107 protein-coding genes, 1 tRNA gene, 1 other RNA gene and 1 riboswitch (1 of these 110 running past the window's edge) are annotated in these 115,343 nt (G+C 54.1%); of the genes, 54 read left to right on the top strand and 55 right to left on the bottom strand.

The window, feature by feature from the left end:
- Positions 1-770, top strand: partial view of a LysR family transcriptional regulator gene (locus TH30_RS00555; protein ID WP_114096161.1) — the 3' portion only. Its footprint begins 166 nt before the window's first position; the window shows 770 of its 936 coding nt (coding positions 167-936); the start codon falls outside the window, past its left edge; the stop codon is at positions 768-770.
- Positions 771-874: 104 nt separating this feature from the next.
- Here the strand turns inward: TH30_RS00555 and acs are convergent, their stop codons facing one another.
- Positions 875-2,818 (bottom strand): acetate--CoA ligase, encoded by a 1,944-nt coding sequence (gene acs, locus TH30_RS00550; protein WP_114096160.1) that lies wholly within the window; start codon positions 2,816-2,818, stop codon positions 875-877.
- A gap of 496 nt (positions 2,819-3,314) precedes the next feature.
- Between acs and TH30_RS00545 the strand changes: the two genes are divergently transcribed.
- Together TH30_RS00545 and def are read left to right on the top strand one after the other, a co-directional pair.
- Positions 3,315-4,820, top strand: a complete 1,506-nt coding sequence (locus tag TH30_RS00545; RefSeq protein ID WP_114096159.1) for a DNA recombination protein RmuC — start codon at positions 3,315-3,317, stop codon at positions 4,818-4,820.
- A 154-nt stretch (positions 4,821-4,974) separates the two neighbouring features.
- Positions 4,975-5,493, top strand: coding sequence for a peptide deformylase (gene def / locus TH30_RS00540; protein WP_114096158.1), 519 nt, complete (start codon positions 4,975-4,977; stop codon positions 5,491-5,493).
- A gap of 9 nt (positions 5,494-5,502) precedes the next feature.
- Here the strand turns inward: def and TH30_RS00535 are convergent, their stop codons facing one another.
- Both TH30_RS00535 and TH30_RS00530 read right to left on the bottom strand, forming a co-directional pair.
- Positions 5,503-6,198 (bottom strand): hypothetical protein, encoded by a 696-nt coding sequence (locus tag TH30_RS00535; protein WP_114096157.1) that lies wholly within the window; start codon positions 6,196-6,198, stop codon positions 5,503-5,505.
- 67 nt (positions 6,199-6,265) lie between these two features.
- Positions 6,266-7,246 carry a methyltransferase type 12 gene (locus TH30_RS00530; protein WP_114096156.1) on the bottom strand — a complete coding sequence of 327 codons (981 nt, stop codon included), beginning with the start codon at positions 7,244-7,246 and terminating at the stop codon, positions 6,266-6,268.
- A 105-nt stretch (positions 7,247-7,351) separates the two neighbouring features.
- On the opposite strand from TH30_RS00530, the gene fmt reads away from it, so the two are divergent.
- Positions 7,352-8,278 (top strand): methionyl-tRNA formyltransferase, encoded by a 927-nt coding sequence (gene fmt / locus TH30_RS00525; protein ID WP_114096824.1) that lies wholly within the window; start codon positions 7,352-7,354, stop codon positions 8,276-8,278.
- A complete protein-coding gene (locus TH30_RS00520) occupies positions 8,278-8,832 on the top strand; it encodes a GNAT family N-acetyltransferase (protein ID WP_114096155.1) in 555 nt (184 codons plus the stop codon). The genes fmt and TH30_RS00520 overlap by 1 nt, the downstream gene beginning before the upstream one ends.
- Positions 8,833-8,836: 4 nt before the next feature.
- Here TH30_RS00520 and TH30_RS00515 read toward each other — a convergent pair whose 3' ends face one another.
- The gene (locus TH30_RS00515; RefSeq protein WP_114096154.1) at positions 8,837-9,820 is read right to left on the bottom strand and encodes a LysR family transcriptional regulator; all 984 of its coding nucleotides are present in this window, start codon (positions 9,818-9,820) and stop codon (positions 8,837-8,839) included.
- Between the two features lie 140 nt (positions 9,821-9,960).
- On the opposite strand from TH30_RS00515, the gene TH30_RS00510 reads away from it, so the two are divergent.
- The gene (locus TH30_RS00510; protein ID WP_114096153.1) at positions 9,961-10,143 is read left to right on the top strand and encodes a hypothetical protein; all 183 of its coding nucleotides are present in this window, start codon (positions 9,961-9,963) and stop codon (positions 10,141-10,143) included.
- Between the two features lie 345 nt (positions 10,144-10,488).
- On the opposite strand, the gene TH30_RS00505 is transcribed toward TH30_RS00510, so the two are convergent.
- From TH30_RS00505 to TH30_RS00480, 6 genes are all read right to left on the bottom strand, one after another.
- Positions 10,489-11,799 carry an MFS transporter gene (locus TH30_RS00505; RefSeq protein ID WP_114096152.1) on the bottom strand — a complete coding sequence of 437 codons (1,311 nt, stop codon included), beginning with the start codon at positions 11,797-11,799 and terminating at the stop codon, positions 10,489-10,491.
- A gap of 204 nt (positions 11,800-12,003) precedes the next feature.
- Complete coding sequence (locus TH30_RS00500) at positions 12,004-14,019, bottom strand: TRAP transporter permease (RefSeq protein ID WP_114096151.1); 2,016 nt, start codon at positions 14,017-14,019, stop codon at positions 12,004-12,006.
- 5 nt (positions 14,020-14,024) lie between these two features.
- On the bottom strand, positions 14,025-14,534 hold the full coding sequence (locus TH30_RS00495) for a DUF1850 domain-containing protein (protein ID WP_114096150.1): 510 nt from the start codon (positions 14,532-14,534) through the stop codon (positions 14,025-14,027).
- The gene (locus TH30_RS00490; RefSeq protein WP_114096149.1) at positions 14,531-15,496 is read right to left on the bottom strand and encodes a TAXI family TRAP transporter solute-binding subunit; all 966 of its coding nucleotides are present in this window, start codon (positions 15,494-15,496) and stop codon (positions 14,531-14,533) included. The genes TH30_RS00495 and TH30_RS00490 overlap by 4 nt, the downstream gene beginning before the upstream one ends.
- Before the next feature lie 466 nt (positions 15,497-15,962).
- The gene (locus TH30_RS00485; RefSeq protein WP_309471185.1) at positions 15,963-17,360 is read right to left on the bottom strand and encodes a sigma-54-dependent transcriptional regulator; all 1,398 of its coding nucleotides are present in this window, start codon (positions 17,358-17,360) and stop codon (positions 15,963-15,965) included.
- The gene (locus TH30_RS00480) at positions 17,357-19,057 is read right to left on the bottom strand and encodes a sensor histidine kinase (RefSeq protein WP_258548565.1); all 1,701 of its coding nucleotides are present in this window, start codon (positions 19,055-19,057) and stop codon (positions 17,357-17,359) included. The genes TH30_RS00485 and TH30_RS00480 overlap by 4 nt, the downstream gene beginning before the upstream one ends.
- 331 nt (positions 19,058-19,388) lie before the next feature.
- Between TH30_RS00480 and TH30_RS00475 the strand changes: the two genes are divergently transcribed.
- The 9 genes from TH30_RS00475 to TH30_RS00435 all read left to right on the top strand — a co-directional run bounded on the left by TH30_RS00475 (position 19,389) and on the right by TH30_RS00435 (position 28,037).
- Positions 19,389-20,105, top strand: coding sequence for a response regulator transcription factor (locus TH30_RS00475; protein ID WP_114096147.1), 717 nt, complete (start codon positions 19,389-19,391; stop codon positions 20,103-20,105).
- Positions 20,106-20,193: 88 nt separating this feature from the next.
- Positions 20,194-21,843 carry a stimulus-sensing domain-containing protein gene (locus TH30_RS00470; protein ID WP_258548564.1) on the top strand — a complete coding sequence of 550 codons (1,650 nt, stop codon included), beginning with the start codon at positions 20,194-20,196 and terminating at the stop codon, positions 21,841-21,843.
- A gap of 58 nt (positions 21,844-21,901) precedes the next feature.
- The gene (locus TH30_RS00465) at positions 21,902-22,384 is read left to right on the top strand and encodes an HPr kinase/phosphorylase (protein ID WP_258548563.1); all 483 of its coding nucleotides are present in this window, start codon (positions 21,902-21,904) and stop codon (positions 22,382-22,384) included.
- 10 nt (positions 22,385-22,394) lie between these two features.
- Positions 22,395-23,327, top strand: coding sequence for an RNase adapter RapZ (gene rapZ / locus TH30_RS00460; protein WP_114096146.1), 933 nt, complete (start codon positions 22,395-22,397; stop codon positions 23,325-23,327).
- Positions 23,328-23,346: 19 nt separating this feature from the next.
- Entirely contained in the window at positions 23,347-23,751 is a 405-nt protein-coding gene (locus tag TH30_RS00455; protein WP_114096145.1) for a PTS sugar transporter subunit IIA, read from the top strand.
- 64 nt (positions 23,752-23,815) lie between these two features.
- Complete coding sequence (locus TH30_RS00450) at positions 23,816-24,091, top strand: HPr family phosphocarrier protein (RefSeq protein WP_114096144.1); 276 nt, start codon at positions 23,816-23,818, stop codon at positions 24,089-24,091.
- Between the two features lie 66 nt (positions 24,092-24,157).
- Positions 24,158-25,954, top strand: a complete 1,797-nt coding sequence (ptsP, locus tag TH30_RS00445) for a phosphoenolpyruvate--protein phosphotransferase (protein WP_258548562.1) — start codon at positions 24,158-24,160, stop codon at positions 25,952-25,954.
- Positions 25,955-26,255: 301 nt separating this feature from the next.
- The gene (ahcY, locus tag TH30_RS00440; protein WP_114096819.1) at positions 26,256-27,551 is read left to right on the top strand and encodes an adenosylhomocysteinase; all 1,296 of its coding nucleotides are present in this window, start codon (positions 26,256-26,258) and stop codon (positions 27,549-27,551) included.
- A 114-nt stretch (positions 27,552-27,665) separates the two neighbouring features.
- Complete coding sequence (locus tag TH30_RS00435) at positions 27,666-28,037, top strand: 5-carboxymethyl-2-hydroxymuconate Delta-isomerase (protein ID WP_114096143.1); 372 nt, start codon at positions 27,666-27,668, stop codon at positions 28,035-28,037.
- Between the two features lie 13 nt (positions 28,038-28,050).
- On the opposite strand, the gene TH30_RS00430 is transcribed toward TH30_RS00435, so the two are convergent.
- Positions 28,051-28,986 (bottom strand): DUF294 nucleotidyltransferase-like domain-containing protein, encoded by a 936-nt coding sequence (locus tag TH30_RS00430; protein WP_114096818.1) that lies wholly within the window; start codon positions 28,984-28,986, stop codon positions 28,051-28,053.
- Positions 28,987-29,207: 221 nt separating this feature from the next.
- Here TH30_RS00430 and TH30_RS00425 point away from each other — a divergent pair, with 221 nt between their 5' ends.
- Positions 29,208-29,537 (top strand): DHCW motif cupin fold protein, encoded by a 330-nt coding sequence (locus TH30_RS00425; protein WP_114096142.1) that lies wholly within the window; start codon positions 29,208-29,210, stop codon positions 29,535-29,537.
- A 172-nt stretch (positions 29,538-29,709) separates the two neighbouring features.
- Here TH30_RS00425 and TH30_RS00420 read toward each other — a convergent pair whose 3' ends face one another.
- The 4 genes from TH30_RS00420 to TH30_RS00405 form a co-directional block, all read right to left on the bottom strand.
- On the bottom strand, positions 29,710-31,236 hold the full coding sequence (locus tag TH30_RS00420; RefSeq protein WP_114096817.1) for a UxaA family hydrolase: 1,527 nt from the start codon (positions 31,234-31,236) through the stop codon (positions 29,710-29,712).
- 19 nt (positions 31,237-31,255) lie between these two features.
- A complete protein-coding gene (locus TH30_RS00415) occupies positions 31,256-32,536 on the bottom strand; it encodes a TRAP transporter large permease (protein ID WP_114096141.1) in 1,281 nt (426 codons plus the stop codon).
- Positions 32,536-33,048, bottom strand: coding sequence for a TRAP transporter small permease (locus tag TH30_RS00410; protein ID WP_181850124.1), 513 nt, complete (start codon positions 33,046-33,048; stop codon positions 32,536-32,538). Before TH30_RS00410 ends, TH30_RS00415 begins: the two co-directional genes overlap by 1 nt.
- A gap of 87 nt (positions 33,049-33,135) precedes the next feature.
- A complete protein-coding gene (locus tag TH30_RS00405) occupies positions 33,136-34,128 on the bottom strand; it encodes a sialic acid TRAP transporter substrate-binding protein SiaP (RefSeq protein WP_114096139.1) in 993 nt (330 codons plus the stop codon).
- A 122-nt stretch (positions 34,129-34,250) separates the two neighbouring features.
- Between TH30_RS00405 and TH30_RS00400 the strand changes: the two genes are divergently transcribed.
- Complete coding sequence (locus TH30_RS00400; RefSeq protein ID WP_114096138.1) at positions 34,251-35,135, top strand: GntR family transcriptional regulator; 885 nt, start codon at positions 34,251-34,253, stop codon at positions 35,133-35,135.
- A 56-nt stretch (positions 35,136-35,191) separates the two neighbouring features.
- Here TH30_RS00400 and TH30_RS00395 read toward each other — a convergent pair whose 3' ends face one another.
- Positions 35,192-36,637, bottom strand: coding sequence for an HD domain-containing protein (locus tag TH30_RS00395; RefSeq protein WP_258548561.1), 1,446 nt, complete (start codon positions 36,635-36,637; stop codon positions 35,192-35,194).
- Between the two features lie 88 nt (positions 36,638-36,725).
- Between TH30_RS00395 and TH30_RS00390 the strand changes: the two genes are divergently transcribed.
- Entirely contained in the window at positions 36,726-39,251 is a 2,526-nt protein-coding gene (locus TH30_RS00390; RefSeq protein WP_258548560.1) for a sensor histidine kinase, read from the top strand.
- Positions 39,252-39,333: 82 nt separating this feature from the next.
- On the opposite strand, the gene TH30_RS00385 is transcribed toward TH30_RS00390, so the two are convergent.
- Both TH30_RS00385 and TH30_RS00380 read right to left on the bottom strand, forming a co-directional pair.
- The gene (locus tag TH30_RS00385) at positions 39,334-40,290 is read right to left on the bottom strand and encodes a 2-hydroxyacid dehydrogenase (RefSeq protein WP_114096137.1); all 957 of its coding nucleotides are present in this window, start codon (positions 40,288-40,290) and stop codon (positions 39,334-39,336) included.
- A gap of 47 nt (positions 40,291-40,337) precedes the next feature.
- A complete protein-coding gene (locus TH30_RS00380; protein WP_114096136.1) occupies positions 40,338-40,913 on the bottom strand; it encodes a hypothetical protein in 576 nt (191 codons plus the stop codon).
- A gap of 206 nt (positions 40,914-41,119) precedes the next feature.
- On the opposite strand from TH30_RS00380, the gene TH30_RS00375 reads away from it, so the two are divergent.
- Entirely contained in the window at positions 41,120-41,737 is a 618-nt protein-coding gene (locus TH30_RS00375) for a hypothetical protein (protein ID WP_114096135.1), read from the top strand.
- Between the two features lie 70 nt (positions 41,738-41,807).
- Here TH30_RS00375 and TH30_RS00370 read toward each other — a convergent pair whose 3' ends face one another.
- From TH30_RS00370 to TH30_RS00355, 4 genes are all read right to left on the bottom strand, one after another.
- On the bottom strand, positions 41,808-43,292 hold the full coding sequence (locus tag TH30_RS00370; protein WP_114096134.1) for a DUF4139 domain-containing protein: 1,485 nt from the start codon (positions 43,290-43,292) through the stop codon (positions 41,808-41,810).
- 219 nt (positions 43,293-43,511) lie between these two features.
- Positions 43,512-43,997 carry a flagellar assembly protein FliW gene (gene fliW, locus TH30_RS00365; RefSeq protein ID WP_114096133.1) on the bottom strand — a complete coding sequence of 162 codons (486 nt, stop codon included), beginning with the start codon at positions 43,995-43,997 and terminating at the stop codon, positions 43,512-43,514.
- 110 nt (positions 43,998-44,107) lie between these two features.
- Positions 44,108-45,481: an adenylate/guanylate cyclase domain-containing protein gene (locus tag TH30_RS00360; RefSeq protein ID WP_114096132.1), complete on the bottom strand. Its 1,374-nt coding sequence runs from the start codon at positions 45,479-45,481 to the stop codon at positions 44,108-44,110.
- Positions 45,465-46,199 carry a Crp/Fnr family transcriptional regulator gene (locus TH30_RS00355; RefSeq protein ID WP_114096131.1) on the bottom strand — a complete coding sequence of 245 codons (735 nt, stop codon included), beginning with the start codon at positions 46,197-46,199 and terminating at the stop codon, positions 45,465-45,467. The genes TH30_RS00360 and TH30_RS00355 overlap by 17 nt, the downstream gene beginning before the upstream one ends.
- Before the next feature lie 437 nt (positions 46,200-46,636).
- Between TH30_RS00355 and TH30_RS00350 the strand changes: the two genes are divergently transcribed.
- The 7 genes from TH30_RS00350 to aroQ all read left to right on the top strand — a co-directional run bounded on the left by TH30_RS00350 (position 46,637) and on the right by aroQ (position 53,545).
- The gene (locus tag TH30_RS00350; protein ID WP_114096130.1) at positions 46,637-47,662 is read left to right on the top strand and encodes a DctP family TRAP transporter solute-binding subunit; all 1,026 of its coding nucleotides are present in this window, start codon (positions 46,637-46,639) and stop codon (positions 47,660-47,662) included.
- Positions 47,663-47,768: 106 nt separating this feature from the next.
- Positions 47,769-48,251, top strand: coding sequence for a TRAP transporter small permease (locus TH30_RS00345; RefSeq protein ID WP_114096129.1), 483 nt, complete (start codon positions 47,769-47,771; stop codon positions 48,249-48,251).
- Positions 48,248-49,516 (top strand): TRAP transporter large permease, encoded by a 1,269-nt coding sequence (locus tag TH30_RS00340; protein WP_114096128.1) that lies wholly within the window; start codon positions 48,248-48,250, stop codon positions 49,514-49,516. The genes TH30_RS00345 and TH30_RS00340 overlap by 4 nt, the downstream gene beginning before the upstream one ends.
- A gap of 11 nt (positions 49,517-49,527) precedes the next feature.
- A complete protein-coding gene (locus TH30_RS00335) occupies positions 49,528-50,376 on the top strand; it encodes a shikimate dehydrogenase family protein (RefSeq protein ID WP_114096127.1) in 849 nt (282 codons plus the stop codon).
- A gap of 9 nt (positions 50,377-50,385) precedes the next feature.
- Positions 50,386-51,045: a GntR family transcriptional regulator gene (locus tag TH30_RS00330; RefSeq protein ID WP_114096126.1), complete on the top strand. Its 660-nt coding sequence runs from the start codon at positions 50,386-50,388 to the stop codon at positions 51,043-51,045.
- Positions 51,046-51,163: 118 nt separating this feature from the next.
- Positions 51,164-53,035: a bifunctional sugar phosphate isomerase/epimerase/4-hydroxyphenylpyruvate dioxygenase family protein gene (locus tag TH30_RS00325; RefSeq protein ID WP_114096125.1), complete on the top strand. Its 1,872-nt coding sequence runs from the start codon at positions 51,164-51,166 to the stop codon at positions 53,033-53,035.
- Positions 53,036-53,098: 63 nt separating this feature from the next.
- Positions 53,099-53,545: a type II 3-dehydroquinate dehydratase gene (aroQ, locus tag TH30_RS00320; protein ID WP_114096124.1), complete on the top strand. Its 447-nt coding sequence runs from the start codon at positions 53,099-53,101 to the stop codon at positions 53,543-53,545.
- 151 nt (positions 53,546-53,696) lie between these two features.
- Here the strand turns inward: aroQ and recR are convergent, their stop codons facing one another.
- From recR to TH30_RS00290, 6 genes are all read right to left on the bottom strand, one after another.
- Positions 53,697-54,290, bottom strand: a complete 594-nt coding sequence (recR, locus tag TH30_RS00315; RefSeq protein WP_114096123.1) for a recombination mediator RecR — start codon at positions 54,288-54,290, stop codon at positions 53,697-53,699.
- A 116-nt stretch (positions 54,291-54,406) separates the two neighbouring features.
- On the bottom strand, positions 54,407-54,730 hold the full coding sequence (locus TH30_RS00310) for a YbaB/EbfC family nucleoid-associated protein (RefSeq protein WP_114096122.1): 324 nt from the start codon (positions 54,728-54,730) through the stop codon (positions 54,407-54,409).
- A complete protein-coding gene (locus tag TH30_RS00305) occupies positions 54,727-56,622 on the bottom strand; it encodes a DNA polymerase III subunit gamma/tau (protein ID WP_114096121.1) in 1,896 nt (631 codons plus the stop codon). The genes TH30_RS00310 and TH30_RS00305 overlap by 4 nt, the downstream gene beginning before the upstream one ends.
- Before the next feature lie 156 nt (positions 56,623-56,778).
- Positions 56,779-56,873: signal recognition particle sRNA small type (gene ffs, locus TH30_RS00300), an RNA gene on the bottom strand.
- Positions 56,874-56,936: 63 nt separating this feature from the next.
- The gene (locus TH30_RS00295) at positions 56,937-57,449 is read right to left on the bottom strand and encodes a hypothetical protein (RefSeq protein ID WP_114096120.1); all 513 of its coding nucleotides are present in this window, start codon (positions 57,447-57,449) and stop codon (positions 56,937-56,939) included.
- 69 nt (positions 57,450-57,518) lie between these two features.
- Positions 57,519-57,962 carry a hypothetical protein gene (locus TH30_RS00290; RefSeq protein ID WP_114096119.1) on the bottom strand — a complete coding sequence of 148 codons (444 nt, stop codon included), beginning with the start codon at positions 57,960-57,962 and terminating at the stop codon, positions 57,519-57,521.
- 206 nt (positions 57,963-58,168) lie between these two features.
- Between TH30_RS00290 and nudC the strand changes: the two genes are divergently transcribed.
- Positions 58,169-59,095 (top strand): NAD(+) diphosphatase, encoded by a 927-nt coding sequence (gene nudC / locus TH30_RS00285; RefSeq protein ID WP_114096814.1) that lies wholly within the window; start codon positions 58,169-58,171, stop codon positions 59,093-59,095.
- A 90-nt stretch (positions 59,096-59,185) separates the two neighbouring features.
- On the top strand, positions 59,186-59,986 hold the full coding sequence (locus tag TH30_RS00280; RefSeq protein WP_147251909.1) for a transporter substrate-binding domain-containing protein: 801 nt from the start codon (positions 59,186-59,188) through the stop codon (positions 59,984-59,986).
- Here the strand turns inward: TH30_RS00280 and TH30_RS00275 are convergent.
- The gene (locus TH30_RS00275; RefSeq protein ID WP_114096813.1) at positions 59,983-60,357 is read right to left on the bottom strand and encodes a DUF1636 family protein; all 375 of its coding nucleotides are present in this window, start codon (positions 60,355-60,357) and stop codon (positions 59,983-59,985) included. The genes TH30_RS00280 and TH30_RS00275 overlap by 4 nt on opposite strands.
- A 59-nt stretch (positions 60,358-60,416) precedes the next feature.
- Positions 60,417-61,295: a LysR family transcriptional regulator gene (locus TH30_RS00270; protein WP_114096117.1), complete on the bottom strand. Its 879-nt coding sequence runs from the start codon at positions 61,293-61,295 to the stop codon at positions 60,417-60,419.
- Between the two features lie 158 nt (positions 61,296-61,453).
- On the opposite strand from TH30_RS00270, the gene TH30_RS00265 reads away from it, so the two are divergent.
- On the top strand, positions 61,454-62,062 hold the full coding sequence (locus TH30_RS00265) for a glutathione S-transferase family protein (protein ID WP_114096116.1): 609 nt from the start codon (positions 61,454-61,456) through the stop codon (positions 62,060-62,062).
- 136 nt (positions 62,063-62,198) lie between these two features.
- On the opposite strand, the gene TH30_RS00260 is transcribed toward TH30_RS00265, so the two are convergent.
- The gene (locus tag TH30_RS00260; RefSeq protein ID WP_114096812.1) at positions 62,199-62,867 is read right to left on the bottom strand and encodes a glutathione S-transferase family protein; all 669 of its coding nucleotides are present in this window, start codon (positions 62,865-62,867) and stop codon (positions 62,199-62,201) included.
- Positions 62,868-63,040: 173 nt separating this feature from the next.
- Here TH30_RS00260 and TH30_RS00255 point away from each other — a divergent pair, with 173 nt between their 5' ends.
- Complete coding sequence (locus tag TH30_RS00255; RefSeq protein WP_114096115.1) at positions 63,041-63,721, top strand: TetR/AcrR family transcriptional regulator; 681 nt, start codon at positions 63,041-63,043, stop codon at positions 63,719-63,721.
- On the opposite strand, the gene dapE is transcribed toward TH30_RS00255, so the two are convergent.
- The 3 genes from dapE to TH30_RS00240 form a co-directional block, all read right to left on the bottom strand.
- On the bottom strand, positions 63,722-64,861 hold the full coding sequence (gene dapE, locus TH30_RS00250; protein ID WP_114096114.1) for a succinyl-diaminopimelate desuccinylase: 1,140 nt from the start codon (positions 64,859-64,861) through the stop codon (positions 63,722-63,724). It lies immediately after the preceding gene.
- 122 nt (positions 64,862-64,983) lie between these two features.
- Positions 64,984-65,829 carry a 2,3,4,5-tetrahydropyridine-2,6-dicarboxylate N-succinyltransferase gene (gene dapD, locus TH30_RS00245; protein WP_114096113.1) on the bottom strand — a complete coding sequence of 282 codons (846 nt, stop codon included), beginning with the start codon at positions 65,827-65,829 and terminating at the stop codon, positions 64,984-64,986.
- A gap of 194 nt (positions 65,830-66,023) precedes the next feature.
- Positions 66,024-66,719 carry a pyrimidine 5'-nucleotidase gene (locus TH30_RS00240; RefSeq protein ID WP_114096112.1) on the bottom strand — a complete coding sequence of 232 codons (696 nt, stop codon included), beginning with the start codon at positions 66,717-66,719 and terminating at the stop codon, positions 66,024-66,026.
- Between the two features lie 428 nt (positions 66,720-67,147).
- On the opposite strand from TH30_RS00240, the gene TH30_RS00230 reads away from it, so the two are divergent.
- A complete protein-coding gene (locus tag TH30_RS00230; RefSeq protein WP_114096110.1) occupies positions 67,148-68,830 on the top strand; it encodes an EAL domain-containing protein in 1,683 nt (560 codons plus the stop codon).
- A gap of 210 nt (positions 68,831-69,040) precedes the next feature.
- On the opposite strand, the gene TH30_RS00225 is transcribed toward TH30_RS00230, so the two are convergent.
- From TH30_RS00225 to TH30_RS00210, 4 genes are all read right to left on the bottom strand, one after another.
- Entirely contained in the window at positions 69,041-69,931 is an 891-nt protein-coding gene (locus TH30_RS00225; RefSeq protein ID WP_114096109.1) for a substrate-binding periplasmic protein, read from the bottom strand.
- 207 nt (positions 69,932-70,138) lie between these two features.
- Positions 70,139-71,764 (bottom strand): phosphoenolpyruvate carboxykinase, encoded by a 1,626-nt coding sequence (locus TH30_RS00220; RefSeq protein WP_114096108.1) that lies wholly within the window; start codon positions 71,762-71,764, stop codon positions 70,139-70,141.
- 221 nt (positions 71,765-71,985) lie between these two features.
- A complete protein-coding gene (locus TH30_RS00215; protein ID WP_114096107.1) occupies positions 71,986-72,744 on the bottom strand; it encodes a HugZ family pyridoxamine 5'-phosphate oxidase in 759 nt (252 codons plus the stop codon).
- Positions 72,745-72,770: 26 nt separating this feature from the next.
- The gene (locus TH30_RS00210) at positions 72,771-72,974 is read right to left on the bottom strand and encodes a DUF1289 domain-containing protein (protein WP_114096106.1); all 204 of its coding nucleotides are present in this window, start codon (positions 72,972-72,974) and stop codon (positions 72,771-72,773) included.
- Positions 72,975-73,243: 269 nt separating this feature from the next.
- Here TH30_RS00210 and TH30_RS00205 point away from each other — a divergent pair, with 269 nt between their 5' ends.
- Positions 73,244-73,861 carry an RNA methyltransferase gene (locus TH30_RS00205; protein ID WP_114096105.1) on the top strand — a complete coding sequence of 206 codons (618 nt, stop codon included), beginning with the start codon at positions 73,244-73,246 and terminating at the stop codon, positions 73,859-73,861.
- A 129-nt stretch (positions 73,862-73,990) separates the two neighbouring features.
- Here TH30_RS00205 and TH30_RS00200 read toward each other — a convergent pair whose 3' ends face one another.
- The 3 genes from TH30_RS00200 to TH30_RS00190 form a co-directional block, all read right to left on the bottom strand.
- Complete coding sequence (locus tag TH30_RS00200; protein WP_114096811.1) at positions 73,991-76,228, bottom strand: anthranilate synthase component I; 2,238 nt, start codon at positions 76,226-76,228, stop codon at positions 73,991-73,993.
- Positions 76,229-76,455: 227 nt separating this feature from the next.
- Positions 76,456-77,448: an ion transporter gene (locus TH30_RS00195; RefSeq protein WP_114096104.1), complete on the bottom strand. Its 993-nt coding sequence runs from the start codon at positions 77,446-77,448 to the stop codon at positions 76,456-76,458.
- Between the two features lie 94 nt (positions 77,449-77,542).
- Positions 77,543-78,187, bottom strand: coding sequence for a phosphoribosylanthranilate isomerase (locus TH30_RS00190; RefSeq protein ID WP_114096103.1), 645 nt, complete (start codon positions 78,185-78,187; stop codon positions 77,543-77,545).
- Positions 78,188-78,342: 155 nt separating this feature from the next.
- Here TH30_RS00190 and ubiE point away from each other — a divergent pair, with 155 nt between their 5' ends.
- The 3 genes from ubiE to TH30_RS00175 are packed head-to-tail and all read left to right on the top strand — an operon-like array spanning position 78,343 to position 81,175.
- Complete coding sequence (gene ubiE / locus TH30_RS00185) at positions 78,343-79,116, top strand: bifunctional demethylmenaquinone methyltransferase/2-methoxy-6-polyprenyl-1,4-benzoquinol methylase UbiE (RefSeq protein WP_114096102.1); 774 nt, start codon at positions 78,343-78,345, stop codon at positions 79,114-79,116.
- Positions 79,117-79,129: 13 nt separating this feature from the next.
- Positions 79,130-80,692, top strand: coding sequence for a 2-polyprenylphenol 6-hydroxylase (gene ubiB / locus TH30_RS00180; protein ID WP_114096810.1), 1,563 nt, complete (start codon positions 79,130-79,132; stop codon positions 80,690-80,692).
- A 42-nt stretch (positions 80,693-80,734) separates the two neighbouring features.
- The gene (locus TH30_RS00175) at positions 80,735-81,175 is read left to right on the top strand and encodes a GNAT family N-acetyltransferase (protein WP_114096101.1); all 441 of its coding nucleotides are present in this window, start codon (positions 80,735-80,737) and stop codon (positions 81,173-81,175) included.
- A gap of 72 nt (positions 81,176-81,247) precedes the next feature.
- Here TH30_RS00175 and TH30_RS00170 read toward each other — a convergent pair whose 3' ends face one another.
- The gene (locus tag TH30_RS00170) at positions 81,248-82,906 is read right to left on the bottom strand and encodes a methyl-accepting chemotaxis protein (RefSeq protein WP_114096100.1); all 1,659 of its coding nucleotides are present in this window, start codon (positions 82,904-82,906) and stop codon (positions 81,248-81,250) included.
- A 456-nt stretch (positions 82,907-83,362) separates the two neighbouring features.
- Between TH30_RS00170 and TH30_RS00165 the strand changes: the two genes are divergently transcribed.
- The 6 genes from TH30_RS00165 to TH30_RS00140 all read left to right on the top strand — a co-directional run bounded on the left by TH30_RS00165 (position 83,363) and on the right by TH30_RS00140 (position 89,880).
- The gene (locus tag TH30_RS00165) at positions 83,363-84,949 is read left to right on the top strand and encodes a tetratricopeptide repeat protein (protein WP_114096099.1); all 1,587 of its coding nucleotides are present in this window, start codon (positions 83,363-83,365) and stop codon (positions 84,947-84,949) included.
- 346 nt (positions 84,950-85,295) lie between these two features.
- Positions 85,296-85,541 (top strand): hypothetical protein, encoded by a 246-nt coding sequence (locus TH30_RS21945; protein WP_147251908.1) that lies wholly within the window; start codon positions 85,296-85,298, stop codon positions 85,539-85,541.
- A 2-nt stretch (positions 85,542-85,543) separates the two neighbouring features.
- Positions 85,544-87,013: a M48 family metalloprotease gene (locus tag TH30_RS00155; protein WP_114096097.1), complete on the top strand. Its 1,470-nt coding sequence runs from the start codon at positions 85,544-85,546 to the stop codon at positions 87,011-87,013.
- A complete protein-coding gene (locus tag TH30_RS00150) occupies positions 87,014-88,912 on the top strand; it encodes a CHASE2 domain-containing protein (RefSeq protein WP_114096096.1) in 1,899 nt (632 codons plus the stop codon).
- Positions 88,913-89,092: 180 nt separating this feature from the next.
- On the top strand, positions 89,093-89,572 hold the full coding sequence (gpt, locus tag TH30_RS00145) for a xanthine phosphoribosyltransferase (RefSeq protein WP_114096809.1): 480 nt from the start codon (positions 89,093-89,095) through the stop codon (positions 89,570-89,572).
- 234 nt (positions 89,573-89,806) lie between these two features.
- Positions 89,807-89,880, top strand: a tRNA-Gly gene (locus tag TH30_RS00140).
- On the opposite strand, the gene TH30_RS00135 is transcribed toward TH30_RS00140, so the two are convergent.
- From TH30_RS00135 to TH30_RS00125, 3 genes are all read right to left on the bottom strand, one after another.
- Positions 89,869-90,468, bottom strand: coding sequence for an RNA polymerase sigma factor (locus tag TH30_RS00135; protein ID WP_114096095.1), 600 nt, complete (start codon positions 90,466-90,468; stop codon positions 89,869-89,871). The two genes, TH30_RS00140 and TH30_RS00135, sit on opposite strands and share 12 nt — an antisense overlap.
- Positions 90,469-90,474: 6 nt before the next feature.
- On the bottom strand, positions 90,475-90,933 hold the full coding sequence (locus TH30_RS00130) for an ArsI/CadI family heavy metal resistance metalloenzyme (RefSeq protein ID WP_114096808.1): 459 nt from the start codon (positions 90,931-90,933) through the stop codon (positions 90,475-90,477).
- A gap of 97 nt (positions 90,934-91,030) precedes the next feature.
- Complete coding sequence (locus TH30_RS00125) at positions 91,031-91,753, bottom strand: thermonuclease family protein (RefSeq protein ID WP_114096094.1); 723 nt, start codon at positions 91,751-91,753, stop codon at positions 91,031-91,033.
- 219 nt (positions 91,754-91,972) lie between these two features.
- Here TH30_RS00125 and TH30_RS00120 point away from each other — a divergent pair, with 219 nt between their 5' ends.
- The 3 genes from TH30_RS00120 (at position 91,973) to TH30_RS00105 (ending at position 95,077) form a co-directional block, all read left to right on the top strand.
- The gene (locus TH30_RS00120) at positions 91,973-93,430 is read left to right on the top strand and encodes a TrkH family potassium uptake protein (RefSeq protein ID WP_258548559.1); all 1,458 of its coding nucleotides are present in this window, start codon (positions 91,973-91,975) and stop codon (positions 93,428-93,430) included.
- Between the two features lie 124 nt (positions 93,431-93,554).
- Positions 93,555-93,743, top strand: a complete 189-nt coding sequence (locus tag TH30_RS00115) for a DUF3012 domain-containing protein (RefSeq protein WP_114096093.1) — start codon at positions 93,555-93,557, stop codon at positions 93,741-93,743.
- 326 nt (positions 93,744-94,069) lie between these two features.
- Positions 94,070-95,077 (top strand): aspartate-semialdehyde dehydrogenase, encoded by a 1,008-nt coding sequence (locus TH30_RS00105; protein WP_114096091.1) that lies wholly within the window; start codon positions 94,070-94,072, stop codon positions 95,075-95,077.
- 81 nt (positions 95,078-95,158) lie between these two features.
- On the opposite strand, the gene TH30_RS00100 is transcribed toward TH30_RS00105, so the two are convergent.
- Positions 95,159-96,595 carry a sensor domain-containing diguanylate cyclase gene (locus TH30_RS00100; RefSeq protein WP_114096090.1) on the bottom strand — a complete coding sequence of 479 codons (1,437 nt, stop codon included), beginning with the start codon at positions 96,593-96,595 and terminating at the stop codon, positions 95,159-95,161.
- A 217-nt stretch (positions 96,596-96,812) separates the two neighbouring features.
- Positions 96,813-97,679 (bottom strand): formyltetrahydrofolate deformylase, encoded by an 867-nt coding sequence (purU, locus tag TH30_RS00095; protein ID WP_114096089.1) that lies wholly within the window; start codon positions 97,677-97,679, stop codon positions 96,813-96,815.
- A gap of 281 nt (positions 97,680-97,960) precedes the next feature.
- Here purU and TH30_RS00090 point away from each other — a divergent pair, with 281 nt between their 5' ends.
- The 4 genes from TH30_RS00090 (at position 97,961) to TH30_RS00075 (ending at position 101,105) form a co-directional block, all read left to right on the top strand.
- The gene (locus TH30_RS00090; protein WP_258548558.1) at positions 97,961-99,427 is read left to right on the top strand and encodes a TrkH family potassium uptake protein; all 1,467 of its coding nucleotides are present in this window, start codon (positions 97,961-97,963) and stop codon (positions 99,425-99,427) included.
- Between the two features lie 150 nt (positions 99,428-99,577).
- Positions 99,578-100,159: a TetR/AcrR family transcriptional regulator gene (locus tag TH30_RS00085; protein ID WP_114096088.1), complete on the top strand. Its 582-nt coding sequence runs from the start codon at positions 99,578-99,580 to the stop codon at positions 100,157-100,159.
- Between the two features lie 46 nt (positions 100,160-100,205).
- Entirely contained in the window at positions 100,206-100,493 is a 288-nt protein-coding gene (locus TH30_RS00080; protein ID WP_114096087.1) for a YciI family protein, read from the top strand.
- Between the two features lie 3 nt (positions 100,494-100,496).
- On the top strand, positions 100,497-101,105 hold the full coding sequence (locus tag TH30_RS00075) for a DNA-3-methyladenine glycosylase I (protein WP_114096086.1): 609 nt from the start codon (positions 100,497-100,499) through the stop codon (positions 101,103-101,105).
- Between the two features lie 359 nt (positions 101,106-101,464).
- On the opposite strand, the gene TH30_RS00070 is transcribed toward TH30_RS00075, so the two are convergent.
- The 3 genes from TH30_RS00070 to TH30_RS00060 form a co-directional block, all read right to left on the bottom strand.
- Positions 101,465-102,946, bottom strand: coding sequence for a sensor histidine kinase (locus TH30_RS00070; protein WP_114096085.1), 1,482 nt, complete (start codon positions 102,944-102,946; stop codon positions 101,465-101,467).
- An 81-nt stretch (positions 102,947-103,027) separates the two neighbouring features.
- Entirely contained in the window at positions 103,028-104,455 is a 1,428-nt protein-coding gene (locus TH30_RS00065) for a dihydrolipoyl dehydrogenase family protein (protein ID WP_114096084.1), read from the bottom strand.
- Positions 104,448-105,242: a TVP38/TMEM64 family protein gene (locus tag TH30_RS00060; RefSeq protein WP_114096083.1), complete on the bottom strand. Its 795-nt coding sequence runs from the start codon at positions 105,240-105,242 to the stop codon at positions 104,448-104,450. Before TH30_RS00060 ends, TH30_RS00065 begins: the two co-directional genes overlap by 8 nt.
- Before the next feature lie 228 nt (positions 105,243-105,470).
- Positions 105,471-105,545, top strand: a riboswitch (SAM riboswitch).
- Between the two features lie 77 nt (positions 105,546-105,622).
- Here TH30_RS00060 and metZ point away from each other — a divergent pair.
- The 3 genes from metZ to folE all read left to right on the top strand — a co-directional run bounded on the left by metZ (position 105,623) and on the right by folE (position 108,104).
- Positions 105,623-106,825 (top strand): O-succinylhomoserine sulfhydrylase, encoded by a 1,203-nt coding sequence (metZ, locus tag TH30_RS00055; RefSeq protein WP_114096082.1) that lies wholly within the window; start codon positions 105,623-105,625, stop codon positions 106,823-106,825.
- A 225-nt stretch (positions 106,826-107,050) separates the two neighbouring features.
- Positions 107,051-107,443 carry a Co2+/Mg2+ efflux protein ApaG gene (apaG, locus tag TH30_RS00050; protein WP_114096081.1) on the top strand — a complete coding sequence of 131 codons (393 nt, stop codon included), beginning with the start codon at positions 107,051-107,053 and terminating at the stop codon, positions 107,441-107,443.
- Between the two features lie 70 nt (positions 107,444-107,513).
- Entirely contained in the window at positions 107,514-108,104 is a 591-nt protein-coding gene (folE, locus tag TH30_RS00045; RefSeq protein WP_114096080.1) for a GTP cyclohydrolase I FolE, read from the top strand.
- Between the two features lie 87 nt (positions 108,105-108,191).
- Here folE and TH30_RS00040 read toward each other — a convergent pair whose 3' ends face one another.
- From TH30_RS00040 to TH30_RS00030, 3 genes are read right to left on the bottom strand one after another with little or no spacing between them, the layout of a single operon-like run.
- Positions 108,192-108,617, bottom strand: a complete 426-nt coding sequence (locus TH30_RS00040) for a c-type cytochrome (protein ID WP_147251907.1) — start codon at positions 108,615-108,617, stop codon at positions 108,192-108,194.
- A 53-nt stretch (positions 108,618-108,670) separates the two neighbouring features.
- Positions 108,671-109,531, bottom strand: a complete 861-nt coding sequence (locus TH30_RS00035) for a fructosamine kinase family protein (RefSeq protein WP_114096078.1) — start codon at positions 109,529-109,531, stop codon at positions 108,671-108,673.
- A gap of 22 nt (positions 109,532-109,553) precedes the next feature.
- Positions 109,554-110,030 carry a low molecular weight protein-tyrosine-phosphatase gene (locus TH30_RS00030; protein WP_114096805.1) on the bottom strand — a complete coding sequence of 159 codons (477 nt, stop codon included), beginning with the start codon at positions 110,028-110,030 and terminating at the stop codon, positions 109,554-109,556.
- A gap of 218 nt (positions 110,031-110,248) precedes the next feature.
- Here TH30_RS00030 and TH30_RS00025 point away from each other — a divergent pair, with 218 nt between their 5' ends.
- Positions 110,249-111,208, top strand: a complete 960-nt coding sequence (locus tag TH30_RS00025; RefSeq protein ID WP_114096804.1) for a helix-turn-helix transcriptional regulator — start codon at positions 110,249-110,251, stop codon at positions 111,206-111,208.
- A 117-nt stretch (positions 111,209-111,325) separates the two neighbouring features.
- Positions 111,326-112,591, top strand: coding sequence for a hypothetical protein (locus tag TH30_RS00020; RefSeq protein WP_114096803.1), 1,266 nt, complete (start codon positions 111,326-111,328; stop codon positions 112,589-112,591).
- Positions 112,592-112,674: 83 nt separating this feature from the next.
- Here TH30_RS00020 and TH30_RS00015 read toward each other — a convergent pair whose 3' ends face one another.
- Both TH30_RS00015 and TH30_RS00010 read right to left on the bottom strand, forming a co-directional pair.
- On the bottom strand, positions 112,675-114,102 hold the full coding sequence (locus tag TH30_RS00015) for an MATE family efflux transporter (protein ID WP_114096077.1): 1,428 nt from the start codon (positions 114,100-114,102) through the stop codon (positions 112,675-112,677).
- A 93-nt stretch (positions 114,103-114,195) separates the two neighbouring features.
- Positions 114,196-114,945: a glycerophosphodiester phosphodiesterase family protein gene (locus TH30_RS00010; RefSeq protein WP_114096076.1), complete on the bottom strand. Its 750-nt coding sequence runs from the start codon at positions 114,943-114,945 to the stop codon at positions 114,196-114,198.
- 91 nt (positions 114,946-115,036) lie between these two features.
- Between TH30_RS00010 and TH30_RS00005 the strand changes: the two genes are divergently transcribed.
- Positions 115,037-115,343, top strand: a 307-nt coding sequence (locus TH30_RS00005; RefSeq protein ID WP_147251906.1) for a hypothetical protein, incomplete at its 3' end; no start/stop codon positions are given.

Here is a 115,343-nt window from a genome sequence, read left to right as displayed (position 1 = left end):
GCAGTGTTTCGCTTTCGGATGCAGGCAAACTGTTCGTTGAACAGGTGGGCCCGGTTCTTCAGAACATGCATGATGCACTTGAAGTTGTGCGTTCCCAGCGCGAAACGCCATCTGGCACCATTCGGATCAATGCAGCCCCGTTCGCAGCCCGCGAAGTGATTTCGCCACTTGTGTTCGAGTATCTGCGGCGGTTTCCGGACATGCATGTTGATGTTGTGACGGAAGGGCGGCTGGTTGACATTGTTGCGGAAGGTTTTGACCTTGGCGTTCGCATCCGGGATCTCATTCCCAGTGATATGATTGCAGTACCGCTTGGCAATGCGCAAAAATACGCCATCGTTGCATCACCCGAATATTTCGCGCATCACGGCAAGCCAATGGTTCCGCCTGATCTTTTGAACCACAAATGTGTTCGTGTTCGCTTGCCGGACGGGTCGGTTTTCCGATGGCGGTTTGAAAAGAATGGGGAAGCCGTTCAGATTGATGTGAACGGACCCGTGACGCTCGATGAGGCAAGTCTGGCGCGGGCCGCAGTTTTGGAAGGTGTCGGGGTCGGATGCTTTATCGAGCGAGACGTATTGGCGGATATCGAATCAGGGAGACTTGTTCGCGTTCTGGAGGACTGGACATTCCCACTATCCGAGCTGTGTCTTTATTATCCCGGACGCCGCAACCTATCGGCAGGACACAAAGCATTCATCGCGCTTGCGCGTGAACTTGGCCGTCGGGGTGCAGGGCAAAGAAACGGTGTGTCGCCAGTCGAACTGTAAGGGCCATCTTGTCCGTCGGGGATTTGTGCGTGTCCATTGAATAAGAAAAGCCCGCCGAAATCTCGGCGGGCTTTCTGTGTGGATCGATCTTGAGGGATCGGACCTTAGCGATTCTGGCGGTTTTCGATCAGATCGTCGACCACGCCCGGATCGGCAAGGGTCGAGGTATCCCCAAGCTGATCATATTCGTTAGCGGCAATCTTGCGCAGGATACGGCGCATGATTTTGCCCGAACGGGTTTTCGGCAGACCCGGAGACCACTGGATGAAGTCCGGGCTTGCGATCGGGCCGATTTCCTTGCGGACCCATTTGACCAGCTCAAGACGGAGCTCCTCGGTCGGTTCTTCACCGGCATTAAGGGTGACATAGGCATAGATACCCTGACCCTTGATGTCGTGCGGAACGCCAACCACGGCGGCCTCGGCAACCTTGGCATGGGCGACAAGCGCGCTTTCGACTTCGGCCGTGCCCATACGGTGACCAGATACGTTGATCACGTCATCGACGCGACCGGTGATCCAGTAGTAACCGTCATCGTCACGACGGGCACCGTCGCCGGTGGTGTAGACATTGGCGAATGTGCTGAAATAGGTCTGGATGAAGCGTTCATGGTCGCCATAGACCGTACGCATCTGACCCGGCCAGCTGTCCTTGATCACAAGGTTGCCATCGGTCGCACCGGTCAGTTCCTTGCCCTCGTTATCAAGAAGGGCAGGCTGAACGCCAAAGAACGGAAGCGTTGCCGAACCCGGTTTAAGGTCGGTTGCGCCCGGAAGCGGGGTAATCAGGATGCCGCCGGTTTCGGTCTGCCACCAGGTATCAACAATCGGGCAATTCCGTTTGCCGACATGCTCGTGATACCATTCCCAGGCTTCGGGGTTGATCGGTTCACCAACCGAACCAAGGATGCGCAAGCTGGACAGATCGGCCTTGTTTACCCACTGTTCGCCTTCGCGCATCAGGGCACGAATGGCGGTTGGTGCGGTATAGAAGATGTTGACCTTGTGCTTTTCGCAGACCTGCCAGAAGCGCGATGCGTCCGGATAGCTCGGCACACCTTCGAACATCAGGGTCGTGGCACCATTGGCCAGCGGGCCGTAAACGATATAGCTGTGACCGGTCACCCAGCCCACATCGGCCGTACACCAGTAAACATCGCCTTCGTGGTAATCAAAGACATACTGATGGGTCATGGACGCATAAACAAGGTAGCCACCCGAGGTGTGCAGAACACCTTTCGGCTTGCCGGTCGAGCCCGAGGTATAAAGAACAAACAGCGGGTCTTCGGCATTGACTTCGGTCGGCGGGCAGTCGGCGGATGCCGCTGCGCAGACTTCGTGATACCAGACATCGCGGGTGTCGTTCCATGCAACGTCCTTGCCGGTGCGTTTGACGACGACCATTTTCTCGACCGATTTCACGCCCGGATGAGAAAGCGCTTCGTCCGCATTGCGCTTGAGCGGAACCGCACGACCGCCACGCAGGCCTTCGTCAGAGGTAATGACAACCTTCGCACCGCAATCCTCGACGCGACCGGCAAGGGCTTCGGGTGAGAAGCCGCCAAAGACGATGGAATGGATCGCACCGATGCGCGCGCACGCCAGCATGGAGACAGCGGCTTCGGGGATCATCGGCAGATAAATGACAACGCGGTCACCCTTGCCAACACCCATCGATTTCAGCGCATTGGCGAAACGGCAGGTGCGCTCGTACAGATCGCGATAGGTGATATGTTCGGAAACGTTGGGATCATCGCCTTCGAAAATGATGGCGGTCTGATCGCCGCGCTTTTCCAGATGGCGGTCAAGGCAGTTGGCGGCAACGTTCAGCGTGCCGTCTTCATACCACTTGATATAGAGATCCTTGGCGTCATAGCTGACATTTTTGACTTTGCTGTATGGCTTGATCCAGTCAATGCGCTTGCCATGTTCGCCCCAGAAGCCATCCGGGTCCTCGACCGACTGTTTGTACATGGCGTCGTATTTTGTTTTGTCGATCAGGGCATTCTTTGCGATGTCGCCGGGGACGGGATAAACGTTCGCAGACATATGTGGCCTCTTGTTCGTTTCCTGTGGTCTCGTAATGCGCCGGGTGGGGGTTCCTGTTTCCGGTGTGTCGGAAAGGAGTCTGTCCCGATGCGGTATTTCGGTGCGGTTCAGGGATCGGTTTTGCCGCGGTGCCTGTTTCGTTACGGAATACAGGGCGGACAAAATGATCCTGTCGCTTGCGCCCTATGCTAGTGCGCAGAAGATATTCAGGGAATACAACTTTAGGACTGCTCAATATGGCGGATTGCCTGCCGAAATTCGGGCGCAAATGACCCGCGTATCGGCGTAGATGAATGAGATCAAGACGTACAGGTTTGGTTGGTGGCGTCGATTGTTCCTGAATATCCCGTTGATATATAGTTGAAATTTCCATTCATGCCAGCAACGGTTTACAGAAATTCGGATCTGTTTTGATCGCATTCATTTTTGTTCGGTTCTGGATTTGATGGAACAAAACAGATACAAAGAGTCCAGACGATAAACAAATGGTGGGACAATGGATCCGATTTCTTTGGCCGCAGGCGCGGTTGGCGCGGCTGTTCTGGCGCTGGTTTTCTGCATCTTGATGATCAAACGCAGCAAGGATGCCGCCAATGCCGAAACAGAGTCGCGCACCGCATTGCTGGCATCCCAGCTTGAACAGACCGAAGCAACCCGGCGTGATCTGGCAGCAGAACTGGCCGTGACGCGCGACAAGCTCGCGGAAAGTTCGGAAAAGCGGGCCATTGCCGAAACCACAGCCAACCGGGTGCCGATCCTTGAAGCCGAGATGAAGGAACTGCGTGTTGCCCTTGATCACTGGCGCGAAAAGGGATCGGAGCTTGAGACTGCACTTGAGAAAGAGCGCGAGGCGGCGGCTGAAAAACTGGCGATGCTTGAAGATGCCAAGACCAAGCTTCTTGATAGTTTCAAGGCGCTGTCATCCGATGCGCTTAAGGTCAATAACGACGAGTTCCTGAAACTTGCACGTGAAAACTTTTCGCGTTTGCAGGAAGGGGCGAAGGGTGATCTGGAAAAACGTCAGCAGGCAATTGACGGCCTTGTGAAACCCATCAAGGAACGTCTTGAGGCCTTTGATACCAAGGTTAACGAACTTGAAAAAAACCGCAAGGAAGCCTATGGCGAGCTGCGCGAGCAGGTTGGAACCCTGGTGCAATCGCAGAACCGGCTTTCGAAGGAAACCCAGACGCTGAGCTCGGCCTTGCGGTCAAGCTCGTCGGTATCGGGCAAGTGGGGCGAGTTGCAGCTTAAGCGCATTGTCGAGCTGGCCGGGATGCTCAAGCATTGTGATTTTGACGAGCAGGTCCATTTCAACACCGACGAGGGCATCCAGAAACCCGATATGGTCATTCACCTGCCGGGTGGGAAAAACATTGTGGTTGATGCCAAGGCCCCGACATCGGCCTATCTTGAGGCGATTGACGAGAAATATGACGATGAACGCCGCGAAGCATTGATGGCGACCTATGTCACCAATGTGCGCAAGGTGATCACGGACCTTTCGAAGAAATCCTATTGGAAGTCGGTCGACAGCCCGGAATTCGTGGTGCTGTTCCTGCCCGGTGAAAGCTTCTTCTCGGCGGCCCTTGAACGCGATCCGCGTTTGATCGAGGACAGTTTCCGCGATGGCGTGATCCTTGCGACCCCGACCACCTTGCTGGGATTGCTCAAGGCGGTGGCATATGGCTGGCGTCAGGAAGCATTGGCCGAAAATGCGCGCGATATCAGCGAGATTGGCCAGCAGCTGTTTGATCGTCTTGGCACGCTTGCCAAGAATTTCAGCACCATGGGCAAGTCGCTTGAAAGCACGGTCAAGAATTACAACAAGACGCTTGGTTCGCTTGAAGGATCGGTTCTGGTGTCGGCCAGGAAGCTTAAGGAAAAGCATATCGTTGCCGATGACCGCATGATCGAGGAACCCGCCCCGTCCGAAACCCATGTACGTGACATTACAAAGATGGAACTTCTGGCCGGGCCGGACGACAATCCCGCCGAGGAATAAGGGTGGATCGGGGTATCAACCGGGTGTGACATGGCTGATACCCGCCATCGATTGGCCCAGCTTTCTTGACTTGGACGTCGGGAAACCTTATCTCGAAGCGCGAAATTCGCTATAATACAGACCAGAATTCAGTTCGAAATCGGATCAGAGACCCATGGCCCTGCGTGAAATCCTTATCGTTCCAGACCCGCGCCTGAAAAAGGAATGCGAACCGGTCACCGACGTGAATGATGAGATCAGAACCCTGCTTGATGACATGCTTGAAACCATGTACGCGGCACCGGGCATTGGTCTTGCGGCACCGCAGATCGGTGTGATGAAGCGCGTTGTCGTCATGGATGTATCCGATGACAAGGACAAGCCCGAGCCGATGAAACTGATCAACCCGGAGATCATCTGGGAGTCCGAAGATACGTCGGTCTATCAGGAAGGCTGTCTGTCGATCCCGGAACAATATGCCGATGTTGAACGCCCGGCCGAGGTCGGCGTGCGTTACCTTGATGAAAATGGCAAGGAACATGAGATCGAGGCAGAAGGCCTGCTTGCGACCTGTATCCAGCACGAGATTGATCATCTTGACGGTGTTCTGTTCACCGATTATCTCAGCGCGCTCAAGCGCAACATGATCCTGAAGAAGGTCCAGAAGCTTCAGAAGACCAAAAAGTCTGCCTAACAGCCTTGGTCAACGTTTGGCTCTTTTAGCCTCCAAACGGTTCTTTCTGATGAATTCTTCAGCTTTTCGGGTTGCTTCGAAAATACTGTGTTCCTTGTGATTGTACTTTGTCAGTTCAAATAGTTTGGATCTGAATTTTTGGCTCATAGCACTGCATTGTGCTGCATAAGATTCTGCCTTTGGCTGAAGAAACTCTGGTTTTTCGACCTGGCCTGAAAGCGTGACATCTCTGACCCTTTCCAGTTCTGCGCGATAGCCCACTAGGTTTCCTAGCCAACGTCTGTGTGGATGGTCGAATTCTGAGATATTGTCGATGAGCCTCTCGAACTCAATTGGTGGTGCCTTGGGGGGGGGGATTCGAACAGGAACGCCTAGTTGCCGATGAATACAGATCGCTTCCATCGTCTCTCGCCAGCTGTCGAAATATTCAAATAGTGCCCCCAAATCCTCTATTGCTATCTCTAGGCGACTTGCGACAATTTCTCTCCTTGCATCCTCTTGCTTTTTTCTTGTCTCATTGATTTGGGCTTGGACAGCAAAGAACGCGAAACTACCGCCTAAAAGAGCAAAAACTCCGGACAATAGAGTTTCCCAGCTAACGGATGATCCAAACAAGAGTTCTGCAACTAGGATGGCGGATATACTAGTTGCAGCTATTCCGGCAACAGCGCCAGCAATAAACGAGTTTGTACTCCATTGAGCCATTGTAGCTTCACAATCTTGTTTTATGGTGTCTGTTCTTGGTTTTGCTATTTTTGAGAGAACTTGTCTACTAGCAGACTTTTGTGTCCGCCAAGTTCAAGCCGACGATCCAGCCTTCGCGTTCGCGGATGACCGGATCATCTGGCAGAAATTCGGGACGCTTGCCATCGGCGATCCGGATCAGTCCCATAACACCAACCAGCGCATCAAACGCATCATCCTTCCCCTGTTCCGGGCCAAATCCCGATTGGATGTCGGCGAGGACGGCAGGGCTTATTTCAATCCCGTTTTCGGGGGCATAGGTGCACAGATGTTTGACAGCATCTGCACGGCTTTTCTGATTTGATTTAGTTAACTCACTTATGCCCAGCCAGTCATAGATCTCACCGGGATAGGTTTCAATCAGCGTGACGCCGGGTTGAGCAGAACAGGTTGCAAGATCACCATCAAACGGCCAGATATGAAAGCCGTTGCGATATCCGGGTATGACCAGATGTTCAAGACCATGGAGCATGCCCTTGCCGACCTGATTGGCCCCCAATGTCCAGAAGGACGGGCAGGCGGCGTTGCGTTTGTCGGTCGGGAATTCACATTGGCGATGCAGATCAGTGAAATCAGACAGCCCAAGGGCCGAAACAAGATGTTCGCGCTTTACACTGCCCTTGATGCACGATGATTTCGGATAGAAGGGACGCCGGTGGGAAATCTGGTCGGGGGTTTCACAGACGTCGGAGAATTCGCGCCAATCCTTGGTAAATAGCAGATCCGTGAGTGTCTTGAAGTCGGCGATATTTGCGCCATCATACCAGTAGCGGGCAAAGCCGATGGGCATATCAAGTCCCAGCCAGATGCGCTGGTCCCGGCCACGCTCGGACATGGAATGGCGAAACTGGTTCAGCATCCCGACCGGTTCGATCGCATGTATTTGCCAGCCGCTTGTTATCCGGCGGGCTTTGGCCACCCAGCGGGCCTTGACCGATATGCTCCAGTCGGCGTGCCAGATATGATCAACCGGGTATTTGCGCGGCTTGAATAAGGCTTGGCTTGTCATTTCGACAAGATAGCGCCAAATTGCCGCCCTGGAATAGCAAAGACCACCGGTCTTGCCCCGATTTTGTGATGAATGCCCAATCTTGTGATGAATGGACGTGACGATATGACCAAGCTGCGTATTGCCTTTATGGGAACCCCGGACTTTGCCCTTGTGGCACTTAAGGATCTGGTTGCAGCCGGGCACGATGTTGTGTGCGTCTATTCCCAGCCGCCGCGTCCGGCCGGCCGTGGTCAAAAGGAAACGCCAAGCCCGGTTCATGGATGGGCCGCCGAGCAGGGCATAGAAGTTCGCCATCCCGTATCGCTTAAGTCCGACGCGGAAAAACAGGCCTTTGCCGATCTTGATCTCGATGTTGCGGTGGTGGCGGCCTATGGGCTTATTCTGCCCAAGGCGATCCTTGATGCGCCGAAATATGGCTGTCTGAACATTCACGCATCACTGTTGCCGCGCTGGCGCGGGGCGGCCCCGATCCAGCGGGCCATTCTGGCAGGCGACGCGGCGACGGGGGTTACCATCATGCAGATGGATGTCGGGCTTGATACCGGCGATATGCTTCTGATCCGCGACATTCCGATCACCGCTGAAACCTATGCCAATGCGCTCCATGATGATCTGGCAGCATTGGGCGGGGAGATGATTGTTGAAGCGCTAGATAAGCTTCCAAAGGGTGAACTGACGGCAACCAGACAGCCCGAGGAGGGCGTGACCTATGCCGCCAAGCTTGAGCGTGCCGAGGCCAAGCTTGATTTTGCCGATGATGCGGCGAGTCTGGAACGGAAAATCCGTGCCTTTACGCCATGGCCGGGAGCCTATTTCGAACTGGGCAAGGAACGGATTAAGGTGCAAGCCGCCGAAGTGATCGACCAGTCCGGTCCGGTCGGCGAGATTCTTGACGATGCCCTGACAATTGGTTGTGGCAGCGGGGCGCTTCGCCCGACCCGCATTCAACGCCCGGGCAAGGCCGCGATGGATACCGATGCGGTACTGCGCGGTTATGACAAACTGGCAAAGGGCGTGGTTCTGGGCTGATGGCGGGGGATATTGTACGCCCGGACCGCGCAAATCCGGCTGATCTTGTCATTCGTCCGGCCTTTAACAGCGATGGTGACGCGATCGCGGTCCTGATCGCGGGGGTTTTTGCCGAATATTCCGGCTGCGTCTTTGATCGCGGGCTCGAATTCCCCGAACTTGATGCGATTGCCGATGATTTCAAACAGGCCGACGGGCGGATCTGGGTTGTGGTTGATCCGGCGGCGCGGGTTCTGGGGTGTTTTGGTGTTAAATATGACGCGGCGACCAGGGAAGCAGAACTTCACAAGGTCTATCTGCATCGCGAGACCCGTGGGCAGGGCATGGCCCAGAAACTGATGGCCAAGGCGCTGGCATGGTTGGTGGAGAACCATCCGGATTGCGCAACCGTGACGCTCTGGACCGATACGCGGTTTGAAGCAGGTCATCGCTTCTATGAAAAATGCGGCTTTGCGCGCACAGGCGAAAGCCGCATCCTTGATGATCTTAGTGCCTCGTCGGAATATCAGTTCCGCTTTGACTTTGCGGCCTATCAGAAAGCCCTGTCGTTCTAGGTCCTTATTGATCCGCCGGTTCGGTCGGTCCGCCATCGGCGGGCGCGGCATCAGCGGGGCGACGCACAGAACGGGCATCGCGGAAGCCAAGCTCCCATGGCGGGACCGGGGTGAATTTTTCGGCCAAAAAGTCGACAAAGGCGCGGACCTTGGGCGACAGGTGGCGCTTATGCGGATACACCGCCGAAATCCATGCCTGATCATGGACATATTCGGTCAGAACCGGGGTAAGACGTCCGGCGCGGATATCTTCATGAACCAGATATTCAGCCAGACGCGCCATGCCCAAACCGGCGAGGACTGCTTCGTGAAGCACGTCACCATCATTGGCCGAGAACGACCCCTGTGCGCGGAAGGCCACGTGACCGTCCGGGGTTTCAAAGTGCCAGTCGTTAAAGCTTTCGCGCGATGACAGATGCAAACAGTTATGGTTTTCCAGATCCTGCGGCTTGCGCGGGATGCCGTTCTTTTCGAGATATTCCGGCGAGGCAACAATCATTCGGCGGTTGACCGCATATTTGCGCGCGATCAGTGATGAATCTTCAAGAGCGGACAGTCGAATGGCCAGATCATAACCATCGTTGACCAGATCGGTGAATTTATCATCAAGCGTCAATTCGATCCGGACATCGGGATAGCGGGCCAGAAATTCCGGGATCAGGGGGACTACCTGCATCTTGGTGAAGGCAACCGATGCATTGATGCGCAATGTACCGCGCGGAGCGGCATAAAGCTGGGTGACGACTTCTTCGGCTTCCTCGATCTCGTTTAAGATCGTGCGTGCGCGTTCATAAAAGGCACGGCCTTCCTCGGTCAGGCTGAGCTGACGGGTGGTGCGCATCAACAGGCGCGCGCCCAGCCGGTCTTCCAGTCGGGAAATGTATTTCGACACGGCTGACGGGGACAGACGCATAGTCCTTGCAGCGGCTGAGAAGCTTCCTTCCTCAACGGCATGGACAAAGATTTCCATTTCCGCGGCACGATCCATATTTCGGCATTCCTATTTATGACGTTCTTTCACAAGTAATGTGCATATTGAGCTAATTCTCTTTCCCGGTAAAGAAAATTAGATTGAGTTCATCGAGAGCGACACGGCGTCGCAACGAACGAAATTTTTAGGAGGTCACCATGGCCACTTACGAAGAAATCACCACCCGTTACATCTCCGCCACCGAAATTGAAGCAGGTGTACGTAAAGGTCAGCAGCTGCGCGCTGAGTTCGTAGGTTCCTTCTTCCGCAACCTGTTCAAAGGTTCGGACAAGGCATCCGACATCAAGCATCCGGCCGGTACCGTTGGCGGTGCTGCCTGATCAGACGATTGCGCGCGGTCGAGCACCGATTGAGTTTCCTCCCCAAGAGGTGCTCCTGCACGCTGGACTACCGATTTCTATCTAGCGTCTTCCTCCCTATTTGACGCTGTTTTCCCGACTGGCCCGGTCACTTTTGTGATCCGGGCCATTTTTTTCGGCAATTGGCAGCACCGGCCTTTGCAAAGGGCAGCGTAAAACAGGCCCGGCAGCATGTGGGGCGGTATCGTATCGACTGCTAAGGGTTACCCCGGGATATTGTTTGCCTGGCTGCCCCGATCCACCTGTGTGTCGGGTGATCCTGCCTGTCTTGCGGTCTGCGGAGCGGCTGTTTTTCCAGCCGCCCGGCTATTGCGAATCCTGTGGGCTGATGCCCGGCGGGACGTAGAAGCCTGGACGTTCGGACAGCCAGGACAGGATGCTGATCACGGCCATGACAATCAGGGTGGCCATCAGCATGACCTCGATGGAAATGTCGGCGGCAAACATCCAGCCATAAATCGCCGGTCCCATGGCGGAGGCCAGCACCATCACAGCGGTCAGGGTGCTACGCACCGCCCCGATTTCATCAAGCGGCACCAGTTCCGGGATGATGGCGGTGCGCAGGGTGGTGGCAAAACCGACGGTAATACCGACCAGACCCATATAAATCAGAATGACAAAGGGTTGAGTGGTTGATGCAAGGACAACAATTCCCAGCATCATCGGGATCAGATGCCAGGGAAACAGGCGGCGCGCCGAATGTTTGTCAATCAGCGGCCCACTGCCAAAGGCCCCCATCACCGATGTCACGGCAAAAACGGTAAAGCCCGCCGCAAACCAGCCAAGATCAATATCCTTATGACTTGAAATCGTCCCCTGATGGAAAAAGAGCGCGGTCATGATCAAGGGTGGTGCGGCCAGCATCGGCATGCAGAACCAGACATAAAGCGATCTGAACAGGCGGGGATGTTCCGGATCGGATGGCGCAGCCTGATCATTGCTGTTATCGGCGTTAAGGGCGGTTTGCGACTCGCCATTGGTTGCGGATGCGGTTTTGGGGGCAGTTTTGTCCTTGCGAGCCGGGGCGGCACGGAATTTCTGATCACCGCGGATCAGCAGAATGGCAACCGGTATCAATACCCCCACGATAAAGGCCGCCGACCCGGCATAGGTATAGCGCCAGCCGACGGTGGCAATCAGTGCGAGAAGTGTCGCCGGAAGGATCGCCTCGGCCAGTGGAAAGCCGAAACTTGCGATCGCAAGGGCGCGCCCGCGATGCTTGCTGAAATAGCGTGCGATGCCGGTCATGCTGACATGGCTCATCAATCCCTGCCCGGCGAGGCGCAAGACAAACAGGGCGGCAATCAGCATCCAGACATTGCTGGCAACCGAAATCATCACACAACCAAGGGCAAGAAGTCCCAAGGTGGCAAGGCTGTAGGACAGGATATCGACCTTGTCGATCCAGCGCCCGACGACCGGCAGACACAGCGCGCTGCCAATCGTGATTCCGGCATAGATATTGGCAAACTCGGTCGCGTTCAGACCGAGGCTTGCGGAAATGAACGGAACAAAAAGCGCAACCAGAAAGGTCTGACCAAAGGAAGAGCCGAAACTGTGTAATACGCCAAAGGCAAGCTGCCTTGGGGCCTGACGCAGCAGAAGAATAAACTGCATGGAAGATGGTGTTTCCGGAGTTAAAAGGGGCGCGTTCAGAAGCAGGACTTATTTGTATGAGTAATACTGTATCGATTCAATTCCGGTCGGTCTACTGCCCGGTCGGGTAGGGTGAACGAATGTTGACCTGAAGGGAACCGCCCCAAAGAAAAAGCCCGCAGGGGTGAGGCTGCGGGCTTTGTTCAAAGGTCTGTCAGGTGGTGCCTAGCTGGCGACAGCGCTTGGCGTTGCGCCGTTCTTTTTGCTTTTCCACCAGTTAAAGCCAAGAACCACAAGCAGGACGACGGTGCCGGCAATTTCAGCTTTGACGTCGGGATAGAACACGCCAATCGTTGCCGGAACGATCACGATGCGCGAAATCACATCCATATGATCAAACAGATAGCCTTCAAGGGCGGCGGCAAAGGCGACCAGACACAGGATGGCGGTAAAGCCGGTCCACAGAACGATCTCGATTGCGCCACCTTCGATGATTTCCGGATTGAAGACCATGAAGGCCGGGATCAGATACAGGCCCTTGGCGAATTTCCAGGCCTGAATACTGGTCTCCATGGGGCTTGCATTGGCGATTGCCGCCCCCGCGAAGCCAGCCAGCGCAATGGGTGGTGTCACGTTACTGTCCTGCGAGTACCAGAAGACCACGAGATGGGCGATCAGAAGCGGGATACCGAACTCGTTCGACAGTGCCGGACCGACCAGAACGATCAGAACGATATAGGATGCCGTCACCGGCAGACCCATGCCGAGGATCAGGCTGGCCAGCAGAACCAGTACAAGGGCCAGAACGATGTTGCCGCCAGAAAACGCGATCATCATCGACGAGAATTTCAGGCCAAGGCCGGTCAGACCGACAACGCCAACGATGATCCCGGCAACCGCACAAGCCATCGAAACGGCAACGGCGTTTTTCGCACCAAGTTCAAGAGCGGCGATGGTAATCGCGATGCCCTTTTTGATGGCCTGTTTCAGCCCGTCATGGGTCGGCTTTTCACCATTTTGCGGGGCGACCACGAAATACCAAAGGGCATAACGCAGGGCTGCAACCGCCATAACCGAAATGATGGCCCAGAAGCCGACGCGCATCGGCGAGATATTGAGCACCAGCAGATAAATCAGAATGCCAAGCGGCAGGATGAACTGCCAGCCTTCCTTGAGAACTTCACGCCAGTCAGGCAGTTCTTCGACCGGCATGCCGCGCATGCCGTTCTTGAGTGCGACGATGTGGACGAACAGATAAACCGTTCCGAGATACAGGATCGCCGGGAAGATCGAGATCATGACGATGTCGAGATAGGGTACCTGGGTATATTCGGAAATCAGGAAGGCACCAGCACCCATCAGGGGCGGGGTGATCTGGCCGCCCGTGGATGCCGCAGCTTCAATACCACCGGCCTGTGCCGGGCGGTAACCGAGTTTCTTCATCAGCGGAATGGTGAAGGCACCGGTTGTCACAACGTTGGCAATTGCCGATCCACTGATAGATCCCATTCCGGCCGATGCCAGAACCGCAGCCTTGGCCGGGCCGCCGGCCTTTTTACCCGTGGCGGCATAGGCCATGTCGATAAAGAATTTGCCCGCCCCGGTGACTTCAAGGAAGGCACCAAACAGCACGAACATGAAGATATAGGTCGCAGCAACCCCCATCGGCAGGCCATAGATGCCTTCCTGACCAAGGTAGAGCTGACCGACAAGGCGATCAATATCGGCACCGCGATGGGCCAGAATGCCTGGAAGCCATTCGCCAAGCCATGGAAGTGCGCCACGCGGACCCGAAAGGGCATAGATGATGGCGACAACGCCGATCACGGTCATGCCAAGGCCGACTGCACGGCGGCTTGCTTCGAGCACGGTCACGGTTGCAATCACACCGATGATCAGGTCGGTGTTGCTCCAGAAACCGGCGCGATTGATGATCGCATCCAGATAGAAGGATAGATAGAAGCCTGTCGTAAAGGCACCGGCGAGGAAGGCGATATCAATCATCCATCCGAGTGCGCCGCGCTTCTTGTTGCTGCCAAATACCGGGAACATCAGGAAGGCAAGGAACATGACGAAGGCAAGATGGATGCTGCGCTGATAAAACAGACCAAGCGGCTCGATCCCGGCGCCATACATCTGGAACAGGGAGAGTGCGACAGCAACAATCGAAATTGCCAACACAACCATCTTGGGTTGTGGCAGTTTGTCCGTCATGGACGGAAACGGTGCCGGTTCAGACATTAAACTTATTCCCCGGTATCAAGGCGGATGGTGACACGTGTGTGTTCAGCCATCTTTGAAAGATAGATTTCGTCACCATCGGTTGTGACGATACGGTGATTAACTGCAAGAGACCCGACGCGCAGCACATAGGCGTTGCCCGCTACAGGTTCATCAATATCTTCGATCCAGTATCCACCGCCTTCGGCGCTGGTCAGTATCCCACGACCGGGGAAATGTCCCAGTCCTGCCGCGAAGTCGGGTTGATAGGCGCGATGAAGAACCATCTTGCCGAGATCGTCTATGTAACAGTCGATCACGCCATCACCGGTAACAGAATGATTCCAGTAAAGGCACCAGCCGGTCTGTCGTGGAATGTCGGTCCTTGCGAGAACCGAACCATCCGGGCCGATAACTTCAAGATGATCGACGGTGGTGCCGGGTTCGACTTCCTGTTGGCTGGCAGGGCCAGCACAGGCTGTGATCGAGAGAAGAAGGGCGGCCAAAAGAGGCCGCCCAAACTTTTGCGAAATCATGGACGCAGTTTTTCCGGGATCGGGAAACCGGTTTCTTCGTAGTAACGAAGGGCGCCCGGATGCATCGGGATCGGGGTCGAACCCAGTGCGAAGTCAATGGTGGTATCGTTGGCTGCCGGATGGATGGCGATCAGTTCGTCGACCTTTTCAAACAGGGTCTTGGTAATCTGATAAGCCAGTTCCTCGTCCATTTCGTCGCTTACGAACAGAACGTTCGGGGTCGAAATGGTGTTAACCGGTGCGGTTACGCCTTCGTAGATGCCTTTGCGCAGGGCATAAGGTGCGAAGGTCGGTTCTGCATCAAGTGCTGCGAGGATTTCATCATCGGTCAGCGCGATCAGCTTGATGTTACGCGTGGTTGCAAGGTTCAGGATCGAGCTGGTGGGCGGGCCGACGCTCCAGAAACCGGCATCGATGTCGCCATCGCGGATTGCATCAGCGGTTTCGTTGAAGTTCAGGCGCTGCTCTTCGATGTCATCATAGGTGATGCCATTGGCTTCGAGCAGGGTTTTGGCCGAAACTTCGGTCCCCGAACCCGGTGCGCCAACAGAAACGCGCTTGCCCTTAAGGTCGGCAAGGCTGTTGATGCCGCTATCGGCAAGGGTAACGAGCTGAACAGCGTTCGGATAGATCGAAGCCAGTGCGCGCACGTTATCAAGGGTACGGCCTTCGAATTTGCCGGTTCCGGTGTAACCTGCATAAACGGTATCGGCCAGACCGATTGCGATGTCACTGTCGCCACGGGAAACAAGACCCATGTTTTCAACAGATGCACCGGTAACTTCGGCAACGGCACTTGAACCATCAATATATTTCGTGATCAGTTCCGCAAGGCCACCGCCATACGGATAATAAACGCCGCCGGTCCCGCCGGTTGCGATCGAAAGCTGCTGTGCTGAAGCAGAAGTAGCGGTCAGCATCATGGCTGCGGCTGCTGCGGAAAGCAGAGTACGTAGCTTCATGGTAGTCCTCCCTAGGGTTAACACTTCTAATGTCCAATTAATCAAAGATCGCTACAGAATACGGTTCTTCACGTTCTTTACCGGCCAATTGTCATGGCCTGTTATTCTTGGATTTCACGGATGTCCGGTGTGGCTGTCATGATGACATGAAGCCTGGTCGCTTCCGGTTCCGTTCGACGCCAGCTGCGCACAAAGCAATTCTGGCAGGTCGATGAAATCATGTCAGAGAGTTGATATACAAAACAGCCATCTGGAAAACCCGGATCGGGCTGGCTGTCTGAATCTCCTCCCTGTGTTTTTGTCATTTTATCATTTTGGTACTCGAATGTGCAATGAGTATGCCAAAACAGGAATAAAAAATATTATTTAAAATCAAATACTTATTTTGGGCTTAATTGAGAAATCGGCATAATATTGCCGATCTGAGGATTTTGATCGGCGGAATGTTGCCGATATGCCGATCTGATCAGAGTGGCTTGTCGCGCCGGATGTTCAGCTTTTTCATCTTTTCATTCAGGGTCCGGCGCGGGATGTCGAGTTCTTCCATCACCGATTTGACATTGCCGTCATGGCGATCAAGTGCATCACGAATGACGCGTTCCTCGAAGTCACGGACCTGATCGGCAAGCGCAAGGGTCGTTGATGGTTTGCCTGCCGGATCAAACCCGCCCTTGAACAGGCGTTTGAACCGTTCTTCGGCGCTTCCGACCAGCAAGACGTACCGTTCCGCCATGTTTTTAAGTTCGCGGACATTGCCGGGCCATTCATGGGCCTTGAGTTGCGCGATCAGTGCCGGTGTCAGGCGTTCATAGGGGCGCTCGAACCGTTCGGCCGCACGTTCGGCAAAGATATCAAACAGAAGGGCAATATCATCCTTGCGATCCCGCAAGGATGCGATGGCCAGTTCAAAGGTATTGATGCGAAACAGAAGGTCTTCACGGAAATTGCGCGCGCTGACCGCATCAACCAGATCTTCGTTGGTCGCACAGATCAGCCGGAAGTCAACTTTGACCGGTGCGTTTGAGCCAACACGCACGACTTCGCGCTGTTCGATCACGCGCAGCAATTTGGCCTGAAGGGCCAGCGGCATGCTTGAGATTTCGTCAAGAAACAGCGTACCGCCAATGGCGTGTTCGATCCAGCCAATCCGTTGGCTGACCGCCCCGGTGAAAGAGCCTTTTTCATGACCGAACAGTTCGCTTTCAGCCGTACTTTCGGGAATGGCAGCACAGTTTACAGCGACGAATTTTTCATCGTGCCGGTCACTGAGATCGTGGATGGCGCGTGCGACCAGTTCCTTGCCGGTACCGGTTTCACCCGAAATCAGAACCGGGACTTCGGTCGGGGCAATATTGGCGATTTCGTCCTTAAGCGCACGCATCGGCAAAGAATTGCCGATCAGGCGGCTGTCCAAGCTGCTGCGGTGGATGATCTGTTGACGAAGCTGGCGGTTTTCGAGAACCAGACGACGCTTTTCAATGGCGCGTTCGAGACTTTCGACAATGTCTTTGGGCTCGAACGGTTTTTCGACGAAATCATATGCGCCGCTTTTCATTGCCTCGACCGCCATCGGGACATCGCCATGGCCGGTCATCAGGATGACGGGAATATCGGAATCCGCCGAAAGGACGGATTTGGTAAATGTGATGCCATCAAGTTTGGGCATTTTCACATCCGTCAGGATGACACCAGCAAAATCGGGACGGATATCCCGAAGCGCCTCGCGCGCGTCCTCATAGACCGTGACATCGAAATCCGAAAGTTCCAGCCATTGCGACAGCGCCATGCGCATCGCGGCATCGTCATCAACAATGATGATGTGCGGTTTGGTGATCGGATCTTGCATCTGGCTGATTGACGTCACTGTTTACTGTTCCTGAGCAGCGGCAAACGAACTTCGAAGCAGGCACCGCCCATTGTGGTGTTATAGGCTTTGATGGTGCCGCCAAAGTCCCGCACAATGCCATAAGTTACTGAAAGTCCCAATCCCACACCTTGTCCCGGATCCTTGGTGGTAAAGAACGGGTCAAACAGAAGTGCCAGCGTTTCGTCATTCATGCCCGGTCCGGTATCGGTGATGTGCATGGTAACATCATCGGCATCGGTGGCCAGATCGATGCGGATGCGTTTAACCCCGCTATCTTCCATTGCATCAAGTGCATTGCGGATGATGTTGACGCAAATCTGTTCGATCCGGACCAGATCGGCCCGGATGATCAGGGGGTAATCCGGTTCGTTGCGTTCCAGACTGCAATTTTCGGACTCAAGCTGCGGACGCAGAAGTTGCAAGGCGTTCCCGAGGGCAACTTTCAAATCAACCGGTTCAAGCACACCGGTCGACTTGCGTGAAAATGTCTTGAGCTGTCCGGTAATCGCGCCCATGCGCTCGGTCAGGGATGAAATCTGGCTGATATTCTGGTCAAGCTGGTCGGTTTTGCCGCGGTCAAGCATCAGTTTGGCACTGGCACAGAAAGTCCGGATCGCGGTGATCGGCTGATTGATTTCATGAGCGATGGCTGCTGACATCTGACCAAGGGCGGCCAGTTTTCCCGCCTGGACCAGTTCATTCTGGGTGCCGCGCAGCTCGTCTTCGGTCTTGCGGCGTTCGGCAATTTCTTCTTCGAGCCGGGTATTGAGCGCCTGGATGCGTTCAAGTTCGCGAGCTTCACGCTGGGATGCGAGTTTAAGCTCGCGCTCGCGCAAGAACAGGATCAGCAAAACGATCATGCCCCCGCCAATGATGGCGATCAGCATGACAGCGGCCTGACGGTCGGTAACCTGATCCATCGAGGTCAGATAGAAGATGCGCCAGTCACTGCCGCGGATCGGTTTGCTGTCAAACAGGTAACGGTGGGAACTGATGGTGACGATGCCCGAACCTTTTGCCAGTTGTTGCCCGACATTCAACGATGTCAGTTCGCGGCCGGGATATTGGCGGTTCAGGTTGATACGGGTGCGATCAGTATCGGAAAGCGGGGACAGGGTCCGGTATTTCCAGTCGCCGCGACTGGTCAGGGTGATCACACCGTCGGCATCGGCAACGAAAACGGTTTCGCCGCCTTCCTGCCAGTTCATTTCAACTTCATCGAGTTCGAGTTTGACGACGACGACACCGATGATCTCGCCATTCTGGAAAATCGGATTGGAAATGAAAACACCAGCGCGTCCGGTGGTGACGCCGATCCCGAAAAAGAATCCCTCGTTCCCGGCAAGGGCCAGGCTGTAATAGGGGCGGAATGAATAGTCTTCGCCAACAAAACTGTCCGGTGTGTTCCAGTTGCTGGATGCGACGGTGACACCGGTTCTATCAAGAACATAAAGGGCTGCTGCACCGGACCGGTTGTTGACCCGTTCCAGATAAAGATTGGCGATCTGGGCTGTTTGCGGATCAGAGATGGCCTGGATCACCTGATGATGGCGGGCAACCACATAGGGAAGGTAGCGATACCGGTCAATCGCCGCACGCAGGGAGCTGTCATAAAGGGCCAGACGGGCCTGACCGGTTGATTGCAGTTCGCGGATGGTCAGATTGCCGGTCGAACTGACGGCAAGCCAGACCACCAAAGCCGATATCAGCGTGCCGGCAAAGGTCAGGCTTGCGCGACTGAAATTGCGTAACCAGTAAAAAATTGCGGCCTCCGATCCCGTTTGGGACCCTTTTTGTGTTTTGCGCGTTTGTACCGGGTTCGCGCTTTTATCCTGATGGGGTGATTGTTATTGGGCAGAATGGCGCAAAGTCAACAAATACAGGCAAGCCGTGCCAGAGATGATGCGTGTATTCGATGAGCCTTAATTATGCCGCAAGTGGTTATTTTTTCGCCACATTGGAATGTAAATTGTATAGTCACAAAACTAACGAACGAATTGTATCTGTCCAGATGACGAGGTCCAGGTGAGTAAGATCGCACTTGTTGATGACGACCGTAATATCCTGACGTCTGTTTCCATGGCTTTGGAAGAAGAGGGTTATGAGGTCCTGACATATTCCGATGGTTCGGAGGCATTGCATGCCCTGACCAAGGAAGAGCCGGATCTTGCCGTGCTTGATATCAAGATGCCGCGCATGGATGGACTGGAACTTCTGACCCATCTGCGCAAGAAAACCGAAATGCCGGTGATCTTCCTGACGTCCAAGGATGACGAGGTTGATGAACTGACCGGTCTGCGTCTTGGCGCGGATGACTACATCAAAAAGCCGTTCTCGCAGCGTTTGCTGATTGAACGTATCCGCACATTGTTGCGCCGTTCGGAAATCATGCGGGCCGGTGGTATTCGCCCGAACGGGTCCGATGATGTGTTGCAGCGCGGGGATCTGGTTCTTGATCCGTCACGCCACATGTGCAGCTGGAAAGGGCAGCATGTGAACCTGACCGTGACCGAGTTTCTGCTGATTCAGGCACTGGCAAAACATCCGGGTCATGTGAAGAACCGTGACCAGCTGATTGATGCGGCCTATGGCGAACATATCTATGTCGATGACCGCACCATCGACAGCCACATCAAGCGCCTGCGCAAGAAATTCCGCGAGACCGACAAGGAATTCAAGGAAATCGAAACCCTGTATGGCGTTGGCTACCGCTATCGCGACTCTGCCACGGTGGCAGGATAATCAGATGAATTCTGGTGCCGGAGCATGTCTGTTCCGGCACCTATCGTTTTGCAGGCCCGATCCAAGCGGGCCAGTTACGCAGGTTTGAATGAGCGATCAAAGCGCTGGCGATCATGACCAGACGACAGGCCAGTCCGAAACACGGGCGGCACGCATAGAGGAACGCCACGGGCTGTTTTCCCCTTTGACCTGGCGCATTCTTGCCGTGAATGCGCTGGCTTTGTTTGTGCTGGTTGCAGGTATTCTGTATCTGGGCCGCTACAAGCAGGAACTTATTCATTCCGAACTTGAAGCCATGGCCGTGCAGGCGGAAATGTATGCCGCCGCCCTTTCGACATCTGCGGTCAGTGCCGAAGATGATGCGACCAACCGGGTGAAGCTTGAAGTCGCGCGCGAGATGGTGCGTCGGCTTGTCGGTATTACCGGCGCACGCACACGGCTTTTTGCCACCAATGGCAAGCTGATGGCTGACAGCCGTAATATCCAGTCCTTTGGCGCAGGCACCATTCAGGCCGAAGAACTTCCGGCACCGGGCGAAGAAGATGCCTTTGCCGATATCATGCGCAAACTGACTGACGGGCTTCTGACCCTGTTTGAAGGCGAGCAGCCCTTGCCGCTTTATGTCGATCCGCCCGTGGCAAGTGCAGCCGATTACCCCGAAGTTCGTGCGGCATTGGCGGGGTATTCGCGCGGTGTTGTGCGTGTGGATAGCCAGGGGCGCCGGGTCTTGTCGGTGTCGGTTCCCGTGGCGCGTTTCAAGCAGGTTCTGGCGTCGGTGATGCTGACCAAAAGTGGCGACACAATTGAAAGCGCGCTGCATGCGGTGCGGCTTGATATCCTTAAAATCTTTGTTTTTGCCTTTGGCATCACGGTGTTGCTGTCGATCTATCTGGCTGGCGTGATTACCCGGCCGTTAAACCGGCTGGCGCGTGCAGCCGAACGGGTCCGGCGCAGCAAGAACCGCCAGTTCACCATTCCCGATCTGTCGGATCGCCGCGACGAGATCGGTGATCTGTCGACCACGCTGCGCGATATGACCGAGACCCTTTGGGACCGCATGGATGCGATTGAACGGTTTGCCGCCGATGTGGCGCATGAAATCAAAAACCCGCTGACATCGCTGCGCAGTGCGGTGGAAACGGCAACGCGTCTCAAGGACCCGGAACGCCAGCGTCGCCTGATGGAAATCATTGCCGAGGATGTGCAGCGTCTGGACCGTCTGATCAGTGATATTTCCGACTATTCGCGGATGGATGCCGAATTGTCGCGCGCCGAATCCGAAGAAGTTGATCTTCGGGTTCTGCTGCAAACACTGGGCGAACTTTATAATGCCGATCCGTCCGGGCCGCGTATCCGGGTGTCTGTCCCCGAAAACCTGAATGTTCCGGCCCTTGAAAGCCGGTTGACCCAGGTGTTCAGAAACCTGATTTCAAACGCGATTACCTTTAGCCCCGAGGGCGGCGAAGTCCGGGTTCGGGCATGGCGTGACAAGGAACGTGCGATCATCACGATCGAGGATGACGGTCCGGGTATCCCGCCGGGCAAGGAAGAGGCGATCTTTAACCGCTTCTATACCGAGCGCCCCGCGACCGAGAAATTCGGCCAGCATTCGGGACTTGGTCTTTCGATCTCCAAGCGGATCATTTCGGCCCATAATGGTGAACTGAGCGCACAGAATCGCGTGGTCGGGGACGAGGTAAAGGGTGCTATCTTTACCATTCGTCTGCCGCTCGAATAGGGAATCGGCACCAAAAAACCGCGAAACGCTTATGCGGAAGGTCAGGTTTACGCGTTTGGTGTTTGACAACAAACGCGCCGCCCCGCATCGTTTTGCCATTATGTCCCAGCTTCATGCCAATTGTGTCCAGATCGGTGACTATGCGCTTTTGCTGCGCGGTCCGTCCGGTTCCGGGAAATCCAGTATATCTCTGCGTTTGATCGATGCGGGGGGCTTTCTGATCGCAGATGACCGGACAGACCTTGTTGCACGCGACGGGCGTTTGATTGCGACGTCGCCTGCAACGATTGCCGGATTGTGTGAAGTGCGCGGGCTTGGCATTGTGCGCGGATTGCCACAACGTCCTGAAGGCGATGTCAGGGTGGTGATTGATCTGGTCGATGATCCTGATCTTGTGGAACGAATGCCTCATGGCACATCAGAAGAGATTTGTGGCATATCTGTTGCGCGTTGGACATTATGTGCAACCGATCTGGCACTTGAGGCCAAGATCAGGGTAGCTTTGGCGCTTGCGACCGGTGAATTGCGCTTAGAGTCTTAAGGAAGCTGTTTTGCAGAAAACTCCCGTCAAACCCCGTGATGACCAGAATGCCGCACCTGACAGCTTTGATGGCAGAAGCGGTCTTGTCCTTGTGACCGGTGTTTCGGGGGCAGGACGGACAACTACCCTTAAAATCCTTGAAGATTTCGGTTTTGATGCGGTTGACAACTTGCCGCTTCGGTTGCTTTCGGCCCTAGTGCCAAGCGATTGCCGCCCGGATCGTCCGATTGCCATCGGGCTTGATATCCGCACACGTGATTTTGGCGTTGACCAGTTTGTCGAGATTGTTGGACGCCTGCGCAAGCAGACCGGCATGGAACCCTTGATGATCTATGTCGATGCCGACACAACGGTGCTACAGCGTCGCTTTACCGAAACGCGCCGTCCCCATCCACTTAGCCATGACCGGCCACTGGTTGACGCGATTGAGCATGAAAAACGTCTGATGGCGCCGATTGCGGCGACGGCGGACATGCGGATCGACACATCGCGGATGAAATCAACCGAGCTTCGCAAGATTCTTCAGGACCAGTTTGATATTGGCGAAAATGAAGGCCTTGCGATCTTTGTCAAAAGCTTTTCATTCCGTCAGGGTGTGCCCGCAGAAGCCGATCTGGTTTTTGACGTTCGCTTTCTGCGCAACCCGCATTATGATCCCGAGCTTCGCCTGCTGACAGGCATGAATGATCGGGTAGGCCAATATATTGAAGAAGACCCGGACTTCTCCGGGTTTGTGACCCGTCTGAAAGCAATGCTGGAGCCGATCCTGCCGCGTTATGCGCAAGAAGGGAAAAGCTATCTGACCATTGCGATCGGGTGTACGGGCGGACAACATCGTTCGGTTTATATCGCACGGATACTCAATGACTGGATTGCCGATCTGGGATATGACACACATCTCGGACATCGAGACAAGCCAGATGAACCGGCATCGGGGGAGTGAATAAAATGGAGAAAACTGCATGATCGGGATGGTGCTGGTCACCCATGGCGATCTCGCGAAAGAGTTCGTATCTGCCTTGCAGCACGTTGTTGGCGAGCAGGAAAATGTCGAATCGGTCTGTATTGGACCCGATGACGACATGGAACAACGCCGCGCGGATATCCTTGCAAGCGTCGAGAAAGTCGACAGCGGCAAGGGTGTTGTCCTGTTGACGGACATGTTTGGCGGGACGCCGTCCAATCTGGCGATTTCCATCATGGAACAGGCAAATGTCGAAGTCATCGCAGGGGTTAATTTACCTTTGTTGATCAAACTGGCATCTGTTCGCATTGACGGGACGCTGGCCGAGACGGTCAATGCGGCTCAGGATGCCGGGCGTAAATATATCAACGTTGCGTCGCGTCTGCTGAGTGGCGAAGAATAAGACGGCAACAAAAATAAGAAGGCCGGATGTATCGCAATCGGACATCCGGCTGGCGGGGACATAGATGGCGCAGAAGGAAAAACGTATCCTTACGATTAGCAACCAGCGTGGTTTGCACGCGCGGGCGGCGGCGAAATTTGTTAAACTGGCTGGTGAATTTGAATCCAGCATCATGGTCCGCAATCGCGGCACCGAAGTTTCGGGTGTATCAATCATGGGGCTTATGATGCTTGCCGCATCGATTGGCACCGAGATCGAGGTTGAAGCAACCGGACCCGATGCGGTCAAGGCGATTGAGGCCCTTAACGAACTTGTCGATGCAAAGTTCGACGAAGAATAAAACGCATAACGACCAAAAGACTTCTGACTTTCGGGAAAACAACAAAAACAGGTTCTGACCCCAGGTTTGCAAGTTCCGCCAAAAGATCAAACCCCATCAGACGACCATGCCACCGGTGCCCGCCGGGTCATTACCGGATTGGGTGCATCAGGCGGGATCGTGATTGGCCGGGCTTTTGTTGTGGACCGGCAATATATCCAGGTCAGCCGCAAACCGATTGCCGATGATGCTGTTCAGGCCGAATGCAAACGCCTGCATGACGGTGTTGCGGAAAGCATCGATCAGCTCAAACGTCTGAAATCCCAATCTTCATCAGCCGACAGTGCGGCATCCGAGGAACTTGGCTTCCTGCTTGATGCCTATATCCACATGCTGACCCAGTCGCGACTGGTGCGCGGTGCGGAAGAGCTGATTGTTTCGCGCAAGCTGAATGCCGTCCATGCGGTCAGCGAAGTGATTGATGTGATCGCTACCCAGTTTTCGGGCATGGATGATCGCTATATCGCGGCGCGTGCAAGCGATATCCGTGAAGTCGGCTTGCGCCTGATGCGTTGTCTGATGGGCGAAACCGACCGTGCCGTTGAAAAGGCCCCCAAGGGGGCGATCCTGATTGCCGAAGATGTCAGCCCGGCCGATATGGCCCGGTTTGAGCCGGGGCAGCTGACTGCCTTTGTCACCGCCCTTGGCGGGGCCGAGGGCCATACGGCGATTATGGCAAGATCACTCGGTATTCCGGCTGTTCTGGGGGCGACCGACATCATCCGGGGTGTATCCGGTGGTGATCAGATCATTGTCGATGGCGGGCGCGGCGAGGTTATCCTGTCGCCCTCTGATGCTGATATCGAACATTACAGCCAGCGCCGGGCAGACTGGCTGGCGGCACGTGACAAGCTTGCGACATTGCGCGACGTACCATCGGCAACGCGCGACGGGGTCGATATTGATCTTCATGCCAATATCGAATTGCCGATCGAACTTTCCGCAGCCCTTGAAAACGGGGCGACGGGCATCGGACTTTTGCGCAGTGAATTCATGTTCATGAACAAGGATTATCTGCCCGATGAAGACGAACAATATGCAGAACTTTCTGACATCGTAAAACGGATGGGCGGCAAGCCGGTCACGATTCGCACCCTTGATATCGGTGGTGAAAAGCTCGCGGTGGCGCTTCAGGCCGATATGGGGTCGGGACCAAATCCGGCTTTGGGATTGCGCGGTGTTCGCTTGTCGCTGCGCAAACCCGAACTGCTTGAAGCCCAGTTTGCCGCCATCTTGCGCGCGTCCCTGCATGGGCCGGTCCGGGTGCTGATCCCGATGGTGGTCGGGGTGCATGAAATGACACGTGCGCGCCAGATTTACGAGGCAGTCGCCAAGCGCCTGCGCAAGGAAGGGCACGCGATCCCCGAAATATTGCCGCCATTGGGCGCAATGATCGAAATTCCGGCCGCGGCAATTGCCATCGATACATTGTCGCGTGAATGCGATTTCTTTGCCATCGGCACCAATGACCTGACGCAATATACGCTGGCGATTGACCGGACCGATGATCAGGTGGCGGGGCTTTATGATCCGCTTCATCCGGCGGTCTTGCGCCTGATCCGTGATGTGATCCGGGTTGCCGGTGAACGGGGTATCCCGGTCAGTGTTTGCGGCGAAATGGCGGGTGATCCGCGTTATGTGCCGCTGTTTATCGGGTTTGGTTTACGCAATCTGTCGATGTCGCCGGTTAACCTGTTGCTGGTCAAACAGCGCCTGCGCCGGCTTGATACCCGTAATTCCGAACATCAGGCCAACCGGGTCATGGAACAGTGGGATTCGGCACGCATCGCCATGATGCTTGATGATTTCAACGATCTTGCCTGATTGATCGGGCCTTGGCGCAATCTTGGCCGGATCAGTCATCGGCCTTGTCCATTGCAACCATCATCACGACATAGGGAACAGTCCGAAATTTTCCGCCGAAATCAGCAGGATTTCGGGGTGAGAATGGTCGTGGATTGATCCGTCTTTTGCGATTGGGCAAAAAAAGACTTGAAAACGATATAAAGAAATCTTTATATGTGTTCCATCGCGGTCAGGGAAATGACCGCAACAGAATTTCTCGGCGTATCGGCAGGACAGAAGTCCGTGGCGGATGCGCCATTCCTGTTTGATTGGAGACGACATGTCGAACTTTACCGATTACAAGGTCGCAGACATCTCGCTGGCCGCTTGGGGCCGCAAGGAAATCGCGATTGCCGAAACCGAAATGCCGGGCCTGATGGCGCTGCGCGAAGAATATGGCGCAGCACAGCCGTTGGCTGGCGCACGTATCGTCGGTTGCCTGCACATGACCATCCAGACCGCAGTTCTGATCGAGACGCTGACGGCACTTGGTGCGGAAGTTCGCTGGTCTTCGTGCAACATCTTCTCGACCCAGGATCAGGCTGCTGCGGCGATTGCTGCTGCTGAAATCCCGGTATTTGCCTGGAAAGGTGAAACCGAGGAAGAATTCTGGTGGTGCATCGAGCAGACCATTTCCGGCCCGAACGGCTGGAAACCGAACCTGATCCTTGACGATGGCGGCGACGTTACCCAGCTGATCCACGACAAGTATCCGGAACTTCTTGAAGACATCAAAGGTCTGTCGGAAGAAACCACCACCGGTGTTCACCGCCTGTATGAAATGGCGAAAAAAGGCACCCTTAAGGTTCCGGCGATCAACGTCAATGACTCGGTCACCAAGTCGAAATTTGACAACCTGTACGGCTGCCGTGAAAGCCTGGTCGATGGCATCAAACGCGCAACCGACGTAATGGTTGCCGGTAAAGTTGCTGTTGTTGCTGGCTTTGGCGACGTGGGTAAAGGTTCTGCTGCTTCGATGCGCAGCCAGGGTGCCCGCGTTCTTGTGACCGAAATCGATCCAATCTGTGCTCTGCAAGCCGCGATGGAAGGTTACGAAGTCACCACCATGGAAGATGCTGCACCGGTTGGCGATATCTTTGTCACCACCACGGGTAACATCGACATCATCACGCTTGACCATATGCGTGCGATGAAAGACCGTGCAATTGTTTGCAACATCGGTCACTTCGATTCCGAAATCCAGATCGGTTCGCTGCGTAACTACAAGTGGGACAACGTCAAGCCGCAGGTCGACGAAGTCGAATTCCCGGATGGCAAACGTCTGATCGTTCTGGCCGAAGGCCGTCTGGTCAACCTTGGTTGTGCAACCGGCCACCCGAGCTTTGTTATGTCGGCCTCCTTCACCAACCAGGTGCTGGCACAGATCGAGCTGTGGAAGAACTTTGCCAACTACGAAAACAAGGTTTATGTCCTGCCCAAACACCTTGATGAGAAAGTTGCAGCCCTGCATCTTGACCGTCTGGGCGTAAAACTGACCAAGCTTTCGAGCGAACAGGCCGAATATATCGGTGTTCCGCAGGCTGGTCCGTTCAAGCCGGATCATTACCGTTACTAATCGGTCTTTGCCGATTTGCATCAAAGCCGGTCTGTTCAGTCAGACCGGCTTTTTTGTGTTCAGGGCGGGACTTGCTTGGTAAAAGCAATCAGCCCCACCAAAGAGTTTGGAAACATGCCCCAGCTTGAAATCGAATATTCCGCAAAGCTTCCGATTGCCGACGAATTGCCGAAACTGGCTGTTGATCTGCATTATGTGATTGCCCGCGAAGCCGATGCGGATCTCTCTTCCTTCAAGACGCGGATTTCAGCGCTGCAGAATGTCGTGATTGCCGATGGTGATGACAGTCATGCGATGGTCCATCTTGATATTCGTCTGCTGTCGGGGCGGACCGATCAGATGAAGTTCGCCACGGGCGAGGCAGCCCTTGCGGTCCTGCGTGATCGGCTGGAATGGCTGGTGGGGGATTATGCGGTGCAATTTACGGTCGAGGTCCATGACCTTGATCGGGCGCATTACCACAAGCATGTGACCCTTGCGCCGTAAGGCGGTTTCGATCCTACATCAAAAGCGCTTCGTGGATCGGATGGTCAGGACCATAGCGATCATTAAGCAGTTTGATCAGCTCGCGCGAGAAGTCCTTGCCGGCGTCAAGAAGCGACCGCAATTGCACATTATTGCGATCATGCGGTCCGACCCCGTCAAGACGGGCGCGCACATCGGGATCGGATAGTTCGCGCAGGAAGCGGTCATAAAGATCAAGTGCAGGCAGGCTTTTCTCGCCAAACACGGTTTGCAGTCGAGTGATTGGTGGGAGCTGTAAAAGTTCCGACAGTTTTTCGCGTTTCCCCGCATAATCACGTCCTGCTGTTTCCGCAGCCGCAATAATACCGCCAAAATAAAGCATCTTTCGGGAAAATACGAGTTTGAGGCGGCGGGGTGCCCATGCCTTGCTGGCGTCGCCTTCGCGGGTCTTGATTTCGAAATCTACGCTGATGGTCCGGTAGTAGCGGATCACATCATTGACCAGAAAGCGGGCGATTGAGTCCCGCGTGACCGATGTGGTGACGTAGTTGGCAATCAGATCGTCAAAGAATTTGCGTTTGCCTGCCTCGTTATAAAGCCATTCACATTCGAGCAGGAACAAAAGCCGCCTTGTGGTGATCGAGTTGGTATCACCATCCAGACCGATGCGATTTACGAGTTCCTCGGCCGTGACATAGGATGAAAACGGGCCGTTTACCGCCGGTTTCTTGGTGACCATCTTGCCAAGGATGTCGGCAACTTCCTGATGCGGGGCCTGATCACGTTCGGCTTCGCGGCCGATGATAAAGTAATCAAGATCTGACTGGTCGGATGCCTCGTGGCGCCCATAAGATCCTGTTACGACAACGCAAAATGTATCGCCCTGCAGGCGTGTTGCCAATGCAGCACGCATTTCCGCCAGACGCCGGGCGGAATAGTCCTGATTGGTTGCGATGGTTGCGGGTAACAAGATCGGGACAGCCTCTTGGTGCGACTCGTTGATTACCAACTATCTGCCTAAAGGTTAAAGATTAATACCGCGTTTATCTGATATGGGGTTTGCCAGATTAAGATTGCGAAGGTGATTGACGGTTTGTCCGCAAAAACCATAGTTAACCGGCGATCTCCGACGACGGAGGATACGCGTCCCACACCTGTCGCCCCACATCTGTTGCGAAAGAACGCCCCTTCATGAATATCACTGATCTGCCCTTTGGCACGACCGACTGGTCTTCTATCGAGCCGACCGAACATCGCGGTGAAACCGGCATGGCGACATGGCGAACACAGCAATTTGGCCCGATCCGGGTCCGCATGGTGCAATATTCAGCAGGCTATCTGGCCGATCACTGGTGTTCGAAGGGGCATATTCTGCTGTGTCTGGAAGGCGAACTTGCGACCGAGCTTGAAGATGGCCGGACCTTTGTTCTGAAACCGGGGATGAGCTATCAGGTGGCCGATAACGCAGAGGCACATCGTTCTTCAACCGAGACAGGCGCGACCCTTTTTGTGGTCGATTGATATTGTGTCAGTTCGTGCGGCCTGGTGTTGGGGGCATCAGGAGCCCCCAACGTAACAGAGCCGGACTGCTTTTCCGCGTCGTCGTATTTGACGGATCGGTAAAGCAGTCCGGGTTTCCGACATTCTTGATGATGTAATGTCGTGCGGGCTGAATGTCTGGGACCTGTGATACCTACATCACAGCCCCGATTTGCCAGGGGACAAACTCGGCGCTGCCAAAACCAAGGGCCTCGCTTTTGCTTTTGGTGCCCGATGCAATTTCAAGGAACAGGTCGAATATTTCGCGGCCTTTATCCTCAATTGTGATTGCACCATCGACAATTGTTCCGCAATTGACGTCCATATCTTCGGACATGTTTTCATACATCGTGCTGTTTGTGGCGAGCTTGATGCAGGGGCTTGGCAAATAGCCCGAAACCGATCCGCGACCTGTGGTAAAGGCAATCAGGGTTGCCCCGCTTGCGATTTGACCGGTGACAGAGCATGGGTCGTAGCCGGGGCTGTCCATGAAGACAAAGCCCTTGTTGGTGATGATCTGACCAAATTCATAGACATCGGTCAGGGGGGCTGTGCCGCCCTTGGCGACAGCACCAAGGGACTTTTCCAAAATGGTGGTCAAGCCGCCCCGTTTGTTGCCCGGCGACGGATTGTTGTTCATTTCGCCGCCGCGCACCGATGTGTAGTTTTCCCACCATAAAATCCGGTCGACCAGTTTCTGGCCGATTTCATCATTGATGGCGCGCCGGGTCAGGAGATGTTCTGCACCATAGATTTCAGGCGTCTCCGAGAGAATTGTGGTGCCGCCGTGACGAACCAGCAAATCGGATGCATATCCCAAGGCCGGATTGGCGGTAATTCCGGAATATCCGTCTGATCCGCCACATTGCAGCCCAACAACCAGTTCGGATGCCGGGACACGCACCCGCTTTGCCTGATTGGCCCGCAATGCAAGATCACGCACAATATCAACGCCGCGTTCAACGGTTTGACGTGTTCCACCGCTATTCTGGATGGTCATATAGTGGAAGTTGCCGTCATGACGCAATTTTTCCTCCCCTACGAGATCTTCGACCTGCATGGCTTCACATCCCAGACCGACAAGCAGGATTCCACCAAAATTCGGGTGTTTGGCATAACCTGCGAGAGTCCTGAACAGGGTGTCATATCCCTCGTCGTGTCGGCCCATGCCACATCCACTTCCGTGAACAATCGGCACGATGCCATCGACATTTTCAAGATCGGCAAACCAGCCGGTTTTTTCCGCCTGTTCGGCAATGAAGCGGGCGACACTGCCCGAGCAATTTACCGATGTCAGAACACCGATATAGTTGCGCGTACCGAACCGCCCGTCACTGCGTGGATAGCCCATAAAGAACCGGGCGTCCGAAATGGGCGGCAAAGGTTTGGCATCTTTGCTGAAATCATAGTTCTGGCGATGGTCGCTCATACCCAGATTGTGGGTGTGAACGTGATCGCCAGGTGCGATGTCTGCAGTGGCGACACCTATGATCTGGCCGTAGCGCAGAACAGGTTCACCGGCGGCAATCGAACGTATCGCGATTTTATGGCCACGTGCGACCGGTGCATTCAGGGTGACAGGGCTTTGTGAAAGTTCCGTCCCTGTTTTCAGGTCAGCCAGCGCAATTTCAACATTGTCGCCGGGATGCAACAGGATGCTGATGGGAGAAGATTGGGTCATTTGCATTTATCTTCGTGCTTTATTGCCGATAGAGAAGTTCGGGCAAGAACAGGGTGATCGAAGGCACATAGGTCAACAGTAGCAGCACAGCGATCAGTGGAACGAGGAACGGCATGGTGGCCTTGGCACAGCGTTCAAATGGAATTGCCGACACCTTAGAGAGCACATAAAGCACCATCCCGATGGGGGGCGTTAAAAGACCGATCATCAGATTGAGGATGACGATGATGCCCAGATGGATCGGATCAATACCAAGCTGCAATGAAACGGGCAGCAAGACAGGGACCAGAATGGAAATTGCCGCGATGGTTTCCATGAACAGACCAATCACAAGCACGATCAGGGTAATGATCAGAAGGATCAGGGCCTTGTTCTGTGTCAGGCCAAGCAGTGTTTCAGAGAACACAACAGCTGCCTGATTGGCGGCAAGGATCCAGGCAAAGACGCTTGCGGTTCCAACAATCAGCAAAATCGATGCGGTGGTTTCGATGGTTTCAATCGAGACCCGGATCAGCTTTTTCCAGCTTAGGGTTCGATAAATCACCATGCCAAGAAGGATGGCATAGCTTGCCGCGCAAACGGCGGCTTCGGTCGGGGTGAACATGCCCGATGCGATGCCGCCAACAATTATGACCGGGGTCAGAAGCGGCAGAAACGCGGTTTTGAACGTTGATCCGACAAGCTTCGGGCTAAAAGCGACATCACGCGGATAGTTGCGTTTGCGTGCCATCCACCAGACCATCACCATCAGGGACGCGGCCATAAGAAGACCCGGGATGATGCCCGCAACAAACAGTTCCCCGATTGAGACCGAGGCCATGACGCCAAAAATAACAAGCGGCAGCGAAGGCGGAATGATCGGGCCGATGGTCGAAGATGCGGCCGTGATGCCGACCGAAAAATCATCATCATATCCCGCATCACGCATCGCCTTGATTTCAATAGATCCAAGGCCACCGGCATCGGCGACGGCGGCACCCGACATACCGGCGAAAACGATGCTGGCGCCGATATTCACATGCCCCAGACCCCCGTGGGCCCAGCCGACAAGTGCCCGCGCAAAGGCAAAAATCCGGCTGGTGATCCCGGCCGAATTCATCAATCCACCGGCAAGAATGAAAAACGGGATGGCCAGAAGTGGAAAACTGTTCATGCCATTGATCATATTGTGCAGCAGAACGACAGGCGGCATGCCTTCGAGCAGGATATAAAGCAGCGAGGAAAGGCCCAGCGCAACTGCAATCGGTAAGCGCAGGGCGATCAGGACGACCAGCGATACCAGAAGAAGAATGAAACTCATCAGCGCGTTCTCCGCAGCAATAGATAAATCTGGTAAAGATGGACCGCCAAAAGGATGCCAAGAGCAATCAGGACCAATCCATAGAAGTAGTATTTGGGAAGCGGCAGAGAGACCATCTTCTGGTACGAGGTCTTCGTCATGAGTTCATTGAGGGAATAGATGGCAAAGCCGAAGAAGCCCGATGACAGTACCAGCGCGACGAGTTTGAGCTTGGTCAGTCCCCGCCCGGCAAGTTTGTCGATAAATTCAAGGCGGATATGACTATCGACAAGCTGGCATTTTATCGCACCGACAAAGGCCAGAAGAATAAGCAGGTAACGCGCGACTTCCTCGGTCCAGGCCAGCGAGTCATTCAGGACGTAGCGGGTGAAGAATTGCAGGAACACCGTAACGAACAAGGCACAGAAAACCAGCAAAGCCGGAAAGTCGGCCCAGGTGATGTTCAGTCGGAAGTTCGTTTCGGCTTCTTGTCGTTCCTGTTCCTTGAAAAGATCCCCGTTGATGTCAGACATTTTGTCTCTTCCTTGGGCACGGAACATGACGTAACCGGGGGAAATGGCTTCCCCCGGCCGGATTTGGGATGGAAAGGTTAGACGGGATTAACCCTTGATCGCCTGCAGGCGTTCATAAATTTCCGGATCCCAAGGCATGTCGTCGCTTTTCAGGCGCGGGGCAATGACATCAATGAACGGACCACGATCAACCTTGTTGACCGTAACGCCCTGTGTGGTGAACCATTCAGACAGCTCATTTTCACTTTTCACGATTTCATCGGATGCATGAATGCCGGCTTCCTGAAGGGTGTCGAGCAGCAATTTCCCGTCTTCTTCACCCAGTTTCGACATGGTCGATGGCGACACCAGCATGATCAGGGAGTTGATGATATGGCCCGTCAGATTGATGTTTGACTGTACTTCATAGAACTTCTTGAATTTGATGGTCGGAAGCGGGTTTTCCTGTGCATCAACCACACCTTGTTGCAAGGCCAGATACACTTCTGAGAAAGCCATTGGTGTCGGATTGGCCCCTGTTTCCTTGGGGAACATCTGATAGGCAGGGGCATTGGGCGTGCGAATTTTCAAGCCCTTCATATCCGCCGGTGTCAGGATCGGTTTGTTGGACGTTACATGGCGTGCGCCATAGTAAACGAGACCGGCGATCTGGTTACCGGTGACATCTGTATATTCCTTGGATAATTCGGCAAACAAATCCGATTTGACGTAGTTTGACCAATGATCATAGCCGCGAAGGGCAAAGGGATAGTCCGAGATTGAGATCGGCGGATAAGTCTGCCCAAGGTAGGCGACGCCGGTATAGATGATATCAATCGAACCGAGGGTCAGGGCTTCGTTGATGGCGGCTTCCTTGCCAAGCTGGGATGCCGGATAGACCTTGATTTCATAACGCCCGTTTGTGCGTTCAGAGAACAGCGAAGCGGCTTCAAGGGCAGCGCGGTGATACGGGGTGTCTACTTCGTAGACATGGCCGAATTTCAAAACTTCTTGCGCATTGGAAGCCTGTGAGATTCCAGCAAGGGTTGCAAAGGCCGTCAATCCCATCAGAAGCGTACGGGACAATTTCCGAGTGAACATTATTTCCTCCGTGATTGTGCATTATTTTAGTTTTTGTTTTTCTCTGTGATCTTAGGGAAGAGTTGCTATTCACCTCAACTGTCTTTAATGCTTAAAAAACATCCAAAAAGACAGGAGCTTTGGTGGCTCGTTCGGATCAGAAATTCAAGACCAGCTTCAATACCTGGCTTGATAGTGTTGCAGTTGGAAATTGCCCGGAAACCATTTCGGGACTGGCAAGGTTGCTGGGAGTTAGCAGGACGCTGGCGCGCAGCATCCTGCAACGTGCGCGCGAAATCGGTCTGATTTCAGAAGACAGTTTTCCGATCACGTTTTTGCGCAGCACCAGAAAATCCGACTATTTTCCAAACTCGGACATCAGAAGTCTTGAAGAACAGCTTGAAACTGATTTCATGATGTGGCTGAGAACGATGCAACCCCCACCGGGTAGTCGTCTTCGTGAAGCGGTTCTGGCCCGCCAGTTCGGGGTTTCAAACACAACTGTTCGAGAATTTCTGATCGGGCTAAGCCGGTTTGGATTCATCCGCAAAGAACCACAGCGAAGCTGGATTCTGGAAGGCTTTACCGAGAAATATGCCCTTGAACTTCATGAAGTGCGCCAGATGTTTGAAACGCGCGCAATCAGGGCAGTTTTCACGATTCCCAAGGAAGACCCGTTCTGGGGGAAAATGCTGCGTATTCGTCAAGAGCATATTCAGCTGCGCAGGGAAATCGAAACACGATTTATCGAGTTCTCTGAACTTGATAGTCGCTTTCACAGAATGCTGAATGCGGCCACCGGGAACCGGTTCATGGATGGCTTTCAGGATTCAATATCGTTGATCTTCCATTTTCATTATCGCTGGTCCAACAAGAATCAGGTCGAACGCATCGTGCTTGCCATACAAGAACATCTTGAAATTATTGATGCGATTCTTGAACGGGATCAGGACGCGGCCGTGAAAGCCCTTGAGCGCCATCTTGCAACCGCGAACCAGACGTTCCTTGCCTCGATTAACCGTGACTAGGATGTCCCTGGCCTCAAGTCACCATCACAAGCTACCGGCAAGAACCGTCAAGTTCCCTAATCAAACAGGCTTGCGGCGGCGGCCTGTTGGGCCGGGTCGGTCAGGCTGCCGACGCGCCGCAGGAACGAGTTCTTTTCCTCGTAATAGCGTTTTGACAGATCGGCAAAGCATCTGACTTCGACATCCTTGTTGATGTGAAATTCACGACGCGGCACCTTGGCCTCATTCAGGTCAAGGGTGCTGGCTGATGCGCTGATCTGATGATCAACCACATCGGCAACGCCATCAAGCTCGATCCGGTTTTTCAGGCTGTGCAGGAACTTCTTGAAGGCCGGGTGGCTGTTTAAAAACGCCTTTTCAGTCAAAAGGAAATCATCGGCGGCAAAGTCGGGTGCGTTTTTGACAACAAATTCACGGCACAGATGGTCTGTGGCAAAGCACATCGGACCAAAGATGAAGTTGCGATAGATGTCTTCCTTCAGCTGCCAGAACTTGTCCAGACGCTTGAGCGAGTCCGCATCAAGTTTGACGGCGGCCTCAAGCAGCAGGCGCGGATGGCAATGCACATGGTTGGGATGCACATAGGTCTTCGTACGGCTGATACCTTCGAGTGTGTCGATATTGACCGGGCCGGAAAACAGGCTGGCATGGGGGTGATCCGATTTCTTTGACAGAAGTGCGATGACTTCGTTCGGATCAACATTGTGTTTGACCAGCAGATGATTGACCGACAGATCAAGCTGCACTTCGCCGGTGATGATCTGATTGGTCAGTTGATGATGGTTGCGGTTAAACCGCCGGGCAAATTCCGGTTCCAGCGTATGGGAAAACGGCCCATGCCCGATATCGTGCAAAAGGGCCGCAGCACCAAGCAAATCACAATCTGCATCCGAAAGACCCATCAGGCGGCAATAACGCTGTGACAGCAGGGCAACGCCGATGGTGTGGTCATAGCGCGAATGACGGATATTTGCCGGTTTGCCATTGGGATGGAACAGATAGTCGATGGCACCCAGAAACGAAATTTCACGCAACCGTTCAAAGGCATGTGATGCGATCAGCTTTTTATGAAGCGGACGGTCAAAGGCCGATGCGATCTGGGCACGCTTGAAATGGTAGTTATATTGCGGAACATCCCGAAACAGCAGTTCCCATTCGGCAATGTCGGCAGCATTGAAATTGGTATCAAACAGATCACCGATTTCCGGTCCCGGATCCTTGGTCACCTTGAGCGCGGCAGATTCCTTTTGGGACGCGGCCGGTTTGGCCGCCGCGCGCGGTGCAAAAAGATCTAGCTGCGGTTTGGGGCTCATCTTTGGAATGACGGGTACGTTGTGTCTGTTGTTAAAGCCAATACCGCAGACATAAACGGATTCATTGCCCATGTCATCGCGGTTTTTCCACAGGCGAACCCCGTGAAACACGGCCTCAGACAAGGCTGTTGCCGAGATGATGCGAAACGGTGGTAAAAGCACACCGTTTTCACCATAATAATAGCTCATAAACACAAACGGTTAACAACACGTGACACGGAACGCATCCGAGCAAGCTTCCAAACGGATTGGGGGAACGAATAAGCCAAGGGCATTTTTGCGCAAATTGCCCAAATGTCGGCTTTCTGCCCTTGTTGGCGGCAGTGTGTCGGCATTCACCACGCTTATTCTTGGCGCCGGTCTGCATGCCCAGGAGAAGTTTCGACTTAATCAGGTCTCGGAAACACCGGCACCCGAGGGAATCGGGGCGACGATTTTTGGCAACCTTGCGGGGCTCAGTGATCGTGACTGGCTGGTGGTCGGGCTGGCAGCTGTAGGCGGAGCGGCGATTGCCGGCTGGATCGGGTGGCGGATGTCGCTTCGGATGCGCCGTCATATTGAAGAAGTCGAAGATCACGAACATGAGCTTGCCGGTGAGAGCGAGCTTTTCACCCATCTTCTGTTTGCCGGTCCGGACCCGGTCTATTACTGGAGCCAGCAGGGCTTTGCCGAAGGGGCAAGCCCGTCTTTGCGGCGGGCCTTTCAGTTGGGCAATGATGGCCGGTTTCCCGATTTGCTCGAACTTTTGCGCGATGAGGATGCCAAGGCACTTAAGGAACGCGTGCGAAGCCTTAAATCCGGACATGACCGGTTCGAGCTTTGGATTACCACCCTTGATGAACGCAAATTCCACGTCACCGGCATGGCGGCGCGCAAGGACCGGTCGGCAACGGTTCTGGCCCACGGATTATGGTTCCGCGATGAAACCCGTCATACCCGCGAACGCGAAAACCAGTTCGGTGATTTTCAGGCCCTGAAACATGAAGTATCGGGGCTTCGGGCGTTGCTTGACAGCCTGCCCTTCCCGGTGTGGCGGCGCGATAGCGAGCTGCGTCTGATTGATTGCAATGCGGCCTATGCCGATGCGGTCGAACAACCGAGCATCGAAGATGCATTGGCCAATCAGTCTGAAATCGGCGCGGGGATCATTCCCGATCATGGTCGGTCGCTTGCGGCATCGGTGCAGCGCAATGGCGAAAGCCTGACGCGCGATTATCATGTGGTCATTCGCGGCGACCGCAAATTGCTGCGCATTACCGAATCCCCGTCACAGGATACCAGCGAATCAGACGGGCTGGTCGGGTTTGCGATTGATTGCACCCCGGTCGAGGAATTGCAGTCCGATCTGTCGCGCCATATTCGCGCCCATGCCGAGGTGCTTGAAAATCTTGGTACGGCGATTGCGGTTTATGGCGGAGACAAGGGGCTTATTTTCTTTAATACCGCCTTTACCAAGCTTTGGGACCTTGATGACGAATGGCTGTGGTCGGAACCAACACATGATGATGTTCTCAGACGGTTGCGCGATGAACGCAAACTGCCCGAAGTTACCGACTTTACCCAGTTCCGCAACACCGAGAATCAGCGTTTCACCGATCTTCTCAAACCCGAAGAAGATCTGATGCATCTGCCCAATGGCATGACGCTGAGGCGGTTTATCTCGCCCCATCCGTTTGGCGGGCTGATGTTTGTCTATGAGGATGTCACTGACAAGCTGGTGCTTGAAAGTTCCTATAACACCCTGATTGCGGTTCAGCGCGAGACGCTTGAAAGCCTGCATGAAGCGGTCGGGGTGATCAGTGGTGACGGGCGCTTGCGGCTTTATAACCATGGTTTTGCCGATGTCTGGGGTCTTGATCCGGCCTTCCTTGATGCTGCCCCGCATCTGGCCGAGGTTGTGGAAAAGTCCAAGGATTTCTGGCGCGAACGTGAAGACTGGGACAAGTTCAAAAGCCGGATGGTTGCGCGCATCACCAATCACGAGCCAATGAATGGCCGCCTTGAGCGGTCCGATAACACGATCATTGATTTTGCCATTGTGCCGCTGCCTGACGGGGCGGTGATGATGTCCTATATTGATGTGACCGATACCATCCGGGTTGAGCGTGCCCTTCGGGAACGCAACGAGGCTTTGCGCACCGCCGATCAGATGAAGTCGGACTTCATTTCGACAGTGTCACGCGAACTGACCAAGCCGCTTGATCATATCAATGGCGAATCTGATCGTTTGATCCCGCATCTGACCGGCAACGTTGCGCGTTCGGTCGAAACCATCCGGGCCGAAGCCCAAAGCATGCTGGCCCTTGTCGACGATATGCGCGATCTGGCGACGCTTGGTTCGGGGCAGGTCGCACTTGAACTTGATACGGTTGATCCAAGGCGATTGTTACGCTCTCTTGAGGCTCTGACACGGGCCCGTCTGGCCGAGCTTAATGTGTCGTTACGTCTTTATTGTTCGCGCAATATCGGCTGGATGGTGGCCGATGAACGGCGTTTGAAACAGGCATTGTTCATTCTGGTGACCAATGTGCTGCGCACCGCCCCCGAGGGCAGTGAGGTTTCCGTGGTCGCACGGCGTCGCGGCGAGGATATCGAAATTTCAATCTCGCTTTCGGACGAGGCACCGCAACCGATGCTGTTTGAAGGGCTGCGCGATGGTGAGTCCCCTTCGGCCCGCCGTGCCCTTGGCATGGCGATGGTGCGCGCGGTGGTCGAAATTCATGGTGGTCGGGTCAAGATCAGCCGCGATGGCCGGGAGATCGCCTGCATCCTGCCTGCAGGCGAGGAAAGCGACCTTGGCTAAGTCGGTATCGGCATCAAGTTACAGAAATGAAAAAGGCGCTGGTGACAGCGCCTTTTGTTTGTTCGGCTTCTAGCAGTCGGCGTCACACCGAATAGGGAACCTCTTTGCCAGCAATAAAGGCATCGATGTTATCAAGCGCGCGGAAGCCCATGGCGTTGCGGGTTTCAACGGTGGCTGATCCGAGATGCGGCAACAGGAATGTGTTTTTAAGATCGCGATAGGCCGGTTCGATGTTTGGTTCGCCTGCAAAAACATCAAGGCCAGCCGCCGTCAGTTTGCCCGATTTCAGGGCGGCGATCAGATCGCCGTCATTGACGACATCGCCACGCGCCGTATTCACAATGATCGCCCCATCAGGCAGCTTGGAAATGAAACCGGCATTGACCATGCCACGGGTTTCCGGGGTCGACGGGCAATGCAGCGACAGGAAATCGCAATGGGGCAAAAGGCCTTCGATGCTGTCGTGATAGGTCGCACCCATTTCCTGATCGGAGGGCAATTGGCGGCGGTTGTAGTAATGGATATCCATATCAAAACCGCGTGCACGTTTGGCAACCGCCTGACCAATACGGCCCATGCCGACAATGCCAAGACGCTTGCCGGTAACCTGGGTGCCCATCAGATGGGTCGGACGCCAGCTTGACCAGGTGGCGTTGCGAACTTCTGCCTCGCCCTCGCTCGCGCGGCGCGCCGCACCAAGGATCAGAAGCCAGGCGATATCGGCCGTCGCATCGGTCAGAACGCCCGGTGTGTTGCCGATAATAACGCCTTTTTTCCTGGCCGCCGCCAGATCGATATGGTCGGTCCCGACCGAGAAGGTCGCAACGATTTTGACGCTGTCTGGCAATTCTTCAAAGAAGGTCGCATCAATCGGATCGCCAACCGACACAAGGGCGGCATCCGCCCCATGGCACAGGGCAAGAATTTCGTTGCGTGACAGCGGATCGTCACCTTCCTGCGTGCGGATGTCATAACTTTGTGCAGCACGTTTCGCGACGGCATCTGGCAGTCGGCGGGTCACGGCAAGGACGGGTTTCATTTTGTGTTTCTCCCTGATGACGGATAATTTTTTAAAGCGTTATAAAATCAGAATAACTGCCCGACGGCCAAACGGATACCGATTGATTGAATGATGATCGATAACAGGAAATCGGCAATGACAATGGCGCTTGCCGTCAGCACCGGGATGGCAAGGGTCAGGTGCGTGATATAGATGCTGTATACCAGTGTCGCGACAATCGCGATCATCACAAAGCCGCCCACACCGAACATCGGGAACAGTGCGGCCAGGGCAAGGGCAACCAGATAAACACCCATCTGAATGACACAGGCCCAGTTATAGACGGTGATAAATCCGATATAGCGTTCTGCCCGGTCCAGCATCGGGGCAATGTGAAACATCACCAGCGGAAAGGCGACCCAGCGGATGACAAATGAAATCACCTCGGTCGTCATATAGCGCATCACCGGGAAATCGTCGGGTGCTGCCATAAGGTCATGGCCGCGCAACAGCACAAATGCCGGGAAAATGATCACAGCGGCAAGGAAGGATCGCCAGAATCCCTGAAGCGAATAATTGAAAAACGCCAGTCCACCCGCATCGCCGCGGGCGATCCGCCAGGTGCCATACAAGGCGCGCAGGGTTTCAGTTTGTAAGCTCATTTGGGGCTGAATTCCAGGCAGTGGGGCAAGCAAAAGCACAAACACTTTATCCGACCCTAGCAGGCTGCCCAAGACAGTGAAACAGCTTATCGCGGATTTGGGACCCGCCCCTGACATCTTTCACAAGATACCGGTCATGAACGTCTTTTGCCGGGGGCGATCACATCGAACGCACCCTGTATGGATAACGAGGTGGCGGGATCAGGATGGCGGACAAATCGGACGAATATGCGTTGCGTTTGTCCTATCTTGAACAGGCAGATGCCAATTCACTGGCTGTTGCGCGCCTTTATCTCGAAATGGCAAGTGGCGAGCATTACAGCAACCGGGATTACGCACTAAGCCTGTTTGACAAGGCCGATGCGATTTTTGCCCTGCATCTTCCCACGTCACGTGATGCGGCGATTGCCGGTCTTGCGCTTAGTCTTAATAACCGTGCCGCCCTTGAGCTTGAGGCAGAAGAATGGGACTGGGCGGTGGATGCTGCCAGTCAGGCCGTATCGCTCAGGCGGGACCGGTTGCGCAATTGCATCGGGCGCAAGGATGATACCGAACGGCTTGATCTTGGCTATTCACTCGCCGCCTTGGTTCTTGCCCTCCGCGGGGCCGGGCGCAATGACCTTGCATGTGATGCCGCGCGTGATGCGATCCGGGTTCTGGGCAAGTTTGCCGGGCTTGATAATCAGGAAGCCTTTGTGCTGTTGACCAAGCTGATCTGCATTTACGCCGATCTGTGCAGAATGACCGATCAGCTACCCGATGCGGGTCTGTTGATGCCGCTGGCAAAATCATTCTACACGACGCGAAAGGGCCGCGTGAAATAGATCGGGCATATAAAAACTGCTGCAAAACACCCTGTCTTGCAGCAGCTCAATGTCGGGTCGGATTTGGTTCCTAGCGGCTGCTTTCAACCGACCAGCTCAGCTTGATATCCGAGTTGGCGGGAACCTTTATCTCCCACGTGATCAGGCCCGGTTCCGGGCGGTCATGTTTGTGGCTTTCAGACGTGACTTTCCAGTCAGACGGGACATTTTCGCGGATGGTGATGACTTCATCACGTGTGCTGGTATTGCGAACGGTCCAGTTCAGATCGGCATGGACCTCGTCGGGCAGGTTCGGGCGTGCCTTGCGTGAAAATGACGTGACTTCGCGGGTGCCGGACAGTTCGCTGGCCTGACCAACCGGAATGATGGCATCGCGCCCGACCGGGGTCAGGGAAACATAGTTTTCACCAAGGAAGCCGGTATCACCGGACGGGGTTTTGGCGAAAATACGCATGATGCCAGCTGGCCATGGGCTTTTTTCATCAGCCCCGCCGTCATTGGTGATCTTGAGTTCAAGCTCCGGACGGATGAAATCGGTCTGGCTGCTTTGTCCCATGCCATAGGGATTGCTCGATGACTGGAAAATCGAACGGCGTTCGACCGGCAGAACCTGAGCATCGATCAAGGGCAGGATGACAGTGTCGCCGTCTTTCATCGAAAGATCGTTGAACGGGCCATAGACATGCAGATTTTCAAAAGTCTCGCGATCCGGTGCACTGGCGGCAGGTGCACTATCGGCCATGGCAGACATCATCATTTCGGTACGCGCACCCTTGGCCATCGGGGCTGAGCCGACCTGATTAAGGTCGCCCGCCACCAGACGAAGCTGCGCGTCCTTGATGCCGGTGCCGGAATTGTTGGTCACACGGGCAATCGCCGAGAGTTTGAGCTGATTGGTCTGGCTGTCATAGGCCGCGATATAGGATGTGTTCCAGCCAATCCCACCCAGCAGATAGGCCATCGACACATGATCAAGCGGGGCGGTGGTTGCGATATCGGCCTCAATCGCCGGGTCAAGCGTAAAGCCTTCTGGCAGGTCGGATAGGATGATCTGATCAACCGGGACTTGCTCGATCCCGGCATCGGTCTGCACCAGTGCAAGATGGGTCAGCGCGACAAGCTTGCCCTCGATCAGGTCATCGTCGCCACGGCGGATGGTAACCGTCTTGCCGATATGATCGCGAAGCAGGCTGTCAAAGGCGTTATAGCCGTTGCCGCGATTGCGCAGGGACGTCCAGACAAGATCACTGTCCTTGGCTGTCCCCAGCAGGAAGGAATCATCAATCAATGTTGATGGCAGGCCGCTGATATGCAGGCTGCTTTGGCCTTCGGGGATGGCGGCCTTGCGTTGTTCTGCCACCAGCGACAGGTTGCCCGGATAAACGGTCAGCTGCAATTTGGTGCGGGCATCGGTCGAAAGCGGGATCGCCGGTCCAAGATTGTCGCGTTCCTCGACCGTGTCTTGCGCTTTGGCCGCTTCGAGGTCCTGTCCGAAAAATACCGCTGTGCCCAGCATCGCCGCCAATGCAAAACGGTTACGCAATGTTCCTGCCATTTCCGGTCCCTTGATTGATTTTAAATGAGTTAGCGATGCTACCATTGCGTGAAAAGATGGCAGGATCAAGGAAAGTCCGGGACAATTTCGGGTGTTTTATCCCGTGGCGGATTTCACCCCGACAGGCATGAATTCGCACATAAAAGAAACCGGACAAGACGGCGGATGCGTCTTGCCCGGCATGAAACAGATCGGCGTTTGGCCCGTGGCCCGAAAACGTCAATTCAGAACATGATGGAATGAATAGCCACCGGCTTCGGGCAGGTGATGCTGATAGGCTGCCTGACGTGAGGTATCGATAATGATCGGTGCACGCAGATTAAGTGACATGACGACGTCACTGTCTTCTGGCTTGTGCAGGGTCACGATCAAAAGAACCGCACCGTCATTTTTCTTGATGCCATGAATGTTGAAGGCCTGTTCAAGATGTTCGGGACGGATCGTGCCGCTTTCAAGATTGTAAGGTGCAACGATAAAGGCCAGTTCCGGTTCGGTCAGGCATTGCATCAGGATAAAGGGTGTTGCGCCATCGCCCGGGAAGCTTGCCAGTGCAAACACGTTATGGTCGGGAAAACCTTTGAGACCGGCCGGGAAATAGATCGCCTTGTCCCAGGCAAATTCGCGTTCCCCAAACAGGGTTGTCAGCTTTACGGCGGTCGGAACTGTATCCGTAGCCGGTGTGTTCGCGTCAGACGTCGTTACCATCGCTTCCTCCTGCGGGGATCATATGTCCTGTTGGGCGATCTTTATGCAAAGCACTTTGGGCGCGGATGCCCGTATTTCAAGGGGTTGGCAGACAAGTCACGGTTTTACGATCAGCTTTGGTCTGACGGACGGTACAGAACGGCGACCGGCTCGCTAAGACCTTTGACGTGAATGCTATCCATCTGGCTATATTGCGCCATAAGTACCGGCGCGCAAACAGGAATTTCCTGATGCAGCTTTTGGGCGAAGTCGATGCTGATCACCATATCGCTGCCAAGCTCGCGGGTTGCCTGTTCAAGGCGGGCGGCAAGGTTGACGCTGGCACCAATAACGGCCGGTGTCATGGCTTCACGTTGTCCGATATCGCCGACAACAGCCGCGCCGAAATTAAGTCCGACCCCGATTTTAAGGGGCGCGTCCCCATCGGCGGGATCGCGGGCCTGCCATTCGGCGACCTGACTGAGGATGGCCTGGGCGGCACAAAGCGCGTTGGCCGCCGGATGCTCAAGATTGTCAAAGGCGGCGAAACTCGCCATTACCGCATCGCCGATATATTTTTCGACAATCCCGCCATAGGCTCCGATCTGGCTGGTGGTGATCTGGTGGAACTGGTTTAGGAACCGCATGACTTCCTGCGGGTCACGTTTTTCGGCAAACCGTGAAAAGCCCATAATGTCGGCAAACAGAATGACGCATTCGCGGCGTTCGCCAACCCGGACAGGTTCATCACGATCTGCAAGCTGGTCGGCAAGGGCCGTGGGGAAATAGCGCGCGAGATTGCCATGCGCCCGTTCGGCTGCGGCAAACTGGTTGATCAGAACCCGCAATCGCGAAACCATCACCGCACAGGCCAGTGTGAAGACAATGACGATAATCACCTGTTCGGCCAGTGACGAGATATCGACAAATTCCGGCAGGTTATAGGTATCAATCAGTTCCTGCTGGGTCGGGTTCCATTCATCGCCGAAATGCTGGGACACAATGACGCCCGGTCGTGTTGCCAGCCACCATATCGCTCCACACCAGGATATAAACAGCCAGAAGCCGAACCACAGGATCAGACGCGGCGAGAATGTCATGATGACCAGCGCCATCATGATCATCGAAAAGACGACGCCACGATCACGGACAATGAACCCGTATAACCAGGCCGGATGATCAATCAGGGGATTGAGCGGGTCGGGAACGATTGAGACATAAACGATCAGAACGGCATCAACGACCGCGAGCAGATAGATCATCCAGTATGTTTTGCCACCGCGAAAGGCAACAAACAGCTGGATCAGAACGCCGGGGATGAACCAGCCCAGAACTTCAAGCAGGGTATAAAGTTTGCCGGTTGGCGAATCCGGTTTGCTAAACAGCAACAGGATGAAGGCCAGCATGCAGATGCGCAGAAACGCAACAAGGATCAGTCCGCGCTTTTCCTCGCGTGCGACAAGGCGGTCAAATAATGAATCCGAGGGTTCAGTTTTTGATGGCATCAGCAAGAAGTTGTTTAAGACCGTCGCTGTCCTTGATGATCAGGCGACCATCGCGCCGGGTAATCATCCCCTGCTTTTCGAGTTCGCGCAGCTTCTTGTTCACGGCTTCACGGGTCACGCCAAGCATCAGACCAAGTTCCTGCTGAGACAGGGGAAGTGCGATACGAATGCCTTCGGGGTCCGGGCCGCCATGACGTTCGGCAAGCCACAGAATGCGTTTGATCAGGCGTGCGGTAAGATCAAGGAAATTGGCATCTTCAAGAAGATCGCTGACCCAGCGCAACCGACGGCACAGAAGAGCCGTGATGTGACGGCGCAGCGGGGCTTCGCGGTCAAAGATTTCAAAGAAGTCATCACGTGAGATGAACAGGGTCCGGGTCGGGCCGACGGCACGCGCACTCGCCGTGCGGGGTTCACCATCAAGCAGGGCGATTTCGCCGAATACGGCGCCGGGTGCCAACACGTTCAGAACGATTTCCTTGCCGGTTTCCGAGACCGAGGAAATACGAACCTTACCGGCCTCGACGGCATAAAGACCATCGGCAGGCGAGCCTTTTTCAAACAGCAGCTGACCATCTTCGAACCGGCGGACGGTCGCCTGGCTGGAGAGTTGTTCAAGCAGTTCGGGATCAAGATCCTCGAACAAAAAGCTTCCCGCCAGAATACGCGAAGCGATCTTTGCAAGCTGCGGTGATGTTGGGCCGTTGACACTGTTCACGGGATTCACTTTGGAAATAGCGTTACTTCAAGGGGCGAATCGTCAAATTTCTCAGCCAAAGTAGCACAAATAACCGGATTTGCAGCAAGCTGTTTTCGAATCCGCCATTGTTGGCCTCAAAGGCAAATGATCCTTTATGAAACAGCAAGATGCAGTGTTAAGCCAGCCTGGAAGGGCTTGGCGATTTTGTTCTGAGGGCCAATGTGGAGGCAAGCGACACTGGTGGAGACACTTTTGTCTGGTCCCGGGAAAATGGCTTGATGTGACAGTCAGAAGCCGGAAAGGCAGGGAAACAGCCGATTTTTTAAAAATATAGAATGTTTGACAAAATCTCCTATATTTTTTAAATTATCCTAATTCCGAAACCGGACTGCGCAAGAACAAGATTGTTACAAGCAACCACAGTCTGCGGGATGTCGTTCAATAGGGAGGATGTAATGAAGATGATTTCCAAAGGTGCCCTGTTTGGTGCCGTTTCCATGGTTGCTGCGTCATTTGGCTATTCCGCGCAAGCAGCTGACGTGACCTTGAACTTTGCCCATGTTGACCCGGCAGAGTGGACCACCTCAAAAAAAGGTGCAGCATCCCAGGTCTTTAAAAATATTGTCGAAGCAGAGTCGGGTGGCCGTATTGAGGTCGCACTGTTCCCGGCCGGTGCGCTGGGTGGTGAAACCGATCTTCTGCAGAACACCCAGGACGGCACGCTTGCCATGTCGATGGTATCGGGTCCGTTCTCCAAGGTTTGCCCCGAGGCAGCCGTTCTTGATATTCCGTATGTATTCCCGAATGCAAACGTTGCCTGGAACGTTCTGGACGGCGGTTTCGGTGACGAACTTGCTGCACATTGCCTTGAAAAAACCGGTCTTCGTACCCTGGCTTATGGTGAAACCGGTTTCCGCAACTTCACCAACTCAAAGCGTACAGTTGCTGAGCCAAAAGACATGGATGGCTTGAAAATTCGCGTCATGACCGTTCCGCTGTTCGTTGAGATGGTCAAGGCTCTTGGTGGTGAACCGACCCCGATTCCCTGGCCGGAAGTTCCGACTGCACTGACAACCGGTACGGTTGATGGTCAGGAAAACCCGATCAGCGTGATCTATGCCAACAAGTTCTATGAAATGCAGAAATACCTGACGCTTGATCGTCACGTATATGGCACCGATTTCATCGTGATCAACGAAGCTGTCTATCAGGGGCTTTCCGAGGCCGATCAGGCGCTTCTGCGTCGCGCCGCCGGTGTTGCATCGAATGTTGGCCGTGCCATTCAGCAGTTCAACTCTGCCGAAGGTGTTGCGAAACTTGCCGCAGAAGGCATGGAAGTCACCACGCCGACCGCCGAGCAGCTCAAGGCGTTCCGTGATGCCGCCCAGCCGGCAGTGATCAGCTGGCTTTCGGGTCAGATCGATGCCGAGTGGATCGAAAAGCTCCAGAAAGCGGTTTCCGAAGCAGAAGCTTCCATGTAACCGGTTTTGGCAGACCGGGGGCTCCTCCTTTGCGCCTGGTCTGCCCTTTTTCCTGCCGCCGTGCCCCAGAGGCACAAGAATTTTCCGCGATGATCCGGGGGAACCCATGCAACGCGTAGAGAAAGCGTTCAAGCATTTGCTCGCCGGACTTTCGGGGTTCAGTATCCTCGTCGTCTTTGGTGTTGTCTTTGCTGGCAGTGTCAGCCGCTATTTATTTTCTTCCCCGCTGCAATGGAGCGAAGAAGTCGCGAAATACGCGATGATCTATGGCTGCATGTTTGGTGTGGCATTCGCCTATCTGCAGGGTTCCCAGATCACGTTCAGCATCGTGATTGATACGATGCCTGCGGCCTTGCGCCGCAAGCTTGCGATTGTGGTCGATGCCGCGACCCTTATCCTTGGCGGTGTGCTTGCCTACGCAGGCTGGATTTTTGCTGCCAAGCGCGGGGGTATTGTTGCCTCGGGCATCGGCATTCAGATGTACTGGGCGCAAATAGCCATCACGATTGGCGGTATCTGCCTTGTGATTGCTGCGATCTTGCGTCTGGCATCGGCTATCAACAATAATTCGACCGGGGGTGAGGCATGATTACCGGCGTTACCCTGTTTGCGCTGCTTGCGATTGGCGCGCCGGTTGCCTTTGCAATCGCGCTTGGCCTTGTGGCCTATATCAGCACCGGCACCTTTGGCATTGATTTGCTGCCCCAGCGCATTTTTGCGGGCATGGACAGCTTTACCATTTTGGCGATCCCGCTTTTTGTTCTGGCGGGCGAACTGATGAATGCCAGTGGCATTACCTCGCGCGTGATTAATCTGGCCAATGCCCTTGTCGGGCATGCCAAGGCCGGTCTCGCACAGGTCAATATATGGTCATCGGTGATCTTTGCCGGACTTTCGGGATCGGCGGTGGCAGATACATCGGCCATCGGGCGAATCTTTATTCCGTCGATGGAAAAGGAAGGCTATCCGCGTGACTTTGCCGCCGCACTGACCGCAGCGTCATCTGTGATCGGGCCGATCATTCCACCAAGCATTCCGGTCATTATTTATGCCCTGATCACCACAAATGTGTCGGTACCGGCATTGTTCCTTGCCGGGATTGTCCCGGGTGTTTTGCTGGCGATTGCGCTTTCGATTTATGTGCGGTTCTTCGTAAAGAATTACGCGAAACCGCGTGAGCGCATGAAGATGGGCGAGCAGCTCAAGGCAGTGTGGAATGGTCTGATTCCGCTTTTCATGCCGATATTTGTGATCGGTTCGATCCTGGCGGGGATTGTGACACCGACCGAGGCCGCAAGTTTTGCTGTGTTCTATGCGCTGGTGGTCGGATTATTTGTCTTCCGCGAGCTTAAACCGGGGGATCTTCCGGGCATCTTTGCCGGTGCAATGCGCGATTCTTCAAGCATTCTGATCATTATGGCAACGGTTGCCGCAGCGAACTGGTTCATGACCTTTGCCGGTATTCCGCAATCGATCAGCAAATTTGTCCTGGGTTATGTCGACAGCCCGGTGACCTTCCTGATCCTGATCAACCTGATGCTTTTGGCGGTTGGTCTTGTGCTTGAAGGCATTGCCGCGATGCTTGTCCTTGTGCCGATCCTGCATCCGATTGCGATCAGTCTTGGCATCGATCCGACGCATTTCGGCATCATCGTCATCTTTAACCTGATGATCGGTCTGATCACGCCGCCAATGGGTCTGTGTCTGTTTGTTGCTGACGCCGTTGCCGGGGTCGGGATGGCACGCATGATCCGGGCGATCATGCCGTTCTTTGTGGTCGAGCTTTTGGTGCTGATCATCATCACCTTTGTCCCCGACATCGTTACCTTCTTGCCTAACCTGTTTGGATTTTAGGATACCCTTCCATGTTGAAGCTTGGTCTTATCGGTAAAGGCATTTCACGGAGCCAGTCAGCGCGACTGCACGTTTTGCTGGGCCGTATGTGCGGGATGGATGTTACATACGATTATCTCGACAGCGATCAGATTGCTGATTTCGATCTGATCAGACAGCTGACCATATGTGCGGAAACCGGCTATGCCGGGGTCAATGTGACGCACCCTTACAAAACCAGTGCGCGCAAGCTTATTACGCCGCGTAAACGCCTGCCCGAGGCGCTTGGTGCGGTTAATACAGTTGTCTTCCGTGAAGATGGCTGGCGTGGGGATAACACCGACTTTGTCGGTTTCATGCGCGGCTATCGCCAGCAATTTGGCGATGCGAAGCCGGGCACGGTCTTGCAACTCGGCGCGGGGGGCGTCGGGCTTGCAACCGCGTTTGGACTGCGCGGGCTGGGTGCGGATAAAATCCTGATCCATGACAAGGAAGCAGCACGTGGCGAAGAGTTGGTGGCAACCATGCGCGCTGCCAGTGCCAATGCCGTCTTTATCGGTCAAGATGATCTTGCCGATGCGGTACGATCGGCTGACGGCCTGATCAACTGCACCCCGATTGGCATGAACCAGTATCCCGGCTGTCCGTTTGATACCAACCTGTTTGGCGGGCAGAAATGGGCCTTTGATGCTGTTTATACCCCGGTTGAAACCGCGTTCCTGCGATCAGCGGCGAAATCGGGGATTGAGGTTATGACCGGCTTTGAACTCTTCTTCTTTCAGGGTATTGAAGCATTCGAGGTTTTCAGCGGGGCAGAAATTGATGCCGATGCTGCAAGAACAGAATATTTCAATGCCTATCCCGAGGCATTGACAGGGTAGGGGAAAACGATGAGCAGCAGCAGTAGTACCGTTGCCGAGACGGTCTATAACGAAATTCGCGACGACATCCTGTATGGCGAATTGCAGCCGGGCGTGAAGCTTAAGCTTGAAGCGCTCCGCGAACGTTATAGCGTTGGCGTTAATACACTGCGCGAGGTGCTCAATCGTCTGGTGGCGTCCGGATTTGTCTTTGTCGAAGGCCAGAAGGGTTTTCGGGTTGTTGAAACATCGCCGTCCAATTTCAAGGAATTGACGGCGATGCGGCTTTTGCTTGAACGCGATGGCCTCACAGCTTCGATGAAGAACGGCGATGTCGAATGGGAAGCGCGTGTTGCCGCAGCACATCACAAGCTGTCGGCCATCGAGAAAAAGATGATGGTCGAAGACAGCCGCGAAATGACCGTTCGCTGGAGCCAGTATGACCGCGAATTCCATCAGGCCCTGATTTCGGCCTGCGGGTCGGACCTTCATCTTCGTCTTCACCGCGAGATATTCGATCAGTTCCGGCGTTATGTCGTGATCGAACTGAAAACCCACGGTTTCCGTGGGCAGGAAATTATCGATGAACATCGCGCACTTTGCGAACTGGCCCTTGCACGTGATGCAGAGGCCGCGATTGCAAGATTGACCGATCATATTGAAACCTACCGGCATCGTTCACAGGACTGACCTGCTGCATGGGGACACCACATTGCGGTTTTCCCCGAACAAATGACCAGATTCTGGTTATAAACAGCACATGTCCTGACGCGGCCGGAACACTATTTGCGTAGCCCGGAGGGATAAAATGCTGACCTCGATTGCCACAGTTTCACTGTCTGGCGACCTTCAGGAAAAACTCGATGCCATCGCCGCTGCCGGCTTTGACGGGGTCGAGATTTTTGAAAATGATCTTCTGTCCTTTGACGGGTCGCCCGCCGATGTTGGCAAGACCATTCGTGATCTTGGCCTTAAGCTTGTGACTTTCCAGCCGTTCCGCGATTTCGAAGGCATGCCCGAACCCCAGCGCACCCGTGCGTTCGAGCGGGCCGAACGCAAATTCGACCTGATGGAAGAACTTGGCACCGATCTTTTGATGGTCTGTTCGAACGTATCGCCCCATTCACTCGGCGGGCTTGATCGGGCGGCCAAGGATCTGGCAGAACTGGGCGACCGGGCGGCCAAGCGCGGCCTTCGCATCGCGTTTGAGGCCCTGTCATGGGGCAAGCATATCAGCGATTATCGCGACAGCTGGGAAGTGGTGCGCCGTGCCAATCACCCGAATGTCGGTCTGGTGCTGGATACCTTCCACATCATGGCGCGCAAGGTGCCACTTGATGCGATTTCATCAATTCCGGGCGACAAGATTTTTCTGGTACAGGTGGCCGATGCCCCGATCCTTGAAATGGATGCCCTGTCCTGGAGCCGCCATTTCCGCTGCTTCCCCGGACAGGGGGATTTCCCGTTGGCCGAGTTCATGCGCAATCTGGCGATGACCGGCTATGACGGGCCGCTGTCGCTTGAGATTTTCAATGATCAGTTTCGCTCAAGCTCGACCAAGAACGTTGCCAAGGATGGCTTGCGATCCCTGATCTATCTTGGTGACGGGATCGAAGGCGTCAAGGTCGGTGAAAAGGCCAAAACCCTGCCCCCCAAGGCCCATGCACAGGAGGTCGCCTTTGTCGAATTTGCGGTCGAGGAAGAAACCGCCGACAAACTGGCAAAACTGTTTGCCGGGCTTGGCTTTGAAAAGCGCGGCAGTCATAAAACCAAGGCCGTGACATGGTGGAAACAGGGTGACATCAACCTTGTGATCAATTGCGACAAGGATGGCTTTGCGCATTCCTATAACATCGTTCACGGCCCGTCGGTTTGTGCAGTCGGCCTTAAGGTTGATGATGCCAAGGCGACCCTTGATCGTGCGCAATCATTGCTTGCCGCACCGTTCAGTCAGGCGGTGGGCGAAGGCGAGATCGAAATGCCTGCGATCCGCGGTGTCGGCGGCAGTCTGGTTTATTTCCTGGATGATCACAGCGAATTGTCGCGCATCTGGGACGTCGAATTTGAACCGGCCAGGACTGAACAAAGCGCAAAGGCAAAGCTGCGTGCTGTCGATCACGTTTCATACTCGATGCAGTATGAGGAAATGCTGACCTGGCTTCTGTATTTCACCTCGATCTTTGATCTTGGCAAGATGCCGACCCTTGATATCCCTGATCCGGGCGGGCTTGTGCAAAGTCAGGTGGTGCAAAGTGATGCGGTGCGCTTGATCCTTAATGGTTCACAAAGCCCCCATACCCAGCATTCCCAGTTTCTCAACGAGTTTTTCGGAAGCGGTGTGCAGCATCTGGCCTTTTCAAGCGAGGATATCTTTGCCTCGGTCGACTATTGTGCGGAAAACGGGGTCGAGATTTTACCGATCCCGGAAAACTATTATGATGATATCGAAGCGCGCTTTGGTCTGGAACCGGAACTGCTTGATCGTTTGCGTGCGCGTAATATTCTCTATGATCGTGATGACGAAGGCGAATATTATCAGGCCTATACGCGGACCTTTGCCAATCGTTTCTTCTTTGAACTGGTGGAGCGTCGGGCGTATCGTGGGTTCGGGGCGGCCAATGCGCCAATCCGTTTGGCATCACAAACACGCATGAACCGGCGCAGCGACGCGGCGAAATAAACAGGGCCCCCAAAGATCACAGGATTGGGGGCTGTGACAGGGCATAAAGGTGGGAATAGAGAAATGAGCGTGCAGGAAATTCTTGTCATCAACGGACCGAACCTGAACCTGCTTGGGCAGCGTCAGCCGGAAATCTATGGCTATGACACCTTGCAGACCATCGAGGAAAAATGCGTTGAATTGGCCAGAGAGCTGAATGTTTCTGTGCGTTTCGGGCAGTCCAACCACGAAGGCGCGATCATTGATCTGATCCATGAGGCGCGCCTGAAATCAGCCGCGATTATCATCAATGCCGGTGCCTATACCCATACATCTGCCGCCATTCATGACGCGCTAAAAACCTTTGATGGCTATATCATCGAACTGCATATTTCCAATCCCCACGCCCGCGAGGAATTCCGCCATAAAAGCTGGATCAGTCCGGTGGCCGATGCGGTGATGGCCGGTGCAGGGGCATATGGCTATGAGCTGGCAACGCGCTTGGCCGCCGAGAAAATCAAGGCCAAGTAAACAGCCCTTGAGTAAGTCAGTCATATATTCAATTTTGACTGAAATAGCTGAAATATTTGATTTGAAAAATCACGACACATGTCAGGATCAAGGGCAGCGAAAGCTGCCCTTTTCTTTTGCGTCACAGAAATCGAGACAGGTTCAGGCTTTGTCAGACCGCGCTGCGCGAGCGCAGGGCAGCGGCAAGGGTGCCGTCATCAAGATAATCAAGCTCGCCGCCGACCGGCACACCATGGGCAAGGCGCGTGACCTTGACCCCGGTTTCAATCAGCCGTTCGGTGATGTAATGGGCGGTGGTCTGGCCATCGACCGTGGCGTTGGTGGCAAGGATCACTTCATTGACCCCGCCATTGCGCACCCGATTGACCAGCTGATCGATTTTAAGATCATCCGGGCCGACCCCATCAAGCGGCGAAAGCGTACCGCCAAGAACATGATATTGCCCCTTAAACGCCGCACCGCGTTCAAGCGCCCAAAGGTCCTGGACTTCCTCGACCACGCAAATCATATCGGCTCCACGATTGTGATCGGCACAGATATGGCAAGGATCGGTGACATCGATATTGCCGCAATTGGCACAGGTGGTCATGGCCGCTGCTGTTTCGTGCAGGGCATCGGCCAGCGGGATCATCAGGGTTTCGGGTTTCTTGAGCATCTGCAACACCGCGCGCCGTGCCGATCGCGGGCCAAGGCCGGGCAAACGCGACAACAGCTTGATCAGATTTTCGATTTCCCGTCCGGTCATGGTGATCCCGTATGTGGTGTTAGGTTTCTGATCTTGTATCAAAAACAAAGGGCGGCGCAATGCCACCCTTTGTCGCGCACTTCAAAAGTGCCTATCAATCCGGTTCTGGCTGCTCATCAGAATGGCAGTTTGAAGCCTTCCGGCAGGTTCATGCCGCCGGTGACGTCTTTCATCTTTTCCTGAACGGCGGCCTCCACCTTGACCTTGGCGTCGTTATAGGCCGCCACGATCAGGTCTTCGAGAACTTCGGTGTCGTTGGGGTCAACGATGCCTTTATCAAGCGAAAGGCCGCGCATTTCGCCTTTGCCATTAAGCATGACCTTGACCATGCCCGCACCGGACTGGCCTTCGACCTGGAGTTCAACCAGACTTTCCTGCATTTCCTGCATTTTCGTCTGCATTTGCTGGGCCTGTTTCAGCATCCCTGCAAGGTTCTTCATAGCTCGTCGTCTCCTTCGAGATAAAATGCGTCGTCATATACTGAACCGCTTTCGTCTTCTTCACCTTCGGACAATTCCTGTCCGGGTGGCAGATGGACGGCAACGATTTTTGCGTTTGGCAAACCGTCAAGCACGGCTTTGACCACCGGATCCTGCGAGGCATCAGCCTTGCGCTGTTCAAGTGCCTCGAGTTCCTGTTCCTTTAACGTCGGTGCCCCTTCCTCGCGTTCGGAAACACTGACCAGCCAGCGATGTCCGGTAAGGGCATTCATCGCCTTGATCAATTGGGTCGAAAGGTCCGACCGCGCACCCCGTGCCGGGCGGAATTCGATCCGGCCCGGTTCATATTTCACAAGATGCATATAGTTTTTAACCTGCATGGCAATGCCGGTGGTTTCGCGGTCCTTGGCAAGAAGTTCCGCAACCTCGGCAAAGCTTTCAGGCATTTTGGCATAGACGACCTGCTCGACCTGTTCGGGTTCGCCAAGCGGATCGGGACGGCGCTGTGCAACGGCGGTGGCACCACCACCATTGACCACCTGCATGCGCGGGCCCGGACCACCAGAACCGCCGCCATTACCACCACCCTGCGGGGCGTTACCGGCACCGCCATTTGCCATATCCTGACGCAGTTTTTTGATCAGATCACCGGGCGATGGCATTTCCGCGGCATAGGCCAGACGGATCAGGATCATCTCGGCGGCCTGAATGGGCGAAGGCGCGATGCGCGTTTCTTCAAGCCCCTTAAGCAGCATCTGCCATGCACGGGTAAGCTGTGGCATTGCCAATTTGGCCGCAATTTCCTTGCCGCGTTCGCGTTCGATCTGCGACACGCCGGGATCATTGGCCGCCTCGGGCGAAAGTTTCACACGGGTCAACCAATGGGTCAGGTCGAGCATATCCTGCAACATTACGGCCGGATCGCCACCCAGTGCATATTGTGCGCTCAAAAGCTCAAGCGCCTCGTTGATTTCGCCCTTCATGGTGAAATCAAACAGATCGAAAATGCGTGACCGATCCGAAAGCCCCAGCATGTCGCGGACTTGCTGGGTTGTGACTTTGCCTGCGCCATGGGAAATGGCCTGATCAAGCAAGCTCATACCGTCACGGACAGACCCATCGGCGGCACGGGCGATCAGGGCGACGGCTTCTTCCTCGATCTCGGCCTTTTCGAGCCCGGCAATGCGGGTATAGTGGGCCGCGAGTTCGTCGGTCTGAACACGGCGAAGGTCAAAACGCTGACAGCGCGACAGGACCGTGATCGGAATTTTGCGAATTTCGGTTGTCGCAAAGATGAATTTCACATGCTCTGGCGGTTCTTCAAGCGTTTTAAGAAGCGCGTTGAACGCACTTTTCGAAAGCATGTGCACTTCGTCGATGATGTAAATCTTGTAGCGGGCCGATGTCGGGCGATAGCGCACACCTTCGATCAGTTCGCGAATGTCATCAACGCCGGTCCGCGACGCGGCATCCATTTCCAGAACATCGACATGGCGGTCTTCGGCAATCGCACGGCAATGTTCGCACACACCACATGGTTCGATGGTCGCCGAACCCTTGCCATCGGCACCGATACAGTTCAGCGCACGCGCAATGATACGGGCCGTGGTGGTTTTACCAATTCCGCGCACCCCGGTCAGAACGAATGCATGGGCCAGACGCCCGCTTTCAAGGGCATTTGACAGGGTTTTGACCATCGGACCATGCCCGATCAGCTCTTCAAAGGTTTTCGGGCGGTATTTTCGCGCAAGAACCTGATACTCGCTTTTGGGCGCGGCGTCGGTGGCGTCACCTTTTACCGGCGCAGATGTATCTGCGGCTGCAGATGCGTCTGGCGCGGGGGCGTCACTTTCGGGCATGTCCTGATTGGCGGTATCGATCTGATCGCTCATTCATCCGGTCCGGATTGTTGTAATCTTGTTCGGTTTTAGCAGCTTCGCGACCGTATGGGAAAGACCAAGTGGGAAATTTCCCATACAAAAAACCACATGCCCGAAGATGTAAGGCACATGACAAAAAACAAGGGGATGTCGGGGGGATTGAAAAGGGTGAGAGACTGAACAGCGACCCGGAAAAACTCGTTACGGCTGCTACCTTCCGGTCCTGACCGGGTTGGCGAGCGGTCCGTCCACTGCCAGCCTCTCGCCCCCTATATCGCGCAAGGTGTTCCAAAACGCAAGAGAAGATGCCCGAAAATTTCAGATCGCTATTGATCAATCAGCAATAACAACGCCTTGTCTTGGCGTTGTGCTTGCAACAACATTTTCCGGATTGCGGTAACTGCCGATTTTTCAAGTCCTTCCAACGGAAGATCGAGAATCCTGAGCAATCGGGAGATATCATTTTCCGACAGATATCCGGCTTGGGCTGGAATTTGACCAGCACTTGCGATCAACGGGGCTTTGAGTTTCTTGAATATCGACTTGTCCAGAGGGCGCCCCCGCGCCGGATTGGGGAGGCGATTGGTCGTTAAACTGTCCGTTGGTACAAAATCAAGACATTGCCCAAGCTGTCTTCCAGACAGGGCTCCAAGATCGGACGTCGCAGAGAAACAGTGGATTGCTGATAAAAAAGCGCCATAGATCGTACCGCTATCCTCAATCACGGTTTTGGTATCGACCCGCAGGGCGCGGATAATCGGCGGGTGTATTGGGTCGGTGCATATGGCAAGCAGATCAGAACGTTGCCTCCCGGATGGCAGGGCAAGGAATGTCGCCATCTCGCGGTGCAAAATGTCTGGTGAAAGCAATATGCGAGATGGCGTATGGTCATGGGTCTATGACTTCACTTACCGACAGTTGTCCTGCGTACCATTTACGACGTTTTGTCTGTTCTGCTGTGCGAAGGCTGATACGGCGGCCTTGGCGTCATCTGCACTGACGCCTTCTGGCTGGATGATACCCCAATGCCCCTCAGGGTCATTATCAAACAGCGCGGTATAGCCTTCCAAACCAGCAACGGGACCATGTGCGCCGACATCAGGTTCACCATCGAGGATAACGGTGAACCGATAATTACACGGTTTTAACACCGGAGCCAGTTGGGGCTGAATGAAGTTGGAAAGAGTTGGGTTGAAGCTGAACTGACCGGGCGAAAGGGTTGCATTGCCATTGGATTTGGCATCTACACCGCGATAAATATCGACATCGGCTTGTGCCGTTCCACCAAGAAGCGTCAGCAAAACAAATGTGCCAATCGAACATGTTGCGGCAGACGTCAGTTTTTCAAACATGATGTTTTCCTTTCAGGTTGCATATCTTGCAGGAAAACCGACGGAGGCATTCATTTGATGTGACCAGATTTATGGCATGATCCAGATAATCTGGCCTGTATATGGTTGCCTTTTGACAAAGCGCCGCTAAGTTTTGAACAGCCTTCCGACCGCTTTTGAGACCCGGCAGATCAACTTTGATAATCAGAAATTGAATGGATCAGATGATGGCACGACAATTTTACGAATCCATCGATCTTGATCGTGACGCGCTGCTGCGCAAGACCGAGAACTGGCAGCAGATTCTGTTGGCCGAAGAATCGCTTCGCATCGTTATTTGCCATGCCGGTGATCCGCTTTTTGCCTGGCCCGAGGAAATGGATGCCCATGAACTGGTGGTGCTGGGCGCACCGGCAATCCCGCATCTTGATGTTGATCTCAATGGCGGGCACTGGATTTATATCGGGCGTGATGCACAGGGGCCGGTGATTGCGGTTGATATCGCCCCCGTCATGCCCGAACGCGACGATGCGGTGCGCGCACTGGGCGGCGGGTTTGGCGACATGCGTAGCCGGATGGCCGCCCTTTCAAGTGACGAAGCGGCCTTGGCCGCACAGGCGCGCGCCATTTTCAACTGGCATCGCGGGCATCAGTTTTGTGGGGCATGTGGTCATCCCAACCGGATCGAAGAGGCCGGTTACAGATTGCAATGTTCAAACCCCGCTTGTGGCAAGGCTCATTTTCCGCGAACCGATCCGGCTGTGATCATGCTGATCCATCATCAGGATCACGTATTGCTGGCCCGGTCCCCACAATTCATGCCCGGCATGGTATCTGTGCTTGCAGGCTTTGTTGAGCCGGGTGAAACCCTTGAACAGGCGGTTGCACGCGAGGTCCATGAAGAAGTCGGTGTCCGGATCAAGCGGCCGCAATATGTGGCATCGCAGCCCTGGCCGTTTCCCGGTTCCCTGATGTTGGGCTTTGTCGCCGAAGCCGAGACAACCGAGCTTTTCCCCGATCAGGAAGAGATCGAATTTGCCATGTGGGTGCATCGCGAAGAGGTTGCAGCACTTCCACAAAAGGGAATTAATTTGCCGCGACCGATCTCAATTGCACGATTCCTTCTGGAAAACTGGTGCGCGCGACGCATATAGAAAGTGACAGCACAAGGTGAACGGGTAATCCCCCGGATGGTTTTTGCCGCAGTGCACATTTCTGGGAACAACGTCGCAGGATAAAAGCCCTTGGGAAAAATGCGTGTAAAATCGAACGTGCTGGCAGTGTTTCTGGCATTTTGCGCGTTTTATTTTTTCCCCGGAACCAACGCGGTAAGGGCTGCTGACCCGATAATTGTCAAGGTCGGTGCCTATGAATACGGGGTTGTCTATTTCTATCAGGATGGCAAGGCAGGGGGTATCGTTCCCAAACTGATCAATCTGCTCAACGGATTGCAGGATGAGTATCAATTCCAGCTGGCAGAGACATCTTCACGTCGCCGATACCAGGCGCTGATGAATGGCGAGCTTGATCTTGTGTTGCTTGAAAGTGCGCAGTGGGATTGGCCGGATTACGATGTTCATTACTCTGATCCCATCGTCCGGGAAAAAGATATCTATCTGGCGCTATCGAGCCGAACAGATGCACAGGAACTGTTTTCCGATGTAACCGCACATCGCATGCTGTGTGTTTTGGGGTTCCATTACGGCTTTGCAGACTACAATGGCGACCCGGAATATTTGCGCAAGAACTTCAATGTGTTGCTGCGGTATAACGAAGCTGAAGTTCTGGACGGACTTTTTGCCGGCGAAGCACCGATTGCCGTCGTGTCAGCCGGATTTCTGGCCCGTCAGTTTGTCCAGGATCCCGGAATGCGTAATCGTCTGGTGATCGCAGGCAAACCCGATGCAACCTATGATCTGGTTTCGGTGCTGTCGAAAGATTCAGCCATTCCGCTTGATGCCTTTAACAAGCTGGTTGCCGAACTTATTGCCAGCGGTGAAGTCGAACGTCTTTGGCGTCAGCTTCACATTGGCGTATCGGGCTAAATCCCGTCCAGTGGCGGGATGCGCGCGATGACATTCCGGCGCAATGTTTCAGGCCGTTCACGCCAGGCGACAATGCCATCATCGCTATCGGCATATCGTGTGGCAAGATCACAAAGATCATCAATCATGGTTTCAGGATCGACATTGCCATAGACATATCCCCACTTACCCGAACCATTGAGCGCAACCGAGCAGCCCGATTTGCAATTGGTCAGGCATTCGGCCGGACGCAGATCAAACGGAAGATCACGCTCGGCACAAAGTTCAACCATCCGGTCAAACAGCATCTTGCCGTGACGCGGATCGGTTTGCGCGTCGGCATTCGAGGCCGTGCAGGTGATGCAAATATTCAGGCGTGGTTTGGTGGTCATCAAATCAATCTTTTTGTGGCGAGGTTTCTGGTTGCGCGTCAAGCGGGGCGCGCATCCAATCAGCTTGCGGCGGTCTCGGTCAAGTCATCTTCAAGATTTTGACTGACATAATCCTGTATGGCGGCAGCCAGTTGGCGACTGACCAGCGGATGTGAATTTTCTGCAAGCATCACGGCAACCCCGACCGCAGGCAGGGGCGGGAAACCATCGCGACTGTCAAGAATCTGGAATTCATCGGTGACACTTGCCGCTGCAAGGGCGGCGACCCCAAGTCCGTCTCGGACCAGATGCAAAAGCGATGCGGCCTGACGGGTGGTGGCAAACAGGTTAAAAGGCTTGCCGGATTTTGAAATGGCATCAATTGCCCAAGCATGAAATTTGCAGTCCTCGGCGGGCAATACCAGTGGCAGCGGATCAAGTTCATGCTGGCGATGAACGGGCGAGGTCACCCAGACACCGGGCTCGTGACGCAGGAAATAGCCTTCCTCGCCCATGGCGGATCGACTGACCAGCGAGATATCAAGTTCCCCCTGATCAAGCATCCGTTGCAGCAAGATGGTCGGATTGACCGAGACAAAGAAAGTCGCGTTGGGAAATACGTTGCGGATACCGCGCAGAACGACCGGCAGGATTTTCTGGGCATAATCATCGGGGCAGCCAATGCGGATCGGCCGGGTCGCATCCTGTGTGCGGAGCTTGCCCATTGCCTCGTCCTGAAGAGACAGGATGCGTCGCGCATATCCGACAAAGGTGATGCCATCATTGGTCAGAAGCACATTGCGCCCGTCGCGTTCAAACAGTTTGTTATCAACCAGCTCCTCAAGTCGCTTCATCTGCATGGAAAATGCCGATGGCGTGCGCCCGATGCGATCAGCGGCACGGTTGAAACTGCCGCATTCGGCAAAGGCAACAAAACTGCGAAGCAGATCGGAATCCATGGTCTATTCCTTTGATCAGAATTTATGATCAATTAATTTGAACAATTGGGTCAAAACTATTCGATTGTTTGAAATTCATCCAGCGGCAAATATCGCACCTGGCCGGCCAATGCTTTAACGCGAATGCTTTTGACGCATGTGCCACAAGGAATTTCACGATGATTTTGAACGACTATCTGATGTCGGGGAACGGATATAAAGTCCGTTTGCTGCTTTCCATGTTGGGTCAACCGTTTGAGTATGTCGAACGCGACATCATGAAGGGTGAAACACGTACACCGGAATATCTGGCAAAGATCAACCCGAACGGAAAAATTCCGGCCCTTGTGCTTGATGATGGCCGGGTACTGGCCGAAAGCAACGCCATTCTGGGCTATCTGGCCGAAGGCACCAATTTCATCCCTCATGACAGGTATGAGCGGGCTGAAATGATGGGGTGGCTGTTTTTTGAGCAATATGACCATGAACCCAACGTTGCTGTCCTGATTTCCTGGTATGAGATCAAGGGGCTGCCGGAAAATGCCGATATCCTTGAACCGATGAAACAGGCCGGTGCAAAGCGTGCGCTTGATCTGATGGAAAAGCGGCTGTCTGGGCATAACTGGCTGGTGGGTGAGGCCCTTACGATTGCTGATATCTCGCTTTATGCCTATACGCACCGCGCCGAACTTGGAAAAATCAGTCTTGCGAACTATCCGGGCATTCGGGACTGGCTTGCCCGGATCGAAGCATTGCCGGGTTATGTTCCGATTACCTGGACCCCGTAATCTGGACTGAAAAAGGGCCACCACCGGCAGGAAATCCACCCGCTTCCGGGGGAATGGGGGAAGGAAGACTTCCCCGCCTGTGGTGGCCAGATACCCCGATGCGATTAAGGGGAACATCGGGGCGGCGGTCATGAAATCACGCGGATTTCAAAATTTGTTCGGGCAAAAGCGGATCGGTCTGCACGGCTGAACTTCTGGCCTTGAAGCGGTGATAGGCATCAAGCACCATTGGTGCGTCTTCGAGCATTCCTGTGCCGCCGGGCATGGCGTTAAGATAATGCAGGATCGGCATGATCATCATGTCAGGCAGGGTGAAACGTTCCCCCATGATCCAGCCATCGGCATAGGCCTTATCAAGCACCGAAAGATCATGACGGATCACATCGGCAAGTCTGGTCATCTCGGCGGCAAATGCGGGATCATGACGGCGCTGATGATCGGCAAAGACCATCGGAATGACGAAATTGCGAATGATGTTCTGATCCAGTCGTGTCATCGCCAGACTGATCCACTGGTTCATGCGCGCGATCTTTTGCGCCGGGACAGGCCGCAAAAGCGGGCCGGGGAAATGATCGTCGATATAACGGCAAATAGCCGCCGTCTCATAAAGCACGAATGATCCATGTATCAGCACGGGCACCTTGCCAAACGGGTTGTGGCGCAACACGGTTGGCGTTGCATTCTGGCCCGGTGTCTGGACATTGCGGCTGGTGAATTCGAACGGGATTTCCTTTTCAAGACAGGCAATGCGAACCGTGCGTGTCAGGTTGCTGCGCGGCATTCCGACAATGATTACGTCTGACATGATGGGCGTCCTTTGCTGCTTGCTTGGGGCTTTGTTGCCCGTCGCATTGGGCGGGAATTGAAAACCGAACTTGCAGACAGGATTGCCAAGCACATAATATGTTCAAGAACATATTATTGGCCTGTGCCATAGTTCCGCTTGGTCAATCCTCAGACCACCAAACGGAGATCAAAATGCCCTATAGCCCCGCGCATAAACCAAAGACCCGGATCCGTATCGTCAATGCGGCAACCGCATTGTTCAAAAAAGCCGGATTCGAAAATGTGACGATTGATCAGGTGATGGCTGCAGCCGGGCTGACGCGCGGTGGCTTTTATGCCCATTTCAAGAACAAGGAAGACCTGTTTGTCGCCTGTGTGGAGAACGGTATGTCGTTGCTATCCTCGCCGGTTCTGGCCGAACTTCGCAAAGCCGAAAGGCGTGGCAAAGACTGGGTGACGACCTTTGCGACCTTGTATCTGTCGCGCCTGCATGTTGAAAACCCCGACAAGGGATGTGTTTTGCCAACCCTGTCGGCCGAAGTTTCGCGATCAGGAGATCGTGCAAGGGAGGCTTTTTCCCGGTTGATTACCGATGCAACCGAAAAGCTCGCCTGGAAGCTTGCCAAAGAGGATGATGTGCCGGGGATTGATCGGCACATCAATATTGATGCCGGGGCAAAGTTGGGCAATGTTCCCGAAAATTACAAACGGGATTCCGCGGCAATGCTGGCGATGATGGTTGGTGCTGTGGTCCTGAGCCGGGCGGTGGATGACCAAACAGCCGATCAGATATTGAACGCCACGCGCGATACCATCCTCAATAACCGGCAGGCTGACGGGGTTTCGTCGCAAAATGCGCAGAAAACGGCCTGATCAGTCAAAGAAACCGGCAAGGACTTCGGCATAGATCGTAACAAGGTTTTCGATGTCATCGACCATGGCGTGTTCATCGACCTTGTGCATGGATTGCCCGACCAGACCGAACTCGGCGACTTCGGTATATTTCTGAATGAAACGGGCATCGGATGTGCCGCCCGTGGTGCTCATCTCCGGGCGCTTGCCAGTGACTTTTTCCGAGGCATCGGCAATCAGATTGGCGAGTTTTCCGGGATTGGACAAAAATGCCTCGCCCGAGATTTCGACCTTAAGCTCATGCGCGCCAGCATGTTCGGTACAGGTTTCTTCAATCCATTTTTTCAGATCAGCACCAGTGTGCTGATCATTAAAGCGGATGTTAAAGGCCGCGCTGATCTTGGCCGGAACCACGTTGGTTGCGGCATTGCCAGCATCAACGGTGGTGATCTCAAGATTGCTGGGCTGGAAGTGATCGGTGCCCTGATCAAGTTCACGGGAATTGAGGGCATCAAGCGTTCTGATCATGCGCGGCACAGGGTTATCTGCCAGATGCGGATAGGCAACATGGCCCTGTGCCCCAAACACGGTCAGCCAGCCGGTAACAGAACCCCGGCGACCGACTTTCATCATTTCGCCCAGATATTTCGGGTTGGTCGGTTCGCCAACCAGACAGCAATCAAATTTTTCGCCTTCCTGATCGCACCATTCAACCAGCTTGACGGTACCATTGATCGCATCGGCCTCTTCGTCGCCGGTGATCAGGAACGAGATGGATTCATCGAAATCCGGATGTGCCGCCAGAAAGGCATCGACGCCCCCGACAAAGCAGGCAATGCCGGTTTTCATATCAACTGCCCCACGCCCGAACAGGCGGCCATCAATCACCTCGCCGCCAAACGGGTCGACGGTCCAGGCGTTGGTGTCACCCGCGGGCACGACATCGGTGTGGCCGGCAAAGCAGAAATTGCGTCCCTTGGTGCCCAGACGGGCATAAAGGTTATCAATGGCATCACTGCCATCGCCGTCAAAGACCTTGCGTTTGCAGTCAAAGCCGCGCGCTTCAAGCGCCTTTTGCAAGACATCAAGCGCGCCAGCATCCGCCGGGGTGACAGACGGGCAACGGATCAGTGACTGGGCAAGTTCAAGGGCGGCAGACATCGGGCAATCTCTTGTTCGGTTTCTGACCGGTTGTTATGCGGTCAGGATGTTTGTGCGAAAAAGGGCAAAACGAACTGGCCGTTTTGCCCCTTATAGATCATCAATGTTGCGCGGAACAGAAATCAGTCGCGCAGCAATTCATTGATTGAGGTCTTCGAACGGGTCTTTTCATCAACACGCTTGATGATGACCGCGCAATAAAGGCTCGGCCCCGGGGTTCCGTCCGGAAGCGGTTTACCCGGGATGCTGCCCGGAACCACGACGGAATAGGCCGGAACACGGCCGACAAAGGTTTCGCCGGTGGTGCGGTCGATGATCTTGGTCGATGCGCCGATAAAGACACCCATCGAAATGACAGCACCTTCTTCGACGATAACGCCTTCGACGATTTCCGAACGTGCGCCGATGAAGGCATTGTCTTCGATGATGACCGGTCCGGCCTGAAGCGGTTCAAGAACGCCGCCGATACCCGCACCACCTGACAGGTGAACGTTTTTACCGATCTGCGCACAGGATCCAACGGTTGCCCAGGTATCAACCATTACGCCGGTATCAACATAGGCGCCAAGGTTTACAAAGCTTGGCATCAGGACGGTGCCCGGTGCGACATAAGCCGAGCGGCGAACGATGCTGCCCGGAACGGCACGGAAACCGGCCTGTTTGAACTCGGCTTCGCCCCAGCCTTCGAATTTGGACGGAACCTTGTCCCACCAGTTGGTGTTTTCGCCAGGGCCACCTGCGATGGTGGTCATGTCATTAAGGCGGAAAGACAGCAGAACCGCCTTTTTGGCCCACTGATTGACAACCCATTTGCCGCCGGTCTTTTCGGCAACGCGCAATTCACCGCGATCCATGGCATTAAGCGCCTGATCAACTGCTTTGCGAATTTCGCCCTGGGTGGCGGAGCTGATTTCGTCGCGGTTTTCCCATGCGACGTTAATCACGCCTTCAAGTTCAGTTCTGTTCATTTTCGAAGGTCCTTGCGGTCAGCCTAAATCTGTCGGGCGGAGAATGGTCAATGCAGCCCATGAAGTCAACTCCGCCAGTTTGCGTAGAAGCGCCCGTTTCGGGCATTTCTCCGTTCCTGATCCCTTTGCGCGATAGACATAGCGGATCAGGCCGGGAAGCTCAATCCTGGAACCGTGACAAATCGCGTCGCTTGTCAGTAAGTTGCCGCAAGAGTGCGCAGGAACCCGACAATGTCACTGGTCTGGTGATCAATGCGGGGATCGTCGCTGCCATTCTGGGCCCATTCGACATCGGTATTCACCCAAACCGTGGTCATTCCCATGTCTTTGGCCGGTAACAGGTTTTTGGCCATGTCTTCGAAATAGACAGCCTGCGTAGGGTCAACGCGATCACGCGCAAGCAGGCGGTCATAGGGCTGTTGCTGCGGCTTGGGGATATAATCGGCATCAACAATGTCAAAGATCGTCTCGAACCGGTCGATAATGCCAAGACGATCCATCACGCGTTCGGCATGGCCGCGCGACGCATTGGTGAAAATAAGCTTCCTTCCGGGCAGGGCATCAAGGGCCTCGGCCAGTTCCGGTGCCGGTGGCACTACTGACAGATCAATGTCATGAACCTTGGCAAGATAGTCTGCCGGATCGATGTCATGTTCGGTCATCAGGCCACGCAAGGTTGTGCCATAACGATGGAAAAAGTCCTTCTGCACCCGATGGGCGGCATCAGCTTCGAGCTTGAGCGTCTCGCGGACATATTTACCAATCAGGTCCGAGACCTGTGAAAACAGATCGCAGTTTGCCGGATAAAGGGTGTTGTCGAGATCAAAGATCAGCACGGATTCTGAAGTCAGACGCGGCAGGGTGACAGGGCTTTTGGCAGAGATGGTCATGGTCAGGTGGCCTTGATCGGTAAAATATCGGGGGCGCGACTAAATATTGTGCTCCTAGTTGTAAGCGATCTGGTCGCGCTTGGAAACATCTGCCCGGTCTTCTGCAATTTGGCATTGTTGTTATGCGTCTGATGCAGCCACTTAAAGGTCGAATTATCGGGGGTGGGGGTTTAAAACCCGCTGCAAGAACAAAGATATATGAAATCTTTGGTGCCAATTTGCCCCGTTTTCTAGAGACTGTTCGGGAGTTTCGGGGCGATTTTGCAAAAGGATGGTTATTCGCAAGAATAATCAGGATCGAGTTTGTAAAACCCTTGTTAAGCATAAAGGGCTGATCATCTCAAAAAGCCGGAATGGCGGAGAGGGCATTTTTTGAGTTCGGGGGAAGTGAAAAATGTCGCTGATTGCGGGCAGCGTGAGAGGGCGCATTGGATAAACTGATAAAAGCTCGAACAACCGAATTGCGAAACGAACGCAACCGTTTTGCGGCACTGGCCTTTGTATGGGGCGATCTACTTCTTGAGCTGGATGGCGATTTCCGGATCGTTTTTGCCTCCGGTGCGTCGGACGGTATCCTTGGCCGTCGTCCACAGGAACTTTCGGGGAAACTTTTCACAAGTTTTCTGGCCAAACAGTTCAGGCCATTGGTTGCTGAAATGCTGCATGTCGCGCGCAGACGCGGACGCATGGATAATATTCAGGTCCGCTTTGCCCAGCATGATGAACAGCTTAGTCCGCCTGTCTCTATGAGCGGCTATTTCCTGCCTGATCTTGGCGATCACTTCTTTGTTGCCCTGCGTGTGGCGATCAATTCGCTGCCACCCGATATTGCCGGATCGATCCAGCGCGACAATGCGACGGGTCTTCTTGATGAAGAAAGCCTGTCAAAAGTCGTGACAGAACGGTTGGTCGCCCAGCGTGAAACCGGTACGGAGCACAAATTCACCCTGATGACCCTTAATGCGTTCGACCCGCTGTGCAAGCGCATGGCGCAGCTTGAACGCAATGAGCTGATGGCAAGTGTCGGCGCATTTTTGCGCGCCCATTCGGTAGCGGGGGATACGGCCGGGCGCCTTGGCCCCGAGAAATTCGGTATGCTGCATCGGCCCGATGTGCCGATTGGCGATCTTGAAAGGCGGATAGAGGAATGCGTGCGCGATGCCGACCCCAAAGGCATCGGGGTAGAGGTCACCTCAACCGTGACTGATTTCACTGCCGAGGTCATCCCGCCGGGCGATCTGGCGCGCGGGGTTCTGTATTCCATTCGCCGGTTCTGTGATCGTCAGGATCACGGTTTCACCTTCTCGCGGCTGATGGGGCAGGCAGATAATCTGGTCAATAGCACTTTTTCGGCGATGCAGGATTTCGGGATGCGGGTTGACCGACTGAAATTCGACACGGTCTATCAGCCGATTGTGCGTCTGCCCAATGCCGAGATCCATCACTTCGAAGTTCTGGTCCGTTTCTATGATGACGCCGGGGAGTTGATCCCGACACAGGACCTGATTGCCTTTGCCGAACAGGTCAATATGGTCCATCGGCTTGATCTGGCGATGTTGCGCAGAAATCTTAAATGGATCAAGTCACAGCTTCAATCCGGGATCACAGTGCGGGTTGCCGTAAATATTTCCGGTCATTCACTGGAAAACCCGGATTTCTGCCGGTCAGCGATCGCATTGTTCGAACGTAACCGTGAAACGCTTGGCCAGTTGATGATTGAGGTTACCGAAACCTCGGAAATCAAGGATATCGATACAGCTGCAAGATGGATTGCCCGTTTCCGCGAACTGGGCATTGAAATTTGTCTGGATGATTTTGGCACCGGTGCGTCGAATTTCCGTTATCTCAGTGCAATGGAAGTCGATTATGTGAAGATCGACGGGGAATCCATTCGCCAGTCGATGAAAACCGGCAAGGGACAGGCTTTCATGCGGTCGCTGGTCGATTTGTGCCACGAGATCAATGTCGAAGTGGTTGGTGAAATGATCGAGACTGACGAGATGCGCGAACTGATCACCAAGGCGGGCTTTGATTTCGCACAAGGCTATCTGTTTGGCAAACCCGAGGCCGATATCAGCCTTTACTGGCGTGATGCTTCCCCTCGGCGATAGTAAAAGTCGCTATACCAAGCTGAGACTGCATTTCTCATTGTCACAAGGTCACCTTCAGGGTGGCCTTGTTGCGTTTTGACGACGGTTGAAATTCAGGAATAAGAAATTCTATTGATTTCAATTCAATGGAGGATGTGAGCAGATCGATACAAGAAAGACAAAACCTTGTGACCAAAGAAGCTGTTTGGAAAGCAGGATCGCTTTCCGGTCTTATTGAGACAGTTCGGACAAGATCCCGTATTTACCCAAGATGCTGTCATAAAGTCCGCTCTGGCGGATGGCAGAAAGACCGGTATTAAGTTCTTTCAGCAGCATGTCGGCATGTTCGGTCTTGCGGGTGATGCAGGAATAATAGGGATCGTTTGACAGGGTCTTGGTTTTGATGGTCGAAATGCCCGGTATGTCGTTCTTTTCGACATTCAGCAGGTAATCCATCGGGGCCCTGAAAGACAGAACCGCATCAAGGCGTTTTGACAGAAGTAAATTGACCAGTGTTGTTTCACTGTTTGCCATGACGACATCAATATCAGCGATGCGTGCTGCGGTTTCAAGATTGTAGCCATTCACGACCCCGACGGTCATGCTTTTCGCATCCTCAAGATCATCAACCGATTTCAGGATTTCATCGCGGGTGGCATAAAGCGCAACACGTACGTGACCAAGAATGTCTGAAAAAAGAAAGTCGGTTTCGCGTTCTGGCAGATAGCTGCAGGAACACAGACCGTCCACCTGTCCGCTCTGAGCCAGAAAATAGGCACGTTTCCAGGGATAAAACGGTGTCAGCAAGGTAATGTTGCGTGATGCAAAAGCGGCTCTGAGAATTTCAACATCGTAGCCGGGCTTGGTTGTACTGTTTGCAATCTTGGCCGGTGGAAAAGGGTTGCAGGCTAGGGTAACTGTATGGTGCTTGCCGGGGGGCGATATCAGCGCATTTTGTGCCTGGGCATTTCCGTAGCTCCACAACACAATTACCAGGCAAAGTAACGTGACAATGGATGCCCATCGCCAAAAGCGGTTGGCGCCAGTGACTGAGCAATTGCCAGTAAAACCACTGGTACTTGGTCTGGACACAGAGTCTTGAAAATGAGCGGGTATGCGCATTAAAGTTCCGGGTTACTATAGATATTAAGTGTCAATAGAATCAGTATGATATCATGCTTCATGCGTACTGTATTATTTCTCTTGGCGACGTGACTTGCGGTAGATCAGTCATCCGGGACAATGCAGGGTTATTTCTAGGCCCGCTGGATGCCGACAGAAAAAAGGCCGGTGATCACACCGGCCTTTTCCATGGGTATATATTGCAGATTACTCTGCTGCTTTGACTTCGGCGTTGCTGCGAATTGCTGCTTCGCGAACGTCGTCGGTCACATGTTCTTCGAACTTGGAGAAGTTCTTTTCAAACAGACCGGTCAGGTTGGCGGCAGCCTTGTCATAAGCTGCCTTGTCGCTCCAGCTCTCACGCGGGTTGAGAACTTCTGCCGGGATGTCACCACATGCGGTCGGGTATGCAAGACCGAAATACGGATCGGTTGCGAAATCGGCATTTTCCAGTTCGCCATTCAGAGCCGCATTGAGAAGGCCACGGGTGTAAGCGATCTTCATGCGCGAACCAACGCCATAGCCACCACCGGACCAGCCGGTATTGACCAGCCAGCAATTGGCCTGATGTTTTTCCATCAGTTCACCAAGAAGCTTGGCATAAACCGACGGGTGACGCGGCATGAACGGTGCACCAAAGCAGGCAGAGAACGCGGCGGTCGGTTCCTTGACACCTTTTTCGGTGCCGGCAACTTTCGCGGTGTAGCCTGACAGGAAGTGATACATCGCCTGTGCCGAGCTCAGTTTTGCGATCGGCGGCAGAACGCCAAAAGCATCACAGGTCAGCATGATGATGTTTTTCGGATGACCACCACGACCGTTTTCCGATGCATTCGGGATGAATTCAATCGGATAGCTTGAGCGGGTGTTTTCGGTGTGACGGGCATCGTCGAGATCAAGCTCGCGCGACTGTTTGTTCATCACAACGTTTTCAAGAACGGTACCGAAACGCTCGGTGGTCGCAAAGATCTCCGGCTCGGCTTCTTTGGAAAGCTTGATCACCTTTGCATAGCAGCCGCCTTCGAAGTTAAAGACGCCGTCTTCGCCCCAGCCATGTTCGTCGTCACCGATCAGGGTGCGCGATGCATCGGCCGAAAGCGTGGTTTTGCCGGTGCCCGACAGGCCAAAGAAGATGGCGGTGTCGCCGTCTTTGCCCATATTGGCCGAGCAATGCATCGGCATGACGCCTTTGGCCGGAAGGATATGGTTGAGAACCGAGAAGATCGACTTCTTCATTTCGCCGGCATACCAGGTGCCGCCGATGATGACCATTTTGCGCTCGAAGCTGACCATCACGAAGACTTCGGAACGGGTACCATCGACTTCCGGATCGGCCTGAAGGCCCGGAGCATGAAGGATGGTGAATTCCGGTGCGAAGTCACGCAGTTCTTCTTTCTGCGGCTGGATGAACATGTTGCGCGCAAAAAGGTTGTGCCATGCATTTTCGTTGATCACGCGAACCGGCAGGCGGAAACGCGGGTCGGAACCTGCAAAGCAATCCTGAACGAACAGTTCGGTGCCCTGGAAATATGCGCGCACTTTCTGATAGAGGCGCTCAAATACTTCCGGGCTGACCGGGCGGTTTACATCGCCCCAATCAATATCTGCCTTGGTGCTGTCTTCTTCGACAACGAAACGGTCCTGTGGGGAACGGCCGGTATGTTCGCCGGTCAGTGCGACGAATGCACCACCCTTGGCGATCTTGCCTTCGTTGCGACGGATCGCATGTTCATAAAGGCCGGCAGCGTCAAGGTTCCAGTGAACGGCGCCAAGGTTTTTGAGGCCATGAGTTTCAAGGCCTACGCGGCTGACAACGGGTCCTGATTGCAGCACGAATCTCTCCTGGTGGGAATTAAAAGAGCTGGGGGTTAATATGCTATTCTACACAACAAGTTGTGGGAAACCCGTTGTGTTGAGACATATTGTTACAAAGGTGTCTTAAAAGCAACCGGTCCTTTTGCCTAATACCTAGGAAAACGTAGCGACTTTTGCGATTGCGAAAATTCTATGTTCAGGGTCGAAGGAATAAATGTTCACAATACAAATGGTCCGACTTATGCGCGCCATTTTTTGCACATTTCGACCAAAATTCCGCGTGCGTCACCCGGTGTATGGATGGTTTTCTGGAAGTCGATTCTGATTTTTCGAGAATCCGCAGTTTCAGACCTCAGAACCATGCCATCGCAGTCAATGGAATGCATCTGCCATCCAGTATCGGGGGCATGGGATGTGAAATGCGAAACAATCCCCGCAAGCGCATCGGCATGATCGTTATTCATGTGGGTTACGATATCATCGTGGGATGATTTCAGCGGTGCGCAATCGGATGCGATGAACTGCGTACCCGAAAGGCGACGCTGTTTGCCAAATCCTCCGACCCAGTAAGCTCCGGCAACCTCGATCCGGTAAAAACCGAAATCGGCGAAACCGGCATATTGCGCCGCATCGGGATGGGCCCGCAGATACCCGGCCCGTGTTTCAGGCGCGTCATCGCGGATGGCACGGCCAAAAATGGTGATGCGCGCATTATCTGTCTGAATTGTATCAGCCTGACTTTGGGTATCTTGCTGTGGCGTGATCAACAGGGATACCCGGTTGTCGGCCTTTATATGGCGGGTATGATCGGCAAGGTCGGAAATCAGCAGGATCGGTGCGCCGTCAACATCAAAGGCCGGAACGACCATTGATGTCACAGGCCAGCCATCGCCGACTTGTTTGTGATCGACGGCAATGGTCGCAAGGACCGCACTTTTGGCTGTGCGGCAACTTTTCCTGAGATCAGCAACAGAGGGAATAGCAGAGGCGCCTGACATGATAGTGGTCCCTTGCAGTGTCTTGATCAGCTGTTTGTCGACATCGCGGTTTTGCTGGCGGCGGTGAGTTGTGCCTGACGTGACTGGGCCTTGGAAATCACCCGCTTTTTATTCCCGTCACTTAACCCCATCCAGGCACCGATTTCGTCACCAGTGCGAAAACATCCCAGACAAAATCCGGATTTGGGATCAAGGACACAGGTGCCGATACAGGGTGACTTGACGCTCATGAACTGGGCCTGGCTGACGATGGAAAACGGTCAGACATACAAAGCAGGTTCGGAGGCTGTGATCAAGTTGCAGCATTCCGGAAATGCTGAATTCGGTGCCGTGCGTCAAGGGAAATGCTCAGGGAGACAAGGAAGGAGAATGGCTACCAATCGGGGCGGTTGGGTTGCCTTATCTGCCCCATGGGGGTATAGCCCGTTCCACGTTCTTGTCATGGAGTTGATTTCGCACGTGCCCGCATGGGGGCCGAGCGTGCGGCACGGAGGAAGATATGCGCGGCTATTTCGGGATTGGAATTGAAGGGGCAAGCAAGCCTTTGAATGTGGGCACCCTGTTTCGTTCTGCCCATGCCTTTGGCGCAAGCTTTGCGTTTACGGTGGATGCGGATTTCCGTGAGGAACGCTCCAACATTACCGACACATCGAAGTCGGGCGAACAGATGCCCTATTATCATTTCCCGGATCACGACAATCTGTTCCTGCCGCAGGGATGCCGGATGGTCGGGATCGAGCTGACTCCCGATGCGATTGAACTGCCAAGTTTCAAGCATCCGTCGCAGGCAGCCTATATTTTGGGGCCGGAACGCGGCAATCTGTCTGATGAGATGCAGGAAAAATGCGATTTCATCATCAAAATCCCGATGAGTTTTTGTGTGAATGTCGCGATTGCGGCAAATATCGTGATGTATGATCGCCTGATCAGTCTGGGGCGTTTTGCGCCGCGTCCGGTGCGTGCCGGTGCCCCGACCGAACCAAAGCCCGAAGCCCATTATGGCGGCTGGATTTCGCGGACCCGCGACAAACGCAAGGGTGATCCGGAAAAATTCCGTCAGGCACCGCCGCCCGATTATTCGGTGATCGACGGTTCGCTTGATGATGACGACGCCTGATCGGTTGCAGACAAGCAGATAAGATAGAAAGCAACGGCCGCGAGGGAGGAGCGCGGCCGTTGCTGTATTTGATCTGCGCGTTTGTGCCTTAAAGGGGGACTTTGGCACTGCGCAGATCAGGTGCAGATGTTACGCCGCCTTGATGTCGGACGGCGTAGTCCCGGTTTCGGCTTCTTCCTCGGGCGTGGTGCCGTGCGGGTTGCGCAGAAGGTTGGCAATCATGCGCATTCCGACATCACCTTGCAGGGTCAGAAGGCTTTCCGGGTGGAATTGTACGGCACTGATCGGAAGACTGCTGTGACGAATGCCCATGATGACACCATCATCGCTTCGCGCCGTGACCTTCAAATCCGCCGGCAGTTCCGCCGCCTTGGCAAACAGGGAATGATACCGGCCAACAACGATGTCTTCGGGAAGTCCTTCAAACAGCGGATCGGTGGTATCGAGCTTTACCTTTGACGGTTTGCCATGCATCGGTGTGACAAGCAGGCCAAGCGATCCGCCGAAAAATTCGACAATCCCCTGCAATCCAAGACAGACCCCGAACACCGGCAAGCCTGCGGCAAGTGCGCGTTCAATACTGTCGCGCAGGTGATAGTCATCGGGGCGTCCCGGCCCGGGTGACAGGAAGACCAGATCGGGTTTGAAATCATCAAACGCCTCGTCGGGGAAGCCCGGACGCAGGGTAAGTGTCTGGGCGCCGGTTGCGCGGATATAGCTGGCAAGGTTTTGCACAAAGCTGTCTTCGTGGTCGATCAGAAGAACCCGTTTGCCAACCCCCGAACTTGCCGGGTCGATGGTGACTTCGTCCTTGGCATCACGGGTCACGGCGTCAATCATCGCCGATGCCTTAAGAACGGTTTCGGCTTCCTCGGCGTCTGACTGGCTATCATACAGCAAGGTGGCACCCGCACGGACTTCGGCGACACCCTGTTTGAGACGCACAGTACGCAGGGTCAGTCCGGTATTGAGATCCCCATTGCACAGAACCGCGCCTATCGCCCCGCCATACCATGCGCGTGCGCTGCGTTCGACGGCCTCGATATGTTGCATGGCCGCGCGTTTTGGCGCACCGGTTACGGTAACGGCCCAACAATGGGTCAGAAAGGCATCAAGCGCATCAAACCCGTCACGCAGGCGACCTTCGACATGGTCAACCGTGTGGATCAGACGCGAATACATTTCGATCTGACGACGGCCAAGGATGCGGATGCTGCCCGGTTTGCAGACGCGGGCCTTATCATTGCGATCGACATCGGTACACATGGTCAGTTCCGACTCATCCTTGGTCGAATTGAGCAATGTGCGAATGTTTTCGGCATCCTCGATGGCGTCGCGGCCACGGGCAATGGTGCCCGAGATCGGGCAGGTTTCAATGCGCTGGCCTTTGACCCGGACATACATTTCAGGCGATGCGCCAATAAGATGTTCGCCGTCACCAAGATTGATCAGGAAGCCATAAGGGGCTGGGTTGCGACGTTTCAGGCGGCGGAAAATTTCCGAAGGTGCGGTGGCACAGGGGGTTCTGAAAACGCGGCTGGGCACAACTTCAAACAGTTCACCACGGGCAAAGCGGGGCTTGGTTTCATCGACAATCGCGGCATATTCGCCGGTTTTCATATCGTTTTCGACAATCGCATTATTGCCGCGTGACGGCGGGTGGGGCTGTGACGAACGATCAAGGCCGACGGTGCTGTGGCCGTCCGGGGTGATGAATTCATAATCGATCTTGGTGGCGATACGGGACGCGTGATCGACCGTGATCAACTGATCAGGCAGGAACAGATGGATGTCCTTGTGATCGGACGGGCGGTCCTGGGACAGATTTATCTGTTCGAAATGAAGCGCGATGTCATAGCCAAATGCGCCGTAAAGCCCAAGTCGTTCATCGCCCTTGTGACCAAACAGATTACGCAATGACCGGACAACAGAAAACAGGCTTGGTTGCTGGCTGCGTTCTTCTTCGGGGAACCAGGAGGCGGGTTTTTTGACCACACCATAAAGCCCGTCCTCGCCATCGGTGATGCTTTCAACATGGGGATGGGGGGCAAGCGCATCGGAGATCACATCAAGCAGCACCCGGCCACGCTCATTGAGCGCATGAATGGCAAAGCCCCGTTCGCGACCAACAATTTCAAGCGGTGGTGCGTCAAAGCCCATATCCCAACGTGAATAGCGACCCGGGAATTCATAGCTGGAAGACAGCAGCACACCCTTGGTCTGATCAAGGGCATCAATCAGGCCTTCGGTGGCATCTTCATAGGCGATATTGGTCATGCGGCGAATGACCGCAACACCGCCATCGGTGGTATAGCGGTACTCGCTGCTTTCTTCGGAAATGCCGGTTTCCTGATGTGGGGTCGTCACGTTTGTTACTCCTTTGTGGGCCTTATGCCGCAGGAGCCATGTGATCATCAGGAAGAAAGAAAGGTCTGAAAACACAAAGCCGCCTGCAAGAATGAGGCGGCCGGTATGTTCAGGGCATGTGTATTGGCCGCCCGCTTAAGCGTGCCACCACCAACGATTGGAAATACGGATCGGGTTCATGCCATGTGTTTTCATGGCTCAAACCATGTGCGCAAAAAAAGCCGACGTCAAGGCTTTTGCGTCGGCGTGTTGCTTTCTGCTTCTTTCAGCTCCAAGTGAAGCGGCAAATGGCAGTGCGGACAGGTCAGAATCTCGTCACTTTCACTGCGATGAACATCGCGGATATCATCAAGAACCGATTGCGCCTGTTCATCGCTAATACCCAGTTCTTCCTGATGGGATTTCAGTTTGTTGCGTACCCGTTCGGTCAGACGTTTGCCCATCAGCTGGCGGGTGGCCTGATGACGGTATTCGTTTTCACGGCGACGCAGTTCGGCATTGAAGGCTGAGGCCAGAATACCAGCCGGAACTGCAACGATCCCGATCCCGGTCAGGGAGATAATGCTGGCTAGAAATTTGCCAAAGGGTGTAATCGGCACGATGTCGCCATAGCCAACGGTGGCCAGCGTAATCACGCTCCAATACAGCGCCTTGAGCAGATTGCCAAAGGCCTCTGGCTGGGCTTCATGTTCGGCAACAAAGATCGCGCCGGCACTGAAAACCAGCATACAGGCAAGGGCGGCACTGGCCGCGCCGAAAATGCCCAGTTGCTGACGAAAGACCAGCAACATCAATTCAAGCCCGGTCGAATATCGGGTGAATTTCAGAAGGCGCAGCAACCGGATAATCCGGATAAAGCGCAGGTCAATCGATGTGAAGAACCACAGGAAAATCGGAAGGATGGCCAGAAGATCGATCAGCGCCATCGGGGTCAGCATGTAGCGAAGCCGTCCCCATCGACCGCTAAAGTCCGGATTGTCCGGGGCGGACCAGACGCGAAGCCCGTATTCAACCGTGAACAGAAGGGTGCAGGCAATCTCGATGATGGCAAAGGTCAGGTAATATTGTTCGGCCAGCTCATGGACCGAGTCAAAAATCACCGCCAGGACATTGATGACGATTGCACTGGCAAGCACCAGATGGACGAACAGCGACAGGCGAGAGTCACGCTCGACGCCATGTAAAAGTTTCTGTGTCTTCGAACGAAGCGTCGGTTTCATGTCGCGGCTACCCGGTCCGGCAAGGGATTGCTTTATTGCACGGAGAGTTTTGCGCCAATCGCTTCAGAAATGGTTAAATTAGCCGACCAAAAGGTCAGTAACCCTTTGCTGCCCGGACAAAATCGGCAATTTTGCGGGCATCCTTGACGCCTTTTGCCTTTTCCACACCTGACGAGACGTCAACCCAGGGCGCACCGGAAATGCGAACGGCCTCGGCGACATTGTCGGGATCAAGGCCACCGGCAAGCATCCAGTCGCTTTTGAAATTCTGACCGGTCAAAAGCGTCCAGTCGAACGAAACGGCATTGCCGCCCGGCAGGATACTGTCCTTGGGCGGTTTGGCATCAAATAACAGGAAGTCGGCAATCCCGTCATAATGGGCTTTGGCGGCCTCGATATCATCGGCGGTGCTGACCGAAATGGCCTTCATGACTTTCAGGCCAAAGCGTTCCCTGACCTCGGCAACCCGTTCCGGGCTTTCCTTGCCGTGAAGCTGGATGACATCAAGGTTTCCAGCGGCAATCGCGGTTTCAAGCGCCTCGTCACCGGCTTCGACAAACAGGCCGACCTTAAGGATGCTGTTGGGCACGCGCTTGGTCAGGGTCTTGGCACCGTTAAGCGATATGTGACGCGGGCTTGGCGGGAAAAAGACATAACCGAGCGCATCTGCCCCGGCGCTCATGGCAGCAATAAGGGCATCTTCGCTATTGATTCCGCAGATCTTTACCATGCAGCTCATCGGGGTATCCTGTCTTGTCGTCGCTCTAACTTTCGCAGCAAATAATTGGTGCGTCTGAGTCCCTTAGCAGAAACTGCATGATATCGACAGGATATTTGCGATTTGGGGTGGCTTTCCACTGGCAGGATAATCATTGCTGCGCTATTTTCCCGACCATGAGCAAGCATACAGACCCTGCCGCGGGCGAAAACGGCGAAAACACAACACACTTCGGGTTTCGGGATGTTCCCGAAAGCCAGAAGGCATCCATGGTGCGCGAGGTTTTCGACACTGTCGCGTCCAAATATGATTTGATGAACGATCTGATGAGCGGCGGTATCCACCGTCTGTGGAAAGACACGTTCATCAACGAGCTTAAGCCGCGTCCGGGAATGAAGCTTCTGGATGTGGCCGGTGGCACCGGGGATATCGCATTCCGCTTTTTGAAAAATGGCGGCGGGTCGGTCACGGTATGCGACATCAATTACGAGATGCTTCATGTCGGGCGCGACCGTGCGGCCGATCATGGCATCTTGAAAAACATCAATTGGACCGTGGGCGATGCGCAGAAATTGCCGCTGCCCGATCATTCTGTTGATGCCTATACGATTGCCTTTGGCATTCGCAACGTGACCCGGATTGAAGAAGCCCTGTCGGAGGCATTCCGTGTGTTGCGTCCGGGCGGAAAGTTCCAGTGTCTTGAATTTTCCAAGGTTGTCGTGCCGGGCTTTGACAAGCTTTACGACACCTATTCGTTCAAGTTGCTGCCGGAAATCGGGCGGTTCATCGCGGGCAATCGCGAAGCCTATCAGTATCTGGCCGAAAGCATTCGCAAGTTCCCCGATCAGGAAACCTTCGCATCCATGATCCGGGCTGCTGGTTTTGAACGGGTGAAATACCGCAATCTGTCTGGTGGTATTGCTGCCATTCATTCGGGTTGGCGGGTTTGAGGGTCTTGAGCGCATGATCCGGTTTGTCCGCAACAGCTTTCGCCTGCTTGGCATGGCGCGTACATTGGCGCGCCATGATGCATTATTTCCGCTTGCCCTTGTTCCCGGCGGAAAGCTTCTGGCGTTCTTTGCCCGTCTGACGGCACCGTTTTCGGGCCGTTCCGACCTGCCGCCCGGTCGCCGACTGGCCCGCGCGCTTGAGGAACTTGGTCCGGCCTTTATCAAGCTCGGCCAGACGCTTGCGACCCGGTCCGATCTAATCGGCGATGATGTCGCGGCTGATTTGTCGACGCTTCAGGACCGCTTGCCACCCTTTTCGGCCAAGATTGCCAAACGGATCATCACCGAACAGCTTGCCGAACCGTTTGATGTTCTGTTTTCGGAATTTGACGACCAGCCGGTGGCGGCTGCGTCAATCGCGCAGGTGCATTTCGCAACCACGCCCGATGGTCGTGAAGTCGCGGTCAAGGTTCTGCGACCCGACATCCGGGTACGGTTTGCCCGTGATCTTGATCTGTTTTACTGGGTTGCCGAAATTGTCGAACTGACCCAGCCGCGCCTGCGTCGCCTTAAGCCGGTTGAGACCGTCAAGGCGCTTGAAGACAGTGTTCATCTTGAGATGGATTTGCGCTTTGAGGCCGCAGCGGCATCGGAATTCCGCGACAATTTCGAAAGTGATCCGACCTATTACATCCCGCAGATCGATTGGGAACGGACCGCCGAACATGTCATGACCATGGAACGGGTCAAGGGGGTTCGTATCGACAATGTCGAGGCCCTTGATCGCATGGGGATTGATCGGTCTGCCCTGCTTGCCAAGGCCGCGGGGGCGTTCTTCCAGCAGGTCTTCCGCGACGGTTTCTTCCATGCCGACATGCATCCGGGCAACCTGTTTGTTGATGAAACCGGCCGGGTCAGCATCGTTGATTTCGGGATCATGGGACGTGTTGATAAACAGACGCGTCTGTATCTGGCCGAGATGCTTCTGGGCTTTTTGACCCGCGACTATCACCGCGTGGCCGAGGTTCATTTTGAAGCAGGTTACGTGCCGCGTACCCAGTCAATTGAAACTTTCCAGCAGGCTTGCCGTTCGATTGGCGAACCGATTCTGGGCAAGGAACTTGCCGATATTTCGGTGGGGCGTTTGCTGGGGCAGCTGTTCCAGATTACCGAACAGTTCGGCATGGAAACCCAGCCGCAGTTATTGATGCTTCAGAAAACCATGATCGTTGCCGAGGGGCTATCGCGTATCCTTAGCCCGAACGAGAATATGTGGGAATTGTCGCGTCCGCTGATCGAAGACTGGATGCGTGAAAACCTTGGTCCTGAGGCCAAGATCAAGGATGCAACCCTTCAGGCCGGATTGATGTTGCGTCGTCTGCCCCGCGTGCTCGAGGCGGCTGAAAAGGCGTCTTCTGTTCTGACCGATCAGGGGTTGCGTCTGCATCCCGATACGGTGGCAGCGATGCGCGGCAAATCCGGAAACGGTCAGGGCAAATCAGGCGGCGTGTCGCGCCAGGCGCTGGTTCTTTGGGTTGCGATCATTGCCCTTGGTCTTGCGGTCTATCTGAAATAGGCCCCTTTCTCGCAAGGCCTTAGTCAGACGCGGAGGTTTTCGATGAGCAACGATACCGACGACATCGACATCAGCACGGATCGCGACAAGATTGATCTGGCCTATTGTTATGGGTTTATCGCAGAGTCCTATTGGGCTGGCGGACGGACGCGTGGCGAGTTTGACCGGTCTGTCGAGATGTCCTTTCCGGTCGGGGCCTATTGCGATGGCAGGCAGGTCGGTTTTGCGCGCGTGGTCAGTGACCAGATCGCCATTGCGTATGTCGCCGATGTATTCGTTGATCCGCGATATCGTAGACGGGGCATCGCCGCCCGGATGTTGGAAACCCTTCATACCCATCCGGAATTGCTGCGCGTGAAACGCTGGATGCTGGCGACCAATGACATGCAGCCGCTTTATCGGCTTCACGGCTATGAAGACCTTGATGATCTGATGATGATGCGGGTTGACGAGGATGCGCAAAGGCGCGATCCGCTGCGCTAGAACAATCATCGCCCAAAAGAAAACGCCGCCACGGTCAGACCGGGCGGCGTTTTTTATCGGGTTCAGGGCAGCCTAGCTTGCACGAACTTCATCAAGGAAGTTGCCGACTTCACCACGCAGGGTGCCGGACTGGCTGTTGAGCTTGTCAGAAGCGCCAAGTACCTGATGCGCTGCTTCGCCGGTTTGACGGGCAGCTTCACGCATTTCATGGATGTGATTGGTGACTTCCTGCGTGCTTTGAACGGCCTGCTGGACCGAGTTGGAAATCTCGGTGGTGGCCTGCCCCTGTTCTTCAACAGCTGCTGCAACCTCGGATGCGATTTCGTTCAGATTGGCAATGATGCTGGTGATGCCGTCAATGGCACCGACAGCTTCCTGGGTCGAACCCTGAATGCCGGAAATCTGGGCAGAGATATCTTCGGTCGCGCGCGCGGTCTGGTTGGCGAGGTTTTTGACCTCGTTGGCGACCACGGCAAAGCCTTTGCCAGCATCGCCTGCACGGGCAGCCTCGATGGTTGCGTTAAGTGCCAGAAGGTTGGTCTGTTCGGCAATCGCCTGAATGATCTGGACGACTTCACCAACTTTCTGTGCCGAAACATCAAGTCCCTGCACCATTTCGTTGACCCGGACGGCCTCGGTGCTGGCATTTGCCGTGATATTTGATGTCTCATTCACGCGTGCACTGATGTCACGGATCGAAACAGCAAGCTGTTCGGCCGCACTGGCAACGGTTTCAACGCTGTGATTTGCCTGTTCGACGGCGGCAACCACGGCCTGTGATCCGGCTTCGTTTTGCTGAACAGCCGCGACCATTGTCTGGGCGACTTCCTGCATTTCACCAGATGCGCCCGAAACGCCATCAACAACACCCATGACGGTTTGTTCGAACCGTCCGGCAAGGCCCGCCATGGCTTCGCGGCGCTTGGCTTCGGCGCGCTCGCGTTCCTGTTCACGTTCACGGTCAAGCTGGGCAACGCGGTTGGCGTTTTCCTTGAAAATCTCGACCGACGATGCCATTTCGCCGATTTCGTCCTTGCGGCCGACACCGGGCACTTCGACATCAAGATTGCCATCAACAAGGGCCTGCATCGCACCGTTGATCTTGACCATCGGGGTGAGGATCTGGTTGCGTAGAACAATCCAGGTGGCCCCAAGCAGAACAACAAGGATGGCAGCAGCAAGGGCGACCTGTACGATCACGGCCTGTTTGACTTCGGCATTTACACGATCAAGCGACCATGCGGTGATCAGCATGCCCCGATACTGGTCTTCGTCACGGCGTTTGGAATATTTGGTGATCGGGGCCGCAACAATAACCGCATTTTCCGAGATGAAGCTGATGACTTCCTTGTTTTCGAGCTGTTCAAGATAGGGTTCGATCAAGGCCGGAAGATCGTGCTGGCGCAGGGTTTCGGACTGATAGGTGCCAATGGCATCACCGTCCGGATTGGCGGCAATCAGGCTCGCGAGCTGGGAGCCTTCCTTGTCGGTGATCTTGCGGAATTCCTTTTCGACGGATGCACCATCCATCGCAATGAAACCGGGCTGGACCGCAGTCGACAGCATCTCGGTTTTTTCGACCGATTCATTATACATGATCTCGATCATGGCTTCGCGTTGTGAAACGGTCTGAATGGTCATCATGGCGCCAAAGCCGACGACCAGAAGTGCGACGATAACAAAGATAACTTTTCGTCCGACAGATGCACCGGATCTTTTTGGTTCAGCCATTTATGGTCTCCCACTCCTTCAAAGGCTTTTAATCGCTTCCCTAGATTTTCTGCCGCACATTTCGCCGCTGTTATTTTGCGAAGGCCTGACAGGGTATTGGCAGATTATTTTCCTGAATTTTAAGAAATCAGGATCATTCTGCGTTTTTATATTTTATCCACTTTACCGCGTGGGGACGTCGAAGTTGAAGCAAAAAGCGTCTCTTCTGCCATTGAGGCTACCCCATACAGTCACATTATCGAAACAAGAAACGACGGTTTTGCGGAATATTCGGTTTCGTGCATGACAAACGACAAATACGCCTATTGGTAAGGTGTTTTTTGGTAAAATATACTAATCTGCTTATGTGAAAGTGCCGCAGCGATTCAAAATATATGAGTTGTGGATTCATTCTTTCATACTTTGGTAAGCGGGGTTGCTCCGGTCAGGCATCGGGCGGGGCGTGAGGGGAACAAAATGGCGAAATCTGCGACAACAACCAAAAAGCGGTCCGGCAAGAAGGGCGGAAAATCAGCCAGTGTTAAAAAGGCCACTCCGTCAGGCGCTTCGGTGCCCCATCCGGAAATTGCGACGGCGTCAAAGGCGACGGGCAAAGGATCTCCTTCTCCCGGGGGGGATGTCGCGCCGGAATCGCAGGCAAACATGGCAGACGCTGCACAAGTCGCCCAAAAGCGCCGGGTCATCAATGATCTGTTCCAGCGTGGTCTGGCCGCCCATCAGGCGGGACAGATTGATGATGCCATCCGCCTGTATAGCGCGTCTCTTCGCCAGAACCCCCAACAACCCGATGTCTGGAACAATCTTGGTGTTGCCTTACGGCGCAGCAAAAAGTTTGAAGCGGCCCTGATGGCTTATCGTCGTGCCGCTGAACTGCGACCGGAAAATGCCGGGTTATGGTCGAATATGGGCAATTGCCTGCGCGAAATGATGCGTTTTGACGAGGCCATTGTCGCACACAAGAAGGCGCTTGAACTTGATGACAGCATCAAGTCGCATACCTTCAATATGGGGCTTGTCTATCGTGATCTGAACCGGTTTGAAGATGCGCTAAGGCATTTCGATCAGGCATTGGCGATTGATCCCGATTATGTCGACGCCAATTGGGACAAGGCATTGGCACATCTGGCACTGGGGAACTATGCCGACGGCTGGGCCGGATATGAGACGCGGCGTAAACTGGCCGATAATCCGATCCGTCCGCTTGATACGGCCCCGGAATGGGATGGCAAAACCGATCTTCGTGGCAAACGTATTTTGCTGCGTGCAGAGCAGGGCTTTGGCGACATGATCCAGTTTGCCCGCTTTGTGCCACTGGTGGCCAGGAAAGCGGGCCATGTCATCCTTGAATGTCGCAAGGAATTATTGCCGATCATGCGCACCGTTGCCGGTGTGGGAACGCTGGTTGAAAAAGGCCGGCCACTTCCGGAATTTGATGTGCATGTTCCGCTTTTGAGTTTGCCCCATGTCATGGGGATCGGCGGCGATGCGCTTTTGAAAATATCGGCTGATCCCTATTTGACGCCGCCGCCGGGCAAACATGTCCGACTGGCGCCAACACCGGGGACGGTTCTTAAGGTCGGGTTGATCTGGGCGGGGAAACTCAATCCGCGTGACCGGTCGTGTCCGATCGAGATGTTGCTTCCGATCCTTTCGGCAAAGGGTGCTGCGTTTTACAGTTTCCAGATTGATGATCGGCGTGCCGATCTTGATAAGCTGGGCCTGAATGCGTTTGTGACCGACCTTGGCGATCATATTCATGATTTCGGAGACAGCGCGGCCTTGATGAAGGCGATGGATCTGGTGATTTCGATTGATAGTTCACCTGCCCATCTTGCCGGTGCGCTCGGCGTTCCGGTCTGGATGTTGCAGCTGTTTACGACAGATTGGCGCTGGATGGTCGACCGGTCGGACAGCCCCTGGTATCCGACCATGCGGATTTACCGGCAACAGGCACCGGCCGACTGGTCGGTGCCTGTTAAAAAACTTTCGGGCGATTTTGCAACGCTTCTTCAGGCGCGGCAACGTGACGAAATGACAGTTTAAAAGAACTGAATTGTCGGGAAATGGCGATATTTATCAGGTTTCCCTAAATGTTCGATGGGGCGTAACTACCTGAATGGGTAGGATAAAATCCCTTTCGAATAGTTACATCATCTTTTTCGAAGATGCATGATGTTCCTCACGGGTCAGTTGCATTTGACATGCACGGTGGGGGATTTTCTGGGTGGCAAAATTATATCTGTTTGGCTTCGTTGCGGCGTCCATTTTCGCGCTCAGCGGAAACAGTGTATTTGCGCAGGATGAAGAAGTGCGCGGGGTTACTGTTACCCATCCTTCGTTTCCGGTTGTTATGTGCGATTCAGGCGGGAAAACCCGGACATGCGACAGAATGATACTGGGCGAAAACTTCCCGGATCAGGTGGTTTTCTATTCTCACGACAGTCAGAATTTTGGCGCGTATCAGATCCGCTTTCTCAACGAAAAAGAAATCTATTGGGTCCCTGACGACATGATTGTGGTTCAGGGCAAGGAAGTTGCACGTAGTCCGGTCGTCTGCGGGGGAGACATCGGAACACTGGGCGGTAAAGGAACACGGGGTGCAGGCGCAGACTGCGTTTCGGCTAAGGGGAAATAAAAATGAAGAAACTCGGCTTGATTTCGCTGGTTGGTGCGGTTGCACTGACCGGTTGCGTCGAAGATATGCAATTGCTTTCGGGTGACATTCCCGAAAAAGGAAAATTCATCGACACTGTTTCGGTGCCGACACCAAAGACTTACTCGGTTCAGGAAATTCACTCAGCAAAAACGGCTGTAATGGCCAAGTCAATCGGAGAGGCTCCGATTGATGATCTTGAGCAATATGCACAAGGGGTGCTCGACAAGATCATTGCCGTGGCTCCGGCCGGAGCACCGCAAGCCGAGATTGTTCTGATTGGCAATTCGGGTCCGGGTGCCCATGCGGCACGTGAAGGGGTTGTGTTCCTTTATCATTCTGCATTTGAATATCTGCGCAGCGAAGATGAACTGGCCTTTCTTGTCGCGCACGAATACAGCCATGTTTTGATGCAGCATACACCGGAGAATCTGTTTTCTGTACTGCGTCCTTATCTTCTGACGGCTGCTGATATGGCGCTTGGGAATGCGAGTGACCAAAGCGATTTGCTTCGTAAAGCTGGCCAGATGTATGGCAGTGATTTGATTTTGCGTGATCTGTTGCTGCCTAACTGGGATCGCAGCCAGGAGCGGGTAGCTGATTATCTCGGCCTGGATTTGATGGTCAAAGCCGGATACCAGCCAAAGGGGGCATCGGGTTATTTTGAGGTTGCGAAAGAGGCAGAAGATAAATTTGGTGCGAGTTATCAGGTTACCCGAAATCAGCTTGAGCTGTTTCTTCAGGCACAATTTCAGCCGAAAGGCCAGGACAATGCCCTGTTCAACCAGTTCATTTCTGAACTTGGCAATGCCGTCAATACGGTCCAGCAAGAATTGGCAGCCAAGCACGATGACGCGGCAGAACGCGCAGAAGAAATCTTTGCTTACGGGATGCGTGAATATATGCCGGAACGCGCAAGCCGGATGATCCATAAGGAAGCTTTCGATTCTGTTGTTGAGCGGAACAAACAGGCACTGGAAAGCTACCGGATTGCTGGTGAAATCTTGCAGACGTTGCAGCGCGACGACAGTGATATCGATTTCAGGGCTCTTGAAGCCGATGCGCGCAAGGCAGTCAGCGGTGTGACGACAAATCATCCCTATACACGCTGGGCATTTGCCAAGGTTCGCGAACGTCAGGGCAACCTCAAAAAAGCTGCTCAGAACATTGACCTGATTGGAAACGGCGAAGTTCTTGCCCTGCCTGTCGAGATGAAGCGGGCTGAAATACTAAAATCGCTTGGCAATGTTGAAACCGCTTTTGATCGGGTAGAGCAGGTTGCGACCTATTATGACTGGCCTCTTGAAGCTTACCGGTTCATGTACCCGCTTGTGAAAGCAAGCGGCAACAAGGTGCGCGAGAATGAACTTCTTATCGGTTGCGTTACACGGTATCCGCAGCAGCGTGCAATGTGTGCGGGACAATCCCCGGTCGGCCAAATGGCTGGTATGTAAATGGTGCAGAAAGACACACCAGACGGGCAGCACCACAAGGAATTCAAAGTTGCCCGTCTGAAGCCGTTCTGGTGGGGCGTTATAAACGTGGTGCTTGCCGCGCTCATTTTGCTGATTGAGCCGGATGCTATTGGCGATGCCGTCGATGAATACAGTTATGCCGTTTTTAACAGGACGGTCGGTGCGCCCTTGTACCCTGCCGAGCAGGTGGATGACATTGGTGTCATTTTGCTTGATGACGAATCACTGGCAGGTTTGAAATCAAGTTGGCCGGCCGTGTATGGTTTGCATGCCAAAGTTCTGCGAAAGCTGCTGACAGCCAAGCCAAAGGCACTGTTCATCGATTTTACATTCCGGGACCGGCGTGCTGCACCACCAGCAGGCGCGCAATCGGATGAATGGATGCCGGAACTCTATGTGCATGACGACAGCTTGACGATGCTGGTCGGCACACTTCAGATGTATCAGATGATGGATATACCTGTTTACTTGCAAGCAGGGGCACTGAATTTCTATCAGCATCACGCCGTTTTGTCAGAGCTTGCACCCTATGTGACGCTGGTTGCAGGTTGGGGTGATTTGCGTGGTCAGGCCGATATCAGGGCATTGTCATACCAGCTTGCCCCGGAACTGCGAAATGCGGGCCGTATCGCAGAGATACAGAACGCGGAAGATCTGCCTCTTTGCGATGATGCTGTTATGCGCCGCACAGGTAACGGGAATCTTCGCGGGTGTGACGTTTCAGGTATTACCGCAGCCGCAACAACAATCTATCAGCATTTATGCACCGGCAAGGAACGTGCGCAATCAGTTGAACGTGGCTGGAAATGTGATCAGTCACTCATCATGCCTGCGAAGACAGACAAGTCTTCATGGCTTGCATGGCGCGATGAATTACTGGACCGACCAATGTGGCTGTCGTGGCCCGACAGGCAGGCCGATTATTCAGAGTGGAAAAAAGCATATGACCAGCACGGGAATGCTATTCCGCCATATGAATGCGGGCCGCAATACACGGATGAGGATGCGTTCAAACGTGTGATTGGAAACCTGGCAGTGCTGTTTGGTTTCAGTAATCGGGCTGACGTAAATTGTTCGCCATTCCATACAATTTCTGCAGAGCAGGTTTTTCGGGATACGCCGTCTGCTGGTCGCTGGGTGGAGAATTTCAAAGACCGTATCGTTATGTATGGTCAGAACCTTCAGGGGTTCCAGGACGTTGTTCGTCCTCCAACGCTCGATACCGATATTCCCGGGGTTTACATACATGCGATGGCTTTGGAAAACCTCCTGAGCAATGGCTCCAGCTACCTTTCGGATAAGGCAACATACAGCTCCTGGCTGACAGCTGACCTCATCGAACTTACAACCCTGATGATCATTATTTTCCTGCGTTTTGGTCTGGCCAAGATTGCGCGTCAGTCATTTCCGTCGCTACCGCAGCCAAGTGTTGCGAGTGACAGGGAATGTCATCCTTGGGAATACTGCCGGCTGACAATCAGGAATAAATTGTCGGTGGTTGTGTCGATGATGAGGGTTATTCCCCGCATGCCAAATGTTGCTGGCGTCTGGTTAAGGAATCGGACGTCGGAGCAGCACTGGGCCGAGTGCCTTGATCCGGAAATGCGTCAATTAGCACGTAATTGGTTTATGTTGCTGATTTGTCTGATCGATTTGGTTGTGAGTGTCGCCATTGTAACCTTTGGTGCGATTGTTCTGGAACTGTCTGTTCTGTCTATTGCACCGGTCAACTGGTTGGCCGTCATCGGTTTGGGAATGCTAAGTTACATTCCGTTTGTACGTTCATTGTTTGCGCAGGAAGAAGAAGCGCTTGATGACGGTCACACAGCACAGCCGGAAAATGCAGGCGAAGCTGCTGAAAAATCGGCAACTATTTGATTTCATGCTATCGTCAGATCAATGGTGGATATCGTTAAGCGACCGCGGCTCTTGCCACATGAGCAAACAAGGCGTAGTTAAGCGCCTTAAATTTGTGAGTCCCTGTCTTGACGGTCTGGTATCGTTCACAATGTGATGGCTAACCGTTTTGGCGAACTGATCTGGCGCAGGAGAATTCTTGTGAGCGAAGCTCCTTATAACAAAGGTTTCCCGGTTTCCTGGGAACAGATGCATCGCGATGCACGTGCACTGGCATGGCGTCTTTTGGAAAAAGGCCCGTACAAAGGCATTATCGCAATTACCCGTGGCGGTCTGGTTCCTGCGGCGATCATCGCGCGCGAACTTGATATTCGCCTGATTGATACGGTTTGTGTGCGCAGCTACTCTGACAAAAGCCGTGGCGATCTTGAATGGCTTAAAGGCATCGAAGGTGATGGAACGGACATGCTGATTATCGACGATCTGGTCGATACCGGCAAAACCGCCAAGGCGGTCCGTGAAAAGCTTCCGCACGCACATTTCGCAACGGTTTACGCCAAGCCGCTTGGTCGTGAAATCGTTGACAGCTTTGTCACCGAAGTATCGCAAGATACCTGGATCTACTTCCCGTGGGATATGGAACTGTCGGTCAACGCACCGATTTCCGAACGCGCCCGCTAATTGCGTCTCTGTTTCCAGTGACGGGTCAATCGGACCCGTCAGGCAGGAACAGACACGCATGGAATTTCGCCCGGATTACCGTCATTGAACGTCTTGCGTTTCTTGATGGTCCGGGCGTTTCTTTTGGGGCGGGTTCATGCCCGACTACCTGACGGGCACGGGAAAATTAATTGCCGCTAACGATTGCGATCTGCTTGCGCGCCTTTCCAAAGCGGGCTATAAAACGCGCGCTTCGCGGGTGTAGTTCAATGGTAGAACGGCAGCTTCCCAAGCTGCATACGAGGGTTCGATTCCCTTCACCCGCTCCAAGCTTTTCCCTCGGAAATTTCTGACTGGTTCGCGTCACATGATCCGGAGTCCGGACATGAGTGGTCGCATTTATGTGTGCTTCCATTCGGGCAACATGCGATCAGTCGATCACGCAAACGCCTTCGGGCACGCTGAACACGGGATTTTACCGTGGGCAGAGCAATGTCGTGCTGAGCCGCAAAGTCAGTCTGACGTTTTTGTTCCAGATCTATTTCCCTGAGAATTTTCTGATCTGCATCGGTTAGTTCCGAAATGAAGGCAGCCAGACAGTCATGGAGACCGGCACTGTCCGGAGAAGTATGTGCCAGATCGCGCGTCAGGTCTGTCTGCAAATTCTGCAATGCGGTGCGTTCGAGGCTCTGTTTGCGGTAAAAATCAACAACCTTGCTGCGTGCAACGGCATATATCCAGGCGGTCGGGTTGGATGCAGCACCGAGTGTTTGCTTGTTGCGAATGATGGCTTCGAGAATGTCCGAGACCACATCCTCAACCGCATGTCGGGGAATGCGATTTTGCACAAATCTGTGCAGGCCCTTGCGAAGGGCCTGCCAGTCAGCAGATGTGTGATGTGCGGATGCAAATGTCATATGTCTTCAGGCGCAACAAACCTGACCGGATCGGGTTGACTGGTTCGGTTGGTGACCACAGCACGGTGTCAGGGGATTGTCGACAGAAACGTTATTCTGCGCCGGATCATCATCAAGAATACGATACCATTCCCAGGACAGTCCATCGGGCTCTGTGACCCAGAACTTCGACTGTCGTGCATGACAACACCCGGTTTCCCCAACATCACTGGCGGCAAGGTCGCGGTGATGCAGGCGCTCGGCGGCCTTGTCGAATTCAGGTTCTGTCAGACACTCAACACCGATGTGATTGAGATGTTCTTTTGCCTCGGGATGCTCGAACAGAACAAGTTTCAAAGGTGGCTGATCAATTTCAAAATTGGCATATCCCGGCCTTGTCTTGTGAACCGGACTTGCAAACATCTCGCTGTAAAATGCGATAGCTTCATCAATATTTGCGACATTCAGGGCAAGTTGCAGACGCATTTTCGTCTCCTTCGAAATCATTGTGATGATCAGAAAGACGTGCGTTTGGCTAAAAAGATGCAGGAACGGGAAAGTTTTTTAAAGCTGGAAGCCGTTTTTAGGGCGCTGGCGCAAGATAGTCGTATCCAAGATCACGGGCCTGTTCGTCGCTGCAAATTTGCGGCGTTTCGGTGCGTTTGACTTTGTCAAAGTGTGGATCGAGTGTTCCGACATAATGTTTATCCGGGGTTGGCACAAACAAACAGCGACCGACTTCACCGTTCAGACGTTTGCCGTCACGCCAGTCAGCTGGCGGCACCATATCGCCCCCATGAATGCCGATCCCGGCATTATCGGCCACTGCAGACAGATTGTCATAGCGATGGGAATAGCCGGGGATAGGCAATGCTTCGCCGTCACTGATCATGGCTGCGGCCACATCACGTTCGCCAATACCACATTCGACAATCGGAAAATCACCGGGCTTGTTTGAACGTTCCGCATCACCGGGCCAGCAATGGACCTTGAACGGTGCCATGGCAAAATATTTGCGAAGCTGCATCGCCGATGACATGCCGCAATCCCAGAAACTGCCATTATGCAGGCATTGCTGACCAAGTTCAGGGGCATCGATCCCCGCAATATCCGCGACAACGTTATCAATCACGATTGTATCGCCATCGACCACCAGAACATCCCGGCCATCAGCCTCCAGCGAGACACCATCATTTCTGCTTTTTGCATCTCCCGCGGCGTGAACCGGCTTGTCTTGCGTATAAACCGCAAGCGCAAACAGCACGGGAACAGCGACCAGAAGGAACAGGCGGAGAAAACGTTGCAATGGGACCTCGGAGGTTCGGCGATGGATCAGTCTTTGTCGAATGACACATCGGATAGAGGCAAAGAACAAGCGAAAAGAACGGCGAAATAATGACATTGATCGATTTCACCGCTCGCTTTTTCCAAAGCGGTTTGACCGTGCCTTGCACAATAACAGGATGCATTCGTAGGGATTTGGGGCTAAAAGCGGGTTTGTCTTTGCGCTGACAGGGAAGCTTCTTTGTTTCGTCTGCAACCCATCTTTTTCGTTGTCGGGGTTATGGTCATCATCATCGGGATATCGATGATGGTGCCTGCTGCCGTGGATTTGTTTTACGGCAATCCGGACTGGAAAATCTTCGCCCAGGCGTCGATGACAACCATCGGACTTGGCGGTATGGCATGCCTTGCCTGCCGATCTGATATCGGTCCGCGGGTAACCGCCCGACAGGGTTATGTCCTGACCGTGGTGTCGTGGATTGCTGTCAGCCTGACAGGAGCCTTGCCGCTTTGGTATTCGTCGCTTGGGATCAGTTTTTGCGATGCGGTTTTCGAAACCGTCTCCGGTCTGACCACCACCGGTTCGACCATTCTTTCCGGACTTGACGAGTTGCCACCGGGATTGCTTGTCTGGCGATCAATCATGCAGTGGCTTGGCGGGATCGGAATTATTGTAACGGCACTGGCATTGCTGCCGATGATGCGGGTTGGCGGGATGCAGCTTTTCCAGATGGAAAGTTCGGACCGTTCCGAGAAACTCAGCCCGCGCATTCGCGACATGTGCCTTCAGATCGTCCTGATCTATAGCAGCCTGACTGTTATCTGCATTGTGTTGTATCGCGTGTTTGGCATGAGCTGGTTTGATGCCATCAACTATGCCATGACAACGCTTTCGACGGGGGGCTATGCGACGTCCGACCTGTCATTTGCAAAGTTTGATACCAGCCTGTCCCTGCATTGGGTGGCGATCATCTTCATGTTTGCCGGTGGTTTGCCATTTACCGCCTATGCGGTGTTGTTGCGCAAACGCAATATCAAGGCATTGACGGACAATCAGCAGATCAAGATTTTCTGCATGATCATTGCTGGTTTCACCTTGTTATTGACGATCCGGTTGGCGCAGATTTCTGATGACAGTCTTTTCCGGTCCTTGACCCTTGCAGCCTTTAACCTTGTTTCGGTCATTACAACGACCGGGTTTGCATCGGGCGATTACCTGTTGTGGGGCCCGGCTGCGATCATGCTGTTCTTCTTTGCGACCTTTATTGGCGGGTGTTCGGGGTCTACATCGGGCGGTTTCAAGATGTTCCGCCTGTATGTGGTATTTACCGGATTGCGGGCCCATTTCATGCGGTTGCGCAGCCCCTCAGCCGTGGTTGTCAGCCGTATCGATCGTCACGAAATCACGTCAGACATCTATAATGCTGTTACGGTTTATGTCTTTCTGCTGGCGGTCAGCTATATCGCAGTCACAATTGCGCTTGGCATGACGGGGCTTGATCTGATTACGTCGATGAGTGCGGCTGCGACCGCGCTTGCCAATGTTGGCCCGGGTCTTGGTAACATTATCGGCCCTGCCGGTAATTTCCAGTCATTGCCCGATTCAGCAAAATGGATTCTTGATGTCGCCATGATCCTCGGACGTCTTGAGTTTGAAACGCTTCTTGTGCTTTTGATGCCGTCCTTCTGGCGCGACTAGACAGGTTATTTTCGAGAAATATCGATTTCTGTGACGGTTACCACAGACTGCAGCTTTGGTTTGGCCCAGGTTTGTGCCATGTTGAGCGTTCAACGAGCAAAACAAACAAAATTTGGACACGGACATGAAGCTGCAGAACAAATTTACACGCAAAACAGCAGCCATTCTTTCTGTCTTGATGGTCGCAGGTGCCGTTTCGGCCTGCTCACCGGAAGTCGGAAGCGAAGAATGGTGTGCGGATCTTAAAGAAAAGCCGAAAGGTGACTGGACTGCAAACGAAGCAGCCGATTTCACCAAACATTGTCTTTTCTGATCGTGTGAATGTCTGACCGGATTGTTCCCAATCCGGTCGATTCTCCTCATTTGTCTGGAAACGCCGTCTTCATGACGGTTAAATCCGCCCTTCGACACCTGCTTGGCGGTGGTACTGTCGAAGGGCGGATTTTTGCGCTTGAATGGCGAAAAACAACGCGGAACAAACTGTTTTCCGCTGCGTTATAGACAGAACATTTCCGCGCATAAGTGCGATGCAGCAAGGTACATTTGCGTTGCCTTGATAAATCCCTATAATGCGCGGCCCGCGAATGATCGCGGTAGTCGAATACGACAACAATTTTTATACGAGGTTAGACAAGTATTATGAGTGCCGAAAATCTCCATGTCGGTGTGATCGGCGCAACCGGTGCGGTTGGCGTCGAGCTGATCAACGTTATGTTTGATCGTAACTTCCCTGTGGGTGAACTCACCCTGTTCGCGTCCGAGCGTTCGGCAGGCAAGACCGTGGAGACTAAGTTCGGCACTAAGACCATCGCGCTGTTTTCTGTCGAAGAGGCAAAACAGTGCGATATCGTCTTCCTTGCTGTTTCGGGCGACTTCGCCAAGGAATATGCCCCGCAGATCGCCGAAGGCGCGCTGGTCATTGATAACTCCTCGGCATTCCGTCTGAATGACGATGTTCCGCTGATCGTGCCTGAGATCAATGGTGATCTTGCCAAGACCGCAAAGCTGATTGCGAACCCGAACTGCACCACGGCAATTGCCGCAGTTGCGCTTTGGCCGCTGCATCAGGCCTTTGGCCTGAAAAAGGTCATTGTATCGACCTATCAGGCAGCTTCGGGTGCCGGTCAGCCGGGCATGAATGAATTGCGTGAAGGCCTGGCAGCTGGTCTTGAAGGCAAGCCGGTTCCGGCAGAAGTCTTTGCCCATCCGCTGGCATTCAACGTTATTCCGCATATCGATAGCTTCCAGGATAACGGCTATACCCGCGAAGAGATGAAGGTAACCTGGGAAACGCGCAAAATCTTTGGCGCGCCGGATCTGCCGGTATCGTGCACGGCGGTTCGTATTCCGACCGAGCGTACCCATTCCGAGGCGATTGTCGTTGAAACCGAAAAAGCTGTTACCCCGGCGGCTGCGCGCGAAGTTCTGGCAAAAGCCAAGGGTGTGAAGCTTGTCGATGATCCGGCGAACAACCTCTATCCGATGCCGCTGACGGCGACCGAGCAGTACGACGTGGAAGTCGGTCGTATCCGGTCGAACCTGATCTTTGGTGATCATGGTCTGGAGCTGTTTGTTGCGGGTGACCAGCTGCTTAAAGGCGCTGCGTTGAATGCAGTCCAGATTGCAGAAGCATCCATCGCCGACTGATCCCGACGGGATTTGAACCAATACAGAAACGGCCCCGTCAGGTGATCTGACGGGGCCGTTTTGGTTCGAAGGGTCTTTTATCTAGGCCAGCGAGATGTGGTCGCGGCCGGATGCCTTGGCGGTATAAAGTGCGTTATCAACACGTGCCATCAGGGTATCGAGATCTTCGGATTCACGATATTCCGTTACACCGGCACTGATGGTGACCAGGATTTTATCGCGTCCGAAACGAACGGGGGCCTCGCGGATTTTGTCGGCAAGCTCGCGAGCTTTGGTCATTGCGTCCTGGCGTCCGGTCTCCGGGAACATCACGACGAATTCATCCCCGCCCCAGCGACAAATCAGATCAGACTCACGGACATTCATCCGGATCGAGGTCAGGACGTCGCGCAGGACCGCATCACCGCCCGGATGACCATAGGTATCGTTGATGCTCTTGAAGCCGTCGAGATCGAAACACATAACCGAAAGGGGCGTTTTCTGGCGCTTCGCGGTCTTGGTCGCCTGATCAAAGACCATGTCAAAGACCTGCCGGTTGAGGCTTCCGGTCAGTTTGTCACGTGATGCAAGTTCTTCAAGACGGTTCTGATAGTTTCGCACCGTCAGATAGGCAACAAGTCCGACAATGATCGTGATCAAAAGCGAAATAGCGATATTCACAAATAACGTATTCTGAAGGCGGTTATTTGACGAGTAATCGCTCTGTTCCACGATTAAAAGCCAACCGAATTCGGGGACAAGGCGGCTATTGACGAAATAGGTGTGCCCGTCCTCTTCGTATGACATCGACGTGCCCGGTGATGTCAGAATCTGGGTGGCGAGCTGGCGCATGCCAGGACGTTCATGCAGGCTATGCGCATTGCCAAATCCACTGCCGCGCAGGGTTACGTGGCCTTCTGTATCGACAAAATAGATCGTTCTGCCATAACGGTTCTGATAGGTCTCGATCAGGTTGGTGACCGAGTTTACCGAAAGGCCCACCCCGGTAATTCCGATGACATTGCCCTCATAATCGATGACCTGGTAATTTATAAAGATCGATAGTCGGGAACGGTCAACAGTGTCGTGGTCGATATTGATCTCATAGGATTTTTTGGCGTCACGGGCGCGGAAATACCAGCTGTCAGCCGGATCATCTTCGGTGATCTTCTTGATCACGCCGCTCGGATGGTAATAGTTCCGGCTTCTGTCCGAGATGAAATAGGACGTGATGGTGTCATAACGCGACTGGATTTCACGCAGATACTTGATGATTTGGTTCTGATCTTTTTCACCAGACAAGGCCCAGTCGCGGACAAAAGTGTCGTGCGCCATCAGGGAAGAGATAAAAATCGGCTGCAAAAGATCGCGCTGGATTTCCGAATAGATATTGTCGCTGGTAAGTGGCAGCGTTGTTTCGAAAATCTGTTCTTCAAGAGATTCCCGGGCGACATAAAAGCTGACAAAACTTGTTGTTAAAAAGCCGACCGCCAGAAGAACGCACAAAACAACAGCAAAGTATAATTTCTTTCCCTGCACGGAAAGCTCCCCAAAAGCAAATGTCTTATACCGCTGGCGATTTTTATGCTCAGCATTTCCGGTTCCAATAATCTACGGGAAAGCAGGGGGCATTGCACGGGCCAAAATGGCCCGGAATGACGAATGTATTTCATGATTAATTTAGAATTATTCAAAAGAAACCGCCAATCCGGGGACTGACGGTTTCCTGAAACCTGTGCGCACAAAATGCCGGATTTTAGCGGCGGAATACGATTGTTTTGTGATCGTTGCGGAAGACGCGATGCTCACAATGCATCTGGATGGCGCGCGAGAAGACGACAGATTCAATGTCGCGTCCGATCTCGACCATATCATCAGCCGTCATGGAGTGATCAACACGTTCAACCGCCTGATGAATGATCGGGCCTTCATCAAGATCGGCAGTCACATAGTGGGCTGTCGCGCCGATCAGTTTGACACCGCGTGCATGGGCCTGATGATAGGGCTTGGCACCCTTGAAGCTTGGCAGGAATGAATGGTGAATGTTGATGCAGCGTCCTTCCAGTTCCCGGCAAAGATCCGTCGAAAGAACCTGCATGTAGCGTGCAAGGCCAACCAGATCAGCCTGATATTCACCGACCAGATCAAGAAGCTTCTGTTCCTGAACGGCCTTGGTATCCTTGGAAACTGGCAGGTGATAGTACGGGATGCCATACCATTCGACGATGCCGCGCATGTCTTCGTGGTTCGAGACGATGGCGGGGATTTCGATATGAAGGTTGTTCGAGGCAACCCGATGCAGAATGTCATTCAGGCAATGGCCGAACTTTGACACCATCAAAAGTACTTTTGGCTTGCGATGGAAGTCATGCAGTTTCCACTGCATCGTGAATTTATCGGCAATCGGGGCAAACTTTTCGGTAAATTCGGCGTCGGTGCGCAGTGCTCGGCCGGCTTCGAATTTGACTCGCATGAAGAAGCGCTTGCTGTTGGGGTCGCCAAACTGTTCAAGTTTGGTCACGAACGCGCCTTCGTCAGCAAGGAAGCTCGATACACTTGCGACAATCCCGAAAGTATCCGGGCATGTGATGGTCAGAATAAAGGTTTTGGCGAGTTCGGACATTTCCGCTGCTGCTTTCGTTCGTGAATTTGTTTACCCCGCCGATATAGCGGTGATCCACCCATCTGCCAACCCGGAAATGGCGGATTTCCGCCTATACCAAACCTGCCAGACCAAAAATGCATAGCCGATAAAGGACTGGACTTTATTGTGGCTTGTGCCAAGAATTCCGCTGCTTGTCATGAATGGGGTACATGTTGTCCGTGATTTCGGTTATGCAGTGCCCTGAAAAACCAGAACAGCAAATGCATCATGCCGCAGCATCCGGGGGAGATGCGGCACATATGCCAAGAGGCGTTTCATTGATTGATTTCCGTCCCATTCTTTTCATCGTCGGCATCCTGCTGTGTACGCTGTCTGTAGGCATGTTTATCCCGGCGCTGGTTGATCTTTATTACGGTCAATCGGACTGGATCGTGTTCTCGGCGGCGTCCTTTGTTTCGCTGTTTGTCGGCGGCGCGTTGATCATGATGAACCGCATGGACAATCTTAAGATCAACTCGCGTCAGGCCTTTATCCTGACAACGCTGAGCTGGGTGGTCTTGACGGCGGCCTCGGCCCTGCCATTTGCCTTTTCCGATCTTGATATGTCCTATACCGATGCGTTCTTTGAGGCGATGTCGGGTATTTCGACCACCGGATCTACGGTTATTGTCGGTCTCGATACGGCGCCGCCGGGCATTTTGCTGTGGCGGGCCTTGTTGCAATGGCTTGGCGGGATCGGGATCATCGTGATGGCGATTGCGGTCATGCCGATGCTGCGCGTTGGCGGGATGCAGCTTTTCCGCATGGAAAATTCCGACAAGTCAGACAAGGCGTTCCCGCGTGCGACCCAGATCGCCATGGGCATTGCCATGCTGTATCTGAGCTTTACGGCTCTGTGGGCGATCCTGTTGTGGTGGGCGGGCATGACGCCATTTGATGCGATTGCGCATGCCATGACAACCATCGCCACCGGCGGTTTTTCGACCAAGGATGCCTCGGTCGGCCATTTCGACAGTGCGGCGATTGATGTGATCATCACAATGGGTATGGCAACCGGTGCGCTGCCCTTCATTTTATATCTTCAGATGCTGCGCGGGCAGGGCAATGCCCTGTTTCGGGACAGCCAGGTGCGCTGGTTCCTGACCATTGCGGTGTCGATCATTGTCGGTCTGGCATTCTGGCATTCGGAAACCAACGGTGTACCGTTCCTGACGGCGCTGCGCTTTACATCGTTTAACATTGTCTCGGTCATGACCGGGACCGGATACGCGACGACCGATTACGGTCTTTGGGGGCCCTTTGCAGTTACGGTGTTTTTCTTTGTGATGTTTGTTGGCGGTTGTGCCGGTTCGACGACCTGCGGGGTGAAGATTTTCCGTCTTCAGGTACTTTATGAAATCGCCAAGATCCAGCTTTCGCACATGTTGCGTCCGCATGGCGTGTTCATTGCCTATTACAACCGCAAACCGCTGTCCGAAGATGTGACGGAATCTGTTCTGAGCTTCTTCTTCCTGTTTGTGTTCTGCTTTGTGGTGCTTGCAGCAGCACTTGGCGCGATGGGACTTGATTTCATCACGGCAGTTTCAAGTGCGGGCACGGCGATTGCCAATGTCGGGCCGGGGCTTGGCCCGATTGTCGGGCCATCAGGGAACTTTGCGACGCTGCCCGATGGCGCCAAGTGGTTGATGTCGATCGGGATGCTGATCGGGCGTCTGGAAGTCTTCACCGTTCTGGTGTTGCTGTTCCCGGCATTCTGGCGGGATTAGTTCCCCGTATTGATCGGACTTGTTTTTGCACCCGCAGGCCTTTGGTCTGCGGGTGTTGCTTTTTGGTCTGTTGACAGATTAGGTCAAGTGTCCTAATTTTGGAATTGGGACAATTGTCCTAGTTCGTCAAAGTCAGGATCAGGGAAACTCATGTCAACGCGAGACCGGATCATCGAAACCGCAGATCGCCTGTTTTACCAACAGGGGTTTGAGGCTACTTCCTTTGCCGATATTGCATCAGCGGTCGGTATTTCGCGTGGCAATTTTTATCATCACTTCAAAACCAAGGATGACATCCTTGATGCAGTCATCACTCAGCGTCTGGCAAATACCGAACAGATGCTGGATCGCTGGGAAATCAGTGGGAATGATCCTTCGGAACGCATCCGGAGCTTTATTCACATACTGATCGTGAATGGCGAGAAAATCCGCAAGTTCGGGTGCCCGGTCGGGACGCTGTCTTCGGAACTGGCCAAGCTTAACCATGCAGCGCAAAGCGATGCGGCGGGGCTTTTCACACTGTTTCGAAGCTGGCTGTGCCGTCAGTTCATGGCGCTTGGTTTTGGTGCGAAATCAGATGCACTTGCGATGCATATTCTTGGACGCAGTCAGGGTGTTGCAACCCTTGCCAATGCCTTTGACGATGACGGGTTCCTTGAAAGTGAAGTGACGCTGATGTGTAACTGGCTTGATGACCAGATTACCCACCTGAAAGCAAGCGAACGGGCTTGATCAGCCGCTTCTGATAATGTTTCACCACCCGGTCAGGGAGAACATAATGTTTACAGTTTTTCTTAGATTTGCCGACGGCCGTGCCAAGGCGCCTCAATTCATGGATGCCCACAAGGCCTGGATCAAAAAGGGACTGGATGACGGGGTGTTTTTGATGGTTGGCAGTTTGCAGCCCAATTTGGGCGGGGCAATCCTTGCTCATGGTGTAAGCCGTGATCAACTGGAAACGAGGATCAATGAAGACCCGTTTGTCGCAGAGGGGATTGTTGCGGCCGAGATCATGGAAATATCACCCGCCCGGACCGATCCGCGTCTTGAATTCCTGATGGCCTGAGAGATGAGCAAAATTGTCATGGGTGCGGATGGAAAATGCCGCTGTTCCTGGTGCGAATCTGCGCCTGAGTTTAATGCCTATCACGATACGGAATGGGGATTTCCGGTTGTTGATGATCAGCGCCTGTTTGAAAAAATCTGTCTCGAAGGATTTCAGTCAGGGCTGAGCTGGCGAACCATTCTTTCAAAGCGTGAAAACTTCAGGGCGGCATTCGCCGGATTTGATTTTCACAAGGTCGCACTTTTTGGCGACAGCGATGTCGCGCGTTTGCTGGACGATGCCGGGATCATTCGCCACCGTGGCAAGATCGAGGCGACCATCAACAACGCCAGACGTGCCTGTGAAATGGTGGATCGCGAAGGATCGCTTGCGGCCTATTTCTGGCGGTTTGAGCCCGATCCGGCGGAGATCGCAATGCCCCAGACGATGTCGACATCGCCAATGTCGATTACGCTTTCAAAGGACCTTAAGAAACGGGGCTGGAAGTTTGTCGGCCCGACCACGGTCTTTGCCTTCATGCAGGCCATGGGCCTGATCAATGACCATGCAAACGGCTGCTTTTTGCGTCCGCAGATTGACGAAATCCGGAAGTCGCTTGTTCGGCCTGTCTGAGAAAAAAGACACCCCTTGCCTGAAGGCAAGGGGTTGAGGGTCAGGGACCAGTTGCCCGGTCCCTTGATGATAATCCGGCAAGGATTATTCTGGCGTCCCATCAATGGTATCAACCGCAAGGCGCGCGTTCCGGTAATCGCGGACCGGCTTTCATCTTGCAGGTGATCCGTATCAGGGGAAATCAATCAGGCGATACCGGGCCTTGGGTCAGGAGCGGATCGGGGATCGGGATTTCGGCCCGGCATCGCCTTGAAGCCAAAGTGCCAAACAATTTCGCCAAGATGAAATCGAATATCGAATTAGTTTTAATAGGAAAAATCTATCAATTATGTGCATTGCGATAGTGCGATGCATCAATTTCAGGTGTGAAGCGGCAATTTCACCCCGAAAACTGCGCCATCCGGCCCTGTTGCAACGAGGCGAAGCTCGCCATTGTGGGTGCTTATCAACTCGCGCGCGATGGCAAGGCCTAGCCCGGTTCCACCCTTGCGTCCACTTCCGGCAAAGGGAACAAACAGGTTTTTGATGGCCTTCTCGGGTAATCCGGGGCCGTTATCCTTGATCAGAACATCAATTAAATTGCGTGTTTCGTCCGACTCGGCCGCCGTTTTAACGCCTGACTGCATCTGGAATGTTACGGTCACCCTGTCGGCCCCTGCTTCGAGCGGGTTGCGGATCAGATTGCTAAAGGCCCGAAACAGCATGTCATAGTCGGCTTCAAGCATTGCATCGTCTGGCAGATCGATCTCGATGCGGGCTGTGCACGGCGGTTTTTCAGAACCGTCTTCCTCGACCGTACCATCCATCAGGTTTTCGGTTTTCTGAAGCAGGATCTGATCACGGACTTCTTCGAGCAGCTCGATTAGTGTGAATTTTGCAAGATCGCGCGGTGGTGGGGTTTCACGCGCGAAGGACAGGGTTTGCTCGCTGATATAGACTGCACGTTCCATCGACGATAAAAGGCGCGGGACAACAGCGCGAACTTCATCATCCTGGCTTTTGGCAAGCTGTTCGGTCATCAGCATCGAGGTCGCAAGCGCATTGCGCAGATCATGACTGATTTTTGTTGCCGCAGTGCCAAGGGCAGCAAGTCGGCGCCGCTGATTAAGCATCGCCTGAATGTCTTGCTGCATGATAGCGAGTTCCTGTTGGGCGACGCCGATCTCGTCATCACGCATACCCGGTGTGATAACCGACGACTTGTCCTGTGGATTTTCGCGAAACCGGATCATGTCACGCGTAAGGGTGCGCATCGGGCGCACCATCAGCCTGTTAAGCGCAAAATAAACCAGCCCGGCGGTAAAGAACGAAATCATCAGCGACAGGCCAAATACCCGTAAACCGAAATTCCGCATCGCCTGGGTCAGGGTGTTTTCATGAACAAGGATTTCAATCTCGAAATCGGGTGCCATGGATGGCATTCCGACCACGCGCAGCATGCGGTTTTCGGTTTGTAAAAGGGTAGCCAGCCCCTCCATGATCGCCATCGGAATCGAAAAGTCAGTAAGGTTGACGTCCTTGTCGACCTTGGCGGGCATATCGTCACGTTGCAAAAGAAGTTTGCGATCTTTCAAGCGCAGGATGACGGCCTCGATCCCCGCGTTCGAGAGCAGTTCTTTCTCAAGATCATCGGGGATCATCTGATCGGGGGTGGCCTCAAGGGCAAGGGCCGCGAGATAACCGGAATCAAGATGGGCCTTAAGCCAGTCGACCCTGAAACGCGCAACAGAGGGGGCAAAGACGAAAATCTCTGCAAGCATTACAAAGCTTACCGTCAGCACCAGAAGGCGCGCGGAAAGCGATTTGGCCCATGGGGGCAATTTCAGATGCGGTCGTTCCATAAAGCGATGTTAGTCAGAGACCGGCAAAAAAGTACAGCGGAACAGATGCTTGTTTCGCGATGTCATTTAGGAATTGGCCTTCTAGCCAAACCTGAGCAGGAAACGCACGATCTTGCGGGTCTTCTCGCTAAACAGGCCTGGCGTGTACCAGGCACCGGCAACCCGTTTCGACAGTTCCCCCAGGGTAGGATAAGGCGCGATCATTCCGGCAATCGCACCGATTTTCATTTTGCGCGAAATCGCCAAGGACCATAGCCCGATCAATTCGCCGGCCTGGCGTCCGACAATCCCGGCGCCGAGAATACGGCCCTTGGGCGTGGTGATGACCTTGATGAAACCGGTTGTGTCATCTTCGGCGCGTGCCCGGTCATTTTCCGCGTAGTCCCAGGTAACAACGCGGATTGCATCGCCATGCCTGGCGCGCGCCGCTGCCTCGGTCATGCCGACCTGGGCGACTTCGGGGTGGGTATAGGTCACCCATGGAACCGCACTGTGATCAACCTTGGCAGGCAGCCGGAACAGGGCATTTCGAATGACAATCCCTGCGTCATATCCGGCCATGTGGGTAAATTGCAGACCGCCAGTTACATCGCCAATGGCAAAGATTTTGCGGTTTGATGTCCGCAGCCGCGTATCCACAGAAATACCCGTGCGCTCAAAGGCAACACCTGCTTCTTCAAGACCGAGATTCTCGACATTGGGGCGACGTCCGGTTGCCAGCAAAAGATGACTGCCTTCAAGAGTGATCTCGATGCCGTCATGTTCAATAATCACCCGGATCAGATCGCCAGCGGGATGAATTTCCCTGGTTTTGCTGTTTTCATAAAGCGTGATGTCGCTGTCTTTGATTGCATCGCGAACGACTGAAACCATATCGGGATCGTCTTTGGGCAGGATGGTCATCATCTCGACAATCGTGACCTTGGCACCAAGCTGTTGATGGGCTTGCGCCATTTCAAGCCCGATAGGACCGCCGCCGATAATGATCAGATGTTCAGGGCAAATGCGATTCTCAAAGATATTCTCGTTGGTGAAATAGGGAACAGTTTCCAGTCCGGGGATTGGTGGCACAGCCGCACGTGATCCTGTTGCGATGACAAAGCGCTTTGCACGAATGGTTTTGTCCCCGGCAACGAGCGTATCGGGTGATGTAAAATGTGCTTCTGCCTGAATCACAATGCAGCCAAGTTCTTCAAAGCGTTCGACCGAGTCATGCGGCGCAATGCCGGAAATTACCGAATGAACATGCTCGATGGCCTGGGCAAAATTGATCTCAATCGGTCCGGTTGCAACACCAAAACGATTTGCTGTGCGGGCATTCTCCGCTGCATGGGCGGCTGCCAGAAGCGCCTTTGACGGGACGCATCCGGTATTAAGGCAATCGCCCCCCATCCTGCCTTTTTCAACAAGGACAACATTGGCCCCCATCTGAACTGCGCCGGCTGCAACGGACAAGCCACCCGATCCGGCACCAATGACGCAGATGTCTGTCTTCAATACCTTATTCATCGGAGGGGGCCTCGCTTTTGGATTTACGGAGTTTTTTGTAGGCAACAGGCATCAGCGCCAGAACGGCAAGACCGATAATCGGTGTCAGGATGCGGGGCTCAAAAATCACCCCAAGATCAGGTGTTTTGCCCTGATCAAACAATGCGCCAAGTCCATCTCCGATCGAGGCATAAACAAAGGTCCCGGGAATGATTCCCAGAAAAGTACCCAACACAAAGGAGCGCAGCTTCACTCCGAGCAGTGCCGGGACAAGATTGACCAGCCAGAACGGGAATATCGGGATGAGCCGCAAGACCATCAGATAGCTGAAGGCATTTTCGGCAAAACCTTCTTCCATCTTGCGGATCGCCGATCCTGCCTTGTTATGCATGACGTCATAAAAGGCATAGCGTGCCGCAAGATAGACGATGACGGCACCAATGGTGGCTGCGGTCACGACATAAGCTGTCCCGAGAACCGAGCCAAACAGAAACCCGCCAGCAATGGTCAGGAGAGAGCCCAGCGGCAGCGACAGGGCAACAGCGACAATATAAATTCCCATGAAGCCCAGAATGCTGAGAGCCGGTTTGCTTGAAACCAGATTCTGCAACTGGTCACGATTGTCGCGCAGCGTATCAAAGGACAACAAATCCAGCACACCGCTTGTCCATGCGATGCCAAGTCCGCACACCAGCACGACAAGTGGCAGCATCCTGCGCCATAATGGTTTTCGCGCGGTCGCGGTTTGTTCCGGGTTTTCGGTTTCCTGATGGGGCACGTTGGGCGTCACTGAATTTGTTTTGATCATTTAAATCACGCTCTTGCACGGAGTTGGTGACGGGACGAAGAGCAAATCCCGACAAACAGGATTGCATTAATTTCGATCAGATTAGAGCGAATTTTCCAAAGACGCTTATGAACTGCTTTCACCATTGCGTGAGGAGAACGAGATAACCCTCCGAACCCGATTACATGCAACACTGCGCAGAAATCCTGATGGTCTGGTGCTTGACGCCGGGGAAATCTGGACGTATCGTCTGCACATCGTGGGATTTGTCGACCGGCTTGCGGCCACGTAAAAAATCGCTAAAGAGGGGATAGATGGCTTCGGCCCTGACCCATTCATGCCGGTCAGGGTTTTTTTGTGTCCGGAACACACCATATCTCCGGGCATATAGGAGCAAGACGATGACGACCGAAAAAAAGGCTTCTGATAACTGGCGTGCTGCGACCCGTTCTGTTCGGGGTGGTACTGCGCGCACCGGTTTCTCTGAAACATCCGAAGCCATCTTTATGAATTCCGGCTACGTGTATGAAACAGCTGCCGAGGCAGAGGCCTCCTTTGATGGCAGTGGCCCGGAACGCTATGTCTATTCACGTTTTGCCAATCCGACCGTGAACATGTTCGAAGAGCGTCTTGCACTGCTTGAAGGCGCGAAATATTGCCGCGCCACAGCGTCGGGCATGTCGGCGGTCTGGAATGCGCTTGCCGCCTGCACCAAGGCCGGTGGCCGTGTTGTTGGTTCGCGGGCATTGTTTGGTTCGTGCGAATTCATTCTGACCACGCTTCTTCCGCGCTTCGGGGTCGAAACCGAACTGGTTGACGGGACCGACAAGGCTGCCTGGGAAGCCGCCCTTTCCAAGCCCGCAGACGCGGTCTTTCTTGAAACACCGTCCAACCCGACGCTTGAAGTTCTCGATATCGCCTTTGTCGCCGATCTGGCGCATAAAGCGGGTGCCAAGGTCGTGGTTGATAATGTTTTTGCGACCCCGATCCTGCAAAAGCCGATGGAACTGGGTGCGGATATTGTTGTCTATTCCGCGACCAAGCATATCGACGGGCAGGGACGTTGTCTGGGCGGGGCCATCCTGTTTAATGACAAGGAATGGCATGACACGCATCTGACGACCTTCCTGCGTCACACCGGACCAAGCATGAGCCCGTTCAACGCCTGGGTTCTGCTTAAGGGGCTGGAGACACTTAGCCTGCGTATTGATCAGCATATTCGCAATGCAACCGCACTTGCCGGGTTCCTGTCGGAACAGCCGCAGGTGTCGCGCGTTATCTATCCGGGACTGAAAAGTCACCCGCAGCATGAACTGGCAATGAAACAGATGTCTGGCCGTGGTGGTGGATTGATTGCGATCGAGCTTGCCGGTGGCAAGAAAGCGGCGTTCTCGCTGCTTGATAACCTTAAGCTGATCGATATTTCCAACAATCTCGGCGATGCAAAAAGTCTGGCAACCCATCCTTGGACCACGACCCACCAGCGCGTGCCGGCCGAGGACAAGATCACAATGGGCATTACCGAGGGCATGTTGCGTCTTTCTGTCGGTCTCGAAGACATTGATGACCTTAAAGAAGACCTGCTGGCGGCTCTTTCCGTATAACGGATGGCGATACAGTAATCCTGATATCGAAACGGCCCGTACAATGTGCGGGCCGTTTCATTTAGGGAGATAATTTGATCGCAAGCTCTGTGTGGCAGTGAAGCTGTTTCAGCGCTATTGTTGCAGGCTACTGGCACTTCTTTTGCGGACTATCTACATATGGCTCATCAATTGTAGTCTTGGCTGCCACAAAATGAATGGAACACACTTGGCCCGGAGACGTGCATGTATTCGACCGTAACCCACGACATCAAGGTTTCGGTACAACCCGTATTCCTTGAGGACGAATCTGATCCTGATACCCATCGTTATGTCTGGGCCTATCGGATCGAGATTGAAAATCTTGGATCGAAAACCGTCCAGTTGCTGAACCGATACTGGCGGATTACCGATTCACGCGGGGAAACCCAGGAAGTCAAAGGCCCCGGTGTGGTTGGCGAGCAGCCCGTTCTGGCGGGCGGTGAGCGTTTTAATTACACAAGTGGTGCCCCCTTGGCGACGCCAAGCGGCTTCATGGTCGGGACCTATGAGATGACGGATATGGACGGCAATCACTTCGATATTGCCATTCCTGCCTTTTCTCTGGACAGTCCCCATGGGCAACATACCGTAAACTAAGATAAAAGCGGGTCAGGAGCCCCACCAAGCCGGGAAACAATCCCGCAAGGAAATGATAAAAGGATTTAGTATGTGCAGCGAACATAGTGCCGTGAAACGTCCGACACGCGAAGAAGCCGAAGATGCGGTGCGCACGCTTCTTCGTTGGGCGGGGGACGATCCCGACCGTGAGGGATTGCGTGGTACGCCCGACCGTGTTGTGCGTTCGTATGGCGAATTCTTTGCCGGGTATCAGCAAGATCCGGCAGAAATTCTGCGCCGGACGTTTGAAGAAACGGATGGCTATGACGAGATGGTCGTCTTGCGCGACATTCGTGTTGAGTCATATTGCGAACATCACATGGTGCCGATCATTGGTGTTGCCCATGTTGCCTATCTGCCGCGTCGCCGGGTTGTCGGCATTTCCAAGCTTGCCCGTGTGGTCGAAGTCTATGCCAAACGTCTGCAGATCCAGGAAAAAATGACAGCACAGGTCGCCAATACCATTCAGGAAGAACTTGATCCGCTTGGTGTTGCCGTGGTGATTGATGCCAACCATCAGTGCATGAGCACGCGTGGTGTTCACAAGACCGGTGTGTCGATGGTGACCAGCCGCATGCTTGGTGCATTCCGTGATGATCCGATTACCCGTCGCGAATTCTTTGCGATGATCGGGCGCTAGTCACGCCGCTGATCAATATCCCGAGATGATAAAGGCCGCAGCTGATACTGCGGCCTTTTGTCTGGTGATTATTCTCTGAATACCGGGTTATTCGCGGAAACTGTTGTGGCAGGATTTGCAGGTACGCATCATCGTGCCAAGTGCGCCTTTGAATTCGTCTTCGGAACCGTTGCTTGCCGCAACTGTTTTAAGGGCAGTTGCACTGTTCTGAAGTTCGGTCGCAAGGTCGCTGAACTTTGACCAGTCCGTCCAGATATCGGCGAGTGCTTCGGATGGTTTTTCATCACTGCCTTCCGGGAACAGGTTCGTGAAGTTCTCACCTGCATGTTCTTCAATAATACCTGCTGATTCAGCAACCTTGGCCGGATCATATGGCAAGGCGCCCTTCATCATTGGTACCATGATCTTGATTTGTTGACCGATGGCTTTCATGCCATCCATGCGTTTCTCAACGACACCGCTTGCACCTTCATGGGCGATGGCAGCAATGCTGACCGTCATGGAAAGGGCCAAGGCGGCTCCTGCTAGAAATCTCAAATTTTCGTCCCCTGTATTTCAAACTGCATCTAATAACCAAATCGCGCCAGAATATTCTCGACGGCGCCGACATATGACCCGCCAAACAGGCGGACATGAACCAATAAGGGATAAAGGTTATACAAATCCCTGCGTTCTTCAAGGAACCCCGATTCAATTGGCAGAATTTCGGTATAGCGGTCAAAAAAGTCCGCACCCAGATGGCCAAACAGTGTTCCGAACGCCAGTTCAACTTCCCGATCACCGTAATAAATTGCCGGATCAATCAGCCCGGTCAAGTGACCGTTTTGGCACAGGATGTTTCCGCCCCAAAGATCGCCATGCAAAAGAACGGCAGCCGGTTTGTCTTCAATGTGGCAATCAAGCCGGTCGATCAATCGGTCGATCCGTGTGGTGATTGCGGATGAAAGCTTACCTTCCTTGCGGGCGGCATGGGCCATATGCCGTAACCGGCATTCGCCAAAAAATGCGATCCAGCTTTTGCTTTCCTTGTTGGGTTGATGCAGTCCGCCAATCAGGGTGTCAAATTCCAGGCCAAATGATTTTGAGGTGACCTGATGCTGGGCGGCAAGTTGTGTGGCAAGATCACGCTGAACCATGTGCGTCATCTGATTGTCATTGGCGATGAAGTCCATCACCAGACAATTGTGATCGGCATAGAGAACCGACGGACAGGCAATTGGCGAATGCCTGGCAAAATAGCGCAACATCCTTGCCTCGATCTCAAGGTCAGTATTTGTCGTGCTGCTTTGCTTGATGACCAAAGAGCGGCCATCTGTCAGATCAACCCGAACAACATTGGCAACAGATCCGCCTGATAATGTGCGGTAATGCGCGATGTCCTGACCGGTCAGCTCCTTGATCAGGGGTGTGATGGCATTTCTGTTCATTGGCAGGATGAAAGTCCGGCACTCAAAGGGCGTGCTGATTGCGGATATGGGCAAGAAGACTGTTTGATGTTTCCTCGATCATGTCAAAGACATGCTCAAACCCGTTCGCCCCGCCATAATAGGGATCAGGAACGCTTTGACCGGTCCTTTGCGGATGGTAATCAAGGAACAGTTCGATTTTGGTCTGATGCGTCGAGGATGCCTGCCGCCGCATGTCGCGTAAATGGCCATCATCCATCGCCAGAACATAGTCAAACTGTTCATAGTCAGATGGCTTGATCTTGCGGGATCGAATATCGCTCAGGTCATAGCCGCGGCTTTGCGCCATTTCACGTGATCTTGGATCGGGTAATTCTCCGACGTGATAGGCCGACAATCCGCAACTATCGACGCTGATCCGACCAGAAAGTCCGGCTTCTTCGACTATCTTGCGAAACACGCCATCGGCGGTGGGCGACCGACAGATATTGCCGGTACAAACAAAAAGAACCTTGATCACGCTTTCTACCTGCTCAGTCAGATTTGAAATGATGTCCAGACTGACATGCGCCACCGGTTCGGGCAATGGCGCTGCACTCACAGGAATACCTGAATTTATCAGGAAAACTTGTCGAAACTGCCCTTATGTAACAGCTTCGTGACATTTTGAATCCTGCGCTGACAGTATTGTTAATTGTTTGTATGATCGCGCCATTGTTCGAAACTTGGCGTGTGTTGATGCAGGAATTTGTTTCTTTTGGTTTGCATGTTGCCCTGATCCGGCAACTGGCGTGGCTACCCCGGGGGTATGATCTGGTCCCTGCCGGAACGGTTGTGACCTCGGCCAAATTGCGCAGCATCATGCTTGCCCTTGAAGAGGTAAATGGTCCGGCGGTTCTGGTGCGTCTCGGACGGCATCTGGCGGCCAAGGAACAGGAACCTGTACTGACCATGTTGCGACATTCGGCAACACCGGCAGTGATTGCCGATCGCTGGCGCCGGCTTGAAGGCTATTCCCATGCCCGTGCACGCAGCGAATTTTCGATTGCGGGCAAATCCATGAATATCCATCGTGGCGTGGTTCGCGGACAGCCACCTGCGCGCGTTGAAAATCTGCTACTGCAGGGCTTTTTGATTGGCCTGCTTGAAGCGGTGGGGGCCGAAAATATTGATGCCACCATTTTACCAAGCCATGGCCCGGCGATCCGGGTCATGCGCAAGGGACGGATGAATAACAAACTGGAATTTACCGGGCGCGGACTTCGTTTCCGGATCAACTGGACCAGTTTCGAACCGGTTTCATCTTCCTATCCCTTTATGGCAAACATGCCCGGAACCGCGCCGTCTCTTGGTGCGCAACGTCCGATCGTGCGCCAGCTTTGTGCGATTCTTGAACAGGATGTCGGGCGAAGCTGGACGATTGACGAAGTCGCAGCTGCTCTTGATACCTCGGGGCGGACATTGCAGCGTCGTCTGCAACAGGCCAATAACCGGTTTTCCGATGTGCTGCGGATGGTTCGTGTGCGCGAAGCCTGTCGCCTGCTTTATGGCACCAGCCTTTCGGTTGGCGAAATAGGCTTTTGGTGCGGCTTTACCGATAATGCGCATTTCTCACGCGATTTCAGGCGTTTGCTGGCAATGCCTCCATCTGTTTACCGCGAAGCCAGCATCGGCCATGCCGGTCTGACGCGGGCGTGACAATAGATATGACTTTGCATTTGGCAGACGTCGCGTAATTGACCTGACCCGTGTCCTTGTTTATCAGCAGCACAAACACGGGCGCGATCCCGCCCCAATCGCATGAACGAGGCTGCCATGAGCGACGCACGCAATTCTGCCAATCAATATTCCGGTTTTCTGCCGCCACGCTTTGCCGAACGGCCCGATGCGGATGACGTGACGGTCAAGACCTGGACGGTTGGCGATGCGCTCGGCGATCATTCGGTTCCTGAAATCCCCCCTGCACTCTCGCTGTTTTTTGACCTTGTCGCACCCTCGGCCGAACGTGCGGGGGCGTCAGGCTTTGCCATGCTCTGGCTTGATCGTCATCCGCATGAACAACCCGGATGGCGTTTGTCCGTAGGACATGTCGGTTCGGTCGATGATCTTGAACAGGCGGTGGCCAAGCCGCTTGCACGCCTTGTCGGAACCATGTCGCTGGCAGAATTTGAAACCGAAAACTGGCATGCGACCCGGCCGCTCTGGCGCAAACGCGCCGAACCGGTCCGGCTGGTATTCTGGGGGGCATTTGCCCGCCATGCACGCGCACTTCTGGCACATGGCGATGGGGCGTCCTTCTATCAGCCGCTCGGTGCCGGGTTGCGCTCGGATCATGTGGCGGCAAGCTTGCCCCTGCTCGAAGACATGCTTGGCGATCCGTTGCTGATTGGGGGAATGGGGTTCGAGGATGCCTTGCGCCTCGGGGTTGCGCTTGGGCGTGCCCATCTGATCGAAAGCTGGATCGAGGCAGGTGGCGCAGAAAAGGAACCCTATTTCCGCCCGATGCGAATCTGGCATCAGGCCTGGCTTGCCAATGTGCTGATTGATCCGGCGGTGGCGAGTCTTGCCATGCCGGGACAACCGCCGATGCCCGCCCTTGATTTCAGGGCTGAAAGCACACCTGACGGGCGACGCAAATCACTTGATGATCTCTCAAGCTGGTTGACCACGGTGTTCTTCACCGATCAGCATCCAGCCCTTCGCAATGCTTTTGTCGCCGGGGTTCAAAATGCCGTGTGGCTTGATAGTGATCTTCAACAATATCTTCAGCCACAACAGCGTGCCGAAATCTTGCAAGGCCTGATGCCCTATTGCCGCTGGTTCCTTGCCATGGCGCTTTATAATCATCTGGGAAATCTTGCTGCGGGCAATGCCCGCCAGGATCAGATTGCGTTTTACGCAACCCTTGTTGATGCCTTGCCGGAACTGGCCCCGCTGGGCGAGTTGGCAACCCGGCGTGATATCGAACTTCACATTATCCGCATTGATGCTGCCCGTGCGGCATCGGCCCTTGATACGCTGGTTCTGCCATTCTGCGATTTGCTGATGCCGCGTCTTCAGTTTGATGCTGCCCGTGCGTGACAATATCTGCGCAAGACTGCCACAGAAAAAGGTCCGCCGGATTTCTCCTGCGGACCTTTTTTTGATCTTGATCTGATGCGTGATCAGCGCGCAGCGCGATAGGCCGGGATCGGACGGCGCGAGACGATGGCAAACCGTATCGCCAACCCGCTAACGGCCACCAGGCTTGCAATCACGATGCCCCAGAACAGACCCCGCACCCCCATCCCCGCCACAAAGGTCAGGTAATAGCCGGTCGGGATCATGACAAAGATATAGGACACCAGATGCAATACGGTTGGTGCCCATTTGTCCCCGGCACCGCGCAGGGCACTGATTGCGGCATTCTGCCCGCCATCCGTGGGGAAAATAATCGGCATCAGCACCAGAACCGAAACCGTTGTCGCGATGACACCGACATCCTGAGTAAACAGATGTGCAACGCTGTTCGGGACCAGATAAAGCGGAATGCTGAGCAAAAACATCACCGCCATCGTCGTCAAAAGCCCGATCCACCCGGCAAGTGCCATATCGGGTCGGTCCCGCCTGCCATAGGCAATCCCGACGCGTACAGATGTCGCCGACGCCAGGCCAAGCGCGACCATAAACATAAGAGCGAGCATCGTCATGGCAATGCCATAGCTTGCCGCGGCAATCACACCAAGCCGACCGGCAAAAAGCTGCATTGCCGCAAAGGCGCTTGTTTCCATGCCCTGACTGGCGCCTGCCGCATAGCCAAGATGGCGGACCTCCTGCGATCCGCGCCACCAGCCGGAAAATCCGTTCCGAAGACCGTAAAGGTTATGGCTCTTCATCAAAAACACATAGCCAAGAAGGCTCAGCGCCATGATCCAGCGGATCACGCTTGATGTCCATGCCGCGCCCTCGGCCCCCAGTTCTGGAAAACCGAACGCGCCATAGACAAGTCCGTAATCAAGAACAAGGTTGATCAGGTTGGCAAGGATCATAATGACCATGCCGGGCAGCGGGCGTTGCAATCCTTCAAGGAAAAATGCGCAGGTCGTATAAATCAGGGCAGCGGGCATCCCGATTGACAGGATGATGGCAAGCTGACCGGCATGCGTTGCGATTTCTTCCGGTTGTCCTGTGACAACAAACAGCCATTCTGCCTGCCATGTCAGGAAGGTGAAGACGGCACCGATCAGAATGGTATAGGGCATGGCATTGCGCCATACCGTACCTGCGGCCTGTAGATCTTCGCGGCCATTGGCATGGGATGTCATGATCATGACCCCGGTCAGAAGACCAATCCCGGTGACCATCAGGGATGTAAACGGCGCATGTGCGACATTCAGATAGGCCAGACCCGCACTGTCATAGTTCCCGACAATGATCGTGTCGACAACCGCCATGATCAGCATGCCAAGCCGGGCAATCGTGACGGGCAAGGCAAGCCGGAACAATTCGCTCAGATGGCGTCTGACCCGGTTATGGGGATAAAGCGGCGTCGGCGATGCGGCGGGATCAGGTGGCGGCGGTGCCACGGTCCCGTCTTGTGGGGCGAGTGTCATTTGAACGTTCCCTGCTTTTATATATGCAGCCGTCTGGGGCGGTGGTGGCATGCCCCGAACCGGCTGCTTTTGGTGTGACCCTGATCGGGTCTTTTATCTGTGTGCGGCAAACGGGCGTCGCGGAATGGCCGTCAGCAATTTGGCAGGATCATCGGTAATCACGGATGTGACACCCCATGAAAACAGCTCTTTCGCCCGTTCGACATCATTAATGGTATAGCAAACCAGCGGCACACCGGCATCGACAATCTCGGCCGCGCTGACTGGCGTCAGGGCCGCGTGGTCGATATGGATGGCAGATGCGCCAAGGCGTGCATATTCCGCCTTCCAGTCTTTGGGCAGTGTCTCAAGCAACCAGCCACATGGAATTTCCGGGGCATGTTTGCGCATCTCGGCAACGGCAATATCGTCAAAGCTCGAAATCAGGATCGGCAAGTCGCGGGCACGTTCGAGTTCGGCAATTACTTCATGGCACAGGCGTACCGGATCGCAGCCCGAAGGCTTGATTTCAAGATTGGCCCCCATCTCCATATAGTAAAGCGTCTCGAGTGTGTCGCTCAGCGTCGGAATGCGTTCGCCCTTATATATGTCTGAAAACCATCCACCGGCATCAAGGGTGCGCAAGGATGCAAGATCGCTCTGATGGATCGGGCCCGTTCCGTTGGTGGTGCGTTCAAGTGTCTCATCATGAATGAGAACGCATTTATCATCGGAACTCAGTGTCACATCGCACTCGATCCATTTGGCCCCGCGCGCACCGGCAACGCGAAATGCGGCAATGGTGTTTTCCGGTGCTTCAATCGATGCGCCACGATGGGCGACAATATGCGGGATCTCGATCACGGTCTTTGGCCTTTTCACTGCAAGGGGCACAATGCGCTTTTATCGGGGATGCGGATGGTCCGGTCATCTCCGTGCATTGCGAATACGGACTATGGAGTCTCTTACGCCACTTGGTTTCCGTGAAAAAGCGAAAATCTTGTTGCGATTTGCACGCCTTCCTTTTGGCAAAGAAGTCGAAGTCATTGGACTCCATATTGTAATTGTCGCGCCAGAGTCGAACAAAGTCATTGTTTTCGGCGTTATGCGCACATGTTGGTGGTGGCATGCATCAGACTGCCATCTCGCTGAAATCCCGGAAAGCCAAGGGTTTTCGCGGACCGTTTCGGAGCTGGAAAAAACAATCGCTGAAAATCTCGCTGAATCTCGAAAAAAGGTATTTACAGGTCTGTATTGGGGCC

It is taken from the genome of Thalassospira profundimaris, assembly GCF_003326795.1.
Classification (GTDB): Bacteria; Pseudomonadota; Alphaproteobacteria; order Rhodospirillales; family Thalassospiraceae; genus Thalassospira; species Thalassospira profundimaris_C.
This window is presented reverse-complemented; position numbering and strand designations above follow the sequence as displayed.

Bases quoted from the DNA above. Each gene is read 5' to 3' on its own strand.
- TH30_RS00075 (WP_114096086.1), top strand. From the start codon at position 100,497: ATGAGCAAAATTGTCATGGGTGCGGATGGAAAATGCCGCTGTTCCTGG.
- TH30_RS00080 (WP_114096087.1), top strand. From the start codon at position 100,206: ATGTTTACAGTTTTTCTTAGATTTGCCGACGGCCGTGCCAAGGCGCCT.
- folE (WP_114096080.1), top strand. From the start codon at position 107,514: ATGTGCAGCGAACATAGTGCCGTGAAACGTCCGACACGCGAAGAAGCC.
- TH30_RS00190 (WP_114096103.1), bottom strand. From the start codon at position 78,187: ATGAGCTGCATGGTAAAGATCTGCGGAATCAATAGCGAAGATGCCCTT.
- TH30_RS00420 (WP_114096817.1), bottom strand. From the start codon at position 31,236: ATGACCCAATCTTCTCCCATCAGCATCCTGTTGCATCCCGGCGACAAT.
- TH30_RS00340 (WP_114096128.1), top strand. From the start codon at position 48,248: ATGATTACCGGCGTTACCCTGTTTGCGCTGCTTGCGATTGGCGCGCCG.
- recR (WP_114096123.1), bottom strand. From the start codon at position 54,290: ATGACCGGACGGGAAATCGAAAATCTGATCAAGCTGTTGTCGCGTTTG.
- metZ (WP_114096082.1), top strand. From the start codon at position 105,623: ATGACGACCGAAAAAAAGGCTTCTGATAACTGGCGTGCTGCGACCCGT.
- TH30_RS00345 (WP_114096129.1), top strand. From the start codon at position 47,769: ATGCAACGCGTAGAGAAAGCGTTCAAGCATTTGCTCGCCGGACTTTCG.
- TH30_RS21945 (WP_147251908.1), top strand. From the start codon at position 85,296: ATGATACTGGGCGAAAACTTCCCGGATCAGGTGGTTTTCTATTCTCAC.
- TH30_RS00265 (WP_114096116.1), top strand. From the start codon at position 61,454: ATGATTTTGAACGACTATCTGATGTCGGGGAACGGATATAAAGTCCGT.
- TH30_RS00380 (WP_114096136.1), bottom strand. From the start codon at position 40,913: ATGAGCTTACAAACTGAAACCCTGCGCGCCTTGTATGGCACCTGGCGG.
- TH30_RS00455 (WP_114096145.1), top strand. From the start codon at position 23,347: ATGATCGGGATGGTGCTGGTCACCCATGGCGATCTCGCGAAAGAGTTC.
- TH30_RS00205 (WP_114096105.1), top strand. From the start codon at position 73,244: ATGCGCGGCTATTTCGGGATTGGAATTGAAGGGGCAAGCAAGCCTTTG.
- TH30_RS00335 (WP_114096127.1), top strand. From the start codon at position 49,528: ATGTTGAAGCTTGGTCTTATCGGTAAAGGCATTTCACGGAGCCAGTCA.
- ahcY (WP_114096819.1), top strand. From the start codon at position 26,256: ATGTCGAACTTTACCGATTACAAGGTCGCAGACATCTCGCTGGCCGCT.
- TH30_RS00500 (WP_114096151.1), bottom strand. From the start codon at position 14,019: ATGTCTGAACCGGCACCGTTTCCGTCCATGACGGACAAACTGCCACAA.
- dapE (WP_114096114.1), bottom strand. From the start codon at position 64,861: ATGTCTGCCGCCCTTGAACTTGCCCAGTCACTGATCCGTTGCCCGTCT.
- TH30_RS00520 (WP_114096155.1), top strand. From the start codon at position 8,278: ATGGCGGGGGATATTGTACGCCCGGACCGCGCAAATCCGGCTGATCTT.
- TH30_RS00090 (WP_258548558.1), top strand. From the start codon at position 97,961: ATGCCAAGAGGCGTTTCATTGATTGATTTCCGTCCCATTCTTTTCATC.
- TH30_RS00505 (WP_114096152.1), bottom strand. From the start codon at position 11,799: ATGCAGTTTATTCTTCTGCTGCGTCAGGCCCCAAGGCAGCTTGCCTTT.
- TH30_RS00275 (WP_114096813.1), bottom strand. From the start codon at position 60,357: ATGACCACCAAACCACGCCTGAATATTTGCATCACCTGCACGGCCTCG.
- TH30_RS00165 (WP_114096099.1), top strand. From the start codon at position 83,363: ATGGCGAAATCTGCGACAACAACCAAAAAGCGGTCCGGCAAGAAGGGC.
- TH30_RS00545 (WP_114096159.1), top strand. From the start codon at position 3,315: ATGGATCCGATTTCTTTGGCCGCAGGCGCGGTTGGCGCGGCTGTTCTG.
- aroQ (WP_114096124.1), top strand. From the start codon at position 53,099: ATGAGCGTGCAGGAAATTCTTGTCATCAACGGACCGAACCTGAACCTG.
- TH30_RS00240 (WP_114096112.1), bottom strand. From the start codon at position 66,719: ATGACCATCTCTGCCAAAAGCCCTGTCACCCTGCCGCGTCTGACTTCA.
- TH30_RS00195 (WP_114096104.1), bottom strand. From the start codon at position 77,448: ATGAAACCGACGCTTCGTTCGAAGACACAGAAACTTTTACATGGCGTC.
- TH30_RS00020 (WP_114096803.1), top strand. From the start codon at position 111,326: ATGAGCGACGCACGCAATTCTGCCAATCAATATTCCGGTTTTCTGCCG.
- TH30_RS00410 (WP_181850124.1), bottom strand. From the start codon at position 33,048: ATGTCTGACATCAACGGGGATCTTTTCAAGGAACAGGAACGACAAGAA.
- TH30_RS00115 (WP_114096093.1), top strand. From the start codon at position 93,555: ATGAAGCTGCAGAACAAATTTACACGCAAAACAGCAGCCATTCTTTCT.
- TH30_RS00085 (WP_114096088.1), top strand. From the start codon at position 99,578: ATGTCAACGCGAGACCGGATCATCGAAACCGCAGATCGCCTGTTTTAC.
- TH30_RS00415 (WP_114096141.1), bottom strand. From the start codon at position 32,536: ATGAGTTTCATTCTTCTTCTGGTATCGCTGGTCGTCCTGATCGCCCTG.
- TH30_RS00270 (WP_114096117.1), bottom strand. From the start codon at position 61,295: ATGGATTCCGATCTGCTTCGCAGTTTTGTTGCCTTTGCCGAATGCGGC.
- TH30_RS00225 (WP_114096109.1), bottom strand. From the start codon at position 69,931: ATGCGCATACCCGCTCATTTTCAAGACTCTGTGTCCAGACCAAGTACC.
- TH30_RS00325 (WP_114096125.1), top strand. From the start codon at position 51,164: ATGCTGACCTCGATTGCCACAGTTTCACTGTCTGGCGACCTTCAGGAA.
- TH30_RS00210 (WP_114096106.1), bottom strand. From the start codon at position 72,974: ATGAGCGTCAAGTCACCCTGTATCGGCACCTGTGTCCTTGATCCCAAA.
- TH30_RS00255 (WP_114096115.1), top strand. From the start codon at position 63,041: ATGCCCTATAGCCCCGCGCATAAACCAAAGACCCGGATCCGTATCGTC.
- TH30_RS00135 (WP_114096095.1), bottom strand. From the start codon at position 90,468: ATGACATTTGCATCCGCACATCACACATCTGCTGACTGGCAGGCCCTT.
- ubiE (WP_114096102.1), top strand. From the start codon at position 78,343: ATGAGCAAGCATACAGACCCTGCCGCGGGCGAAAACGGCGAAAACACA.
- apaG (WP_114096081.1), top strand. From the start codon at position 107,051: ATGTATTCGACCGTAACCCACGACATCAAGGTTTCGGTACAACCCGTA.
- TH30_RS00305 (WP_114096121.1), bottom strand. From the start codon at position 56,622: ATGAGCGATCAGATCGATACCGCCAATCAGGACATGCCCGAAAGTGAC.
- def (WP_114096158.1), top strand. From the start codon at position 4,975: ATGGCCCTGCGTGAAATCCTTATCGTTCCAGACCCGCGCCTGAAAAAG.
- TH30_RS00070 (WP_114096085.1), bottom strand. From the start codon at position 102,946: ATGGAACGACCGCATCTGAAATTGCCCCCATGGGCCAAATCGCTTTCC.
- TH30_RS00375 (WP_114096135.1), top strand. From the start codon at position 41,120: ATGGCGGACAAATCGGACGAATATGCGTTGCGTTTGTCCTATCTTGAA.
- purU (WP_114096089.1), bottom strand. From the start codon at position 97,679: ATGTCCGAACTCGCCAAAACCTTTATTCTGACCATCACATGCCCGGAT.
- TH30_RS00105 (WP_114096091.1), top strand. From the start codon at position 94,070: ATGAGTGCCGAAAATCTCCATGTCGGTGTGATCGGCGCAACCGGTGCG.
- TH30_RS00290 (WP_114096119.1), bottom strand. From the start codon at position 57,962: ATGTTTGAAAAACTGACGTCTGCCGCAACATGTTCGATTGGCACATTT.
- TH30_RS00425 (WP_114096142.1), top strand. From the start codon at position 29,208: ATGAATATCACTGATCTGCCCTTTGGCACGACCGACTGGTCTTCTATC.
- TH30_RS00470 (WP_258548564.1), top strand. From the start codon at position 20,194: ATGAGCGATCAAAGCGCTGGCGATCATGACCAGACGACAGGCCAGTCC.
- TH30_RS00060 (WP_114096083.1), bottom strand. From the start codon at position 105,242: ATGATCAAAACAAATTCAGTGACGCCCAACGTGCCCCATCAGGAAACC.
- TH30_RS00490 (WP_114096149.1), bottom strand. From the start codon at position 15,496: ATGAAGCTACGTACTCTGCTTTCCGCAGCAGCCGCAGCCATGATGCTG.
- TH30_RS00330 (WP_114096126.1), top strand. From the start codon at position 50,386: ATGAGCAGCAGCAGTAGTACCGTTGCCGAGACGGTCTATAACGAAATT.
- ubiB (WP_114096810.1), top strand. From the start codon at position 79,130: ATGATCCGGTTTGTCCGCAACAGCTTTCGCCTGCTTGGCATGGCGCGT.
- TH30_RS00035 (WP_114096078.1), bottom strand. From the start codon at position 109,531: ATGAACAGAAATGCCATCACACCCCTGATCAAGGAGCTGACCGGTCAG.
- TH30_RS00530 (WP_114096156.1), bottom strand. From the start codon at position 7,246: ATGACAAGCCAAGCCTTATTCAAGCCGCGCAAATACCCGGTTGATCAT.
- TH30_RS00015 (WP_114096077.1), bottom strand. From the start codon at position 114,102: ATGACACTCGCCCCACAAGACGGGACCGTGGCACCGCCGCCACCTGAT.
- TH30_RS00510 (WP_114096153.1), top strand. From the start codon at position 9,961: ATGGCCACTTACGAAGAAATCACCACCCGTTACATCTCCGCCACCGAA.
- TH30_RS00175 (WP_114096101.1), top strand. From the start codon at position 80,735: ATGAGCAACGATACCGACGACATCGACATCAGCACGGATCGCGACAAG.
- TH30_RS00535 (WP_114096157.1), bottom strand. From the start codon at position 6,198: ATGGCTCAATGGAGTACAAACTCGTTTATTGCTGGCGCTGTTGCCGGA.
- TH30_RS00295 (WP_114096120.1), bottom strand. From the start codon at position 57,449: ATGGCGACATTCCTTGCCCTGCCATCCGGGAGGCAACGTTCTGATCTG.
- TH30_RS00310 (WP_114096122.1), bottom strand. From the start codon at position 54,730: ATGAAGAACCTTGCAGGGATGCTGAAACAGGCCCAGCAAATGCAGACG.
- TH30_RS00435 (WP_114096143.1), top strand. From the start codon at position 27,666: ATGCCCCAGCTTGAAATCGAATATTCCGCAAAGCTTCCGATTGCCGAC.
- TH30_RS00405 (WP_114096139.1), bottom strand. From the start codon at position 34,128: ATGTTCACTCGGAAATTGTCCCGTACGCTTCTGATGGGATTGACGGCC.
- TH30_RS00385 (WP_114096137.1), bottom strand. From the start codon at position 40,290: ATGAAACCCGTCCTTGCCGTGACCCGCCGACTGCCAGATGCCGTCGCG.
- TH30_RS00360 (WP_114096132.1), bottom strand. From the start codon at position 45,481: ATGCCATCAAAAACTGAACCCTCGGATTCATTATTTGACCGCCTTGTC.
- TH30_RS00150 (WP_114096096.1), top strand. From the start codon at position 87,014: ATGGTGCAGAAAGACACACCAGACGGGCAGCACCACAAGGAATTCAAA.
- TH30_RS00215 (WP_114096107.1), bottom strand. From the start codon at position 72,744: ATGTCAGGCGCCTCTGCTATTCCCTCTGTTGCTGATCTCAGGAAAAGT.
- acs (WP_114096160.1), bottom strand. From the start codon at position 2,818: ATGTCTGCGAACGTTTATCCCGTCCCCGGCGACATCGCAAAGAATGCC.
- fliW (WP_114096133.1), bottom strand. From the start codon at position 43,997: ATGGTAACGACGTCTGACGCGAACACACCGGCTACGGATACAGTTCCG.
- TH30_RS00450 (WP_114096144.1), top strand. From the start codon at position 23,816: ATGGCGCAGAAGGAAAAACGTATCCTTACGATTAGCAACCAGCGTGGT.
- TH30_RS00155 (WP_114096097.1), top strand. From the start codon at position 85,544: ATGAAGAAACTCGGCTTGATTTCGCTGGTTGGTGCGGTTGCACTGACC.
- TH30_RS00370 (WP_114096134.1), bottom strand. From the start codon at position 43,292: ATGGCAGGAACATTGCGTAACCGTTTTGCATTGGCGGCGATGCTGGGC.
- TH30_RS00350 (WP_114096130.1), top strand. From the start codon at position 46,637: ATGAAGATGATTTCCAAAGGTGCCCTGTTTGGTGCCGTTTCCATGGTT.
- TH30_RS00130 (WP_114096808.1), bottom strand. From the start codon at position 90,933: ATGCGTCTGCAACTTGCCCTGAATGTCGCAAATATTGATGAAGCTATC.
- TH30_RS00065 (WP_114096084.1), bottom strand. From the start codon at position 104,455: ATGAATAAGGTATTGAAGACAGACATCTGCGTCATTGGTGCCGGATCG.
- fmt (WP_114096824.1), top strand. From the start codon at position 7,352: ATGACCAAGCTGCGTATTGCCTTTATGGGAACCCCGGACTTTGCCCTT.
- TH30_RS00170 (WP_114096100.1), bottom strand. From the start codon at position 82,906: ATGGCTGAACCAAAAAGATCCGGTGCATCTGTCGGACGAAAAGTTATC.
- nudC (WP_114096814.1), top strand. From the start codon at position 58,169: ATGGCACGACAATTTTACGAATCCATCGATCTTGATCGTGACGCGCTG.
- TH30_RS00395 (WP_258548561.1), bottom strand. From the start codon at position 36,637: ATGAGCTATTATTATGGTGAAAACGGTGTGCTTTTACCACCGTTTCGC.
- TH30_RS00025 (WP_114096804.1), top strand. From the start codon at position 110,249: ATGCAGGAATTTGTTTCTTTTGGTTTGCATGTTGCCCTGATCCGGCAA.
- TH30_RS00515 (WP_114096154.1), bottom strand. From the start codon at position 9,820: ATGGATCGTGCCGCGGAAATGGAAATCTTTGTCCATGCCGTTGAGGAA.
- TH30_RS00260 (WP_114096812.1), bottom strand. From the start codon at position 62,867: ATGTCAGACGTAATCATTGTCGGAATGCCGCGCAGCAACCTGACACGC.
- dapD (WP_114096113.1), bottom strand. From the start codon at position 65,829: ATGAACAGAACTGAACTTGAAGGCGTGATTAACGTCGCATGGGAAAAC.
- TH30_RS00495 (WP_114096150.1), bottom strand. From the start codon at position 14,534: ATGATTTCGCAAAAGTTTGGGCGGCCTCTTTTGGCCGCCCTTCTTCTC.